At 48.8% G+C, this 85,104-nt stretch carries 72 protein-coding genes and 2 pseudogenes; 11 read left to right on the forward strand and 63 right to left on the reverse strand.

Annotated elements, in window-relative coordinates:
- Window positions 1–124: 124 nt before the first annotated feature.
- The 15 genes from spoIIR to AB1L17_RS23575 all read right to left on the reverse strand — a co-directional run bounded on the left by spoIIR (window position 125) and on the right by AB1L17_RS23575 (window position 14,242).
- The gene (gene spoIIR / locus AB1L17_RS23505) at window positions 125–898 is read right to left on the reverse strand and encodes a stage II sporulation protein R (RefSeq protein WP_412847612.1); all 774 of its coding nucleotides are present in this window, start codon (window positions 896–898) and stop codon (window positions 125–127) included.
- 111 nt (window positions 899–1,009) lie between these two features.
- Window positions 1,010–1,900, reverse strand: a complete 891-nt coding sequence (prmC, locus tag AB1L17_RS23510; protein ID WP_412847611.1) for a peptide chain release factor N(5)-glutamine methyltransferase — start codon at window positions 1,898–1,900, stop codon at window positions 1,010–1,012.
- The gene (prfA, locus tag AB1L17_RS23515; protein WP_412847610.1) at window positions 1,884–2,960 is read right to left on the reverse strand and encodes a peptide chain release factor 1; all 1,077 of its coding nucleotides are present in this window, start codon (window positions 2,958–2,960) and stop codon (window positions 1,884–1,886) included. The genes prmC and prfA overlap by 17 nt, the downstream gene beginning before the upstream one ends.
- Window positions 2,961–3,195: 235 nt before the next feature.
- Window positions 3,196–3,699, reverse strand: a complete 504-nt coding sequence (locus AB1L17_RS23520) for a sporulation protein (protein WP_412847609.1) — start codon at window positions 3,697–3,699, stop codon at window positions 3,196–3,198.
- Between the two features lie 84 nt (window positions 3,700–3,783).
- Window positions 3,784–4,359 carry a thymidine kinase gene (locus AB1L17_RS23525; protein WP_412847608.1) on the reverse strand — a complete coding sequence of 192 codons (576 nt, stop codon included), beginning with the start codon at window positions 4,357–4,359 and terminating at the stop codon, window positions 3,784–3,786.
- 28 nt (window positions 4,360–4,387) lie between these two features.
- On the reverse strand, window positions 4,388–5,842 hold the full coding sequence (locus tag AB1L17_RS23530; protein ID WP_412847607.1) for a cryptochrome/photolyase family protein: 1,455 nt from the start codon (window positions 5,840–5,842) through the stop codon (window positions 4,388–4,390).
- A gap of 87 nt (window positions 5,843–5,929) precedes the next feature.
- Window positions 5,930–6,127: a 50S ribosomal protein L31 gene (gene rpmE, locus AB1L17_RS23535; RefSeq protein WP_017252381.1), complete on the reverse strand. Its 198-nt coding sequence runs from the start codon at window positions 6,125–6,127 to the stop codon at window positions 5,930–5,932.
- A 105-nt stretch (window positions 6,128–6,232) separates the two neighbouring features.
- Entirely contained in the window at window positions 6,233–7,498 is a 1,266-nt protein-coding gene (locus tag AB1L17_RS23540) for a radical SAM family protein (protein ID WP_412847606.1), read from the reverse strand.
- Between the two features lie 70 nt (window positions 7,499–7,568).
- Window positions 7,569–8,474: a LysM peptidoglycan-binding domain-containing M23 family metallopeptidase gene (locus AB1L17_RS23545; protein ID WP_412847605.1), complete on the reverse strand. Its 906-nt coding sequence runs from the start codon at window positions 8,472–8,474 to the stop codon at window positions 7,569–7,571.
- Window positions 8,475–8,545: 71 nt separating this feature from the next.
- Complete coding sequence (gene rho, locus AB1L17_RS23550) at window positions 8,546–9,829, reverse strand: transcription termination factor Rho (RefSeq protein WP_412847604.1); 1,284 nt, start codon at window positions 9,827–9,829, stop codon at window positions 8,546–8,548.
- Window positions 9,830–9,897: 68 nt separating this feature from the next.
- Complete coding sequence (glpX, locus tag AB1L17_RS23555) at window positions 9,898–10,860, reverse strand: class II fructose-bisphosphatase (protein ID WP_412847603.1); 963 nt, start codon at window positions 10,858–10,860, stop codon at window positions 9,898–9,900.
- A 28-nt stretch (window positions 10,861–10,888) separates the two neighbouring features.
- Window positions 10,889–12,172, reverse strand: coding sequence for a UDP-N-acetylglucosamine 1-carboxyvinyltransferase (murA, locus tag AB1L17_RS23560; RefSeq protein WP_412847602.1), 1,284 nt, complete (start codon window positions 12,170–12,172; stop codon window positions 10,889–10,891).
- A gap of 78 nt (window positions 12,173–12,250) precedes the next feature.
- Entirely contained in the window at window positions 12,251–12,895 is a 645-nt protein-coding gene (gene fsa, locus AB1L17_RS23565; protein WP_015893657.1) for a fructose-6-phosphate aldolase, read from the reverse strand.
- 14 nt (window positions 12,896–12,909) lie between these two features.
- On the reverse strand, window positions 12,910–13,764 hold the full coding sequence (gene fba / locus AB1L17_RS23570) for a class II fructose-1,6-bisphosphate aldolase (protein ID WP_412847601.1): 855 nt from the start codon (window positions 13,762–13,764) through the stop codon (window positions 12,910–12,912).
- Between the two features lie 103 nt (window positions 13,765–13,867).
- Complete coding sequence (locus tag AB1L17_RS23575; RefSeq protein ID WP_007725537.1) at window positions 13,868–14,242, reverse strand: response regulator; 375 nt, start codon at window positions 14,240–14,242, stop codon at window positions 13,868–13,870.
- A gap of 172 nt (window positions 14,243–14,414) precedes the next feature.
- On the opposite strand from AB1L17_RS23575, the gene AB1L17_RS23580 reads away from it, so the two are divergent.
- The gene (locus AB1L17_RS23580; RefSeq protein ID WP_412847600.1) at window positions 14,415–15,209 is read left to right on the forward strand and encodes a lipid II flippase Amj family protein; all 795 of its coding nucleotides are present in this window, start codon (window positions 14,415–14,417) and stop codon (window positions 15,207–15,209) included.
- Window positions 15,210–15,282: 73 nt separating this feature from the next.
- Here the strand turns inward: AB1L17_RS23580 and pyrG are convergent, their stop codons facing one another.
- From pyrG to speE, 18 genes and pseudogenes are all read right to left on the reverse strand, one after another.
- Entirely contained in the window at window positions 15,283–16,878 is a 1,596-nt protein-coding gene (gene pyrG / locus AB1L17_RS23585; protein ID WP_412847599.1) for a CTP synthase, read from the reverse strand.
- Window positions 16,879–17,087: 209 nt separating this feature from the next.
- Window positions 17,088–17,648, reverse strand: coding sequence for a DNA-directed RNA polymerase subunit delta (rpoE, locus tag AB1L17_RS23590; RefSeq protein WP_412847598.1), 561 nt, complete (start codon window positions 17,646–17,648; stop codon window positions 17,088–17,090).
- A gap of 257 nt (window positions 17,649–17,905) precedes the next feature.
- Window positions 17,906–21,157 (reverse strand): fused isobutyryl-CoA mutase/GTPase IcmF, encoded by a 3,252-nt coding sequence (icmF, locus tag AB1L17_RS23595; RefSeq protein WP_412847597.1) that lies wholly within the window; start codon window positions 21,155–21,157, stop codon window positions 17,906–17,908.
- A gap of 120 nt (window positions 21,158–21,277) precedes the next feature.
- The gene (locus AB1L17_RS23600) at window positions 21,278–21,910 is read right to left on the reverse strand and encodes a TetR/AcrR family transcriptional regulator (RefSeq protein WP_412847596.1); all 633 of its coding nucleotides are present in this window, start codon (window positions 21,908–21,910) and stop codon (window positions 21,278–21,280) included.
- Window positions 21,911–22,081: 171 nt separating this feature from the next.
- Window positions 22,082–23,224, reverse strand: coding sequence for an acyl-CoA dehydrogenase (locus AB1L17_RS23605; protein WP_412847595.1), 1,143 nt, complete (start codon window positions 23,222–23,224; stop codon window positions 22,082–22,084).
- Window positions 23,225–23,259: 35 nt separating this feature from the next.
- Entirely contained in the window at window positions 23,260–24,402 is a 1,143-nt protein-coding gene (locus tag AB1L17_RS23610; protein WP_412847594.1) for an acyl-CoA dehydrogenase, read from the reverse strand.
- A 31-nt stretch (window positions 24,403–24,433) separates the two neighbouring features.
- Window positions 24,434–25,285 (reverse strand): 3-hydroxybutyryl-CoA dehydrogenase, encoded by an 852-nt coding sequence (locus AB1L17_RS23615; RefSeq protein ID WP_412847593.1) that lies wholly within the window; start codon window positions 25,283–25,285, stop codon window positions 24,434–24,436.
- Between the two features lie 14 nt (window positions 25,286–25,299).
- Complete coding sequence (locus AB1L17_RS23620; RefSeq protein ID WP_412847592.1) at window positions 25,300–26,478, reverse strand: acetyl-CoA C-acetyltransferase; 1,179 nt, start codon at window positions 26,476–26,478, stop codon at window positions 25,300–25,302.
- Between the two features lie 161 nt (window positions 26,479–26,639).
- Window positions 26,640–27,743, reverse strand: a complete 1,104-nt coding sequence (locus tag AB1L17_RS23625; protein ID WP_412847591.1) for a hypothetical protein — start codon at window positions 27,741–27,743, stop codon at window positions 26,640–26,642.
- Window positions 27,740–28,279, reverse strand: coding sequence for a sigma-70 family RNA polymerase sigma factor (locus AB1L17_RS23630; protein ID WP_412847590.1), 540 nt, complete (start codon window positions 28,277–28,279; stop codon window positions 27,740–27,742). Before AB1L17_RS23630 ends, AB1L17_RS23625 begins: the two co-directional genes overlap by 4 nt.
- Before the next feature lie 115 nt (window positions 28,280–28,394).
- Entirely contained in the window at window positions 28,395–30,470 is a 2,076-nt protein-coding gene (locus tag AB1L17_RS23635) for a heterodisulfide reductase-related iron-sulfur binding cluster (RefSeq protein WP_412847589.1), read from the reverse strand.
- A 269-nt stretch (window positions 30,471–30,739) separates the two neighbouring features.
- Window positions 30,740–32,104 (reverse strand): lysine 2,3-aminomutase, encoded by a 1,365-nt coding sequence (gene kamA, locus AB1L17_RS23640; RefSeq protein ID WP_412847588.1) that lies wholly within the window; start codon window positions 32,102–32,104, stop codon window positions 30,740–30,742.
- Between the two features lie 164 nt (window positions 32,105–32,268).
- Window positions 32,269–33,687: a sigma-54 interaction domain-containing protein gene (locus AB1L17_RS23645; protein ID WP_412847613.1), complete on the reverse strand. Its 1,419-nt coding sequence runs from the start codon at window positions 33,685–33,687 to the stop codon at window positions 32,269–32,271.
- 73 nt (window positions 33,688–33,760) lie between these two features.
- Entirely contained in the window at window positions 33,761–34,153 is a 393-nt protein-coding gene (locus AB1L17_RS23650) for a hypothetical protein (RefSeq protein WP_412847587.1), read from the reverse strand.
- 74 nt (window positions 34,154–34,227) lie between these two features.
- On the reverse strand, window positions 34,228–34,641 hold the full coding sequence (locus AB1L17_RS23655) for a YwiB family protein (protein WP_412847586.1): 414 nt from the start codon (window positions 34,639–34,641) through the stop codon (window positions 34,228–34,230).
- Window positions 34,642–34,696: 55 nt separating this feature from the next.
- A pseudogene (locus AB1L17_RS23660) lies at window positions 34,697–35,940 on the reverse strand (MFS transporter).
- Between the two features lie 183 nt (window positions 35,941–36,123).
- Window positions 36,124–36,993: an agmatinase gene (gene speB, locus AB1L17_RS23665; RefSeq protein ID WP_390300869.1), complete on the reverse strand. Its 870-nt coding sequence runs from the start codon at window positions 36,991–36,993 to the stop codon at window positions 36,124–36,126.
- Between the two features lie 19 nt (window positions 36,994–37,012).
- Entirely contained in the window at window positions 37,013–37,846 is an 834-nt protein-coding gene (gene speE, locus AB1L17_RS23670) for a polyamine aminopropyltransferase (RefSeq protein ID WP_088911020.1), read from the reverse strand.
- A gap of 196 nt (window positions 37,847–38,042) precedes the next feature.
- Between speE and AB1L17_RS23675 the strand changes: the two genes are divergently transcribed.
- Complete coding sequence (locus AB1L17_RS23675) at window positions 38,043–40,094, forward strand: transglycosylase domain-containing protein (RefSeq protein WP_412847585.1); 2,052 nt, start codon at window positions 38,043–38,045, stop codon at window positions 40,092–40,094.
- Between the two features lie 52 nt (window positions 40,095–40,146).
- On the opposite strand, the gene AB1L17_RS23680 is transcribed toward AB1L17_RS23675, so the two are convergent.
- From AB1L17_RS23680 to AB1L17_RS23760, 17 genes and pseudogenes are all read right to left on the reverse strand, one after another.
- Window positions 40,147–40,404, reverse strand: coding sequence for a hypothetical protein (locus tag AB1L17_RS23680; RefSeq protein ID WP_412847584.1), 258 nt, complete (start codon window positions 40,402–40,404; stop codon window positions 40,147–40,149).
- Window positions 40,405–40,640: 236 nt separating this feature from the next.
- Window positions 40,641–41,138: a YwhD family protein gene (locus AB1L17_RS23685; protein WP_412847583.1), complete on the reverse strand. Its 498-nt coding sequence runs from the start codon at window positions 41,136–41,138 to the stop codon at window positions 40,641–40,643.
- 102 nt (window positions 41,139–41,240) lie between these two features.
- Window positions 41,241–41,555: a hypothetical protein gene (locus AB1L17_RS23690; RefSeq protein WP_412847582.1), complete on the reverse strand. Its 315-nt coding sequence runs from the start codon at window positions 41,553–41,555 to the stop codon at window positions 41,241–41,243.
- 26 nt (window positions 41,556–41,581) lie between these two features.
- Window positions 41,582–44,401 (reverse strand): lipase/acyltransferase domain-containing protein, encoded by a 2,820-nt coding sequence (locus AB1L17_RS23695; RefSeq protein WP_412847581.1) that lies wholly within the window; start codon window positions 44,399–44,401, stop codon window positions 41,582–41,584.
- A 66-nt stretch (window positions 44,402–44,467) separates the two neighbouring features.
- Window positions 44,468–48,067 carry an ABC transporter permease gene (locus AB1L17_RS23700; protein ID WP_412847580.1) on the reverse strand — a complete coding sequence of 1,200 codons (3,600 nt, stop codon included), beginning with the start codon at window positions 48,065–48,067 and terminating at the stop codon, window positions 44,468–44,470.
- A gap of 409 nt (window positions 48,068–48,476) precedes the next feature.
- Window positions 48,477–49,361, reverse strand: coding sequence for an S-layer homology domain-containing protein (locus tag AB1L17_RS23705; protein ID WP_412847579.1), 885 nt, complete (start codon window positions 49,359–49,361; stop codon window positions 48,477–48,479).
- A 36-nt stretch (window positions 49,362–49,397) separates the two neighbouring features.
- Window positions 49,398–49,787 (reverse strand): thioredoxin family protein, encoded by a 390-nt coding sequence (locus tag AB1L17_RS23710; protein WP_412847578.1) that lies wholly within the window; start codon window positions 49,785–49,787, stop codon window positions 49,398–49,400.
- A gap of 184 nt (window positions 49,788–49,971) precedes the next feature.
- The gene (locus AB1L17_RS23715) at window positions 49,972–50,502 is read right to left on the reverse strand and encodes a YwgA family protein (protein ID WP_412847577.1); all 531 of its coding nucleotides are present in this window, start codon (window positions 50,500–50,502) and stop codon (window positions 49,972–49,974) included.
- Window positions 50,495–51,790: an HD domain-containing protein gene (locus tag AB1L17_RS23720; protein ID WP_412847576.1), complete on the reverse strand. Its 1,296-nt coding sequence runs from the start codon at window positions 51,788–51,790 to the stop codon at window positions 50,495–50,497. The genes AB1L17_RS23715 and AB1L17_RS23720 overlap by 8 nt, the downstream gene beginning before the upstream one ends.
- 136 nt (window positions 51,791–51,926) lie before the next feature.
- Window positions 51,927–55,037 carry an efflux RND transporter permease subunit gene (locus AB1L17_RS23725; RefSeq protein WP_412847575.1) on the reverse strand — a complete coding sequence of 1,037 codons (3,111 nt, stop codon included), beginning with the start codon at window positions 55,035–55,037 and terminating at the stop codon, window positions 51,927–51,929.
- On the reverse strand, window positions 55,034–56,266 hold the full coding sequence (locus tag AB1L17_RS23730) for an efflux RND transporter periplasmic adaptor subunit (protein WP_412847574.1): 1,233 nt from the start codon (window positions 56,264–56,266) through the stop codon (window positions 55,034–55,036). The genes AB1L17_RS23725 and AB1L17_RS23730 overlap by 4 nt, the downstream gene beginning before the upstream one ends.
- A 35-nt stretch (window positions 56,267–56,301) precedes the next feature.
- Window positions 56,302–56,925, reverse strand: a complete 624-nt coding sequence (locus AB1L17_RS23735; RefSeq protein ID WP_412847573.1) for a TetR/AcrR family transcriptional regulator — start codon at window positions 56,923–56,925, stop codon at window positions 56,302–56,304.
- 128 nt (window positions 56,926–57,053) lie between these two features.
- Window positions 57,054–57,782, reverse strand: coding sequence for a cell shape determination protein CcmA (locus tag AB1L17_RS23740; protein WP_412847572.1), 729 nt, complete (start codon window positions 57,780–57,782; stop codon window positions 57,054–57,056).
- A gap of 11 nt (window positions 57,783–57,793) precedes the next feature.
- Window positions 57,794–58,404, reverse strand: a pseudogene (locus AB1L17_RS23745) (YhbD family protein).
- A 125-nt stretch (window positions 58,405–58,529) separates the two neighbouring features.
- The gene (locus AB1L17_RS23750) at window positions 58,530–59,465 is read right to left on the reverse strand and encodes an RluA family pseudouridine synthase (RefSeq protein ID WP_412847571.1); all 936 of its coding nucleotides are present in this window, start codon (window positions 59,463–59,465) and stop codon (window positions 58,530–58,532) included.
- 75 nt (window positions 59,466–59,540) lie between these two features.
- On the reverse strand, window positions 59,541–59,711 hold the full coding sequence (locus tag AB1L17_RS23755) for a hypothetical protein (RefSeq protein ID WP_412847570.1): 171 nt from the start codon (window positions 59,709–59,711) through the stop codon (window positions 59,541–59,543).
- Between the two features lie 525 nt (window positions 59,712–60,236).
- Entirely contained in the window at window positions 60,237–61,349 is a 1,113-nt protein-coding gene (locus tag AB1L17_RS23760) for an aminopeptidase (protein WP_412847569.1), read from the reverse strand.
- Window positions 61,350–61,921: 572 nt separating this feature from the next.
- Between AB1L17_RS23760 and AB1L17_RS23765 the strand changes: the two genes are divergently transcribed.
- Window positions 61,922–63,160 carry an MDR family MFS transporter gene (locus tag AB1L17_RS23765; protein WP_412847568.1) on the forward strand — a complete coding sequence of 413 codons (1,239 nt, stop codon included), beginning with the start codon at window positions 61,922–61,924 and terminating at the stop codon, window positions 63,158–63,160.
- Window positions 63,161–63,234: 74 nt separating this feature from the next.
- Window positions 63,235–63,882, forward strand: a complete 648-nt coding sequence (locus AB1L17_RS23770) for a hypothetical protein (RefSeq protein ID WP_412847567.1) — start codon at window positions 63,235–63,237, stop codon at window positions 63,880–63,882.
- 63 nt (window positions 63,883–63,945) lie between these two features.
- On the opposite strand, the gene AB1L17_RS23775 is transcribed toward AB1L17_RS23770, so the two are convergent.
- Window positions 63,946–66,666: a DUF4855 domain-containing protein gene (locus AB1L17_RS23775; protein ID WP_412847566.1), complete on the reverse strand. Its 2,721-nt coding sequence runs from the start codon at window positions 66,664–66,666 to the stop codon at window positions 63,946–63,948.
- Window positions 66,667–66,885: 219 nt separating this feature from the next.
- Window positions 66,886–68,043, reverse strand: coding sequence for a THUMP domain-containing class I SAM-dependent RNA methyltransferase (locus AB1L17_RS23780; RefSeq protein WP_412847565.1), 1,158 nt, complete (start codon window positions 68,041–68,043; stop codon window positions 66,886–66,888).
- Between the two features lie 205 nt (window positions 68,044–68,248).
- Here AB1L17_RS23780 and AB1L17_RS23785 point away from each other — a divergent pair, with 205 nt between their 5' ends.
- Window positions 68,249–69,055 (forward strand): Fpg/Nei family DNA glycosylase, encoded by an 807-nt coding sequence (locus tag AB1L17_RS23785; protein ID WP_412847564.1) that lies wholly within the window; start codon window positions 68,249–68,251, stop codon window positions 69,053–69,055.
- Window positions 69,056–69,075: 20 nt separating this feature from the next.
- On the opposite strand, the gene AB1L17_RS23790 is transcribed toward AB1L17_RS23785, so the two are convergent.
- Window positions 69,076–69,984, reverse strand: coding sequence for a GNAT family N-acetyltransferase (locus tag AB1L17_RS23790; RefSeq protein ID WP_412847563.1), 909 nt, complete (start codon window positions 69,982–69,984; stop codon window positions 69,076–69,078).
- Window positions 69,985–70,128: 144 nt separating this feature from the next.
- Between AB1L17_RS23790 and AB1L17_RS23795 the strand changes: the two genes are divergently transcribed.
- Window positions 70,129–70,521 (forward strand): 2Fe-2S iron-sulfur cluster-binding protein, encoded by a 393-nt coding sequence (locus tag AB1L17_RS23795; protein WP_412847562.1) that lies wholly within the window; start codon window positions 70,129–70,131, stop codon window positions 70,519–70,521.
- A gap of 47 nt (window positions 70,522–70,568) precedes the next feature.
- Window positions 70,569–71,210: a thiamine diphosphokinase gene (locus AB1L17_RS23800; protein ID WP_412847561.1), complete on the forward strand. Its 642-nt coding sequence runs from the start codon at window positions 70,569–70,571 to the stop codon at window positions 71,208–71,210.
- Window positions 71,211–71,563: 353 nt separating this feature from the next.
- Here the strand turns inward: AB1L17_RS23800 and AB1L17_RS23805 are convergent, their stop codons facing one another.
- Window positions 71,564–72,253, reverse strand: a complete 690-nt coding sequence (locus tag AB1L17_RS23805) for a uracil-DNA glycosylase (RefSeq protein WP_412847560.1) — start codon at window positions 72,251–72,253, stop codon at window positions 71,564–71,566.
- Between the two features lie 223 nt (window positions 72,254–72,476).
- On the opposite strand from AB1L17_RS23805, the gene AB1L17_RS23810 reads away from it, so the two are divergent.
- The 3 genes from AB1L17_RS23810 to AB1L17_RS23820 all read left to right on the forward strand — a co-directional run bounded on the left by AB1L17_RS23810 (window position 72,477) and on the right by AB1L17_RS23820 (window position 74,485).
- A complete protein-coding gene (locus AB1L17_RS23810; protein WP_412847559.1) occupies window positions 72,477–72,992 on the forward strand; it encodes a stalk domain-containing protein in 516 nt (171 codons plus the stop codon).
- Between the two features lie 202 nt (window positions 72,993–73,194).
- Window positions 73,195–74,058, forward strand: a complete 864-nt coding sequence (locus AB1L17_RS23815; RefSeq protein WP_412847558.1) for an arylamine N-acetyltransferase — start codon at window positions 73,195–73,197, stop codon at window positions 74,056–74,058.
- A gap of 103 nt (window positions 74,059–74,161) precedes the next feature.
- Window positions 74,162–74,485 carry an antibiotic biosynthesis monooxygenase family protein gene (locus AB1L17_RS23820; RefSeq protein ID WP_412847557.1) on the forward strand — a complete coding sequence of 108 codons (324 nt, stop codon included), beginning with the start codon at window positions 74,162–74,164 and terminating at the stop codon, window positions 74,483–74,485.
- A 55-nt stretch (window positions 74,486–74,540) separates the two neighbouring features.
- Here AB1L17_RS23820 and AB1L17_RS23825 read toward each other — a convergent pair whose 3' ends face one another.
- From AB1L17_RS23825 to AB1L17_RS23840, 4 genes are all read right to left on the reverse strand, one after another.
- Window positions 74,541–75,992: a sigma-54 interaction domain-containing protein gene (locus AB1L17_RS23825; protein ID WP_412847556.1), complete on the reverse strand. Its 1,452-nt coding sequence runs from the start codon at window positions 75,990–75,992 to the stop codon at window positions 74,541–74,543.
- A 26-nt stretch (window positions 75,993–76,018) separates the two neighbouring features.
- Window positions 76,019–77,227, reverse strand: a complete 1,209-nt coding sequence (locus AB1L17_RS23830) for a trans-sulfuration enzyme family protein (protein WP_412847555.1) — start codon at window positions 77,225–77,227, stop codon at window positions 76,019–76,021.
- A gap of 219 nt (window positions 77,228–77,446) precedes the next feature.
- Entirely contained in the window at window positions 77,447–79,168 is a 1,722-nt protein-coding gene (locus AB1L17_RS23835) for a GMC family oxidoreductase (protein WP_412847554.1), read from the reverse strand.
- A 15-nt stretch (window positions 79,169–79,183) separates the two neighbouring features.
- Entirely contained in the window at window positions 79,184–79,939 is a 756-nt protein-coding gene (locus tag AB1L17_RS23840) for a gluconate 2-dehydrogenase subunit 3 family protein (protein ID WP_412847553.1), read from the reverse strand.
- 147 nt (window positions 79,940–80,086) lie between these two features.
- Between AB1L17_RS23840 and AB1L17_RS23845 the strand changes: the two genes are divergently transcribed.
- A complete protein-coding gene (locus AB1L17_RS23845) occupies window positions 80,087–80,782 on the forward strand; it encodes a hypothetical protein (RefSeq protein ID WP_412847552.1) in 696 nt (231 codons plus the stop codon).
- A 42-nt stretch (window positions 80,783–80,824) separates the two neighbouring features.
- Here AB1L17_RS23845 and AB1L17_RS23850 read toward each other — a convergent pair whose 3' ends face one another.
- From AB1L17_RS23850 to AB1L17_RS23870, 5 genes are read right to left on the reverse strand one after another with little or no spacing between them, the layout of a single operon-like run.
- Entirely contained in the window at window positions 80,825–81,670 is an 846-nt protein-coding gene (locus tag AB1L17_RS23850) for an alpha/beta fold hydrolase (protein WP_412847551.1), read from the reverse strand.
- Between the two features lie 15 nt (window positions 81,671–81,685).
- Window positions 81,686–82,474, reverse strand: a complete 789-nt coding sequence (locus AB1L17_RS23855; protein ID WP_412847550.1) for an energy-coupling factor transporter transmembrane component T — start codon at window positions 82,472–82,474, stop codon at window positions 81,686–81,688.
- A gap of 1 nt (window position 82,475) precedes the next feature.
- Window positions 82,476–83,291 carry an energy-coupling factor ABC transporter ATP-binding protein gene (locus tag AB1L17_RS23860; RefSeq protein WP_412847549.1) on the reverse strand — a complete coding sequence of 272 codons (816 nt, stop codon included), beginning with the start codon at window positions 83,289–83,291 and terminating at the stop codon, window positions 82,476–82,478.
- Complete coding sequence (locus AB1L17_RS23865) at window positions 83,288–84,130, reverse strand: energy-coupling factor ABC transporter ATP-binding protein (RefSeq protein ID WP_412847548.1); 843 nt, start codon at window positions 84,128–84,130, stop codon at window positions 83,288–83,290. The genes AB1L17_RS23860 and AB1L17_RS23865 overlap by 4 nt, the downstream gene beginning before the upstream one ends.
- Window positions 84,127–84,732 (reverse strand): QueT transporter family protein, encoded by a 606-nt coding sequence (locus AB1L17_RS23870; protein ID WP_412847547.1) that lies wholly within the window; start codon window positions 84,730–84,732, stop codon window positions 84,127–84,129. Before AB1L17_RS23870 ends, AB1L17_RS23865 begins: the two co-directional genes overlap by 4 nt.
- Window positions 84,733–85,104 lie beyond the last annotated feature (372 nt).

The following is an 85,104-nucleotide window of genomic DNA, read 5'->3' on the forward strand; positions in this document are numbered from 1 at the left end:
CTTAAGCTAATGACTACTACTGCCTTCGCCATTCGGGACTTTAACCCTATAGATAACGCCCATGCTGGGCGCACATTCAAAACGACACCAGCACGTGCGGCCGGTGTCGTTTTCTATACACAGCTTAGGAGAGCCAGCTCTCGATTTTTTCCCACAAGTAAAATCGCACTTCTACCTCTGGCGCAGACTTGACTGCTTCTTCCGATTCGTCTGTCTCTATTTCTGCCTGCTCAGTATCCCCTTTATTTTCTACCGAATTTGACTCCACTTCGTTCTCTTCCAGGGGTAAAACAGCTATTTGCTCTCGATCAAATCGATCGTAGTCTTCTTCTAGCTCGGATACGGATGCTGTCGTTTGCTCGGATGCAGACTCTGGTGCAGACTCTGTCGTTGCCTCAGCTTGTACAGCGTCGCCATTGGACATATCGATGAAGCATAGCGGCGGGAAAAGTACACACCACCAGTTTTGACCTTTGGCTTCTCCAATCTGTACACGTACCGCCTGGTAATTACCTGCAGGATACACATAAGAACCGTACAGCTTCGTCGGAAATGGCACCTGGCCGAAATCAACTACAGCCTTGTAAGAAAAACCACGTTCCTTAATCGTCTTGTCTACGACTTGCTGAAGAACAGGCAATTGAGATTGAATCATTTGCTCTGCTTCCGCAAGCGTCTCGATGTCGTCCGCCCATGTATTCATCTGAGCGATAATCGCATCTCGCACTTCTCGCTTTAACCACTGGTCCTGAACGGAATCGCTGTTCGCAATAATTCGCAGGCGAACGGAATCCTGAGGGATCGGCCCATTATCCAATACATTGGCCGAAGTAAGCTGCCCCTCCCAGCTCATCATTAGCATAAATAGACTAAATGCTATCAACAACATCCGTTTCATCGTTATCCGTCTCCCTCTATACTGATCTTCTCTCTTTAGCAATCAGTATGGACGGATTCACACGATTTCAAACATTCATTCCATATGCAAAAAAGGCGAGACGAGCATATGCTATCGTCTCACACCGATAACGACCCGCTCGATCCCCGCCAAATCAGGAACGATCTCTACATCATCCATGACACCGGATGCCTTCATAAGTGCTGCTACATCCCCTGCCTGGTAAATTCCTACTTCAAACGCAACGACTGCTCTTTCCTTCAGCAAACTCGGCAGCGCCTCACACAACCGCCGATAGCAATCCAGGCCATCTTCGCCGCCATCCAAAGCCAAGCGAGGTTCGTGTACGCGCACTTCATCGTCCAGCTGCTCGACATCGCGACTCGGGATATAGGGTGGGTTGGACACGAGGATATCTACCTTTTCACCTGCTTCCAAAAGCGGCTGCACCAAGTCACCTTGCAAAAAGCGCACGTCCGCTCCCAATCGCTCTGCATTTTCCCGAGCGATTGCAGTCGCTTGCTCGGAAAGGTCTACTGTTGTTACATGCCATTGCGGTTTTTCTAGTGCGAGCGTAATGCAGATGGCTCCACTCCCTGTTCCGATATCTACCACCGCTAGCTCTTCACGCTCAGGCCAGAGCTTCGCAGCAGCCATCATAACCTGCTCCACCAGTATCTCCGTCTCGGGTCGAGGGATCAGAACACCCGGTCGCACCGTAAAGGGACGGCCATAAAACTCCTGCTCACCAAACATATATTGCAGAGGCTCGTTATTCGCCCTGCGTACACACAGTCCGTCCAGCTCCACCAATGTCTCGGCATCGATCGAATCCGTCATCGACATTAAAAATCGCGTACGATCCCAATCAAGACAATGACGTATCAGTAGCTCTGCCTCGAACAAAGGGTCCTTTGTCCCTTTTTCCCGCAAAAAGGAAGAAGCCCGTAGCAGGGCTTCTCGAATCGTCGTGACATCAGACCAATCAAGCTGAGTGTGCATGGCTTTTCAAAAGCTCCGTTTGTTCATGCAGAATCAGGTTGTCGATCACTTCATCCAGCTCGCCTTCCAATACCGATTCCAGTCGGTGTAGAGTCAGACCGATGCGGTGGTCGGTCACGCGGCTTTGTGGATAGTTGTACGTGCGGATGCGCTCGCTTCGGTCACCAGTACCCACCAAGCTTTTGCGCGTAGCATCTGCTTCCGCATTTTGTTGTTGCATATAGAAGTCGTACAGACGAGCGCGCAATACACGCAGCGCCTTGTCCTTGTTGGAATGCTGGGATTTTTCGTCCTGGCAGGAAACCATGATTCCTGTAGGAATGTGCGTCACACGAACCGCAGACTTGGTCGTGTTAACGCTCTGACCACCCGCACCACTGGAACAGAACGTATCGATACGGATATCTTTTTCATGCACTTCCACTTCCACATCTTCTGCTTCTGGCAGAACCAGTACAGTTGCGGTAGAAGTATGAATGCGTCCACCCGATTCAGTAGCCGGGATGCGCTGTACACGATGCGCGCCGCTTTCGAATTTCATTTTGCTGTAAGCACCACGACCTGACAGCGAGAAGACGATTTCCTTGTATCCGCCGATATCAGTTGGGCTTGCCTCAAGCACTTCAATTTTAAAAGCATTGCGCTCCGCAAAACGAGTATACATACGGAAAAGCACAGCCGCAAACAGTGCAGCTTCATCGCCACCCGCAGCACCACGGATTTCCACGATCACGTTTTTCTCGTCGTTCGGATCTTTTGGAAGCAAGAGGATCTTCAAGCGGTCTTCCAGCTGTTCCTTGCGTGCTGACAATTCACTGAGCTCGAGCTTGACCATTTCACGCATCTCGTCATCCAGCTTCTCTTCCAGCATTGCTTTGGCGTCATCGATTTGACTCACCACTGATTTATATTCACGGTATGTCGTTACCGTCTCTTCCAACGAAGATTGTTCCTTGGACAGTTCACGCAAGCGTTTTGTATCACTAATGACGTCGGGGTCACATAGGAGGTTGGTTACTTCTTCAAAACGCTCTTCGACTGCAGATAAGCGTGTAAACATTTTTATTTCACCCCATCGCAAAGAATAATAGCCTTTTGGCGCAGGCGAAGCCTTGGTAGCATTTATGTCGATATGAATTGCGATAAATTATTATCTACCAAAAAAACGGTTATAACAGATAAATTATAGGAGGAATAGCGCAAGAAGTCAAAGCGCATTATTACTGGAAATGTTTTACGTGATGCCAAACAGGCCCGGCAATGCCGAGCCTTGCTACATACGTCCTGCTCACCTGTCAGCGATGGTAACCGTCATTCGAAGTTAAGTGAAAATCGTAACGCGGGATTCTTTCCTGGAGAAGCGAAATTACCTGCTGCTCGATGGTACGCGCTTGATTCGCAGTGATGTTATGCACAAGGTCAAGAGTAACATATGCATTGGCATCGCTGAGTGTGATGCGCGCAGTTTCTACACCTTTCACCGACATGGCGATCCTCTCCATATTGGTCACTTCGACTGGTGTATTACGTACATTCGCTTGACCGATCACCATATTCGGATTTTGATTGCGCCCCATTAACGGGTCACGATCCGCAGCAACAGGCGCACGGCCTTGCAGCGTATTGCCGCTTTGATCCCCTCTGATCTTCATATCGTGCTGCGTATTCCTCATATCCGTACCATAGCCCTGTTGCCTAGCCGTATTTCCCCCGCATCCGACAATGAGGACAGTCGTAAGTACAACTAAGCCCAGAACGACACGCGAGCTGTGCAAAAGCCAATTAGGCTGTGTCCGCATGAAAAAGCCACCTCCTGTTTTGCTTAGTCTGCGCATCGCCTCTTGGGCTCATGCACGGACAAACAGGGGTGGCTTATGCCTTCTTTATTCTTCGGTTGGAGGCGTATAGTAATGCTTGCGACAGACGCTGCTGTATGTATCATTTCCAGCAATTTCAATCGTCTCCCCGGAGTAGACCGGTTGTCCATTTTTGAACTTGAGAATATGTGTCGCCTTTTTATTGCAGTAAACACAAACCGTTTTAATCTCTTCTACCTTATCAGCCTCGCACAACAGAGCAGCGCTGCCAGGGAAGAGCTCATTCTTGAAGTTTTTCAACAAGCCGTAGACGATCACGGGAATTCCCAGCTTATCAACGATTCTGACGAGCTGATCCACATGGTGACGGCTGATGAACTGCGCCTCGTCAACCAATACACAATGCGGCTTGACTGACTCTGCCTCTACGATTTGATACAGATCAGTCTCTTCGTTAATCGGAATGGCTTCCCGGCTAATCCCAACACGCGAAGCAACCTTTCCCACGCCATAGCGATCATCAACCGCTGGAGTAAACACCACTACTTTTTTCCCCGATTGCTCGTAATTGTGGGCAACGGTCAATAATTGAATGGATTTGGAAGCATTCATCGCTCCATACCGAAAATATAGTTGTGCCACGTCTTTTGTCTCCCTTTGCTAAAAGTCGTTACTCAGTCTTTGCATGGCGGTCTTTTGCCTCCTGAAACAAGGCCATGGCCAGCTTTCTTCTTTGTGCATGGTCCACACAAGGAATCGGGTAGTCGAAGCCAATCTTGCAGCCTGCCTGCTCTTGGATATGCTCCGGCATGTCCCACGGTTTATGAATATATTGTAGAGGTACTTTACGCAATACGGGAAGATATTTTTTGACGAATACGCCGTCTGGATCAAACTTTTCCCCTTGTGTGACAGGATTAAAGATTCGAAAGTACGGTTGCGCATCAGTACCTGTCGAAGCACTCCATTGCCAGCCCCCGATGTTGGCGGCTTCATCGAAATCGATCAACTGCTGTGCAAAATACGCCATACCCCAACGCCAATCCACCAGTAAATCTTTCGTCAAAAAGGAAGCCGTAATCATCCGCAGCCGATTGTGCATCCATCCCGTCTCAATCAACTGCTTCATCGCTGCATCGACAATCGGGTAGCCAGTCTCACCTTGACACCAGCACGCAAATAGTTCTTCCCTGTTCTCCCAAGCAACCTTTTCAAATTGCGGCAGGTAGGCATGATTTGTCGTGTGTGGATGGAAATAAAGCACCTGTTGATAAAACTCTCTCCAGATCAGCTCCGCAACAAAAGCTTCAATCGAGGTGACCTGCTCACCCCGTGCTTGCATGAGCACTTCCAGTACCCGATGATATACTGTCCGTATAGACAGCGTACCTGCGTTTAACGCAAAAGACAGCCGGGATGTCGCATTCACCCCTGGCATGTCGCGCTTTTCTTTATAAGATAGAATGTCTCCATTTATAAATTGCTGCAATCGTTTATGTGCGGCTCGTTCGCCGAATTGCTCACTTTCCCACTCAGTACCTGTCGGTCGTTTTCGTCCAAACGCTTCCACTGCAGGAACAGGCTCACCCGCTAACTCATGCAATCGCTCATCCCATTGCCATTTCGTCGATTGTGGGAACGGCTTCTCTTTCGGCAGTGTCTGCCAAACGCGGCGATAAGGTGTAAATACAGCATACGGTGTCCGTTGCTTCGTCTTAATTTCTTCTGGCTCATGCATAACCAAATCCTTGCAAGATTGCACGAACACACCGTGACTCTTCAAGACCTCAGACACCGACTCATCTCGCTTTCGAGCATCAGGTGTATATGCTCGATTGAAAAACAGCTTATTTGCGCCCGTCTCTTGGACTAGCTGACAAAGCAATTGCTGTGGATCGCCGTGGCGTATCAACAGCCGCCCTCCCAGCTGAGCCAGATCGTTAGCGAATTCTCCTATTGCAGCGAAATACGCGTACAGTCGCTTATCTCCTACAGCAGCAGAACGACAAAGCGAGTCATCCAGTATATAAATAGGGATAATCGGATCACCAGTGAGCGCGGCTGCATGCAAAGCCGCATGATCATGCAAGCGAAGATCACGACGGAACCAGACGATGGCAGTCATTGTATGCCCTCCCGCAAAAAATCAGTGCCAGAAAAAGACAAAACCAGGCAGATTGCTCTACCTGGTTGCTCCAATACACTCTGATTATTACAGATTGTATTTGCGTTTGAAACGGTCTACACGGCCGCCAGCATCAACGAATTTTTGTTTTCCTGTGAAGAAAGGATGGCAGTTGGAGCAGATCTCCACTTTCAACGCTTGTTTCACGGAACCGGATTCAAATTCGTTACCGCATGCGCAGCTCACGGTTACAACGTTGTACTTAGGATGAATGTTTTGTTTCATCTCATCTACACCTCTTTCCGCCCTGAATCGTTTGCCGAGACAGAGTTATATAAACACATATCAGATAGTAGCATGCCCATTGATGAATTGCAACAGGTTGGCCGATTACGCCATGTTTTTCCTACGCTGGAGTTGATCTGGAGGAATATGCGTAAACGAACCGATCACCACATCTGGCAGTTCTTGCTGATAAATCTCAATGGCTTGCTTCATGCCGAATACTTCGCCTTGCGCCTTTGGAATCATGGCCAGGTAGCTCTCGGGATCGATGTTCAGATTGCGCAACTGAATCAGCTTAATGCCTGTTCTGCGGATGAACTCGATCATCGCTTCCATTTCCTCTTCGCGGTCAAACACGCCAGGGAAGCACAAGTAGTTAATAGACGTATACACACCCTTGGATGCAGCGTACTCAGCAGAACGCGCTACATTTTCCAACGTGTAGTTGCGCGGGCGATAGTAAGCATTATAATGTTCGTCAATCGCACTGATAATACTCACGCGCATGAGATCCAGACCAGCATCGACAATGCCTTTGATGTGATCAGTCAAGCCCGCATTTGTATTGATGTTGATGAAGCCCATGTCTGTCGTTTCCCGTACACGACGCATAGCCGGAACAATGATGGACGCCATTGTCGAAGGCTCACCCTCACAGCCCTGTCCAAAGCTGATGATGCTCTCTGGCGACTTCAGATGGTGCAGCATGACTTCTACCAGCTCGTCCTCTGTCGGTTTGAAGTTCATCCGCGTCTGTGGAGAAGGGAAGCCGCTGTCGTCCGGTTGCTCGGAAATACAGCCGTAGCAACCGGCATTACAGGTATAGGAAACAGGCAGACTTCCTTCCCAGCGGTTGAAAAAGTTATTGGATGCCGTCAAGCATTCGTACTCCAACGCACAGTGCGACAAGTGATTCAAGATGCGGTTTTGCGGGAATGTCTCCAATGTCTTTTCCACTCGCTGGCGCAGTTCATCCATCGGGAAGTTCAACGGGTCCCATTTGTAAATATCGTCACTCGCCCGACCGGTTACCCAGAAACGCTCATCCTTCCAGACTACTGCGGAATAACCGAATAATGGCAGCTTGCTTTCCTTGTTTGTTTTCACATAACCAGGTAGCAAGAGCCTTGTAATACCCTGTGGCACAAGTGCACCTACCGCGGTACAGCCATCCAGCTTAACCATTTCTCCTGTTTCAGGGTCCATGCCGATCGGCTCGGTATCTGGCAAACTGACCAAGGTGGATCCTTCCGGGAGCGGAATCAGTTCTTCTTCCAGAATTTCTGTCAATATATCTCCGTTACGAGCCACTGCAAAAAGACCAGGGTGGTCGTATACATTGCCTTTTTCATCTGCGTAAACTAAATACATGGGAAAATCGCCTCGCTTCTTTGCTTTGCCCATTGTATCGCATTGAAAAAGCAATGTAAATTGTATAGGGTTACCTGCCAAGATAGGGAAGCGGATTAATCGGCACATCGTCCTGCCTTACTTCAAAATGCAAATGATAGCCAGTCGAATTCCCTGTTTGCCCCATGTATCCCAGCATCTCACCTGCTTCCACGGTTTGACCAGGTGACACGAGCAGAATGCGCATATGGGCATAAAAGGTTTGCAAGCCATCGCCGTGATCGATCACCACCATACGACCGTACCCTGAGCGGTTGGCTCCTGCTTCCACAACAACTCCTGCTTTCGCTGCCAATATCGGGGTCTTCGATTCCTGTTCATTCCACAAATCCACACCTTTGTGTGTTTTTCCCCAACGTGCTCCGAACCCGCTAGTAAGCGTAGCTTCTCTAACAGGCCAATCCAAACCGCCGCGAATCCTCGCTACGACCTGCCGACTTGCTGCCTGAACTGTATTTCGCTTCTGCCCCGGATCATTGCCCAGCATCGGATTTCCTTTTGAGATAGGGACATACACGACCTGTCCAACATACAGGTTGTCCGACAGCCATTTTAGCAGTGGATTTCGTTCGATTAACGATTCCCGACTAACACCGTACCGCCTGGCTATGTAATCAAGTGTTTCTCCACGCTTCACCATATGTCCGACTTCATCACGTTTGATGAGTAATTTCATGCCCACACTTAGCAGATGGGGATTATCAATACGGTTTGTCTCCACCAGACTTCTCAAGGAAAGTCCGTAGCGCTCGGCAATACCGGATAGCGTATCCCCTTGGCGAACAGCGTACACCACTTTATTTCCCTTTGTTGCTGGTGCAGGTGAAGCTGTCAGACTGGCATATGGATTAAACGCTTGAAATAACGCCTGCTCCACGACTACTTTTTTCGCCTCTGTTTGACTCTCCACCGGAGTGCTGATCTGTACGTACTCCACTTGCCTCTCCCCCTTCTTTTCCAGCTCCCTTCCTAACGGTATGCCAACACAACAAAAAAAATGACGGTGAGTCATGATGAACTCACCGTCGTGCTAGCTGCTCTTCCTCGTCCTTGCTGCTTGGACTCTAGGGTTTGCAAAAATTCTTCGTTTGTTTTTGTATCTGCAAGCTTTTTGATAAACGAGTCCACAAACTCGTTCGTTTCATTCATGTTCTTCCGGATCATCCACAGCTTATCCAGCTCTTCTTTGGTGAGCAGCAGCTCTTCGCGACGAGTACCCGAACGGCGGATATCGATCGCTGGGAAAATTCTGCGCTCAGCCAGCTTGCGATCCAAATGAAGCTCCATATTTCCGGTTCCTTTGAATTCCTCGTAGATCACATCGTCCATACGGGAGCCAGTCTCTACCAAAGCAGTAGCCAAAATGGTCAAACTGCCGCCTTCTTCAATGTTTCGCGCTGAACCAAAAAAGCGCTTTGGACGATGGAAGGCTGCCGGATCAATACCCCCGGACAATGTTCGGCCACTTGGAGGAATGACCAGATTGTAGGCACGAGCGAGACGCGTAATGGAATCCAGCAGGATCACTACGTCTTTTTTGTGCTCAACCAGTCGCTTTGCACGCTCCAACACAAGCTCAGCGACCTTGATGTGATTCTCAGGCAGCTCGTCAAAAGTCGAGGCAACTACCTCTCCTTTAACAGATCGCTGCATATCCGTTACCTCTTCCGGACGCTCATCAATGAGCAGAACAAACAAGTGTATATCCGGACGGCTTTCGGTAATGCTGTTGGCAATTTCTTTCAGCAGCATGGTTTTCCCCGCTTTTGGCGGAGCCACAATCAATCCACGCTGACCCAGTCCAACAGGAGAGAGAAGATCCATCAGGCGAGTGGAAACACGTGCAGGTGCTGTCTCCAATACCAGCTTGGTTTGAGGATACAGCGGTGTCAATGCGGGGAAATGAAGACGCTCTGCGGCTGTCTCAGGGTCTTCTCCGTTTACTGCCTCCACTTGAAGCAGTCCGAAATAACGTTCATTCTCCTTCGGTGGTCTTGCTTTCCCTGATACTACATCCCCCATCCGCAGGTCAAAACGGCGAATCTGCGACTGGGAGATATAGATATCTTCCGAGCTGGGGAGATAGTTAATGGGGCGGAGGAAGCCATATCCTTCCGGCAATATTTCGAGAACCCCCTCCATAAACATGAGACCATCCCGCTCTGCCCGTGCTCGAAGAATCGCGAAAATTAATTCCTTCTTCTTCAGCTGGGAGTAGTACGGAATATGGTATTCCTTGGCCAGTTTATAGAGGTCGGTCAGCTTCTTTTCTTCTAGTTCAGAAAGTAACATACATCCACCACTCTTTATTTACTCTTGAAAAAACCTAGAACAACGATATGAATGCAACAATTGTTTTCTTACAAACCAGGCGTTGGCTTGCGTTCTAAGCGGTGGTTCCCTTCAATGAAACGTACCGTTCCTGTTTTTGCACGCATGACAACTGAATTCGTCGTTGCACGGGTTCCTTGGAAGCGAACTCCTTTGAGCAATTCGCCATCAGTCACACCTGTCGCGGCAAAAATAGCGTCATCACCCTTGACCAAATCATCCATAAACAATACTTGATGCGGGTTGGTCAATCCCATTTTGACACAGCGTTTAATCTCTTCTTCATTTTGTGGCAAGAGCTTGCCCTGAATTTCTCCCCCGAGGCATTTCAGCGCAACAGCTGCCAGCACACCTTCAGGAGCTCCTCCAGAACCGAACAAAATATCTACACCTGTGTCCGGGAATGCGGTATTGATCGCAGCCGCTACATCACCATCAGAGATGAGTCGAATACGCGCGCCAGCCTCACGAATTTCGTGGATCACGCGGGAGTGACGATCACGATCAAGTACAATTGCCACCAAATCGCTGATATCTTTCCCTTGTGCCTGTGCTACTGCTTTCAGGTTATCGCGAACCGGTGCATTGATATCTACCTTGCCGACTGCTTTAGGCCCTACTGCCATTTTCTCCATATACATGTCAGGAGCATGCAGCAGATTTCCCCGGTCTGCAATGGCAATAACAGAAATCGCTCCCCACGTACCTTTTGCGAGGATATTCGTTCCCTCCAAAGGGTCAACAGCCACATCAACTGCTGGAGCTACTCCCTGGCCCAGACGCTCACCGATGTAGAGCATCGGCGCTTCATCCATTTCGCCCTCACCGATTACTACGACGCCGTCCATCGGCACTTTCATAAATTCATTGCGCATTGCGGTCGTTGCCGCATCATCAGCCTCATCTTTTTTTCCGAGACCCATCCAACTGGCAGAAGCCAAAGCAGCTGCTTCAGTCACACGTACCAGTTCAAGTGTTAAACTGCGTTCCATTCTGGAAGACTCCTCTCCTGGTGATTGGTTAACGCTGGTGGTTTTCCATGCTCTGCAAGCCTACCCGAGTAATATCGGCTCCCAACGCTTGCAGTTTACCCACCAAGTTTTCGTATCCACGATCTATATGTTCGAGTCCTTCTAATTCTGTTGTTCCATTGGTTGCCAAGCCAGCAATGAACAGAGCTGCCCCCGCACGCAAATCCGAAGCTACCACCTTGGCACCATTCAGTTTGCTTCCGCCTTCAATGACAGCGGATCTTCCTTCGATCTTCAAGGAAGCTCCCATACGACGCAGTTCATCTACGTGTCGGAAACGCGAGCTGTAAATATTGTCTGTTACGATGCTTGAGCCTTTTGCGAGAGTCAACAAGGTCGTGATCGGCTGCTGAAGATCCGTCGGAAAACCGGGATACGGACTCGTTTTCACGTCAATAGAACGATAGGATTCATATCCAATGACTTGAATGCTGTCATCTTGCTCGACTACTTGCGCACCGATTTCGCGCAGCTTGGCAGTCACAGACTCCAAATGCTTCGGAATGACATTCTCCACCATCACATTACCGTTCGTGGCCGCTGCCGCAATCATGTACGTCCCCGCTTCAATCCGATCCGGGATGATCGTATGACGGCAACCACGCAAGCGATCCACGCCTTGAATACGGATCATATCCGTTCCCGCGCCCTTGATGTTTGCTCCCATGTTGTTGAGCAAAGTCGCTACATCTACGATCTCAGGCTCACGGGCAGCGTTTTCAATAATCGTCACACCCTCTGCTTTGGCAGCAGCGAGCATGATGTTAATGGTCGCACCAACACTTACCAGATCAAGATAAATTCGCGCACCCTGTAAACGGCCATTTGTGGCACGGATGGTCATCACGCCGTTCTTGTTCTCCACCTCGGCGCCCATCGCTTCAAAGCCCTTGATATGCAGATCTACTGGACGCGGCCCCAAATCACAGCCACCTGGCAGACCAACCTGCGCTTCACCGAACTTGGCAAGCAAGGCTCCCCACAAATAGTACGAGGCGCGAAGCTTTTTGATACGACCATTTGGCATGAGCATCAGCTGCATCATGCGTCCATCAATTTCCATCCAATCTTCTTCAAACAGCACGTCAGCTCCCATTTCCCGCAAGAGCTCGTAATAAATACCTACATCCTGAATACGGGGGAGATTCTCAATAACAACGGGTCCATCTGCCAGCAACGCGGCTGGAATGAGTGCGACTGCGCTGTTTTTTGCTCCGCTGATGGTCACCGTCCCCGCGAGCGGTTTTCCACCGTTGATGATCAGCTTATCCATGCTTTGCTCTCCTCAGGCGTAATCGGGAAAGAAGCACCTTCCCCAATGGAAAAGGTGCTTGGACTTTCGAACGTGTCCTTATTTTTGCATGCTTGCCCAGTCAGCGAGGAATTTCTCCAAGCCACTGTCCGTCAGTGGATGGGCAATAAGTTGCTTGAATACTTTCGCTGGAATGGTAGCGAAGTGAGAACCACGGCGAGCTGCTTCTGTTACGTGAACAGGGTGACGCACGGATGCCGCAATAATTTCGGTATCGATACCGTGAACCGAAAAAATTTCTGCGATATCTTCGATCAGCTGCATGCCGTCTTGTCCAATATCATCCAGACGTCCCAAGAACGGAGACACGAAGCTAGCACCAGCGCGCGCAGCCAGCAATGCCTGGTTCGCAGAGAACACCAGTGTTACGTTTGTTCTGATTTTGCGTTTAGCAAAATACTTGGTTGCCTTCAAGCCTTCTGCCGTCATAGGCAGCTTGATGACGATGTTTTTCGAGAGGGCAGCGAGTTTCTCTCCCTCTTCGATCATGCCTTTTGCATCTGTACTGATAACTTCAGCACTGATCGGACCATCCACAATATCAAGAATTTCTTTCAGGGTTTCTACAAAATCGCGCCCTTCCTTAGCTACCAGGGACGGATTTGTCGTTACACCAGCAAGAACTCCCCATTCGTGAATCTCGCGAATTTCTTCAACGTTTGCTGTATCGATCAAAAAACGCATGATTATCCTCCCAGTTACGCGCGGTTGCTACTTCCGAACAAGCGCATTTTTCCTTTTACGACTTCCTTGATCGCATCGCGAGCAGGGCTCAGGTATTTGCGTGGGTCGATCTCATTCGGCTTGGCAGCCAGCACTTTGCGAACGGTTTCCGTGCATGCGACTTGGCTTTCTGTATTTACATTGATTTTACCTACGCCCAGGCGAATCGATTCAATGATTGCTTCGTCTGGTACGCCGGAACCACCATGAAGCACGATTGGCGCTCCAATGTTGCTCGCTACTTTCTCGATAATGTCGTAGCGGATTTTTGGAACCCCTTTGTACATACCGTGTGCTGTACCTACAGCAATCGCTACATAGTCTACTTTTGTTTCTTCCCAGAAGCGGATCGCTTCATCAGGATTTGCCAGAGTAGCATCTTCCTCGTCAACAGACAGGTCGTCTTCTACCCCGCCGATGGTACCAAGTTCACCTTCTACAGAAACGCCAACAGCGTGAGCTGCCTCTACAACCTGTTTGGTCAGGCGAAGGTTATCTTCAAACGAATGATGGGAACCATCGAACATAACAGAAGAGAACCCAGCACGAATGCATTTCATTACCATGTCGAAATTGCTACCATGGTCAAGATGCAGTGCAACAGGAACTCCTGCGCGCTCCGCAGCTACTTTGGCAATAGCTACTGTATAATCGATCCCCATGTATTTCAGTGCTCCTTCAGAAACACCAAAGATCACAGGCGACTTTTCTTCCATCGCGGCTTCTGTAATCGCTTGAGTAAACTCCAGATTGTTCAGGTTAAATTGTCCGACGGCGTATTTATGCTTTTTGACGTCTTCGGTAAAAGCGGTCATAGGTACCAGTGGCATTTTGTAAATCCTCCTCTAGCAGACTTCAGTCATGTGGCTTATTATACCACAGACAAGCATTTGTTAACAGGGACGCTTGTACCCTGACCTTAGCAGTCAGTTACTAGCAAGCTAATTGCTGGTGCACAGCCATTCGTAGTTCATCAATATCAAACGGCTTCGTAAAATGAGTCAATGCTCCCAGTTGTGTAGCTTCTTTAATCATGTCCAGCTCTCCGTAAGCTGTCATCATAATCACTTTGATTTCCTGATTGATCTTCTTGATGTGTTTCAAGATCTCAATACCATCCATCCCAGGGATCTTCATGTCGAGGATAACCAAATCTGGCGATTCTTTTTCCACGATCTCCAATGCCATTTTCCCGTTTGCTGCCTGAAAGGTCTTGTACCCTTCTTTTCCCAGCACCTCATACAGTAAAATGCGAATCCCATACTGGTCATCCACAACCAGTACCTTTTTATCTTGTTTGTCGAACATTCTGATTCCCCCCTGACGAATGCGTTTTCCTTAATTATTTAGGGTTCGCCTAAAATCAGGAAACTCCTTCACCTTTTTTGCTGAACGTCCACTGAAAATTTCCTACCAGGCCCATTTCGAGTATAATGGGAAAAACCAATTTCCCTCTCGCACAAGGAGCCAGTGAAACAATATGGATGCTCTGTGGTTAATTTGCTTATTAACATTTATTATCCATACGACAGAGACACTTACCTACGGAATTCGTTTTGCAGGTGTACAAACGGGCAGAATCGCTGTAGCCATGTCTCTTGTCGGAATCGTCTTGCTCCTGTCCCGTACTTCCAATCTGATTCAAGGACCATTTACTGGAGGATTGATGGACCAAGCCGCCATCGAGAACTTTGATCCTAGCATGCAATTGCATGTGATTATTGCAGCGTCCTCGCTTGGAACCTTAGCGGCTATCGTATTGTTTCCCACTTTTGTCCAAATATCGAAACGGTTGATCTCGCACTTGGAATTAGCGGGCTCGATTCCGCAAATGATTCGCACGGCGGTTACCGTCGAAAGCATCCGACGTGTCCACCATCATGTCCGGATTCCTAGCTGGCAAGCCATCTCTCGCTTTCGAATCAAAGGAGTCCCCAAACGATTACTGCTGTTAAATGCATTGGGAACAGCTATCTACACAAGCAGCGTACTGTCCGTATTGTACGCGACTTTACTCGCTCCTGATTACAAAGCAACTGTTTTGATGTCTTCCGGATTAATCAACGGTTTTGCCACGATATTCATGACGATCCTGGTAGACCCGCAAATTGCTCTTTTGACGGAAAAAGCAATACAAGGGAAAACCACGCAGGAATCGATTCGTGACATGTACCTGTGGCTTATGATCTCACGTTTTGTCGGTACGATTTTGGCTCAATTCTTGCTCATACCGGCCGCCTACTGGGTAGCTTGGCTTTCGCCCTTGTTTCATTGATGTTCACTCATATAGCACAAGACGCACCTGCGACTTTACATCGCTGGTGCGTCTTTTTATCAAAACGACTATGTTATTTGTTCAGGGAAGCCTTCACGAAATCACGGAACAATGGCTGTGGACGGTTCGGACGGGATGTAAACTCCGGATGGAACTGTGTCGCTACATACCATGGATGTTCTGGAACTTCCACGATTTCAACCAGACGACCGTCAGGAGTTGTACCCGCAAAACGCAAGCCCAGTTGAGCCAATTGATCACGGTATTCGTTGTTTACTTCATAACGATGACGATGACGCTCATATACCAGTGTGCTGCCGTATGCAGCTTCAGTCAGCGTGCCTTCTTCTACTTTCGTAGGTCCAAGACCAAGGCGCATCGTACCGCCCTTGTCCTCGATATCTTTTTGCTCTGGCAACAGGTCAATAACCGGATACGCAGTATTCGGGTTGATTTCGGAGCTGTTTGCTCCGTCCATACCTGCTACGTGGCGAGCGAACTCGATCACGGCGATTTGCATACCCAAGCAAATTCCGAGGAAAGGTACTTTATTCTCACGAGCATAGCGCGTAGCGATGATTTTGCCCTCGATACCACGATCACCGAAGCCACCTGGTACGAGAATACCATTCACATCACCCAGAAGCTCGCCAACGTTTTCTGACGTTACTTCTTCTGCGTGTACCCATTTGATTTCTACTTTGGAGTCATTCGCATAACCACCGTGGTACAGTGCTTCTGCTACAGACAAGTACGCATCATGCAATTCCACATATTTACCAACAATAGCAATGGCGGTCGCTTTGGACAGGTTTTTGATTTTCGATACGAGTGATTTCCACTCTGTCATATCCGCTTCCTGGCAGTTCAGGCTCAAGTGACGGCATACATAATCGTCCAAGCCTTGTGCTTGCAATTGCAGCGGAACATCGTACAGGCTCTCTGCGTCTACGCATTCCACTACTGCATTTTTATCGATATCACAGAACAGAGCCAGCTTGTCTTTCATTTCTTGCGTCATCGGTTGCTCTGTACGTGTCACGATCACATTAGGTTGAATACCCAAGCTGCGCAGTTCTTTCACGCTATGTTGAGTAGGCTTGGTTTTCATTTCTCCTGCTGCCTTGATATATGGTACCAGGGTTACGTGAATGTACATGACGTTTTCACGGCCGATGTCACTTTTGATCTGACGGATGGCTTCAAGGAATGGCAAGCTCTCGATATCCCCAACAGTTCCACCGATCTCGGTAATCACCACATCTGCGCCGGTTTCGCGGCCCGCACGGAAAATACGATCTTTAATTTCGTTCGTGATGTGAGGAATAACTTGAACGGTTCCTCCCAAATAGTCGCCACGGCGTTCTTTAGCGATGACAGTGGAATAAATTCTACCAGTTGTCATATTGGAGTTCGCGCTCAGGTTGATATCAATAAAGCGCTCATAGTGGCCCAAGTCCAGATCTGTTTCCGCACCATCGTCTGTTACGAAAACTTCCCCGTGCTGATACGGACTCATCGTTCCTGGGTCAACGTTGATATATGGGTCACACTTCTGGATAGTTACCTTCAGACCCCTATTTTTCAAGAGTCGGCCCAGAGAAGCCGCTGTAATTCCTTTTCCCAACGAGGATACAACCCCGCCTGTCACAAAAATATACTTCGTCATCGTTACGTCCCCTCTTTCCCTCACCCTTAAGTTGTCATAAAAAACGAATGAAGACGGCTCCAAAAAAAAAGAAAAACAAAAGCGAGTCCTATCCCGTACAGAAATGGGGTAGGGGCACTTTTGTTTTATAGTTTCCCATATTTGTTCCTTCTTCATGTGAAGCCCAAGGAGTATTTTATCTGTCCCTCAAGCGGAAGTCAAGGACTTATCTACTTATCGTCCTCATCGTCGCTCTCGTCGTCAGATTCCTCTTCCGCAAGCTCTTCGTCCTCTTCGAACATTTCATCCTCTTCGTCTTCGAGTTCTTCCTCGTCGATTTCTCCATCGATTTCTTCTTCTTCGATATCAGAATCTTCGTCGACGAATTCTTCTTCGTCCTCAAAGATGACAACATCGTCGTCTTCGTATTCTTCGACACCTTCGTCTTCGGAATCGTAATCGTCGAAGTCGTCTTCCGTGACGATTTTCTTCTTCTTCGTTCCGCCACCCTCTTGGGTTTCTTCCACGGTGTCGGTTGGGTACCAGCGTTTCAATCCCCATACATTGTCACCGAGGCAAACGAAACGGCCATCAATGTTAATTTCTGTGTATACTTGCGCGATGATTGCCATGAGTTGTTCATCTGTCAGCTTGCGCACTGCAACCAGTTCATTCATCAGCTCGCGGAAGTTGTAAGTGCGGTTAGTTTGACGCAAAATTTCATACGCAATGTCAACTAACGCCATTTCACTCAGTTTCTCGGAATCAATATGAGCAAACAATTGACTCACTCAGGGCACGTCCTTTCCATATGAAAACGATTGATTTGAATACTGACCCGGTGCCCTGTTCGGGGGACGCAGGCTTGTATAAGTCATTCATCAGTAATATCGATTTCTTCGATTGTACAACGTACAACATACGAAGGCTATCATACAGTATTCCTTATTTTAGACGAAAATGCAAGGCTTTCAAACAGGGGATGTCTAATTCTTGTCGACACCAAAACCAAAGACATCCCTCGGCAATCGCTACCGAGGGATTAATCTTACATATTTCTGCGGTATTGGCCGCCTACTTCATACAGGGCAGCACTGATTTGTCCAAGCGATGCTACTTTTACCGTCTCCATCAGCTCAGCAAAAATGTTTTCTCCCGCCATGGCCACTTCTTGCAGACGACGCAGCGCACCCGCAGATACATCTCTGTGACGCTCCTGGAATGCTCTCAAGTTGATGATTTGCTGCTCTTTTTCCTCTTCCGTCGCCCGGGCCAATTCAATCTCGTAATCGTCCTCGGACGCATTCGGATTGATGAAGGTATTTACTCCAATAATCGGCAACTCACCTGTATGCTTTTTCATCTCGTAATACATGGACTCATCTTGAATTTTACCGCGCTGATATTGGGTCTCCATTGCTCCCAGTACACCGCCGCGCGTACTGATCCGCTCGAACTCTTGCATGACAGCTTCTTCCACCAAATCGGTCAGCTCATCGATGATGAATGCCCCTTGAAGCGGGTTCTCATTTTTCGCGAGTCCCATTTCCTTGTTGATGATCATCTGAATCGCCATGGCACGTCGTACAGAGTTCTCCGTCGGGGTCGTAATCGCTTCATCGTAAGCATTCGTATGCAGAGAATTACAGTTGTCGTAGATGGCAACGAGTGCCTGCAGAGTCGTTCTGATGTCGTTGAAATCCATCTCCTGTGCGTGCAAGGAACGGCCGGATGTCTGGATGTGGTACTTCAGCTTTTGGCTGCGGTCATTAGCGCCATAGCGGTTTTTCATCACCGTTGCCCAAATACGTCGCGCCACCCGCCCAATCACGGTGTATTCCGGATCGAGACCATTGGAGAAGAAGAAAGACAGATTCGGCGCAAAGTCATCAATGTGCATACCGCGGCTCAAATAGTACTCCACATAGGTGAATCCGTTAGAAAGCGTAAACGCAAGCTGCGTAATCGGATTCGCCCCCGCTTCCGCAATATGATAGCCGGAAATGGACACGGAGTAGTAGTTCCGCACTTTCTGGTCGATAAAATACTGCTGGATATCCCCCATCATCCGCAAAGCAAATTCTGTCGAGAAGATACACGTGTTTTGCCCTTGATCCTCTTTCAAAATATCTGCCTGAACGGTTCCTCGAACAGTCGAAAGCGTATACGCTCTGATTTGCTTTGCTTCGTCCGCAGTAGGCTGACGCCCTTCTTTTTGGACAAAAGCATCCAGCTGCTGCTCAATCGCCGTATTCATGAACATCGCCAAAATCATGGGTGCAGGACCGTTGATCGTCATAGACACAGAAGTGCTCGGTGCACAAAGGTCAAAGCCAGCGTACAGCTTTTTCATGTCATCGAGGGTGCAAATGCTGACCCCACTCGTGCCGATTTTTCCGTAAATATCCGGGCGATAGTCAGGGTCCTCACCATACAGCGTGACCGAGTCAAAAGCCGTACTTAGCCGCTTCGCCTCATCATTTTGGGACAGGAAGTGAAAGCGTCTGTTCGTCCGCTCTGGCGTACCTTCGCCTGCAAATTGTCGCTTCGGATCTTCTCCCTCGCGTTTAAACGGAAATACGCCAGCCGTATACGGGAATTCACCTGGGACATTTTCTTTTAACGACCACTTTAAAATCTCGCCCCAATCCTCATAATCTGGGACGGCTACCTTTGATATGCGTGTACCCGACAATGATTCACTGAAGAGCTTGGTGATCAATTCTTTATCGCGAATTTTCGTGACGAATTGATCCTTCCGATACGCTTCTTTGAGCTTTGGCCAATTGTCGAGAATACGTCGGCTCTCCGGATGGAGCTTTTCTTCAAACAAAACGATTTGTTTATCGAGCACCGTAGCCAGTTCAGCAGCTCCTGCATCCCCTGATGTCAGCACGGTTTCCTTCGCGCCCTGCAGCTGAAACAGCTTGCGTGCAATCGCTGCTTGATCGTCTGCATAAGCTCGGTATTGGCGGACGGTGTTTGCGATATCCTGCAAATAATTGATTCTTTCTGTCGGAATCAACGAAGTTTTATGAATTTTTACCGGAGTCGTATCCAAATTCTCCACAGACCAGTCGACGCCCGTCTTTTCTACAATCCGGTGCATCAAGGCGGCAAATAATACATTCGTCCCTGGATCGTTAAACTGGCTCGCAATCGTTCCGTACACAGGAACCTTCTCGTCCGGCAGCTCAAACAGCTGGTGATTGCGTCGATATTGCTTGCGAACCTCGCGAAGAGCGTCCTCTGAGCCTTTACGCTCAAACTTGTTGATCGCGATCAAGTCAGCAAAATCGAGCATATCTATCTTTTCAAGCTGTGATGGTGCTCCGAATTCACTAGTCATGACGTACATGGAGACGTCGCTCACTTCTGTGACCTGCGCATCCCCCTGACCAATCCCGCTCGTCTCCACAATGATCAGATCAAAATGCGCAGAACGTGCCACCTGAATCGCGTCTTTTAATGCAGCAGACAGCTCCATGCCCGATTTGCGAGTTGCGAGACTGCGCATGTAAACGCGTGGTGTTTGATTGGCATTCATACGGATGCGGTCGCCTAATAACGCTCCGCCTGATTTCTGCTTGGACGGATCGACAGACAAGATCGCGACAGTCTTCTCGGGATAGATGCGGATAAAACGACGAACGAGCTCATCGGTCAATGAGCTTTTCCCTGCTCCACCCGTACCCGTAATTCCCAGTACCGGAATCGTCGAATCGGCTTCCAGCAAGCTTTCTTTGAGTGGCTCGCTCCACTCGGGCTGATCCACTGCATACTCTGCTACGGAAATAAGCCGGGCAATCGCCTGGTGGTTTTGCTCACGCAAGCCAGCTACTTCTGCATCCAGCTGCTTGACGGTCGGGAAATCGCTATGTCTGATCATGTCATTGATCATGCCTTGCAGGCCCAAACGTCTGCCGTCGTCCGGCGAGTAAATTTTACAGACTCCGTATTCTTCCAATTCCCGAATCTCGCGTGGAACGATAACTCCGCCACCGCCTCCAAAAACACGGATATGCTCTGCTCCCCGCTCGCGTAATAAATCAATCACGTATTTGAAATACTCCACATGACCGCCTTGGTAGGAGCTGATGGCAATCCCTTGCACATCCTCCTGGACAGCGGCTGTTACAATATCGTCAACAGAGCGGTTGTGTCCGAGATGGATCACTTCTACTCCCGATGATTGTAAAATACGGCGCATGATATTTATCGAGGCGTCATGACCGTCATACAGACTGGCTGCGGTCACAAAGCGAACCTTGTTTTGAGGACGATACACTTCTGTTTCCATCGTTCCACTCTCCTTTTCATAAGTTTAAAAAGGAGGAAAAACAGGGCCAAGCAGATCAAGGCGCGGTAGACGCGAGGTATGCTTGCACCCTATATTTCCCGGACTTTTTAAACTCTCTTCTTAATCGGAGACACTGATTTCACGAAGCAACAGGGCAATTTGCTTCTCTGTGTACTCCTCAATCGTATAGTGCTTTTTCAATGCCCAGCGGCGGAATACCCACATTTCGCCCAGCACCATGATGTTGTCCGCCATCAGCTTGACGTTCTTTTCATCAATGCGCAGCGAACCATCGGCAATCCCTTTTTCCAGGATCTCTACGAAAATGTGCGAAATGGCTGCTTCACGCCCCAAGACGTAACGGAGTGTCTCTTTTGGCAACGATTTTGCTTCCTGATAAATAAGCAAAACACGGTCGCTCATCTGATCCATAACGCGGATCAAGCTCTTTAATGCCACTTTTAATGTTTTCAGACCAGTTCCGTTGAAGTTAATCGCTTCACGTAAACGCGTCTCCATCTCTGCATGAATGGCATCACAAACAAGATAGAGCACGTCTTCCTTGGACTCGATATACTCGTACAACGTACCGATACTGAATCCAGACGCCCGAGCGATCTCTCTCGTCGTCGTTTTATGAAAGCCTTTATTAATGAAGAGATGAACAGCAGCCTCAATAATCTGCTCTCGTCTTCTCTCGATCAGCTTTGGGTCCTTTACCAGGGACGGTATCGTTTTTCTCTTATCAGACACTTACAGATCCACCTTTCCAACCGACTGAGCGTTTGGTCAGACGCCTCATAGAAAAGCAGGCGCAAACACTCTACTTTTGTATCATTCGCTGATCATTATACGCGAGTAAGAGCACAAAGCCAAACTTTTCTTTTCTATGTTTTCAATCAGGCTGAAAGGCCGGACCGCTTCCTACTCTTTTAATAGGAAGTTGCTGATAACCACACGCTGGATTTCATTTGTTCCTTCATAGATCTGGGTAATCTTTGCATCACGCATGAAGCGCTCCACTGGATACTCACGCGTATAGCCGTAGCCCCCGAAAACTTGGACAGCCTCGGTAGTTACTTCCATCGCTGTATCCCCTGCGAAAACCTTGGACATGGCAGATGCTTTTCCATAAGGAAGTCCTTGATCCTCCAACCATGCCGCTTGATACGTAAGTAGGCGTGATGCCTCGATCTTGGTTGCCATATCAGCCAGCTTGAACTGGATTGCCTGCAAGGAAGAGATCGGCTTGCCGAACTGATTGCGCTCTTTGGCATAGTTCCGTGCATGTTCGAATGCACCTTGTGCGATCCCTAATGCTTGTGCAGCGATCCCGTTACGTCCACCATCCAGCGTCATCATCGCGATCTTGAAGCCTTGGCCTTCTTCGCCCAGCATATTTTCTACCGGAACACGCACATCTTCAAAATTGACCGCAAGCGTTGGCGAGGAACGAATGCCCAGCTTTTTCTCCTTTTTCCCCATCGTAAAGCCGTCCATGCCTTTTTCTACGATAAAAGCCGTGATGCCTTTATGCTTCAGCTCTGGTTGGGTAACCGCAAATACAATGTAGATTTCGGCGTCGCCTGCATTGGTAATGAAAATTTTTGTTCCATTTAAAATGTAATGGTCACCATCGCGTACCGCTGTCGTGCGCATGCCCGCAGAATCAGAGCCAGATCCTGCTTCGGTCAAACAGTACGCGCCCATTTTCTTGCCTTCTGCGAGCGGACGCAAAAACTTTTGCTTTTGCTCTTCTGTCCCGAATTTGTAAATCGGCCAGCTCGCCAAGGAAACATGCGCGGACAGTGTCACACCGATGGAGGCATCCACACGGGAAAGCTCTTCCACAGCGATGACGTAGCTCAAGTAATCTGCACCCGCTCCGCCGTATTGTTCCGGCCAAGGAATGCCTGTGAGCCCCAGCTCAGCCATCTGCTCAAAAATAGCACGGTCAAAGCGCTCCTCTTCATCGCGCTCTGCGGCTGTCGGAGCTACTTGATTCTCGGCAAAGTCACGAATCATTTTGCGCATCATGTCATGTTCTTCCGTCAGTTGGAAATTCATATGGATCACTCCCCCATGTGTGCTTCGTCTATCTATTAATCAGCAAGCAAATGCTTGGCGATGACGATTCGTTGAATTTCATTGGTGCCTTCATAGATTTGCGTTACTTTGGCATCCCGGAACAGGCGCTCTACCGGATATTCTCTGGTATAGCCATAGCCGCCATATATTTGGATGGCTTCTGTCGCCAGCTCCATTGCTGCATCCGTGGCAAAACGCTTCGCCATCGAGGCCTCCATCCCGCAAGAGATTCCTTGGCTGCGGAGCCACGCCGCTCGGTATACCAGCAATCGGGCTACTTCCGCTTTGGTCGCCATGTCAGCCAGCTTGAAGGCAATGGCTTGTTGCTTGCCAATTGGTTGCCCAAATTGCTTGCGTTCCCGCGCGTACTCGGTCGCGTACCCCACAGCTGCCTCCGCAATGCCGAGTGCCTGTGCAGCAATCCCAATTCGTCCACTGTCCAGATTGGCCATTGCGATACAGAAGCCTTCCCCTTCCTGTCCTAGCAGGTTGGCAGCGGGTACACGTGCATTGTCGAAAACGAGCTCGGTCGTATAGGAACCGTGAAGCCCCATCTTCTTTTCTTTTTTCCCGACCGTGAAGCCTGGCGTATCCTTCTCCACGATAAAAGCGGATATTCCTTTAGTTCCTTTCGTGGAGTCGGTGACAGCAAATGCGATATACGTATCTGCCTCCCCGCCGTTCGTGATGAACACCTTGTTTCCGTTCAGGATGTACTCATCGCCTTTTTTCACGGCTGTCGTTCTGATACTGCTTGCATCGGAGCCAGCATGCGGCTCAGTCAAGGCAAAAGCACCGAGGAATTCCCCACTCGCGAGCTTGGGCACGTATTTGCGTTTTTGCTCCTCTGTACCGAAATAGAGAATCGGGTTCGTACCGACTGAGGTATGCACCGACAAAATGACGCCTACTGTCGCACTCACCTTGGAAATCTCGTGAATGGCCAAAATGTAGGAGATAAAGTCTGCTCCGGCTCCTCCCCACTCTTCGGCGATCGGAATGCCCATGAGCCCCATCTCGCCCATCTTTTTGATGATCTGGCGCGGGAACTGGTCCGTCTCTTCCATTACGGGCACGAAAGGTGCGATCTCTTTCCCGGCAAAGTCTCGCACCATGCGCCGCATCATCTCTTGCTCTTCGTTCAATCGAAAATCCATGTCTGTCCTACCTTTCTGCGTTCATTCTCTGTTAGCTATATACGTAGAAACCTCGACCGGATTTTTTACCAAGCCATCCTGCTTTGACGTACTTGCGCAGCAACGGGCAAGGGCGGTATTTCGAATCACCGAACCCTTCGTGCAGCACCTCCATAATGTAGAGGCAGGTGTCTAGCCCGATGAAGTCAGCCAGTTGAAGCGGCCCCATCGGATGGTTCATCCCCAGCTTCATGACTTCATCGATTGCTTCCGGTGTTGCAACTCCTTCGTACACACAATAAATCGCTTCATTAATCATTGGCATCAGCACCCGATTGGAGACGAAGCCCGGGAAATCATTGACGCTCACGGGTACCTTGCTCATTTGTTTGGACAAATCTTCTGTCAGCTGATAGACTTCATCTGCTGTTTGCAGACCACGAATGATCTCGACCAGCTTCATCACCGGAACCGGGTTCATGAAGTGCATCCCGATTACCTTTTCTGGCCGCTTCGTCAATGCCGCTATCTCGGTAATCGGCAAGGAGGATGTATTGCTCGCGAGCACCGTATGCGGCGGACATACCTCGTCCAGCCTGGAAAAGATTTGCGCTTTGACGGACATGTTTTCCGTAACCGCTTCTACCACAAAATCCGCTTCAGACGCATCTGCCAGATCAGTAGACAGCGTCAGACGACCGAGAATTGCTTCCTTTTCCGCCTCGCTGAGCTTGCCTTTTTCCACGTTGCGCGACAAGTTTTTTGTAATCGTGGCTAGACCGCGTTCCACAAATGCTTGCTGGACGTCATTTAAAAAAACACGAAAGCCAGCCTGTGCCGCTACCTGGGCAATCCCGCTGCCCATCTGTCCTGCCCCGACGACCATAATGGTTTGTACGTTCATGCAAAAGGCCTCCTCTACTCTACTTTAATCAAGATGGCGTCACCTTGTGCGGCACCACTGCAAATTGCCGCGATCCCCAAGCCGCCCCCTCGTCTTTTCAATTCATAAGCGAGGTGCATAATGATCCGAGCGCCACTCGCACCAATCGGGTGTCCGAGCGCAATCGCTCCCCCGTTGACATTCACTTTCTCTGCGTCCCATCCAACGATTTTGCCACTGGTCAAAATAACGGCGGCGAACGCTTCGTTCACCTCGAACAAATCGATATCGGATAAGGAGACACCTGTCTTTTCCAAGAGCTTGTTGATCGCAAGTCCAGGAGTTGTCGCGATATAGGGAGCCTCTGCGCCGACCTCGGCGTGTCCCAGTATCGTTGCAAGCGGCTTGATGCCCAGCTGCTGTGCTTTTGCGTCTGACATCAGCACCATGGCTGCCGCTCCGTCGTTGATTCCCGGTGCATTGCCTGCCGTGATCGTCCCGTCCTTTTTGTATACCGGAGGCAGCTTCGCCAATCCTTCCTTGGTGGTATCCGGACGTGGTCCTTCATCGACACTTACTTGCAACGGCTCCCCTTTTCTTTGCGGGATGGACACCGATACTAGCTCCTCGTCAAAATGTCCTTTTTCCATCGCTTGAGCAGCTCTCTGTTGGCTACGCAGTGCCCACGCATCCTGCTCTTCTCGCGTAATCCCGTTTTCTTCCGCCACATTGCTGCCGTGAACAGCCATCGGTACTTGATCAAAAGGACATGTGAGGCCGTCGTACATCATGAGATCGCGAACCGTCGCATCTCCCATTCGCATTCCATAGCGGGCATCTGGCAATGCATACGGTGCGTTACTCATGCTCTCCATGCCGCCAGCCACGATAATCTCTCCGTCCCCAGCGCGAATGATCTGATCCCCCATTGTCACCGCACGCATCCCGGACGCACATACTTTGTTGATCGTCTCACTCGCTACATTCCATGGCAGTCCAGCCTTGCGAGCCGCCTGACGTGAGGGCACCTGACCAGCACCTGCCTGTACGACCATACCCATGATCACTTCGTCCACCTGATCGCCGGAAATACCAGCGCGCTCCACAGCTTCCTTAATAACAATGGAGCCGAGCTCTACTGCCGACAGCGCTTTCAAAGCTCCGCCAAACTTACCAAACGGGGTACGTGCTGCCCCTACAATGACCGTTTTCATCGAATGACCTCCATTCGGATGATGTTTCACATCAATACACACTTAATTGATCGAGCGTTCGTTCATTTTGCTTACTTTTATTTTGCCGTCTTCCGTACGAATAGTCAATCAATAATGAAAAAAAGGACAGCCTGACTTTTGGGAGAGTCAGGCTGTTGTTGCTATTGTCGTGCCATCCAGCTTAGCTTCCAGATGCCTTGTTTGTTTTTCAGCATTTTATATCCAACCTTTTTTCTGTTGTCCTTGAACGTTACCCAGACAACTGCTTCCTTTTCAGACGTTTGCTCAACCGTTAGGTCACTTGCCAATTCCCGCAACGTTTTCAACTGCTTCCAGCTATTTCTTGCTCCAACTGGATCTTTCTTCACATCTTCCACGTATTGATCCAATGTAGGCTTCTCTAATCCATCTTCCTCGATATGCAAAGCGTACTGGATTTCGAGCTGACCGTCTTGCTGTGCTTTCACATACAGCTTCAATACCTCGATTGGAGATAATCCACGCAAGAGTTCATCTTTTGTCTCATACATGTAATTGTAATAACGATCCTCTTCCTCTGGCTTTAAATCGAATATGGACTGAACTGCAGGTGTTTGTATACCATCCTGGTTGACATCTACGACATCCTCATTGACGGTACCGTTACTGTTCATTTTGAAAAGATAGACGTCTTTTCCTTGGACATAGCTTACAGTATACCAATGAAGCTTTTTATCCTTCCATCCAACTAACAGCTCCAAGCCCACGTCTCTTTTTAACAGACCTACAGTTTCGATCATCGCCCAATCTTCTCGTTTATACCCTTCTTTTGCGAGAATAGAATAGCCCCAATACTCATCTGCACCATCATCCCCGCTACCTCCGTAATCTTCCATGACTGTGTAAGGGACCGAAATCTTGTCTTTGATTTGGTCTTGTGTTATCCCAACACGTAAGACATCGACTATCTCATCTACCGTTTCCATAATCACCTGATCATCAGAAGCAGGGTGAGCCTTTGGATCGAGCTTTTGATTGGTACCTGACTCGACAGACGTTCCCGTCGTCGTACTCTCCTTTTGCAACCAATAAGGAGTAAACCCGATGACAAGCACAACCGCGACAAGCGCCGCGCTTACGGGGTAGGTGAATCGAAACCTTCTCTTGGCTTTCTTCTCCACATTCATGCGAATCCGCTCCTCCAAGCCAGTCGTATCTTCCATTCCTTGCAACAACGTTCGGTCAGCCGTTTCCTTGAATTCCGCCAGCAATTTGTCCAGGTTCATTCGATCCCCTCCGTTTCCAGCAGCACTTTGAGCTTTTGGCGTGCACGATGCATTTTCGTATAGACTGCTCCTGTGGTCATGTCCAAAATGACCGCGATCTCCTCTACGGACAACTCCTCGTAGTAGTGAAGGACAATCAACTGACGATAGCTATGCGGCAGCTTCATGACGAGATGGGCAAAACGGGCGCGAAGGTCATTTTGCAAAACGGCACACTCTGCTCCTTCAACTACCTCTATGTCCACTTCCGGTTTGAAAAAAAGATGACGGAACGACCACGATCGCAGGTGTTTTTTCGCTTCATTGACAGCAATTCGGTACACCCATGTTTGCATCGAGCTTTCTTGGCGGAATTTCCCGAAGTTTTTGTAAGCTAACAGGAACACATCCTGTGTGATATCTTCAGCCAGGCTGCGGTCCTTGACCATCAAGTACACGAGTCGCAGTACCTTATTCAAATAGTGCCGGATTAACTCATCAAATAATGCTTCTTTTGTTTTGGTTAAGCTTTTCTCTGCAAGCTCCAGCTTCCTCACTCCCTTCCCACTCCTTTAGATTCAGCTGGCTCCTTTATCTTACAGTTTTTTGCAATAAAATAATGCGCAAGCCTCGCAGCTTTGAATCTGCACGAGGCTTGCGCATGCTATGAAGCTAGATGGCGTCTGCGAGAATTTCCGCGACGTCGCGTGTTTTGACGTGATCTTCCTGTTCCTTGGTCTTGATTCCATCGTTCATCATAGTCAGGCAGTACGGGCACGCACTGGCGATTTCCGTCGGCTTGACCTCCAAAGCCTGCTCTGTCCGCGTAACGTTGACACGAGAGCCTTCATGCTCTTCCATCCACATCAAGCCGCCGCCCGCTCCGCAGCACATACTGTCGCAGCCGCTGCGCTTCATCTCGACGACCTCTACCCCTGGAATGGCTTCGAGGATCACGCGTGGCTTGTCGTAAATTTCGTTGTAGCGGCCCAAATAGCACGAATCGTGATACGTGATGCGCTCCTTTACTTCCTTGGATGGCTTCAGTCGTCCTTCCTGTACCCACTGGGCCAACAGTTCGGAATGGTGGTACACTTCTGCCTGGAGTCCAAACTCTGGATACTCATTTTTAAACGTATTGTACGCATGAGGGTCGCATGTCACGATCTTTTTCACTTCATAACCTTCAAACAGGGCGATATTTTCTTGCGCGAGCTGCTGGAACAAGAACTCGTTACCAATGCGGCGAGCCGTATCGCCAGAGTTCTTTTCCTCATTGCCGAGAATGGCAAATTTCACACCAGCTTCGTGCATCAGCTTCACAAAGGCTTGGGAAATTTTTTGGCTGCGCAAGTCGAATGATCCCATCGAGCCTACCCAGAACAAGTACTCGAATTCCTCTGCCTGCTTCACTGTTGGCACCTCGTACTCACCGTTCAAGCCCTCGATCCACTTCGTCCGGTCTTTGCGGTTGATTCCCCACGGGTTGCCCTGACGCTCGATATTGTTCAAGGCACGCTGCGCTTCTGCTGGCATGCTGCCTTCTGTCATGACCAGGTAGCGGCGCATATCGATGATCTTATCTACGTGCTCGTTCATCACCGGGCATTGGTCTTCACAGTTGCGACAGGTTGTACAAGCCCACAGCTCCTGCTCAGTAATGACATCGCCGATCAAATTTTTCTCATAGACCGCAGTTGCTCCTTCCGCCGTCGCCGCTACTTCAGATGCCTGGATTGCAATCTGATTGGCCGTCGTCTGCGAAAAGGCGAAGTTCGGCATCCATGGTGTACGGGATGTCACCGATGCTCCTTTTTCGGTCAGATGGTCGCGCATTTTCGTAATCAGATCCATCGGGGAGAGCATTTTTCCCGTTCCGGAGGCCGGGCACATATTCGTACAGCGCCCGCACTCGACACAAGCGTACAGGTCAATCAGCTGTGTTTGGGTAAAATCCTCAATCTTGCCAACACCGAAAACTTCCTGCGTCTCGTCTTCGAAGTTGATGCTAGTCAGCTTGCCTGGCGGGTCCAGCTTCTTGAACCAGACATTAACCGGCGCAAACAGCAAATGCGCGTGCTTGGACTGCGGAACATACACTGCGAAGCCGAGCAGGATGATCAGATGCAGCCACCAGAAAACGTAAAAGCCTACCGCTGCACCTGTTGTCCCTACTCCAATCGCAGAGAAGACGATCGCGAAAACAGAAGAGATCGGAGCAAAGCCGGACGGTTCGTGTCCGAGCCAAATTTGTTCAAAAGCAAGCGAGAGCAACACGGTCGCCATCAGGGAGGAGATCAGCAAGAGGACAAGCCCTGATTTGAAGCCGCGCTTCAGACGCTTGAGCTTTTCGATGTAGCGACGATAAAAAGCGTAGCCGACCGCTGCCAAAATGAGAAACGTGGTAATCTCCTGCATGACGGAGAAGTATTTGTGAGCGCTACCAAAAGGAAGCTCGTAGCCTTTCGAAAGCCCTTTGATGACCAGCTCGATGGCTCCAAATTGCAGGGTGATAAAGCCGTAAAACATTACGACGTGCATAACGCCGCTCTTTTTGTCCTTCAGCAGCTTCTTGTGGAGAATGACGTTGTCCAGCATCAGATTGATGCGTGCCCCAAAGTCATTTTTCACATCCGGTTTTTTCCCCAGCTTGATGAACAAGTATCTGCTGTACACGACATGCCCAGCTAAATACAGTCCGTAAGCGAGAACCAGGAAAAAGGCGATCAAATTAATGAGTGCCAGCATGTTTTCTACTCCCCTCTATTGCGAGTTTGTCTTTGGACGTGGAAATCGTTTTTTTCTATCTTATCAGAATTATGGAAATAAATGAATGAGTATTCAGTCAGTTAGTTTATTTTTTTCGAAAAATGAAACGATACTGAGCGACCGCTCATAATGGGTATACCTTGATCTTATCACACAAGTTGCGAATCATCCATCCTCTTCGAAGAGTTGGAAATATTCTTACGAAAAAAAGAAACAGCTACCTTCATACGGGTAGCTGTTGATCATGCTTATTTTCCTGAGGCTTCCTTCGTCTCGGCAGTGGTCTGTTCTTTCTTGGCCTTTTGCTCTGACCGTACATCTGCGAGAGACTTGACCTTGGTCGCCTTGATCCGCTTGTTGCGCGGGAGATCGGTCGGCTCCAAATTGTCTACTTCATCTTGCATAAGTGCTGCGATACCCACTGCTTTGCCTTTTGCTGCTATGCAGTATTCGCAGTTTTCCTCGTCATGCTCATGGTATTGCTTCGGTTCTGGATAAGAGGTGATAACGCCTTCAAAATTACGCAGCACAACTTTATCGGATGCTTGCGAAATAATGTAGTTCGGGCTGACTGGAATTTTACCGCCGCCGTGTGGAGCATCCACAACGAAGGTCGGAACCGCATAGCCGGAAGTATGGCCGCGCAAGTGCTCAATGATTTCGATCCCTTTGCTGACAGGCGCGCGGAAGTGACCGATTCCCTCCGACAGATCGCACTGATAGATATAGTAGGGGCGCACGCGGATTTTGACCAGGTCCTGCACCAGCTTTTTCATCGTGTTCGCGCAATCGTTGATTCCCGCGAGAATAACTGCCTGATTGCCGAGCGGAACACCAGCATTGGCGAGCATTTCGCAAGCTAGCTTTGCTTCCGGTGTAATTTCTTTTGGATGGTTAAAATGTGTATTGAGCCATACTGGATGGTATTTTTTCAAGATGTTGCACAGGTTTTCGGTAATACGCTGCGGGAATACAACTGGTGCACGCGTACCAATCCGAATAATTTCAACGTGCGGAATATCACGCAGGCTGCTGATGATGTATTCCAGTACGCGGTCATTGATCAACAAACCGTCTCCACCAGAGAGCAGTACATCGCGGACTTCTGGTCTGCTACGGATGTAATCGATACAGGCGTCCAGCTGTTTCTTTGGTACACCCATGCCGATTTGACCTGAGAAGCGACGGCGCGTGCAGTAACGGCAATACATGGAGCATTGGTTCGTCACCAGGAAAAGCACACGATCTGGATAGCGATGCGTTAAACCAGGCACAGGAGAATCGGTATCCTCGTGAAGTGGATCTTCCATGTCGTATTTCGTACGAACCATCTCAGAGGACAAAGGCACAGACTGCATACGAACCGGATCGCTTGGATCGTCTGGGTCCATCAGAGAAGCATAGTAAGGCGTAATGTTCAGCGGAATGGTTTGCGTGGAAATGCGCACGCCTTCTTCCTCTTCTGGCGTCAGGTTGATTACCTGCTTCAAATCATCGACCGTCTTAATGGTGTGGGTAAGCTGCCACATCCAGTCATTCCATTGTTCGTCCGTGACATCCTTCCAGAGTTCTATTGAACGCCAATCGCGTTTTGTCGCTACTGTCATTTGCATCCCGTCTCCCCTCGTCAAATGGTGAACCTCATCGTTTCACTCGACCAAGAAGAGATGCAAGTGCTATGCCAACAAATCAAAAGATTTAGAAAATAAGGAATAGAGCGTTTCGCGAGCGCTTCATCCCCATTTGAATCATCTTGAGTCTGCCGAATTTTCGGCACTCAACAGGGAGGGATCGTCCGTTGCGAGAGCTTGTATTGCAGCGTCTGTCTCGGAATGCCCAAAAGCTTGGCTGCGCGAAGGACATTGCCGTCTGTCTGCTGCATCGCGTCTTTGATGACCTTCTCCTCCACCTCTCGCAAAATCTCGGGCAGCGTACAGCCTTCCCTTGAAAGAAGTTCTGCCGATATCGGATTGGCTTCTTTCTCTGACTGCGAGCGTTCCAGCAAATGAGCAGGAAGATGCTCTAACAAAATGAGGTCAGACTCCACCATATTCATCGCTGCTTCAATGACGTGTTCCAGCTCGCGCACGTTCCCCGGCCAATCGTACCCGGCAAACAAGCGCGCCACTTCACTACTGATTCCACGCACATTCATGCCGAATATGCGATTAAACTTTTGCACAAAATGGTCAATCAGCATATCCACATCTTCTCTGCGCTCACGCAGTGGCGGCAGTTCAAAAGAAACGACGTTGATCCGGTAGTACAGATCTGTTCGCATGACTCCTCGCTCCACGAGTGACTGTGGTGCCTCATTGACTGCGGCGATGACCCGTACGTCTACCTTCGTCGATTGGCTCCCGCCGATTCGTCTGATCTGACCATCCTGGAGAACACGCAGCAGCTTGGCCTGCAAATCGAGCGGCATGCTGTTCAGCTCATCCAGAAACAAAGTACCACCATCCGCCAGCTCGAATAATCCTGGGCGATCATCGGCTCCCGTAAAGCTTCCCTTCGTCGTGCCAAAAAGCAGGCTTTCTAGCAACGAGGCCGGAAGCGCGGCACAGTTTTGCGCGATAAATGGCATATGACTACGTACAGAAGCCTGGTGAATGGATTGGACAAACAGCTCTTTTCCCGTCCCGGTTTCGCCGTAAATCAACACGGGGGAGGTAGTCCGTGCAGCTTTTCGAGCGCGCTCCTTTAGGCGTTTCATTTTTTCACTCATCGTCAAAATGTCTTCGAAGTGGAAAGTCGTCTCATCTACTGTGCGTTTTGTCCGTTTCGGCTTGCTAATCTTGGCCTGCAAATCGACCAATCGCTCCGACAGCTCTTTTAGCTTGCCGATATCCTTCGCCACCTCGACTGCGCCAACTAACCTTTTGCCTACTCTTACCGGGAGTGTCGTGTTGATGGTCTCCACACGCATTCCCTTCCAGTTTTTATACGTCTGGGTCTGGTTGTAGATCGATTCGCCACTATCGATGACGCGAAGCAGGGTGCTCGACTGTCGGTCAAGTGAAGGGAAAACCTCCAATAACGGCTTCCCCAATACTTCCTCCGAGGTTAGCCCATCGAGCTTGGCTGCAACGTGATTGTAAAAGATGGTTATGCCATTTGCGTCCACGACATGAATTCCTTCATCGATAGCACCCAAGATCGCCTGCAACATTTCTACCGTATCTGACAACGGCATCCTGGTTTTCACTCCTTCCATCCTTGCTGCCAAAAAACCATCACTATGCCGAATATTCGGCATTTTTGCTATGTTATCGATAACGCCCTACCTGAATGGCAAGCATGGCGGTATACAGTAAATGTCCACATACCCAGATGAGAAACGCTACCCAACTCATCGCCGCTTGGCTCAACAGGCTAAATGGGAAAAACGCGACGGAAAACCCGAGCATCCAATACAGCAAGTATCGTACTGAGCGGGCTTTTTGTTCCCGCGGATAAAAATGCATGAGAAAAAAGGCGATGATCACACTGATCAACAAATGAATCAAAAGTTCTACAACAGAGGGGAGGTTCTCCATTCCCGGCACATAGCTGACGTCAATTAAAACGGGAAAGGTACTGGTATCAAACAATCCATCTCCGAGCGCCAAAAAAGCAGCGAGTCCCAGACCGGCTATCAGTCCATTTACGAGTACAAACATACTGTATCCCCCTTTCACATCCAGCCGCAAGTACTCCTATTGTACGTGCAAAAAACCGCCCTTGCAAAGGGCGGCTATTTTACCAGCGTGATTTTCAACTCGTGCTCACCAGCGTACTGCTCATTCATCCATAGCTGGTACGCGATTTCTACGTGTACAGGAATCTCTTCTTCGTAGCGAATTCGCAGCTTGTTCGTATGCGTCTCCATTGCAAACGGACCATAGGGACTTTGATAGCTAGAATGGGTGCTGGCCCCTTTTTCGAATTGCTGTCTGGTTGAAACACCGCCCTGACGAACGAGCGTGATGGCCGTAGCTGTCAGCTTCAGAGTCGTACTTACTTCACCTGCGCCTTCCATCTGCTCTTTATAAGTCAGATACCAAGCGGATGCTTTTTGCACGAGTTTCCCTGCATAGCTGTGTGTCGTTTCTTCCCAGCTTCCTTCGACGTGATGCCGTGCAGTCAGTTTTACTTGTATGTCTTGCATGCTGCTTCCACACTCCACTTTCTTTCGCTTCCCATTTCTCCCTACATTCTACCTTTCATCGCTCTTGTGTGGCAACCGCCGCCTCAGCCTTGGCGTCTGCCAGCAAATAGCGCATGGTGGTAGAAATACCGATAGCCGCAAGCACCAGCAAGCCTGCCAGTACCAAGTACCCGACGCCTGCACCTGTGTAATCGATCATCGCCGTAAACAAACCGATCAGAACCAAACGCATCATCATGCCGATTGAGTTAAAAAAGCTCATAACCCGCCCCATCTGATGCTTCGGTACAACAGTCATATAAAGCGATTGTCGAATCAAGCGGACAGAAGCGTTACTCCACCCGTAAAACGTGTACGCCGCAATCAGCGCCCAACCATACGGCAAAGCGATCATAACGACAATCGCAATCGCGAACAAAAGAGTATTGCCGATCATAGCTGCTAATTGCCCCATCTTGCGGACAATGAAAGCAACGAGTACACCTGCCGCCACCGCGCCCAATGCATACGTGACCTCGCCTAGCGAATAAACCGAGACACCCTCCTGCAGCGTTTGGCTTATGTAAACAGGCTTCAACAAATTTGTAGCCATCACAGCAATGAAGGGCATGAGTGCCGAAACCCCAAAAAGGAGAAAGCCTTTCTTTTGCCGAATGTACCGCCAGCTCTCCATCAGCTGCCCCGTCCAAGCAACGCCCTGATTTTGCTTCGCTTCTTTTTCCAACGTGAATGTATACGTCATCGTGGACAACAAAGTAAAGGCGAACAAGTACGTAATCGCATTGAAGATAATGACCACATGCAGTCCATAGGAGCTCAGCAAAATCCCTGCAAACGCTCCAGCCAAGACAGATGCCGTCTGTCCTTCGATCTCAAGCAGGCTGTTGATACTGTTGTAATGCTTGGGCTCAAACGTCTCCTGAACCAGCGCGGACTGTGTCGGGTAATGAATCTGATACATAAAGGTCGTAGTCAAATAAATAACAATCAGCATCCACTCCGTATACTCCCCGAAAAAGCCCCAGATCGCGAGCAGGCCAAGTACGCCAAAACCGATCAAATTTTCAACTAACAGCATTTTTTTGCGTGAATAACGATCAATGAGTGTCCCGATATACGGACCGATGAAAAACATCAGCAACGCAGAAGTAAACATGGTCGAGCCTAGCAACTGAGCGGAGCCTGTCGTTTCTACGAGGAACCAGGCAATCCCGATCATCGTCATACCTTGACCAAAGCCGGAGAAAAGATTAGAAAAAATAGCTTTCGAAATGGAGCGTAGGCAAATACTTCTCTCATAAAATGACAACCCCTTCGATAAAAGCCTCCGTCGACTTGCGAATCATTCCACTATTATGATTGTACTGATAATTTGATACTTTGCAAACAAAAATGTTTATTAATTAAATTGATCCTGTCTATCTATACGGAAAAAGCCCCCGGTTCCTTTACAAAACCGGAGGCTTATTCAACAGATGGTTCTTATTTTACAAAGCTCAAGAGCAGCTCGCGAACGATTTTGGATGCCGCGATTTGCGTCATTTCACTGTGGTCATACACAGGAGCAACCTCCACCAGGTCACAACCGATGACATTCGCACCGTTGTTTGCCATGAAGTGAATGGTATCGAGCAGCTCACGAGACGTGATGCCGCCTGCTTCTGTAGTACCTGTGCCCGGAGCGTGTGCAGGGTCCAATACATCGATGTCAATCGACAGGTAGATCGGACGGTTGCCAATGGTAGGCAGCACTTGCTTCACTGGCTCCAGTACATCGTATTTGTACAGATGCATGTTTTCTTTTGCCCACTCAAACTCATCTTTCATACCGCTGCGGATACCGAAAGAGTAAACATTTTTGCCGCCGATCAGGTTGCATACCTTTTTGATCGGGGTAGAGTGGGAGTATTCGTAGCCCTCGTAGTTGTCACGCAGGTCGGTATGCGCGTCAAAGTGGAAGACGACCATATCCTTGTACTTTTCATAAACCGCTTGGAATACTGGCCAGGAAACCAAGTGCTCTCCGCCCAGACCCAATGGGAACTTGCCATCTTCCAATACTTTTGCCACGAATGTACGGATCGCATCCAGGCTTCCTTCCACGTTTCCAAAAGGAAGTGGAATATCGCCGGCATCAAAGTATTTGATGTCTTCTAACAGCCTGTCCAGGTACGGGCTGTACTCTTCCAGACCGATGGAAACCTCACGAATACGGGAAGGACCAAAACGAGAACCCGGACGGAAGCTAACTGTCCAGTCCATCGGCATGCCATAAATAACCGCTTGGCTTTCTTCATAATTCCCGTGACTACGGATAAAGACGTTGCCAGAGTATGCTTCGTCAAAACGCATAGGGGTTGTCCTCCTCCGATTAGTCGCGAGTCAGCTCAGCCACAAAGTTTGGCAGTTTGAAAGCAGCGTGGTGAACTTCCGCATTGTAGTATTTGGTGCCCAAATCTTTGATTTTCGCTGGGTCTACTTCCAACGGATCGTGTTGCTTGGAAGCGATCGTGAAGCTCCACAGTCCGGATGGATAAGTAGGGATGCTGCAAGTGTACAGACGAGTAACCGGGAAGATCGATTTCAGGTCTTTGAACACGCGCTTGATCAGATCGCGGTTGAACCAAGGAGATTCGGTTTGGGCAACCATGATTCCGTCTGGTTTCAACGCATCGTGAATGCCTTGGTAGAAGCCTTTTTCGAACAGACCTACTGCTGGTCCAACTGGCTCAGTAGAGTCTACCATGATCACGTCGTACTCACCTTTGTGGTCATGGATATGTTTAATACCATCGATTACTTGTACATCAACGCGCGGATTGCCTGTCAACGCACTCGCAATCTCAGGGAAATATTTTTTGCAAGATTCAATGACGCCACCGTCGATTTCAGCCAGAACTGCTTTTTCTACAGACGCATGCTTTACGATTTCACGAATAGCACCGCCATCGCCGCCGCCTACAACCAGAACCTTTTTCGGGTTTGGATGTGTATTCAGCGCGATATGAGAAATCATTTCATGGTAGACAAACTCATCGACATCGGTAGTCATAACCATGCCGTCGAGCACTAACATGCGACCAAACTGCTTCGTATTAATAACGTCGATTTGTTGAAACTCGGATTTCTCACTGTATAGGGTTTCTGTAATTTTCGTTGTTATCCCGTGATTTTCCGTCTGTTTTTCGGTGTACCACAATTCCATGTTCATGGCTATGTAACCTCCTTCAATTAACCGCATGAAAATACAATATAACAAGAAAATTATAGTAGCTGTCTTTCAAATTGCAAGATATTTTTCTGACAAGGAAAGTTTAACCAGCTTGCAAGCGACCCATACTACTAGTAACGTAGTATGTCCTATTTTATTTATTCAACCGCAGAGAGGAGGAGATGCACACATGGAAGTCATGCGCGAAGCCCCATTAATGCGTTATTTACGTTGGGCCAAGAAATTCGTAAAATTTGTCATTCTCAGCCTATTATGTTTCTCTTTCGCCATCCTGCTCCTTATTTTGTACTTGCGCTCGCAACCACTCCCGGAAGCCTTCGTGAAGCAAACCACTACGATTTATGCTTCCAATGGAGAGGTTTTGGATACGATGCACCGTGGCGAGAACCGGATTTCTGTGCCACTTGCAGAGATTTCACCAGCATTGCTTGACGCGACGATTGCCATCGAGGATCGTTCGTTCCGCGAACATTTCGGCTTCGATTGGAAGCGCTTGGCGATGGCCGCTTATGTCGACGTCATTAACATGGACATGCGACAGGGAGCCAGCACGATTACCCAACAGCTAGCCAGAAACCTGTACCTTAGTTTGGACAAGACATGGGAACGAAAAATCAAAGAAGCCTTGCTTGCGATTCAGCTTGAACTGAATTACAACAAGGATGAAATATTAGAGATGTACGTGAATCAAATTTATTACGGTCATTCAGCCTATGGTGTACAAGCTGCTGCCCAGACTTATTTCGGCAAGGACGCCAAAGACTTGACCGTCGCTGAGAGCGCTATGCTCGCCGGTATTCCGAAAGGTCCTACTTATTATTCACCATTTGTCGATTTCGAGCGGGCCAAAGCCAGACAAAAGCTCATTCTGAATGCGATGGAACGTGATAACATGCTGACATCAAAAGAAGTAGATCAAGCCTATGCAGAGCCGATCAAGCTGAAAAAGCGCACAACCGAAAATATAGCCGAGCAAGCTCCTTATTTCCGTGATTACATCGCCAATTTAGTGAAAAACAAATACGGTATTGAAGAAGAAAAATTTATTCACGGCGGTCTGAAAATCCACACGACTCTTGATCCAGTCATGCAAAAAAAAGCAGAGGATATCGTAGCCTCCGTCTTGCCGAAAAACAATCCGAACCTACAAGTAGCTCTCGTCGCCATGGACCCTGCTACCGGCTATATCAAAGCGATGGTAGGAGGACGAGACTATAAGGTGAGCCAGTTCAATCGCGTGCTTGGCAAGCGGCAGCCCGGTTCCTCTTTTAAACCGATTATGTATTTATCTTCCTTGCAAAATGGCTATACACCGCTCACTTTAATGAAAAGCGAACCGACTGTTTTTACATACGACAATAATAAACAGTACATCCCCGGCAATTTTGGTGGACGATATGCAAACGCCATGATCAATATGCGTGAAGCGATCAAAACCTCAGACAACATTTATGCGGTCAAAACCATTGATTTTCTGGGGCCCCAAAAAGTCGTCGATCAAGCAAAACAACTAGGCATCACAAGTTCGATGCAAGCAGTCCCCTCCCTGGCGTTAGGGACCTCTCCTGTCTCTCCTTTTGAACTAAACGCTGCTTATGCGGCGATCGTCAACAAGGGAGAAGCGGTGAAGCCCATTGCCATCACCTCCATCGAGGACAGCGAGGGCAACATTTTGGTCGAAGAAAAAACAGAAAAAACACAGGTAGCAGATCCAGTTGCTTCTGCTCTCTTAGTCAATATGATGCAAAGCGTATTTGAACAAGGGGGTACGGGATATCGCGTCGCTGGCGAAATGAACCGACCTGTCGCGGGTAAAACCGGATCAACGGATTATGACGCTTGGCTAAGTGGTTTCACTCCACAGCTCGTATCGACCGTATGGGTAGGGTACGACAAAAATCAAAAGGTCGATGATGTAAAGGAAGGCTATCTGTCCAAAAAAATCTGGGCGCAGTTCATGGAAAGTGCGCTCAAAGGGCAGCCTCCTGCACTCTTTGACATGCCAGCCGGTGTTGTTTCTGTCTATATTGATCCTGCTTCTGGAAAATTGGCGACTGAGCATTGTCCTACGCCCCAGTTATTTTATTTCGCCAGTGGAACAGAGCCACAGGATTACTGCACGGATCACATCCCGACAAATGAGACACCGACACCTTTGAAACCGCCAGACCCCTCTACGTTCTGGCAGCGTATGGGCAGCTGGTGGAAGCCAAATGAATAAATGAAAAAAAGGACGTACTCAGTGAAGAGTAACGTCCTTTTTGACATACGTATTAACCTTGCGTGTTCTGATTTTCTCCGCCACCCACGACGCCATCCCCATCTGTAAAAACGTGGTCGTTTACGATACTAATCAGACCAGCATGATCGAGCTGCTCCAATACTTCAAACAAGCTGTCCCTTTTTCCAGCTGGAAGCTTGCGAATAAAATTGTTTATCTCGGTAGGAGTCACGTGTGTGCGGAAATGGACGCCACCGTGCTTCACAAAATGATCATGCGATTGTTCATTACCACGGAGATCTTCTCCCATGGGTACCGCCCCTTCCGTCAAACAGTTTGGTTCGATCCTCATTAGTGTTCCGCGACATCCCAAAAACTATGATCAATGGAAAGAAATACATGACAAACAGGGAAAGAGTGACGGCTCTCTCCCTGTTTGTTGACCTAGTGTACATGTACACAGATATGGAAATAAGTTTACCTGACTTCAATTCTGTGAACAATTGATTTCACGATTTGTTCACAGACCGTTCACGATTTCCAACTTTAGGACAAATTTTGCTTTAATTCGTCGGTGGAATTCTCGTACATCTCTGCGCTATTATCAATCAAAAGCTTTTTCAGAGCAGCTTTTTCCTTCTCGGCCAAATCGGACAGCATAATCCGTCTCTTCATGGAGTAATCCATCCGATTCACGTGATCAGCCAAAATCTTGTAGCCTCTACGCGCTTCCCGATCGATTTCCATGTAGCATGCGGTTGCCCCTGCATAGTAAGGACCTGCTTCATTGCGATCGACCGTTACCCAAACGAGCCAGTAAGGCTTTCCATTTGGTACTTCTTCTTTATTCATCGTCCATTTGATGCCCTTTTCTACTGAACTTTTGGCATGCAAGGCACCCATGTCAATGTACGCTTCGTCCCCATCGATAATGACCGAGGACACAGCATTCAGGTCGAGTACACCTTGACCAAAGCCCCCGTGTACATCGGTTTTTCCACTCATGATGGTAAAGCCGCCTTTTTTATTATCAAAAATATCCATTTGTATAACCTCCAGACAATCATTCTCCTTCCCTTTATTCTACTCGAAAAACGTGCAGTGACGCAATTTGCCTATGTGCCCAGTTATTTATCCATCGGCTTTTTATGTGTTTCGTTTTTTGTTAACGAGCTGGATGACTTTTTCGACGCCCCACATGATCAGTATGGTTATGACAGCTGTATTGATCGCCATTGCTGCTTTCATGACAAGCAGCTCCCCTAGCATCGTGTCAGAAGGAACAATCAACAAATAATACACAAAGCTGATCAATAGGACACTTACAAAGATAATCCAGCCGCGAAAACCTATTGTAAAGCGAATGAAAGCTGCGATGAGCAGGCCGATGAGAGGTCCTGCAAACATCAGTGAGAATACGAAAGGACCGAGTACTAGCCAGACAAACCAATTATCATCCATTGTCCTACTCCCTTTGCTAATAATGACTACACTTCATTGGAATCCGTAGATTGTTCTATCTCTGTCAGTCCATGCTCATCCAGCAAGTAACGTTTGCCCGTTTCTTTGTAACGCTCCGAATCCTCTGACGAAAAACGCTTGATCAGGAAGCGTGCTGGCTCCTCTCCCACATTTACTACAGGAGGCTGGAATTCCAGGTCTTCACCGTCTCGTACATGGATGACAACGATGCGATCATGGTATTCGATAGACAAGTCTTCCCGTACTTCCTTTTGATTTTCGTCGAGAGTAAAGGTATGGCCTGATTTGTTTATCGTCACTTCAGGGAAAGTCTTGTCAGCTTGTGCAATGATGTAGTACAGGTAGTCGGCATTTTGGTCCGGGGCATTGCGCAATCCTGTTTGTAATTCCTCATCTCCCTGTAACAGCCGCGTTACCTGGTCGATGACTTCTGGTATGGTCGGTAGCTTGGCATGCTCACCTTTTATGTAGTAGCGTTTTATCATATCCTTCTGGGCGTAATTGGCACTCATATACGGAACGGTACCGTCTCCAACGCCTGGATCAAGAATCGGGGACCATTCATTATAAAAGGAATCATAAAAGTAACCGAGTAGCGTTACTTGACCTGTTCCCACGATGGAATACTGTGGAACATTCATCGTTTTGTTGTCCCATTTCTCATGCATTTTGCCGCCATGCTTGACCAGCGGCGTATAGTCGAGGCGAATATTTTTGTCCTTCAAAAATTCATCATAGGTGTAGTACTGAATATTACTCTTTTTGAGGAAGCCAACACTTTCAAAATATTTTTGGGAGGGTAGCAGCTCGTACACAGCAGGTGCATACTCGGAGATCACTTTCCCTGTTTCCTCATCCAGCCAAGGGATCGAAAAATTGTATCCGTGCTTAAGAGCCTGATATGCCCTCGGAGAACCAAGGAACGGTGTTCCCATATACACGACGCGATTTACTTTGCGCTGGTAAGAGACATTAGATAAAAGTGTTTCCTTTACCAAGAGCCCACCCATGCTGTGCGCAACTAAATGCACCTGATTGGCTCCACTTGCCTTTAATGCAGCGTCGATTTTTTCCTTTAGAAATTTGGCATTCTTGGTGCTGCTGTATCGCCAATCATATGGTAGGGCGAATAAGGTGCGGTGCTTTTTGTACCCAGCCTTCTCCAGTTCCTTTACCATGCTGTAATACTGTTCGGTAGCGCCTTTTAAAAACGGCGCATAGGAAAGATGTTCGATCGCATAAAAATCATTTTCTTCCGGGTGTATGGTCGCATCACGGACCACTGGCTGTACATCTACACTATTTGGCTTAATCGGCTCCAGGGCGAGCAGCCTGCGATGCTTGGGATCATTAATGCCAATGAGACTATCACCAAGACCCAACCATATTTCCGATCTCTTTCCATTCTGCTCTACTTCCAGTCGTGAACCTCCCACGCCCGGGATTAATATGACTGGAATCGTTCTGTCTCCTATAAACAGACTGTACGAGTTGGTGGTGAATCCTGAGCGTTTGCTGGCCATTACCTTGACCTTATATGTCCCAGGATAAGCATTAAATACAATGCGTTCGTCTGAGTTCTTCGCTTTCTCGGATTGAGCTACTACTTTACCTGACTCATCTAAGAGATAGACGTCCATATCCATTCCAGTAGGTATTTCCTTGAGAGAGACCTCTATAGTAGAGGAGAGCTTGAAGGAAAGGCTATAAAAATCCACATCCGTTTTTGAATGAAGACTTCCAACGAGGTTTCGGTTGTATGTATCTAGCTCGTACGCCTCTGCCATTGTGTTATTCGGCTCATATCCATCTGCCTTACCACCTCCTTGATCCGCGAAAAAATCCGTTCGCAAGCGGTAGTAGTAAGCCTTCGAAAACGAGCCCTGCTTTCCAATGACCTTGATGTAATACCATTTGTCTTTTTCGAGAGCTAGCCCCTCGATTAACTCCGGCTCATCTCCATGCTGCTCTGAACGAGCAAGCTCCCGCTCCTCCTCATCATACACATATAAATCATAATCTTCGTTTGCCCGAATATCTCTGAGGGATATATTCATCTGCCCATTCGTTGTTCCTTTTATTTTCCAAAAATCAACATCATCTTTGCTGCTTATTTTTCCGTGGCTATCCTTCCCATCAAAAAGCCAGTCCGATCTGCTTCCCATGGTGTCGTTCGGCTCTACCTCAAAGCGGGCTTCTCTACTGCGCAGTTCCACTTCGTCTGGCTTATTCTCACCTGAATAATACTCATAAAATTCTTCTGCCAGCCGGGAAAGCTCTTCATCAGTTCCATCCTTCAGGTCCTGTTCTGTATCTTCTTGCGGAGCTGGAGTTTCTTCCTCGTTCTCGTTCTCGTTCTCGTTCTCAGTCGCGATTTCGATCAGCTCTAGCTGTTCTTCTTGTTCTACAGCGTTTTCGTCCCAAGGCGCCTTTTTGATTTTTATTTTTTCTTCTGTCAGCTCTACGTGTTCAGGCAACGGTAGCTCCCAGATACTCAATGGTTCCTCTGAATCTTCTATGAAAATATGGATCCGGATTGGGCTATCATCAACAGGCTTTACTGCGACGGAAATCTGAGACTCCTCGCGAAAAGAGCGAGTTTTGCTGCCGCTGTCCTGATTGACGGACATCTCGATTCGGTTAGGCGTATCCGATAATTGTGCTTGAAAGCGCACCTCTCCCTCTTCGATCCAAGCCCACGCTTCCTCAACGAATAGCTCCTGTTCCTCTGCCCGTTCTTTTGCCCAGCCCTGCCCGACTGTATTTCCCAAGCATAATGCGAATAGGAGAAGTGCGCTAAACAAGCGCCTTGCAATTATTCCCACAAAAATCCCCCTCACCCTTTTTCTACCTTTACAGTAGGAAAAGACAGAGAGGGGGTGCAAATGTTTTTACTGAGTCGTATGGTTGCGGATTCCTTGTCGCTCCCAAGCGTTTGCAATGATACGCAAAGGAGAATGATAATCTTGCAGCTCGTGCCCTTGTCCTGAAGCTTTATTTAGATAGGAGAAGCCTTTATTCACGTCAAAACGAAAGGAAACGGAGTAATAGACAGCGTAGCTCGCATCCTTTTGAAAACCATACTGCTTATCCCCCATCAAAGGTGTATCGACACCCTCTTCACGAGTCCCGAGCTTGGAAGCAGAATAAGAAGGACCTTTCCAGATCTGGGGAGTACTGACTTGCAAAGACAACGACGACTGTAACGGTGTTTGTCGCAAGCCTGTTTCTGATATCCACGCTCGCGCAGATGTAATCACGGGGAACTGGTTGCTCACTGGATGGCGGTGTCGATCCTGCAGCTCCACTTGCGTCAAAATGCGCTCCCCCGCGTAGTAATCGTTAGGTTGACTGTCTGGATAACGATCTCTGGCATGGTACGCTGCCCACTCTGCTGTATGGCGAATGGAGCCTGTCGCATTTGGCTCAAATACTTCAAAAGAGCGCTCTCCCCCTTTTACCGTAATGGTATAGCGCCCTTCCATCGTTTTGGATAAGCTTTGCGGTTCACACACCTCTTCGTCTTTGTCGTTCGTCGAGCAGCTTTCATAAGACAGGTCAAAATCCACACGATAATCCATCACGATGACAAAGCCGTTGATTTCCGCTTTGTACTTTTGAGATTGCAGTACTTGGCGCCAAGTCGTCTGCGTGGGGACAGTAGTTCCCGTGTACACAACCTCTGTGCCTGTAGATGCACTGCTTACCTGCCATTGCATCGGCGCTCCAGGACCTGTCAGCTTCAGATCCAGCTGTGGTGGCGTATAGACAGCCATGCTCTTGGCATCCGAAATCCACCCCGGATTCGCAGTGACAGTTACGTTTTTAATATTGTCGCCGCTGACTGAGCCCTCCAATTGTGATTTAAATTCCGCGATTTTCTGATTGAGCTCCTGCTCTGTTTTTTGGAAGCCTTCGTTTATTTTCGTCTGATCAATAACCACACGAATCGTAGCAGGCTCACGTTCCCACACACCGTCTACATGTAGCGGCAGCTTTTGTAGCTGTCGACGGTCACTGTCGTAAATTTCCAGACCAATCTCGCCTCCATCATAATCGCCTCCACCATCTGGCGGCTCGGGAACTTCTCCACCGACAATTTTTACGGGCCATGTCGCACGATTGTCTGTCCAGATTGTTTCATTTTCCGGCATGGATTTGGCAGGGTTGATATGGGCAATGAAATCCTCGGATTTCTGCGGATACTTCGTCGGCACCTTAATCTTACGTACCTCACCTGGCTTGAAGCCTTTCACGTCCAAGCTGGTTTCCTTATCCGAGCTAGCCCAGCGAATCGCCAACTTCGTATCATGCGTTAATTTTCCGGCATTCTTCACGTCGAAAGTAATCGTCGCCTCGGTTCCCGCTGCTTGTGGGCTCTTCGGATTCATTTGAAAGCTCGATTTCACAATCAGCAGATTCTCTCCATCCGGTTTTGGTGTGCCTTTGCCGATTTGCACAAAGTAGTGACCTTCGCATCCTTCACTTTTGGGTGAATAAAATTGCACCTTGTACAGTCCTTCCAAAAGAAGATCGTTCTCGTCCTCAGGAAAATACACCCAATGTCCGTTTCCAGAGGTATTTGACCCATCCAGTTCTTTTCCATTTCGCTTTCTTTCCCAGTTTCCTGTGGCTGGATCGAACCATCTCATCGAAAAGCGACTATCCTCGGACAAGAACATGCGAAAACGATATCCGTCTGGAATTTCATCTGCTGCTATTTCAATGGTTTCTCCACGTTTTATTTCTTTGCTCCACTTTTGGTTTTTCAGATCCATTTCTACAGACACCAAAATATCCCGGCATTTTTGGTCAGATTCAATAGAAAATCGCACCTCACCTGTGCAGCCCGTCTCCGACTCGAACAGCAATACGATTTCATCGCCAACATCTACACTTGCTGGCAGCATGAGCCTGAATTGCTCGTCCACCGCCAGTTTGTCGGTTAGCACTGTTTTTCCTCCGGGAGTCTTTAAGTACCAGGTGCCGGATACCTTCGATGAAAAAGATAGATTGGTATCGTATTGGTCTCCCACCTGAGTAAAGTACTTGATATATATCGGGTCTGTCAGTGTATACCCCGAGCTGGCTGATCCATTCATCAGTTCGCCTTCTGGAGAAAATGGGAGAGGCGGCTCGCTGTGTACCAGGAATTTAACCTTTTTCTGGTCCGCTATTGTGCAGGAGGCATCTTTTACTACGATCGTAATTTCCCAATCGCATTCGGGCCGATCCTTCCACTGTGTCCCATCGAAGTTAAGCTTCAGTTTGTACGTTTTTCCTGGCTCAAACTGAACATCATACGGGTCATGAACATTCCCGTACGGAAGCTTTAAGGTGGGGGAATGATAGGATCGCCATCTGCCATTGTCATTTTCCTCAACTGGCAAGGTATAGATTTTTCCGTTCGGAAGTGTTACGTCCCACTTGAGTGAAGCGTCTGAGCTGTCACCGTATTTGGTTGTGTATTTGGCACGAAACGAAAGCGTATCAAACGGCATAATCTCAATGGTTTCACCGTTTCTCACTGAAGATGCCGCCAGCGTAACGATTGGGCATGAGTCTTCGCCATCTCGCGACTCTACTCTAAAATATTTCTCCCAGCATTCTGTTCCATCATCACTGATGTAAACGACTTTTACCCTTCCGCTACTCCCAATGCTTCCTATTCCGACTTTTCTATTGCCATCCACACCATTCTTCATGGGATTTCCATTCATGGTGAACTTCCCTGGTTTATTGGCAAACACGGTGATATCGGCATTTTTTTCTACAACGATATCTGAACCGCCGCTTGCAACGGAATTGTAATCTTTAATATCCTTGTCTCCTACAACTTGAATGTTCAATTTCGTTCTCGTAGACGCAATCGAACACGTTGGCCCCGGATCGGGTTTTTCAGGTTCTTTGGGCTCTTCCGGTTTTACATTACCTACCGTGAATTGTGCTGTATATGGTTGGGAAGCATTTATGCTGGGCGAGCCCTGCCGACTCCTTTGATGCAAATCTGTGATGGTCAGCGAGACCTCATACACACCTGGCTCGGTCGGTTTATATTCCGTATTTGTATAGGTCCATTTGTAGCCACGCGGACTGCTATTCTCGTCTACCTCGGGAACAGTCTTAATTGGATCGCCAAATTTTTCATTAGACAAGATACTTTTGTATCCGCGCCCTGTTGTCTTGTTGATTACACTTAAAGACCATACAAAAATGCCGCGGTCATAGTAAGAAAAGTCCGTGGCATTTGCATTGATCTCAACTGTTTCGTTGAGTTCGTATTTGGTTTTATCAGTTGTTACGCCGCCACTGGGTTGTGGGGTTGTGCGGAAGTGGCCTACTGAGATGTATCCGCCTTTACCGTCTGGGACGAGGTTGTCTCCTTTTGTGTAGCCGGCTCCTCCTGAGGCGGAGGCTAGTTCTGCGAGGTTGTAGGCTTGGTAGGGTTCGAAGTTTGGTACTTCGTTACTGGAAACCTTCTTGCTATACACATTTGCAGAGCCTCCTAGGATATAGTTGGAATTACCACCGAACTTATTTATCCAGTAAATCGCTTCACTTTCGTCTACAAAGTACCATCCTCTGTCTGCTTTTTTGTGTATATCCGCGAAGCCCAGTACTCTATTACTGTCTATTTCTCGATCTACTTCAATTTGAGAAACGGTTGCACCTAGCTGTCCGTCAATACCTGCAATCTGAAGTACATAAAAATTTCCTTTTGGTGCAAGTTCTTTATTTGAATCAACAGTTGCAACTTTAATCTTATGATAATTAGGTGAAGCATCTACAAAATTTGGAGGAGTAATTAACAAACTAAATAGTAGGAAAAAGACAAACACAGAAATAATGTATTTTCTGTGCCTATTAAAAAGTATCTGCATTAATATTCCACCCTTTGCTTTATTGATAAAATTTTCGGGTGTTATTGGTTTGTTCTAAATTAGGTAGTTTAGTATACCAGTATATACCTGCATCAGTTGAGTCATTGGAATTTATAACGCTAAAAGTCATAGAACTTATATTATTTAACGGAATGTTAAAAGATTCGCTATTTAAGAAACCTTCTATCCCTTCTTGTTTAGTAATGAACATTGCTTTTATCATAAAATTACTATCACCCTTAGGCACTTTCCCACTAATCTTCCCATTCACGACCTTCAAACTCTTATGAAACTCAGCGGCATACTTCGCCCCTTGCTCAAGCTGCCATTTATCCTTCCACAAATAACGCAAAATCTCCGCAGCTTCCCCTCGCGTCACAGGCAAATCCTCGCGAAATTTGGGCTGACCACTAGGAGCAGGTTTCATCCATCCCCAAGTAATTAAGGCGCCAGTATTCGTTAAATTCGGATTCTTTTCACCTCGTATCGGCTTCCAAGCAGCATACACCAGCGCCGCGGTTTCTTCTTTCGTTAACAGCCTGTTCGGATCAACCTTCACTCCCGCCAAAATCCCCGCTTTTTCCGCCTTCTCATAGCTATGCTTCGCCCAGTGTCCGACAGGGAGCTGTGGTACCGGTGCTACATCTTTCAATCCACGTATCGCTACTAAGCTCGCAATAAACTGCCCTTGCGTCATTTGATTGTTCGGATAAAAGTTCCCCTTGCTATCCAACCATAAATATTTCTTCTGTACACCAAAATCAATTGCTGCCTTTGCTGTATGAGAAGCGTAATCCTTTGTCGACGCAGCAGCTTGTACGATATGATCGTCAGCAACTCCAGTAAATCCTGCAAATACTAGTAAAGCTGCTAGTAGGTACGCTATCATTGCTCGTTTGTTCATGGAATTACCCCCTCTTTACCGGATATTTTACCTATATTATCCATTTTTAGAAAGGGTCCGATTTAGATTTCGTTGCAAAAAGCTTCGCAACCTATTTTCGGGTACGGCTCCTTCCAGCTTGTCCACCACCTCACCCTTTTCAACAACAAAGACGGTGGGAGTCACTGCTGCACCAAGTCGCAGAGCTTCATCCAGCTCTGTTTGCTTATGGATATCCAGTCGTTGGATTATTTCCGGTGGATACTCCTTCACGACTCTCTCGAATGTCGGACCAAACTCCGTACAATATCCGCAGCTATCACTATAGACGTATACCACTCTTACTTCATGCGCACTGGCTGTACCCCACGTACTTAATCCGACTGCCAGCATAACTACACCGAGCGCAATCCACATCCACCATTGCTTGATTTTACGCAAGTCCATCTTCCTTCCACTTATTGATATGTTTTCACGCCTATGTACTTGTCAAAGAACGATGCCTGTATTATGCGGCTCCGAACTGAGACAAAAAAAGCCAGCCCTGTTGGACTGACTGATGGATAAAAAAAATAGACGTACCACAACTCTTGTAAGTTTGTACGCCATGCTTGTCCTTGTATGATGTTACCTACTGCATAAGTGCCGTTCCGCCGTTTTCCTTCATCAACGTACGCAGTTCTTCAATAAATGCCTGCCCTTTTTGAATCTCTTCTTCGGTGTAGCGCTGCTTGCTCTTAAACGTAAAGATTTTGCCCTTCATTTCCTCATACGGCAAATGGTTAAAATACAGAATCGTAGAAACCAGCTCGAGAAAACGGGAATTCTCCTCGTTCATACGCAAAATCGCACGTTCTCCGCTACCGAAGTCTACCTCATGAAACTTTAGAAAATCACGGCCGGTTTCGTTCAAGGAGTAACGATACATATGAATGGCACCTTTACTCTCCATCTGCTCATCCAGAAGCCCCATGTTGCACAGCTCATCCACTCTGAGCGTCAGTTCCTCCGAATAAGGGCCGTACATGTGAAACTCGTAGCGTTCATCGAAATCCATCTCCAGATGTTTTCCTATGTACACCATCTTTTGCAATTTTTTTCGCCCGCTCACTTCGCCGACTATCTCAATCAGGCGTATGATCTTGGCGTGACGATTAAGCATCCTCCATCACTCCCAGACGTTCTCGAATCTTACGGGAGAGATCCCCCGGCAAAGCCATGACTTTATCCAATGGAAAGTACAGCTTGTAATCAAAGCGCCGCTTTCCGCTAATGGCCTGTACAATCTCTGACTTCTGTGACAGCTCGACCAGTTCGCCTGAAGGCATTTGGAGCATGATTGGAATGCGCTCCTCTTCTTCTCCGGCACGGTAAAAATCATACGGAAGATCGGAGGTCGTGTCTACCTCCAAATAATACATCGGATCAATTCCGGCAGATTGAAATAGTTCTTTGAGCTCAGACAGCAAGCGGAAATCCCTCGGATTATATTCGACGTATTTAAAGAGATTCCTGTCCAAAAAACGAGCGCACAAATCTTTCAGCACAGGGTCTTGCTCTCTGCGCCATAGCTGCATGTAGAAAAGAATAATCGACTCGTCGAGCGCCAAATAGTCAGCGAGCTCCACCTTTTCCTGCAAGAAAGGCAACAGCATGACAGGCTCCTGCATGAACGGATAGCCTTGGGAAAACAGCAGCTTCGCCCGTTGAAAAATTTTGCACAGAACGACTTCCGCACTTCGTGTTACTGGATGGAAATAAACCTGCCAGTACATTTGATAGCGAGACATGATGTAGTCTTCGACAGCATGCATCCCGCTGAACTTAAAGACAATGCCATCCTCCTGCGGTCGCATGACGCGTAAGATTCGCTCAATCTCAAAATTACCGTAATTGACACCCGTATAGTAGGCATCGCGCAGCAAGTAATCCATTCGATCAGCATCGAGCTGGCTGGAAATTAAACTGACAATGAGTTTATTGTCATACGTTTTGTTGATCACTTCTGCCAATTTCTTCGGGAAGCTCTCATCAAAACGGCGAAGAATCCGGTTGATTTGGGTATCTCCGAGCAAAATGGCACGCGTCCAATCCTCGTGGTGATACTTGAACACCTTTTCAAACGAATGGGAAAACGGACCATGTCCCACATCGTGGAGCAAAGCCGCACACAGGCATAATAACTTTTCTTCATAGGTTAACTGGATTCGCCCTTCGAACGTCTCCAAAATTCTGCGCATCAGTTCATATACACCAAGCGAGTGGTTAAAACGGCTATGCTCTCCACCATGAAAGGTAAAAAAACTGGTGCCCAGTTGCCTGACTCGGCGCAAACGCTGGAATTCTGCCGAGTTGATCAAATCCCAAATGAATTTGTCACGCACGTGGACGTAGCGGTGAACAGGGTCTTTGAATACCTTTTCTTCATGAAGAAGCTGTGGCTGTTGCATCCTGGACACTCCCTTCCTATACTGCGTTCTCTCTATTACTGACAGTGAATGTTGATTCTATCATATCATACGACAGGATAGAGAGAAAAAAGTAACAGCGACGAACCTCCCAAAAAGGTCGTCGCTGCTCTCTCAACTATAACATTTCCGCATCAGGCCCATACAAATCGGGGCGCTTCGCGGCTTTTTTCGCCAGCTTTTTGATCTTGCGCTGCGTCAGAACTGTATAGAAGGACGGCACAACGATCAAGGTCAAAAGTGTCGAGAATGCCAAGCCGGAAATAATGGTAACCGCAAGCGGTTTGAACAAGACATCACCCGAAATAGCCAGCGGCATCATACCTGCAATGGCTGTGAGGGAGGTCAATAGAATCGGCCGCAGTCGCGCCTCACACGCAGAAATAACCGCCTGCTTCAGCTCCATGCCTGTATGGCGAGCCTCCTCGATGAACTCGATCAACACGATCCCGTTACGCACCACGATCCCCGCCAAAGCAATAATCCCCATCATGGTCATAAAGCCAAGCGGCGTCTGCGTCACGAACAAGCCTATCAAGCTACCCGCTACGGCGAGGTAAATCGTACTCGTGACCAGTACAGGAATAGTCAAGGAGTAGAATTGCATCGCAATCAAAATCAGGATTAAGAATACGACCAGAATCGAGAGTTTACCCATGTCGATAAAAATATCGGTCTGTTCGGAAGTTTCGCCACCGATCTCATAGCGGTATCCTTCTGGCAAAGACATGCTATCGAGCATCGGCTTGATCTCCGCCATCACTTCTGTCGCAGTTCGGCCTTTCAAATCACTGGTAACCGTCACGCTCCGCGACAAATCGCGATGGGGAATCGTCTGTGTACTAAAGGTCGGTTTTACTTCTGCGAGCTGTGACAACGGAATCAGCTCACCACGTGCATTCGCGATACTGAGTCGCTGGAACAGCAACGCAGGGTCTTCCTCGCCTTTTTGCAAGAAGAGCTTCATGTCTACCAGATCAGATCCCGTATCAAACTCGCTGACGGTAATGCCTTCGCTCACCAGACGCAAGGTCGTGGACAAGTCCGTGTAGTTAACGAGCTTTTGCTCCATCAGCTCTTTGTTGACGACAAATTCCAAGGTGTACCGTTCTACCCCGAAATCGTCCTGCACATTGTACGTTCCCTCTAAACCGGCGACCTTGTCTTTCACTTGTGCAGAAAATGAGCGCAGCGTCTCAATATCCTCTCCGTACAAACGAATCACGACTGGTTTGCCCACTGGAGGACCTGCCTCCAGCTGCTTCGGCAGGATACTCGCTTCCGGATACAGCTTTTTGAATTCCTCCGTCCACGGCTCCAGCATGTTTGCAAGCTTCGTCTCTTTTTCATTGAAACGAACCACTAATTGTCCGACGGTAATGCCACTTCCGGCACCCGTATCGCCCCCAAACATTTTCGGGGCGCTGCCACCTGCATACGCAGTTACCGTCTCGATGCCAGGCTGCTTCAACACCCAATCCGCAGTCCCACGCACCACTCGATCTGTCTCCTCCAAGCTGTTGCCCACAGGGAGACGTATATCGATGAGAAACTGCGGACGATCATCATTCGGGAACAATTCCACAGGGGTGAACGGTATCAATCCATATGCCGCCGTCCCAATCAGTACGCCGATCATTCCAGCCAACAGCGGGCGCTTCAGGATTCTCGGCATGAGCTTGCTCGCATACCACTTTGTGAGCTGCAGCAATTGTTTTCCTAACAATCCAGCGGGCTTGCGATATTCTTCTACGCCAGCCTTTCTTCGTTGCTCATACCATTGGCGAAAGATCGGGATGATCGTCAACGACATGACCATCGACGCCAGCATCGTCATCGAAATAATGGCTGGAACCGGGCGAATGAACTGTCCGACATTGCCGCTCAAAAACATCAATGGCGCAAACGACGCAATCGTAGCCAGTGTAGCGGTCGTAATCGAAATCGATACTTCCTTGGCACCATTGACTGCCGCGGCCATCGGCTTTTCGCCCAGTACGGACAATCGCCGCTCGATATTGTCGTTCACCACCACAGCGTCATCGACCAAAATTCCAAGAACAATAATCAAGGAAACAATTGAGATCATGTTGAGTGAAATACCCAGAGAAGGCAGGAACATGAGTCCTACTGCCAAGGAAATCGGAATCGCCATCGCCACCACTAACGATGTGATCAGGTTCAATCCGAGTGCACAAACCAACAAGACTGCAACAATAGCAATCATCATTTCCCGAGTAAGGTCGCTAAAAAGCTCATCCACACGTTCATTTTGACTATAAATGGAGTGTCTCTCGGCCCCTGCCGGAAGTGTCTTATCCAAGGTAACCATCATCTCGTCTACGCGCTTCTGCAAGGACGGCACATCACTTCCCGTCTCCGCGTTGACGCTGATCGTGATCGAAGGCTTGCCATTGTAATAGGAGGTCGTTTTGACTGTCTCCGTCGCCATTTTGACCGATCCGATGTCTTTCAAATAAATCGGGAAGCCCTCTTGTGAACGGGAGATAATGACGTTGTTCAGTTCTTCCACATCTGTACTTTCTGCCAGCTTGAGCTGATAGGTCCGTTTTTCTGTGGTCAGGTCGCCAAGCGGGATTTTTTCATTTTCCTTTTTGACGGCCATCATCACCTGACTCCACGTGATCCCGTATTGGCTCAGCTTTTGCGTATCGACCTCAATGTGGACTTCCTGCTCTGGTAGACCTTCCACCAGTACATCCGCAACATTCGGAATCGTCCGTAGCTGTTCTTTCCACGATTTCAGCATGGTCCGCATGCTGTACAATTCCTCGCGCGTGTCAGCGGTGACCGCAAACGATTGGACAAACGTACGGTTCAAATCATCGTTGATGATCGGTTGTTTCGCATCGGCTGGCAGATCAGCTTCTGCGTCCTTTACCTTCTTGCGCAGTTCATCCCATTTTTGCTTCGGGTCTACATCACTCTTTGTTTCCACCATGATAAAAGAGACTCCGAGGGAAGACGAGGAAGAAATATAGTTGAGTCCCTGTAATTCATTGATTTTTTCTTCCAGCTTTTTCGTAACGGCCTGCTCGACCTTTTCCGGCGAAGCGCCCGGGTAAATCGTCGTGATCGTCGCCATGTTAATGATGATATCCGGCTGCTCTTGCTTAGGCAGCTGAAAAAAGCTGAGAGAGCCTACAAGTACAATCATGGTGAAAAACAGGAGCGTGATTTTGCGCTTTTGTACGATGTACTTAATCACGGTTGTGTACCTCCTGCCGCCTCGATTGGATCACCGTCAAACAAACGGTCCACCCCTTTGACGATCAGTTGGTCCCCTTCTTTTAGTCCACTCTTGATTTCGAGCTTGTCACTGGCAATCTGACCGATGACTACGTTTGTTTTGACAGCCTTGCCGCCTGCGTTGACGAAGACATGCGCGTCATCTTTTCCTCTGCTGATGACCGCTTCAACTGGTACGTAGACACCTTCCTGCCCTGTTACCGTCTTGGTCGCTTTCACCACCTGCCCGGCAAACCAGTCACGCGTTGGGTTCGCGATTTGGACCTCTACACCAATCGTTCCGGTATTTTGGTTCGTGGCAGGAAATATTTTTGCCACTTTTCCATCCCTTTTTTGTCCATACAGGTCAAGGGAGATCGTCTCGCCTGCTTTCCATGAAGAAATCTCACGGTCAGGGACTGGCAATACGACTTTTAACGTGTCGATGTTGCCGACTTGATAAACGGGGGTACCTGAGCCGACCAAATTCCCTGCAGAAGAGAGCTTGGCGATGATCGTCCCGTTAATCGGCGAACGGAGCTGAGTTTTTGCAAGCGTATTGGCTGCCACTTCTTTGGCAATGACCGCCTGATTGAAAACAGCCTGACTCAACTGTTTGTCTTCCACACGAGCCCCTTGGGTGACCAGCGAATAGGACTGCTGTGCGTTTTGCAAATCTTTTTGCGCAATCGTCAGTCCATTTTGTGCACTTTCATACTCGCTTTTAGAGATGGCGTTTTGCTGGTAGAGCTGTTCAATTCGGTTGAAATCATCCTGCATTTTTTGGAGAGCCACTGTTGCCTTCTCCACCAGCAATCGCGCTTGCGTCACTTCTTGCTCCCTCGCCCCATTGGTTACCTTGCTAAGGTTTGCCGCACTCTGTTGCATTGCAGCGTTTGAAGAGGCGACTTGGAGCGAGTAATCTTGGGCGTTCACGCGGGCAAGTACATCACCCGCTTTGACCGTGTCTCCTTCTTTACGGTTCATCTCCACGATACGACCGCCTACTTCAAAAGAGACGAGTGCTTCCTCCAATGGAGCAAGCGTACCAGACAGCTCCGTGACGGTTACGGCCTGCTCCTTCTTCACTGGTGCAACGACGACATGCTTCACTTCCTTCTGGGGTGCCGAAGCAGGCTGTTGCTCGCTGCAAGCCGTCGTTGCCAATAATCCGATCATCATTACAGATACAAGCCATTTTCTCTTCATGACTTCCTCCGCCCCTATGTAACTATGCTGTTTATTTAGAATCGCTTAATGCCTTGTAGCAAGATTTCAGAAGCATTTTCGAAAAGCTCTTCTTCTACCATTTCGAGATCGAGATTGACCCGATACTTCGCCATGAAGGCATAGAAGAAGGTGGAGACGAACATAAGAGCAGCCGTGCACGGATCTACTTTTGGCAAATGCCCTTGCTCCTGGAACGCGATGAGCTTGTTGGACAATACCTCGACTGCGGTCATTGGCAGGCTGCTGAACAACTGAATGACTTCCGGATGGTTATCCGCTTCAATCATGCAAATCATGAGAATTTCTTTGCGTTCAACCAACAGGCCGTAATACGTTCGTGCGTAGCTGACCAGCATTTCCTTAAGATCAGCGAATTCGCCTTGCAACCCTTGCTCCAGCTGCTCTCGAACATCCATGATTTCAGTCAGAAGCTCTTTCAAGATACCTACCTTGTTCTTGAAATGACGAAAAACGGTCACTTCATTAACCCCTGCGAGCTCAGAAATCTTGCGTGTCGTTGCTCCCTTGTATCCCTTTTGTGCCATTAGCTGACGTGCGGCCGATAAAATTCGCTCACGGGTTTCCTGTTCCTCTTCGCCTCTCCCCCCCAGCTTCTGTTCTATATCTGGGTGATCCATAACGCACCTCCGTGCCAAGCAAGCAATTACTTGCATTTTCATTTTTTTCCAAACCCATTATATAAAGAGCACGCATGCATGTAAATACTTGCATGCAGTTTCCGATTCGATTTTTTCTCATTCCAATATTAACGCTTTGTCAGTGTCTTAATCTGGGAGCTTGGGTCTTGCTTACAATCTGTGCTGTATTCTACCAGGTCAATTTCGCAGTCTGGGCCGATCTCGATCTTGTTGCCACGAACGACCTTGGCCTTTGTGTTTTCCAGATAGATTTCGTCTCCCTCAATCGTTTCTACAGACAAGGTATTATTGAGAAAATGCTTTAACAGTTTGTTCAAGGTGCTGAGCCCTGTTCGACGCACCTCGATGTGCTCTCCGCCCATTTCTTTTGCCTCACAGCTGCCATGCAGAAGTACCTCGATACGCCCCGCATTCAGCAGTCCCCCGATACTAAACGCACCGTTTGCCCGGAACACTTCCGCTTCGCAATCCCCTCCTGTTTTCAATGAACCGAGAACTTTTACATCTTCGCCTGCCATATTGCCCTGTACCTTGACGTTGCCACCGACTTTTAGCTTCGTAAAATTCAAGTCGTCCGCAACATCAAGCTGACCGTATACGGACAACATATCCATCTTCACTTTGCCTTTAATCGACGCATTGCCCTCGACTCTTGCCGAAGAGCCAGTGAGATCGCCTGCGATACTGACATGACCCGCACAATGCAGCGTCTCGCACTCTACGCTCCCATTGATCTTGCCGTAGCCCTGCACATCTACTTTGTTGTATACGCCACCCGTAGCGTTTACTGCCCCATGAAAGATCAAATCCGGCTTGTTATTGTTCTCGTTCTGCATGGTATCTCCCCCTACATAAATTTTCCTTTTAATTCTTCAATGCAATTGGCTAGAATCAGCCGCGACACTACCTTTACACCGCTGTCAAAATACATTTCAGTAGAGCCAGACACCAACACGAACGTGGAAATCCCCATCTTGCGCATAAAGACCAGCTCACAAGGCTTCCCTTCGAATTTGGGATAGTGACTAGCCAGTACCTGCAGCAAACCGCCTCCTTCTTCTACACTCAAGTCTCCTGCTGCCAAAAGCTTTTCTAACACATAGGCGTACAGTGCCTGCTGAAAGGTAAAGGTCCGTAAGCTTCCGAGAAAAACGTTAAACACTTCTAAAGAGGTAGCCGTGCCAATAGTTCCTCTGCGGACAACGACGTTTCACTCATATTCGGTGAAAACATATCCGCCAATTCATCCAGCGACAAGTCGTCTTTCATATTGAGGATCTTGTCGATTCGAGCCAAAATCTGTTCGCGCGGGAAGAAGGTTTCTTGCCCTGTAAAAGTCGCTCGGCGAATGAACCACTCCTCTGGAATCAAGTTCTTTCGTTTCCAACGGTATAACTGTCCGTACGAAATACCTGTCAGCTCCAGCAGGTCCTTCTTCGAGATTACATTTGTGTCCAAGTGAAGCACCTCCAAAAACAATGTAACATAACACTGTTACGTTATTCAACTGCGGACTGTTCGACACACGGGGGACTTTTGCACAGAAAAAAGGACTTCTGTCGTAGAAGTCCCTATGGCCGTGCTTATTTAAACTCCGCTTGTATCAAGCGTTTCAGATCAGAAGGTATCGGTGCCTCAACCACAATCTCCTTTTCGAGAAGCGGATGCAAAAAAGACAGCTTCGAAGCATGCAGAGCCTGTCGGCGTAACAATCCTCTCGCTCCCCCGTACATCGTATCGCCAGAAAGCGGATGTCCGATGTGGGCAAAGTGAACGCGAATCTGATGGGTACGCCCCGTCTCCAGCCAGACGCGAGCAAGAGTCATACCCTCAGAGATCTGTTGTATCTCGTAATGCGTGATGGCAGGATCACCGCTCTCCACGACTCGGCGCTTCGTAGGATGGCGCGCATCCCTGCCGATTGGCGCATCAATCGTTCCAGACCCCTCTGTTAACACACCACTTGCAACCGCAAGATACTCGCGATGAATGCCCCCTTCGCGCAGCAGCTTGTCAGCCAGTTGGTGACCATAGCTGCTTTTGGCCACGAGAATAGCACCTGATGTATCCTTATCCAGCCGATGCACAGGGTGTACGCTCGCCTGCTCCCCACGCGCAGCAAGTACGGCAGCAAGTGCGTGTACCAGCGTATCCGTCTGCTCCTGATTGACCGGGTGCACCATCATGCCAGCCGGTTTGTTTGCAATCAAAAGATGGTCATCCTCGTACAAAATGTCGATGGACGGTAATGGTGTTGTCGCCCCTTCAGGCTTCGTATCATGCCGTGGCTGCCCGGACGGTTGCTCCTGTCGCTCGATGACCCGAACAGCAACGTTATCCCCTGCTTTTACTTGCCGTTGCAGGAAGGGCTGCTTGCGATTGAGCAGAATCCCCTTGCTTCTCGTCAGCCGCTGCATCATACGGCCCGACACGTTGAGCTTTTGCCGGACGATTTGCTCCACGTTCATGCCCGCGTCTTCTTCACTGACGATGTATTCGATCCAATCTTTGCGGCTCACGTCTAATCCCTCTGTTCCATGCTTTTTTCTTATTGTAGCAAAAGGAAGCCAGAGATGCTCGTCTGTCCTGCCCGACTACCGGTACAGCCATATATCGACTAGCATCTGATCAAACCCGGGTACCTCTTCCTTTTGTCCCGTTTCAAGCAACTGTGTGATGCAGCCTTCACAACCGCGGTATTCCAAATCGATTCGACCTGATGTAAAAAAGGCGTGTAAGCAGCTTTTTTTATTAAGCAGTTTCACAAAAATTCCCCCTTGAGTTACTTTTTATACTTTTTGTTATATTAAGTATACAACCAAAATTTGAACTTTACAAACATTTTTATATAAAAAGTAAATAATAATCTTACGCTTGTGGTCGGGGGAAGACATGTGACAGTGCTTACGTACAGCTTGTGTTTACTTCATGCTTTTACATCGTTTTGGAAGTTATTCAAGGGAGTCTTAGAACTTTCATCAACATGAATCAACTTACAAGAAGTTAACCAAAAGCCGCGTAGGAAGAAGCGCATTTCCAGTCCAAGCGCCTCTGGAGCCCAACCCAGCTTCGGAATAAATGGCGGGGAATTTCAGCTTCACTTATGAAACCCTTCCCCGAAACGTCTACGTTTGAAGCGCTCCCGCCATTTATTCCGGAGCGTGCAGTCAATCCCCCTGGCGGGGCGGAGGCCGAAGCGTAGACTGGAAATGCGCTTCTTCCCTCACCACAGCTACGTTTAACCAACAAAAAAGCCACCATGCTACGCATGATGACCCTGTTATACCAACTTACCCTTTTAAGTTTTCCGGATTGAGTCCTTGCAGCTCTGGCAAAACGAACAGACCGTCTTTGCGAATCAGCACATCATCAAACCAGATTTCGCCGCCGCCGTACTCGGGACGCTGGATGTTTACCATATCCCAGTGAATTTGGCTGCGGTTGCCGTTATCGGCGGTGTCGTAAGCACGGCCTGGCGTGAAGTGGAAGCTGCCGGCAATTTTTTCATCGAACAAGATATCGTTCATCGGATGCAGGATGTACGGATGCACGCCGATTGCGAATTCCCCGATGTAGCGCGCTCCTTCGTCCGTATCGAAAATTTGGTTGAGTCTCTCCGTGTTGTTAGAAGTCGCCTCGACGATTTTTCCGTCTACAAACTTCAGACACACATTTTCGAATTTCGTGCCCATATAGCTGGTTGCTGCGTTGTATGTAATGGTTCCATTCACGGAGTCACGCACAGGTGCTGTAAAAATCTCGCCGTCCGGAATGTTGCGAAGCCCGGAGCAGATGACACTCGGGATGTCCTTGATCGAGAATTGAAGATCCGTTCCCGGTCCCACGAGACGCACCTTGTCCGTGCGATCCATCAATTGCTGCAAAGGCAAGAAGGCTTCGTGCATCTTTTTATAGTCAAGTGAACATACGTCAAAGTAGAAGTCTTCAAAAGCTTGTGTGGACATGTTAGCATTTTGAGCCAAAGCTGTTGTCGGGTAGTTAAGCAGCGTCCAGCGTACATTGTTGGTCATGTAGTCATACAATTCCTGCATCACAGTCTGCTGCGCACGACGGCGTTCCACGGGAACATCTGCCATCTCACTGTCGTTTGATGGACCGTTGATGACGATGTACGTATCCATATTTTTGTACATTGTCTCTTCCCATTTAGCGAGATGGGTAGCACGCTCTTCGCTTGCACCAAGCATCAGCTCGCGTTGGATTGCCGGATCAAAAATCCGTACGAAGGGAAAAGCTCCCAATGCGTACGCCTGCTTGACCAATTCTTTGGCCAAAGCGTTGCCTTCGCCACGAATATCAATCAACAAGGTTTCTTTTTCCTTCAGACGTACCGAATGGCTCAACAAATTTTCCGCCAACTTGACGATGCGTGCATCCAGCATGCGATATCCCCCACATTCTTAAATGATTTTGGTTATTGTTAAAAAATATTTTACCGAATGGAAGCACCTTTTTCAATTATCGATGTTCTTGGTACTATTCGAAAAAAACCAAAAAATTATCTTGCATAGTTTCGACTCTTTCGAGTATTCTAATCAACAAGAGTTTACCTATGTAAAAAATTTGAAAGACGGGAGTGCTGAGTTCATGGTGTTTTCTGTAGTTATCTTCGCTTAGGTGGGGCCTCTGATAAGGGGCACTGCCTCTTACAACCCTATCCAAAAGCTAGAAGCTGCGGGATGCCTGAACCGCTTCCGTCTTTTTCTCGATATGAATTGCGGGCCTTGTTCTACGGGTGAGCAGTCGGTTTCATATACCTAAAATCAGATGGTATATAACCGCCTCTCTTTTGTCCTCCGTTGAACGGGTTATTTCCCGCCACCCTTGTATCGTCTGATAAAGCGCAAGCGGAAGAGCACCGTCTCTATCCCGTTTGCGCTTTTTTACATGCCATTTTCCCAAGAAGGCAATCGAGGTCAAGGCACCTGCAGAAATGAATGGAGGAATTTGTGTCATGATTTGGCGTTCGTGGGATCTTAATTTGAAGGTACGTCTGTTTGGCGAATTGATCACGCACACCTTCTTTTGGATGTACTTTCCGTTTATGGCGATTTATTTTAGCGATACGTTTGGGAAGGACGTAGCCGGGCTGCTCTTGATGGTGCCGCCGCTGCTCGGGATGCTGTCCAATCTGTTTGGAGGATATTTGGCTGACCGGGTAGGACGCAAATTCACCATGCTGCTCTCGCTCTGTACATCGACGGTGATGTTCGCGCTGTTTGCTTTCTCACCGTCCCCTTGGGTCGACTATATTGCCTTCATCGGTATCGGGATTGCTGGCGCTCTCTACTGGCCTGCCAGCTCCGCTATGGTAGCTGATTTGACCACGGAAGAGGATCGTCGAATCGTTTTTGCAACCTTTTACACAGCGATGAACGTCGGAGTGGTCGCTGGTCCCGTTCTGGGCTCTGTCTTCTTTGTCCATTATCGCCCGCAGCTACTGCTGTTCTGTACCATCGTGGAGTTGCTCTTTGTGATCACAGTCTTTTTCCTGATCAAAGAAACACTGCCTGAGCAGGTCCGACAAGAAAAGGCAAAAGAGCGTTTTTCTCTAACTCAGCAATTCAAAAGTTACGCCATTATTTTCCGAGATAAAGCATTTGCCCTATACATTGGCGCAGGGGTTTTGATTGCCATCGGATTCATGCAGCTGGATATTTACATGGCGTTGTATGTCAAAGAGCATGTCATGCAGCAGCCATTATTATCGTGGGGTAACTGGTCTTATTCTGTTGGCGGAACCAGTGCATTCGGCTGGCTCATGGCCCTAAACGGCTTTTTGGTAGTTCTGTTTACACTGCCGGTCACACGCTGGTTCGAAAACTGGAGCGATCGCAATAGCCTCGTCATCTCCTCGATCTTATTCGGTCTCGGCCTGTTCTTGATGGCATTTACGACGAATATTTGGCTCCTGTTCGGCTGTATGGCGATTTTGACTTTCGGTGAGCTGATGCGCACGCCAGTCGCCCAAAGCTTCATCAGTAAATACTCACCGGAGGATGCCCGCGGTCAATATATGGGAGCTTCGTCCTTGCAGTTCTCGATCGGGCGCTTCATCGCTCCTCTGACGATTGGTCTATCCCAATGGCTCGCTCCTGTTGGCGTATTCGGAGTCATCCTCGGATTAACCTTAGTCAGTGCTTATCTGTATATCATTCTGTTCCGGATGATTGGTGTGAAAGAATCGAGCTAGAGCATGTCCGTACTAGCAAATCCCCTCCTTGCATATAACTGGGTAGTAGATATGTATGCAGGGAGGGGAAACGATTGAATCAGCCGAAAGCCTTCGCGACATTTCGAAAACAACGGGGAGTCGTATACCGTACTTCCACTTATATTCAATGGGGATCTGATTGTTCTGCCCAGCCTTCTTTAGGGAGCTGTCTTTTGCTCAATCCTGGTGCGGCCAAGCTCTCCCGGGAAAGACCTGCACCCAACCATACTGTCATGGGGCAAACCACGCTTGATCCGACCATGCAGCAATTGATTCGGCTGACAGAGTCGATCTATGAAGGACGAGCCTTGACTGGCAGATTGCACATTTACAACCTGTTTTCCGTGCAAAACACCTCTTCCGTGGATGCCATACCTCGTTTGGAGCAATTGATCGAGGAAGGAGAAACAACACTCGCATCCCAACTCGTATCGATTCAAGAGCTGCAAAAGCACCCTTGGCTACTGCTCGGATGGGGATGTCTACAAAGGCGCTCATGGCAGCATTTTTCTTCACTCAAGGAAATGTGGAACAGACAAATCCTCGCTGCTGGAATTCCGACCTTTGGCAAGCGATGCTCCAATGGAATGGACTACTATCACCCTTGCCCGCGCCTCCACTCCATGAGAGAGGCCGTATTGCGTGATTTGCTTGTCATGTACAGACAAACGATCGAGAAAAATTCCTCCGCTCATGCTTAGTGCTACTGACCAAAAAAGAGTCTGTCTCCCCACAAAAGCGGGAAACAGACTCTTTTCCTTTTACTACGGCATCTCGCTGCCCTCGTAGAACTCATCTCGGTCAAAACGACCACGCATCCATTTGTACGTATCGTCATAGATGGCGCGCTTGACCGGGTCCGTACTCTTGATAGACTCAAGCAGTGTCTTGGAACCGAAGTAGTAAGCGTGTACGTTGTTTTTATCCATCCCCAGCTTGTGGGTGGCAACTAGCTGATTGTAGTAGGTTTGATAGAACTTCGGATCATTGTACATCTTCCAGTCGCCTTCGATCTCGATGTCCATGTCGTACTTCTTGACAACATCCAGTACCCCTTGGATACGGTCAATTCCCACCGGCTTGTCGCTGTAATAGCTCGGCTGCAGGAACGCCTTATCGAAATAAAGAGATTTCCACTCGGACACGCCTGGTGCACCGAAATACGGAATCCAATAGTAGCGCAACGCTTCGTCATGCACCATGCTTCCCATGTCGCGAATCAGTTGGCGTTCTTTCGGCGCACTATCCTCAACCAGCTCATGGAACCAATAGATGCCTTCCAGCTTCAGATAAGCGTATTCTTCCTTGTTCCAACGCTTCATCAGCTCCTGGAAGTACCATTCAAGTGCTGCTTTGCGGTTCTGATATGCTTGCTCTTCCCCGATTCCTGCCGGATTGAACGAAAGGGAAGGCTTCTTTTCATCCAGTTGACCAAAGTTGGTCTGATTGGCATTCGGATACGGCAACGCCAACACGACATTCTCCTGAGTTGGTGTCGTATACAGCGTACCACGCAAACGGTTATACTCTCTCATCGCCTGGTTGAGCGCATCTAGCTGCTTGTTCGAGCCAAACAAATCATTCATATACTTTGTCCAGCTTTCCTTGGTGGCAGGAATAGTCTGATACGGCAGGAAAAGAATCGTATCAAACATTTGATCGCGCATATAACCATCTACGGTGCGGTAGCCAACCATCGGGAGGAAATCCTCTTTGGTCCATGTCCCGAGTTCGCCATGCTCCCCGGTATATACGAGCAGCATATTTTCTACACGGCGCCCTGCTTGTTTGTCTTCTTCCAGCTTCGCCGGGTTTGGCGGCGGCAGCAAGACAGCGCCATCGTTCCACTCACTGTCAGCTTTTGCCCATACCTCCAGCTGACGAGCAAACGTGAATACTTTCACCGGGAATGATACCCGGACATAGCGAGTGTTGACGTCAGGCAATGTCACGCTCAATGTGCGTGTAACCAGCTTGTCCTCTTTGGCGGAAACATCGTGAACGGCTCTCCCCGCATACGACCACACTTTTCCGTCACGCGATACCTCAACTTCCATATATTCTGGCATCGTGATGCCCGAGGTCTTCTGCTGCTTAAACGTCAGCGCAACTCTCTCCAATGGCTTCGCCTCGTCGAGCTCAACGGTCACCTTGCGCCCAAACTGGCGGTGGTACCCCGTCCAATCTTCTGTAGGCGTAACAAGCCCGCCTACTGGACCCGGATACTGCTTCTCCAGCTCTTGGAAATACGAGTCTGGCGTTCCAAAAGTAGTAACCGATGTATAACTGCCTGGTGCGATATTGACCAATTCGTCCTTCTTGGCTGGCTCCTCAGCCTCTTCTTCCGAATCATTTGGCTTCGTTTCATCTGTCTCAGACGTTGCCGGGTCTGTCTGAGCTTTTTCTCCATCCACTACCGTCTTTGTTTCCTCTGTTTTTGTAGCTGTTTCTGTGGATGAAGCCGCTGCTGTCTTGCCTGCATCCTTGATCTCTACAGGAATCGTAGTCGTTTTGTAGCCTACTGTAACCGTAAGATTCCCTTTTCCCGGAGTTGAACCTGCTACGAAGGTTCCGTCCGCACGAACCGATCCCAGCTCGGGACGATCAAACGCGAAAATAGGCGTAAATGGCAGCTCAGCTCCGCCCACACTGCTTACCTTTAAGCGTTGGCTCGTGCCAGCAGTCAAGCTCAACTGCTCTACATCTACTTTGTAGTTCACCTGTTCTGCTTGTTGGTAGCGTGCATCCAAAACGCGCTCAGCGATCACAGCAGCCTCTGCACGCGTGACGGTTCCTGTCGGATTAAACTTGCCGCCTGCGCCTTGCATCCAGCGCTGATTCGTCACTTCTTCCACCGCTGTTTTGGCGTAGTCTGCGATCTCTGCTTCATCGCTGTATGTGACAGAAGTCTGGGCCGCTGCTTTCGTCACGGAACCCTCTTTCATCAAACGAGACAGCATGACAGCCAGCTCTTGCCGGGTAAGCGGGTCTATTGCACCCATCGTATGCTCACTTTTGCCGTTCATCACGCCAAGCTCAGAGAGTCCGTATACGTACGGTGCATAAGCACTCTCCAATGGCACGTCATCAAAAACTGCTTCCTCGATCTCTGTTGGTTGAAGACCGATAACCTTGGTCAGCAACACCGCAACATCCTGACGAGAAATCGTGTTCTGCGGGTTGAAGCGGTTATCTCCCTGACCACTGATCATATGAAGAGCGGCCAGTCTGTTTATTGCATCACGGGCGTAGCTGTTGCCCAAATCCGTAAACTCCGTGCGCTCTTCTTCTTGTTTTTTGAACTGATCCTCCAGCTTCTTGGTCTCTTCTGCTGGTTTCTTCGTCTCTTCTGCTGGTTTCTCGCTCTCCACGGCCGGCTTCTCTGGCTCTGTCGCAGCATGAGTCAGCGGCGCACTTTGGACCAGCAATGTGGACGCAGCCAATAATACGGCCAGCATTCTGCTCCCGAATCGTTTCTTACTCATTGCATTTTCTCCTCCAATTATGCCCCTTCTTTACGAGGTAGTTCAAAAAGTCATCTTTTGATCACGAAGTAGTCCTGATAGCGATTTCAGCATCGAAAGTAACGTTCACCTTCAAAGTCCGGTGCTCATGTAGATTCTCTACACTCCGCTCCTCCTTCTTCAGGTTCTCGCCACTTTCTCGGTGCTGAAAAGACGACTTTTTGAACATCACCTTTATGTCTATTCGGTCGTGGTAACCAGTGGCCCGCGCGGCGGTCTCGGTCCGAAAAACTGATAGTAATCTACCTTGATATTCCCGTTGTAGAGCTTGCGTTTTTTGCTCGCTGTTCGACCAAAATGCTCCTCAAACTGTTCGTCCGACGTAATAACGTAGAAAGACCACGTATCCATGGCAGCAAAGGTTTTCCCCATTTCGCCATACATTTTGGCAACCTGCTTCCATTCTCCCAAGCGCTCCCCGTAAGGTGGGTTGCAAATCAAATAGCCGTACTTGCGCTTGGTGCGAACATCGCGCACATCCATGCGCTGAAAATGAATCAGGTCGTCCACACCGGCCTCTGTCGCATTGCGGCGCGCAATTTTCAGGATCTCATCATCCATATCTGTCCCGATAATCTCCAGCTTTTGATCATAACGTGCCAAATCATGCGTTTCAGCGCGAGCCTCACGCCAAGCTGTCTTCGGAATAATAGGCCACGTCTCGGAAACAAATTCCCGGTTCATTCCCGGAGCGATGTTTTGTCCGATCAGTGCCGCCTCAATCGGAATGGTTCCCGATCCACAGAATGGGTCCATGAATACCCGATCCGGCTTCCAGCGAGACAGCATAATCATCGCCGCAGCCATGGTTTCCTTCAAAGGCGCTTGCCCGATGAGTTCCCGGTAGCCACGCTTGTGCAAGCCCGGTCCTGACGTATCAATCGTCAGCGTCGCCACATCCTTAAGGAGTGCTACCTCGATCTTGTAAAGCGGTCCTTGCTCATCGAACCATTCCTTCTTGTAGGTCTTTTTCAGACTTTCTACCACTGCTTTTTTCACGATGGCCTGGCAATCCGGCACACTGAACAAGGTAGATTTCACTGATTTCCCTTCCACAGGAAACGTCGCGTCTTCTGTGATCCAATCGGCCCAAGGTAGTGCTTTTGTCTTTTCAAACAGCTCGTCAAACGTAGTCGCTTTGAACTCCCCTATCTTAAGACGCACGCGGTCGGCAGTTCGTAACCACAAATTTGTGCGAGGAATGGCAGAAATATCTGCCGTAAACGTTACTTTCCCGTTTTCCACCTGTACAGGCCCATATCCGAGAGCCTTCACTTCTTCTGCTACTACTGATTCCAAACCAAAAGTCGCCGTAGCGATCAATTCTACTTTTTGCATATATAATCTCCTGTCCGTCCAATAATCCTTGGGCAATGCCCTCATCCTACTACCTTACATATTATATTACCCCAATTGGTAATAGCGTTGGTAAACTTGTCTAAATTGAAACGACCCATCACCGAAAAACAGTGACGGGTACGGCATGTGAATCATTCTTATGGGAAATCCTACGAAAAGCCTTGCGTACGGGAGGAGAAGTAGCGTGCCGGAATTGCCTGAGATGGAGACCTATCGCCGATTGCTGCAAGAGAGAATCGGTGGCAAAACGATTACAGCCACCCACGTTCAGCGGGAAAAAACGATCAACTTGCCACCAGCGGAATTTGCTCGTCTTTTACAAGGCAATCGCCTGACTCTTGTGGACCGACGCGCCAAGCATCTCCTTTTCCATCTGGAAAGCGGGCATGTTCTGCTGCTTCACCTGATGCTAGGTGGCTTTCTATACCTGGGCTCCGCAGAAGACAAGCTGAAGAGAACCGCCCAGGTGACTCTTTCCTTTGGAGAACTGATCTTATATTTTCACGGTCTCCGCTTAGGCTACCTGCATTTGCTCACCAATGACCAGATCGACGAAAAACTGGCTCCACTCGGCCCCGAGCCATTAGACCCGACCTTTACCTTCACCCGCTTTACAGAGCTGCTCGCTGACAAGCGGAGCGTCCTCAAAACTGCGCTAGTCAATCAGCATTGGCTGGCGGGTATCGGCAACTGCTATGCGGACGAAATCTGCTTTCATGCAGCCATCCTGCCTACCCGGATGATCCCGACGCTTTCTCTTGAGGAACAAAAACGCTTGTACCATTCCATGCAAACCGTTCTACAAGAAGCCATTCGATTCGGCGGTTACATGCAGCCGCTTTACTCCGGCGATTCCTTGACAGGCGGCTTCGATGAGCGCTGCAAGGTGTACGATCGCGGTGGAGAGCCTTGCCCACGCTGTGGACAGCCGATCGAAAAAAGCGAGCTCTCCTCCCGCAAAGTTTTTGCCTGCACGAACTGCCAACACTGACGGGAACGTTTTCTATTTCCCTACACAACAGGGATTTTTGCCGCTTCCATCTGCTTGACCATATACACCTGCTCCGTCTCGGAAGGAACGAATCCCGCGGCTTCCAATATGTCGACAAGCGAGGTATCTGATGCTCGCAAATTAAAAGTAGACCTGCGGCAATCGTGCTCAAGAGGGCCATACACATGCGCAAGCGCGGTTTTCAAAATGTCTTGTGCATCAGGACGCTCTGGCTGTGCTACACACTGTCGCAGCACAATCCCGCTCACCTTGTCTTCTTCGTTTACCGAACACTTGTACATCGCATAGCCGACCGCCTGACCCTCTCTGTCTTCTACGAGTACGGCCTGTGCATCCCGTAAGTTCAGCCAATAATTTTGCCAAGGGACATCGGTCACGTAAAACGGGAGCATGGCGGCTTCCGGTGCCAAAATGCGCCGAACCTGATAATCAGCCTGTAAATTTGTCTGAAATGCATTCTCTGCCAGCGGCCCATTCTGCTGCAAAAACAACAACCGATCCACGACTTCATAGCCTTTTTGCTCATACAAGGCAATCGCTTTGGTATTTTGGCTCAACGCCTCCAAGGTAGCTACTTCTACACCAGCCTCCCGGTATACATCCAATGTCGCATCCATCAGTTGCTTCCCTACTCCTTGACGGCGGTATTCCGTGGCGACACCCGTTCCACCATTCCACGCGACTTTTCGCCCCGCGATTGTCCTCATTCCGCTAGCCACTACGCCAATCGGCTCTGTGCCGTCAAAAGCAACCACAGACAGGGACAGCACATACCCCTCGCCCCCCAGCCGCTGAACAAGCATTTCTTCTGTCATCGTAAACTCAATAAAATAGCCTTCAAATCCTCTGTTCCACGCTTTGGTTACTTCTGCAAAGGTACAGTCACTCATCCGTTTGATGGTAATCATGGTATCACCTTCCTGATTCTTGATAAAATAATTTTAATTGATAAAATCTAAAAATTCAATCAGTTTTGAATGCTTACTCCCGGCTTTGTCACCCGCATGTCTGACATGATAAGATAAAAAAAATCACTTACTCGGGAGGTTCCTATGCGCAAACAGCTTACAGTCGGCTCGCTCATTTCTGGACGAACTGACGTACAGATGTCGAGTCCAGCTCCCGTTCTCGTGAACACGGCGTTGAAAAAATCAAATGCAAGCTCGGCTCGCCCCAAAACAGAGCAAAAGCTCGTACAGCTGAAACAACGCTCACAAACGATGCAGGTCCAGTACGCTCCCTGTCAAACACTATTACAAGCTGCACTCACACAAGATCAGCCCATCGCTTACAAATGTCAGCAAGGCCACTGCGGCAAGTGCAGTGTACAAATCATAGCGGGTGAATCACTACTCGACACCCCTACCGGACAGGAAAAAGCAAAGCTGGGAGAAAAACTCGCTACAGGCTATCGCCTCGCTTGTCAGAGCACATTTCGCTCATAGATTCCTACATAGAGGTTTTATTCAAATAGAAAAAAGGTGGCCGTAGCATGAAACCTACTCGCATCCTACTATTCGCTGGAGGCAATCTGGGCAACTGGGCGAACCGTGAGATTCACGAGAACGATTGGCTCGTCGGTGTTGACAGAGGTGCCTTGTACCTCGTCCGCAACGGTTTCGTGCCAAAACTGTCTATCGGTGACTTCGATTCTGTCAGCACCCAGGAAATGGATGAAATTGAACGCCACAGTGTGCAAGTCTCCTCCTGCGATCCCGTTATGAAAGATTTAACTGATACAGAGATGGCCCTTTCTTGGGCAATCGAGCAAAAGCCCCAAGAAATTGTGCTGCTCGGTGTGCTAGGCTCTCGCTTTGACCATATGCTGGCGAACGTACACTTGCTGCACAAATGTTTGCAGACTGGAATCGACTGCCGTATCCTCGATGAAACCAACGAAATCCGCCTGATTGACCGCCGCTGTAAGGTAGAACAAGATCATTTTGATCACGTCTCCCTTCTGCCTTTTACACCGGAAGTGACAGGGATTACCTTGGAAGGTTTTCTATATCCGTTGGAAGACGCCACACTACGCGTCGGTGATACACTTGGCATCAGCAATTTACTAACGGAACAGACGGGAACGATCACGATTCGAACTGGTCAGCTGCTCGTTATAAAAAGTAAAGACTGATTAAGAAAGCCCGATGAAGGGCCTTCTGGTTTGAGTCAACATAGTGGAGGAGAAGAAAAAGCACAGTTCTCTTCGACTCTGACACGCCAGCAGGGGTGATTCACTGGCCGTCTCCACTTCCAAAAGGCGACCGTCGAGCCAAAGCCACCCTACGGGCGGAAGTTTCTCAAGGAAGAAGTGTTCGACAACCGTGGTCCCCTTTTGGAAGTTCCGACTGGGTGGGCGCTGTCAAGGTCTACGAGCCCTGTGCTTTTTCTTCTTACCAGCTATGCCTTTTACAACTTGGAATGATCAGCCTTCTCCGTATAAACTGAATGTCCAATCCTATAAAGTCTGCGTTTACATATTCCAGGCTATTCTTCCTCTGCCTGCAGAGGCAATTGCCAATCAATCTCCTGAATCCCGCGGGAGCGCAAAAATTCATTCGTACGCGAAAAAGGACGGCTGCCAAAAAAGCCGCGATTCGCCGAAAATGGACTCGGATGCGGGGAGGCGATGACGAAATGCTTGTTTCGATCAATGAATGACGCTTTCTCCTGCGCATGCTTCCCCCACAGGATGAAAACGAGCGGTGTCTCCCGGTCGTTCAACAGATGAATAATCCGATCCGTAAACGTCTCCCAGCCAATATCCTTATGTGAATTGGGCGTGCCACGACGAACAGTCAGAACGGTGTTCAACAGCATGACACCTTGCTTGGCCCAATGGTTCAGGTAACCGTGTTGGGGAATTTCAAACCCCACATCACTTCGCAGCTCTTTGTAGATGTTGACCAGTGACGGCGGCGGCTTGATTCCCGGCTTGACCGAAAAACTCAATCCATGTGCTTGTCCCGGACCGTGATACGGGTCCTGCCCCAAAATCACAACCTTTGCATTCTGATATTCAGTCAGGTGCAGTGCTGTGAATATATGATACATATCTGGATAGATCGTCTGCGTCTGATACTCTTCCTTCAACGTCTGACGAAGCTGTACATAATACGGCTTGTCGAACTCATCGGCCAATACGGGGGCCCAGTCATTTTGCAATATCGTAGTCATGATCCTCACCTTGTCCGCTGTTTTTTTCTACCTTACCACAAACCTTGCGATCCCTGAACCACGGATTCGAGAACTAGGACTCTTTTCAATTGGTCCTAACTTTCCCATGATTCCTAGTCTTTGTTTCCTAGTACCCTCGTTTGATAGCTTTTCTCCTATGATCTTTGACATAATGATTGCTGGGAAGATTTAGAGAAAAGAGAAAGGGAGAGGGTTTCACATCATGAAATGGGACATCAAGTCATTTTTGGGGGGCATTGTTGTAGGTTCGGTTCTCTTTTCCGGAATTGCAATTGCAGCACCCGCTTTTCCAGACGCGGAAGAAGGAATGAAAACACCGTTCACCTACTACTTTGACGGGTTGCCGAAATCACCAAACAGTGACGTACAAGGCATCATGTACAAAAACTCCGTCTATGTGCCCATCCGCTTCGTAGCAGAGAACCTGAACAAACCGGTCATTTACGATGCGAGAACCAAATCGATTTTCATCGGTAAAATTCCAACAGCAAAAATGTACTCCAAAATGGAAGCGATCGAGCTGGTGAAAAAGAAATTCGCTGGCAAGCTCACACCGACACATGTAGTCGAGTACGCTCATGACGACGAAAAAGGGCACTATGTCATCCAAGTGTACCAAACGGTCGTGAATAACTTCCAATCTGGCGACAGCTACACCAGTACGTATGGCTGGTTCGTAGTGAACCCGAATACCGGGGAAATTAAGTCGTTGTTATAATTCTTTTGCACTTATCTATTCGTACGAAAAAGACAGCGGACTAGGGACCCGCTAGCACCGGAGGATATCCTTCCGGTGCCTTTTTTGTTTCTTGGGAAAATTTAGATTGATTACCACTTGTCCCTTGTGATACGATCTCTCTACCGACACTTAATATACATTTTAATTTACTATTTATTTTATATAAGGAGTGAACTTGTTTATGTCTACCTTACCGAACTGGGCGAGTTTATACCTTCAACGTCTACAGCTAGACCGCAAGTCCCCTAGTCTCTCTTATCTCAGTGAGCTCTGTCGCGCGCATTTGCAGACCTTCCCTTATGAAAATGTAAGCAAGCTGCTCTTCTTCCGTGACGGAAAACATGTGGTACCGACCCCTGAGGAATATGTGCACAATGCGATTCACCGTCATTTCGGTGGCACATGCTACGCCAACAATCACAGCTTTCTCTCTCTGCTTCGAGCTCTCGGATTCTACGGTCAGCTGATCTTGCCAGGCGGTGGGCATGCAGCCATCCTGATCGATGGTCCGAACACAGGAGAAACACCTGTCTATGTAGATACGGGTGCTACCGCTCCGATCTTTGAACCGATTCATTTTCTGGAAGACGGGAATCATACCAGAAGTTTTGGCACTGTTTCCATGAGTTTGACCAAAAGTCCCGATCACCCTGATCACTATCGCTTCACTCGATATGAGAACGGAAAAGTCGCACTTCCTCCTTGGGATTTTGATCCGAATGAGCGAAAAGAGCTATCTGACTTGTCCGAAGTCATCCGCTCCTCTTTTTTACCAGACGCCTTCTTCTTAAATCGACTTCATATTCATCGTTTTCAGCTGGACCAAGATCGCTTCGTGGTCCTCAAAAACAACACGCTCCACATCGGCTATTCAGATAGAACCGATCAAATAATGCCCCTCCACACACTCTCTGATTTAGAAGCGGCCGTAGCCGATGAAATGCAACTACCTCTTCTGCCTGTTCGCGAAGCGGTGGAAACCCTACTGGAACGTGGAATTGATATTTTTGCTACCCCTAAAAAAGAGGTCACCGTTGAAAGCTAAGCACTCTTCGCACCCTACCATTTTCTAATATTTGGTTGACAATGATAATTCCTCTCAATAATATGAAAAGGTAGGGAAACGTGAGATAAGGAGTGTTGCACTCATGATGATGGAGATAAAAACATACGTCGTCCAGGAAGGTCATTCTGACAAAATCGTACAAGGCTTTACCGAGCCTGGCGCTGTTGAGAAGGCTCCTGGTTTTGTAGACTTGAGCGTGCTGGTACAGAAGCCACGCAAAGGTGAAGAAGAAGTGGTCGTCATGATCCGCTGGGAATCAAAAGAAGCGTGGAAACAGTGGGAGCTGAGTGATGTTCATCTGGAAGGTCACCGCCAAGCACGTGAAGAAACAACCCCTGAGTGGTACATTAGCGGCAAAACCGGCCATTACGAGCTGAAAGCGAAAAAAGAACCGCAGCCTTCGTAAATACAAACAAAACAGCCCGGACCTCGGAAAACTCCGATCCATCCAGGCTGTTTTTTTATTTTACCAAACCGTACTTCTCCATCTTCCGGTACAAGGTCGACAAGCTGATTTGCAGCTCATTGGCAATCGCGGCCTTGTCCTGTCCATACTTGCCTGCGTTCAAATAGCGCTGGAGAATGGAGCGTTCATAATCTGCCACCAGCTTTTCCAATCCCCAATCGTTGCCTACTGTCGTCGCTTCATCCTCGGACAGCAAATACTCCGGGAGCTCTTCACTGCCGATGACTTGCCCCTCCGCCATGTTGACCATATACTCGACGGCATTTTCCAGCTGACGAATATTCCCCGGCCATTCGTATGCTTGCAGTCGTTGGACGAGCTGGGCTTCAAGCTCCAGCCTGCCTTTTTGCAGCAGCGTCCCGTATCGATACAAGAAGTGCTGGAGGTAAAGTGCAATATCCTCCGGGCGTTCGCGCAACGGCTTCAACCGCAGCGGTATGACATTTAGTCGGTAATACAGATCCTCGCGAAACGTCCCTTCCCTCACCATGCTCTCCAAATCTCGATGTGTAGCAGCAATGACACGTATATCCACGCCCAGCGTCTTCACGCCGCCTACCCGATCGACTGTTTTTTCCTGAAGAACGCGCAACAGCTTGGGCTGGAGAGACAACGGAATATCGCCTACTTCATCCAGAAAAATCGTTCCTTTATGAGCAAGCTCAAATTTTCCCGGCTTCCCTTCGCGTCTGGAGCCTGTGAATGCACCGCCCTCGTACCCGAACAATTCGCTTTCTAACAAGGTCTCGGGTATCGCCGCACAGTTGACGGCGACAAACGGCTGTCTGCTCCGCCCACTCTCGCAGTGAATGGCTTTTGCCAACAGCTCCTTGCCCGTCCCGCTCTCTCCACGGATCAAAACGGTGGAAATGCTGTTCGACACTTTTTTTGCCTTGGCAATCACATCGCGCAAGCCTGTCTCTGCACCAATGAGCTGGGCGAAATACACCGGATGGAGCGAAGCCTGCGGCATTTCCTCCTGGATGTTACAGCTCTTCTCCCGTTCCGCATCCAGCTCCAGCAGCTTGTGCGCAATCAGGGAGCTCGTATGCTGCAAAAACGGCATCCATTTTTCCGAATGGTGCAGCATCTTTTCTTTTTGCTCAGGAGAAAAGCCGATAATGCCGATGACCCCTACCGTCTTCTCCCGTTTGTGCACGGGAAATCCAATCGTCGCTAGCTCCCGGCATTGCTGCAAAAACTTGCAATTTCCACACTCCGACTCGTTCTTCTTCATGTCAAAAATCATTCCCGGCTGTCCGGTCTGCAGGATCATTCGAAAAAACGATCCCTCCGGCGCAGGCAATCCAATCAGCTCCTGATAGTAGCCGGTCCCGCTCACACGTATCCCTTGTTCATCCAGGATGGTGACATCGAGTCCCAGAACCTTGGAAATATTGTCGGCGTACGATTGAATGAATTCCTCAATCCGGGAAAATTCTGTCATGCCAAATCCTCCTGTTTCACGTGCCTTTATCCCATAGCAGCTGCTGCCATTGGCAGGCTAGCTAGCGCCTGCTCCAAATCGGCGATGATATCCTCCACATCCTCCAAACCAGTTGATAAGCGAATCAGGCCGTCCGTGATGTTGAACTTGACCCGCTCGCAGGCAGGGATCGAGGAATGCGTCATCGAGGCAGGATGCTGTACCAGCGTCTCGGGATCTCCTAAACTAAACGATATCATAGCCAAGCGTAGTGCGTTAATGAAAGATTTGGCTGCCTCGTAGCCACCCTTTACTTCAAAGGAAACGATCCCGCCCATTCCAGCCATTTGGCGTTTGGCCAGCTCATGCTGAGGATGCGATGGAAGACCTGGATAGTAGACATGCGAGATCGCCGGATGCTGGGCCAAAAACTCCGCCACAGCCTGAGCGTTTTGCCCATGCTGTTTGACGCGCAAGCCAAGTGTCTTCAACCCGCGCAGGATCAAGAAAGCATCCCATGCGTTCAAATTTTGCCCCAAGTCTCCCATGACGTTTTTGCGCATGAACTGGATGTGCTCCTGCTTCCCAATGATGAAGCCCGCGATGACATCGCCATGTCCGTTCAAATATTTGGTGGCGCTATGCACAACGATATCCGCACCTAGTTCAAGCGGTCGTTGCAAATATGGTGTGAGGAAGGTGTTGTCGACGATTACCACCACGCCGTGTGCGTGCGCCAAACGAGACAACGCTTCAATATCCAACACGGTCAGGCACGGGTTCGATGGTGTCTCGATGTACAGCACCTTTGTGTTCGGCAAAAAAGCTCGCTCGACTGCCTGCAAATCCGTACAATCGACGAAGTCCGTCGCAATGCCATAGCGCGGGGCCATTGTGGTCAGAAACTTGTAGCTGCCTCCGTACACATCTCGCGTACACACGACATGATCGCCCTGCTTCAAAAAGGCGAGCAACGAGCCCGAGATGGCTGCCATCCCGCTGCTTACTCCAAGCGCAGCTTCACCATTTTCCAGCACGGCGATTTTTTGCTCCAAGGTTGTAATTGTAGGATTGCCGTATCTTCCGTAGTACGTTCCTTCCCGCTCGCCAGCCACACACGCCGCAGCGGAGTCTGCATCAGGAAATGCGTAGGCCACGGCAGGTACGACCGCGGACACGACGGCTCCCGTCTTTTGGCAAGGCTCTTGTGCTGTATGAATAATGGTGGTGTCCATCTTCCATTTGTTTGTCGTCATTCTCGTCTCTCCCTTTTGCTTTAAGCTGTTACCAAAGGATATAGCAAGGAGCATGCCAACACGAGAAACCGCATGATTTCAGCACTTTCCCTTTTCATTGCCCCCAGCCATTCGCAAGCATGCAAATGAACTTTTTCAAATCCACGAAAAAAAGCCGTTAGTTGCCCCAACGACTTTTCGCATAGTTGCAATGAAGTTTTGCATAACTAGAAAAACTGCTTATACGAGCATGCCACCCGCGCTTTTTCTGTATTTCAAAATGCCTTCTGCCGCTCGATAGGAGAGCGCACCCATCGTCCCAGTCGGATTGTAGCCGCTATTGTGCGCAAAGGCAGAAGCTCCAACGACAAATACGTTTTCCGCATCCCACATCTGCAAGTAGTTGTTGACTGCCGAGGTTTCTGGAGAGGCGCCCATGATGACGCCACCGGTATTATGAGTCGATTGATATGGAGTGATATCGTACGGTCCGAGCTTGCGGTTGATTTCGAGTTTCTCGTTCGCCCCCATCTCTTTGACAATTTCCGCGCACTTATCGGCGCAGAAAGCAGCCAACTCCCTGTCCTGATCGACGAAATCATACGTAATGCGCATCAACGGATCGCCAAATGCATCCTTATACGTCGGGTCCAGATCAAGGAAGTGCTGTCGAAATGGCATGGAAGCTCCTTGTGCACCTACGGATATGAACCGATTCGTGTATTTGATCGATGCAGCCTTGTATTCTTTTCCCCAGCTGGGCGTTCCCGGTGGTACCTTATTCGTGCCGATTGGTCGGAATCCGGTTTGTGTGACCGCGATATTCGCGCCATGGATAAACTTCAAATCAGAGTGGTCAAAGTTATCACCGTTGTAGTCATCCAGACACATTCCCAACGATCCTGCTCCCGCGAAATTGTTAAATTCCTTGTCGTCGAAGAAGCCGACTGCTCCTCCTCTCATGACCTGGTAGGCGTAGTTTTTACCGATTACGCCTTTTCCCGTTGCAGGATCATACGGCTTCCCCAGCTTGGACATGAGCAGGATTCGCGTATTGTTGAATACATAGCTGGTCATCACCACGATATCGGCGGGCTGTTCGAATTCCTCTCCAGTCGTGACATCCGTATACAAGACACCTGTCGCCTTTTTACCCGTATGTAAAATTCTGCGGACATGGGAATGCGTACGAATTTCAAACTTTCCTGTCTTCTTGGCTACAGGAATGACGGTCACCACCGGGTCAGCTTTTGCTCCGTACTCACAGCCAAACCGTTCACAGAAGCCGCAGTACTGACAAGCTGCTCGTGCCACTCCGTCCGGGTTCGTATACGCTTGCGAGAGGTTTGCCGATGGCACGACGAATGGATGCAGGTTTTTCTTCTTCGCCGCTTCCGCAAACAATTTCATGCTCGGTGTGCTAATCATCGGAGGTACCGGATAAGGACTGGAGCGTTTTCCACCCAAAGGATTCTCCTCACCTGCGATACCTGCCATCTTTTCGAATTTATCAAAGTACGGCTCCAGTTGATCGTAGGTAATCCCCCAATCCTGGATGGTCATTCCCTCCGGTATTTTCTGTGCGCCATAACGTTCAATCGTCTTGCTGCGGATTTCGAAATCATACGGCAAGAAGCGAAAGGTTTGTCCGTTCCAGTGGACGCCAGCTCCCCCGAGTCCTGTCCCGAGCAGAAAAGAACCGTATGACCGCATGGGAAGCGCGCGAACGTTCATTTTACCGCGAAACGTGATCGTTTCCTTGGACAAATCTTGCATCATTTCATAACGGAGGGCGTAGCGCAATTCATCGTGTACCATGAAGTAGTCTTCGGTTTTGCGTTCCTTCCCACGCTCTAATCCTACGACGCTCAGGCCTTGCTTGGTAAGCTCGGAAGCGATAATGCCTCCTCCCCAGCCCACCCCCACAATGACGACGTCAACCTTGGGCAACTTTTTGGCCATAGCTATCATCCTCCCTTAATGTTGTTGATGATCCCGCAGACTTAAGGGAGCCATCTTTACGAACTCCGGCTTATCGATCACCTGCGTATAGGTCATCTGATTGCCTGGGAAATTCTTCATTTTCCAGCCACCCATATTTTTATTGCCGCCGTACAACGGGTCTGCATAGACGCCTTCAATCGTGCTGGCACGAAGCATAGTGAAAAAAGTGCTGGCGGAAATGGTCGTCAATTTTACTTCATCGGTTTCAAAAGCCTTTAAAACGGCATCCTGCTGTTCCGCCGGGAGCTCGTAAAACCGTTTTCCGTGGGTACTGTTACTGTAGTTGTTCATCTCTTGAATACCGATATCGAATATTTCCCTTCGTTTTAACCGTCCTTGGTAGCCCTGCGTGATCTCCCCCGGATAAAAGGGGGCTTGCATGTATTCACGGGCATTGAAGCCCCAATCACCCGCTAGCTGGTGGTCGATGAAATAAGCTGCACCAAGTGCCTTAGCTCCTGGGCCTAGCTCATCCTCAGGAAAAATCCGCTCACAGGCGGCATCCACCACCTTAAATTGTTCGGGAGTAAAAAACATAAGCGCCTGATTGTAATCGGCAGCAGGAGCTGGTGTTGCTTCTGGCTGCGGTGGAGGCTCTGGTCTGCGGAGCAAGCTCCCTGCTACTCCCCCCACGACCAAACTACCGAGCACGAGACCGGAGTTTTTCAAAAAGTTTCTTCGGGATACGGGCTGCTCATTCATGTTGTTTGATTCTGCCAAATCTACCACCTCCAGTGATTTCTTTCCATTGGTTTGCGCATTTTTTCCATAAGATAATCACCGTTATCAGAAATTTTTCCAACATGCTCCACTCATAACTTCATGCGGCGAACAAAGGATATGTTTATCTAGGTAGGAAGACTTGGAGGGATCGTGATGAAGCACTTCAACACATGGGTGGGAACCGCAGGATTAGGTGCTGTACTTCTTTTGACAGCCTGTATGAATCAAGCGGCTCCGGCTCCAACGCCAAATCCGCCAGCACGTACTCAGTCATTGGCGCAATCCCCAAATGACGCAACGGTTATCCCAAGCGTGGATCGCGATAAGAAATTCACGACAAATTCGCAGGGCCAGACGTATAGCGGAATGGGCAATGCTCTCTACAGCTCCATGGGCAGCTCACACCTGCACACTGGCGGTCCTTCTACGAAGCTCGAAGCCCAATTAAAGGCATCAGGCGTTCACGGCGTGCAAGCACTGATCGTAAACGATGCGATCTACTTGGCCCCTTCTACCGCCAATACACAGTCGATCAATCAAATGGACCCAATGCAATCCCATCTCATCAGCAGCTACTCGGGAAGCTCCAGTCGAGGACATGATGCTGCCCATACAAAAACAGGAGGCCAAACCGCAGGTACATTAGGGACGAGCGATCGTCAAAGCACATTCGCACAAGCACGCGCTCAAGTCGAACGCATCTACGGAACCGATACACCCGTAAGGATCGTGTCCTCGCAAAAAGGCATCAAGGCGCTAGAACATGTGAAAAAGCAGATGAAGGATCAAAAGCAGGGTAAAGCAATGGCAGACCAACTGAACGTGCTTATGCGGGAAGCAAAGCGGTAAACATAGAAAAAGGGACAAGCATCTGGCTTGTCCCTTTCTTCCTTACGATAAAAAATCATGGATTTCGTTCACTGTCTCATCCGGATGCGTCACCATCAGCAAATGCTGGGCTTCCGGTATCATTTTCACCTTTGCTTGCTGCACAATCTCCTGATACTTGGTAACTGCCTCTCGATGAAACTGCTGCTCCTCTTTTGACATTGACCTGTCATCAGCCAGCAGTAAAAGCACGGGGCATGCCAGCTGTTGGAACAATCCGGGTTGGCTATGGATGCTGTACTCTTGAAAATAAGCCGAGAACGCCTCCTTCGGCAATCGGTATCCGTAGCTGCCGTCAGCCATTTTCAAAAGCTCCTCGCGCATCCAGCCTTCTGGCATTACTCTCGTACCATATCGCTCTGCGAACTGCCGCTCCGCTTCCTCCACGGAAGAAAACCTCGTGGTAGCCAACCTCATGACGACCTTTTCTCGATTGAATCCAGGCATTTCTCCCAAGGAATAATAGCCACCATCCAGCAGGATAAGCGAGGTAACACGCTCGGGCTCGCGAATCGCAAGCATCTGGGCAGGCACGGCAGAGAAGGAAGCAGCGAGAATCGTCACGCGTTCGAGCTGTTCTGCATCCAGGAGTTGAATCAAGTCCTTTACGATCTGCTCAAACGAATAGGACCCCTCGCTCACAGAATTCCCATGACCGCGGACATCCACAGCAATTACCCGAAAGCGCTCTGCCAACGCTGGCAGGATGGGCGCAAACAACAGCTTGGTGTTCCGAATGCCGTGCAGGAGTAGCAGTACAAATGCAGTAGGCCTTCCTGTTACGCCGTACTCCAGCACGCCCCCTTCTACCTGTAAACGATTGACATGTGAAAACAGCGCTTTGTCCATTTTGTTGTCTCCTTACTAAATACGCCCCGGAATCAGCACGCCAATATGATCTGGATGTAGTCTCGCAATGTAAAACAGGACCGCGACGATACAAACCCCTGCCACCAGCGTAATGACTTCTGTCATTTTCCAGCGTTTGCTGCGATAAAACCGGTGCTGACTATTACGCATGCGAAAGCCTTTGGCATCCAATGCATTCGCTATCAATTGCACACGCTTGAGTGAGCTGAAAATGAGCGGTGCGAGCAAGTAGCTGTACTTCCTGATGCGCTCTGGCACATTCCCTTCACTCGTGGACATCCCCCGTACCATCTGTGCTTCCCGAATAACAGCCAAATCATTTTTGACGAGTGGGATAAAGCGAAAAATGAGGGAAAGCAAATAGCTAATCGAAAACGGAACACCAATCCCGCGAAGTCCCATTGCCATTTCTCTGGGCGTTGTCGTAAACATATAATACATCGATAATAACGCTACATTTGCCAGGCGAAGTCCCATGCCCAAGGCCCATAACACACCCACATCAGTAATTTGGACGGGATAGTGAATCAGGGGGATCGTGCTGCTCCAGTATGGATTGCCCACGCTGGTAAACGGCAGCCACGTAATCACTGCAAAGCAAGAACCGATTCCACCAACCAATACATACGCTTTTATCATAGAACGCTCCCAGCCCAGCTTGGCAATCAGCACGATGTTTATCACCAACAGGATGATAAGCGCGCGCGGGTCCTGGAATAAAAAAGGAAGCAAGCCCAGCAACAAAAATACAAGCAGAGCATAGCTCGGATGGGCATTCTTCATCTTAGTTCCCCTCTCCCAGCAGCTGTTTTTTCATCCCTGTCAACGTGAGTGGAACTGGCTCATGAATCCCCACAGCTTTTCCGAAACGATAAATGGCGGGTGCTTCTACTTGGGCTGCCACTAATACTTGCGGCATCGAAAATACGTGCTGTGGATCACCTTCACATAACAGACTCCCTTTATGCATGACAATCACTCGCTGGGCGTACTCCGCTACCAGGCGCATATCATGTGTAATGACGATGATGGTATGGCCTTCTGCGTGCAACCGCCGCACCAGCTCCATCATTTCTTGCATGCCTCGGTAATCGAGACCCGTCGTAGGCTCATCTAGCACGATCACTTGCGGCTTCATCGCCAAGATCGACGCCACCGCAATCTTTTGACGTGTGCCTTTACTCGAAAAATGAGTCTCCTCGTCGCCCTTGTCGGATAACCCTACTGCTGCCAATGCCTCCGAGACTGCTTGCTCGATTTTCTCAGGCGGCCAGCCCATGTTTTTGGGGCCGAATGCTACTTCTGCTTTTATGGTCGAATGAAAGATTTGATGATCGGGATTTTGATAGCAATACGCAACCGTTCTCGATAGCTGCGCGACGTTCATTGCTTTGGTATCGTGACCATTCACTTTAACTGCGCCCTGTGTCGGCTTGTACAAACCGTTGCAGTGCTTGGCCAACGTCGTTTTGCCAGAGCCGTTTCCTCCGATGATGGCGACGAACTCTCCCTGTCGGATTTGGAGAGAAACGCCCTTCAGCACCGGTTTTTCCTTTTCATAGCCATACCAGACTTCATCGAACGCAATGACACTACTCACTGGCTCCCCTCCCGAACGAGCTGTGCCCTCTTGTAGTGAAGGGCCAGCTCCTCAACAGTCAGAGGCACACCAGCAAAAGACTCCGACATAACTCCCTCCTGACACAGCGTATGATAGAGTCGGATGACATCGGGAACCAAAATGCCATGCTCGTCCAGCACGTCCACTTGGGCAAAAAATGGGCGAGTCGGCTGGTCCAAAACGATTTTCCCACCTGCAATCAGGATCATCCGATCACAAAAAGCTGCGAGTTCTTCTGTCGCATGGGACGATACCACAATTGTCATTTCCTTTTCCTGCTTGAGCCGTGAAAGAAGCGAGAAGACCTCCCGCGCCCCCACCGGGTCCAGCTCAGAAGTAGGCTCATCCAAAATGAGAACCTGCGGACTATGGGAGAGAGCGGATGCAATCGCTACCCGCTGCTTTTCTCCCCCTGACAGCTCAAGAGGCGAACGATCAGCAAAGCCGTTCAATCCGATGAGGTCCAGTACCTCTGCCATTCGTTTTTCAATTCGCTCGTCCGACCACCCAGCATTCTCAAGCGAGAAGGCAAGCTCCTCTTCAACGGTCAGGCCGATGAACTGGGTTTCCGGGTCCTGAAAAACGATTCCTTGCTCGCTCTTGGACTCGACACTCCCCACGAAATGTCCGCCGTAGTTAGACGGAATCAGACCAGACAGCGTCAGTAGCAGCGTCGTTTTCCCTGCAGCAGCAGGTCCGACAACTCCCACCACTTCCCCTGGATAGAGCGACAGCTGAATGTCCGTCAACGCGGGAGCTGCCCCCTCTTCATAGTGCCAATTGACTCCGTTTACTTGCAGCAATGGTTCTGTATTCACCTTGCCATCCTGCTTTCATTCCCGAGGTAGTTGAAATCCTGCAAGGAACGGCCTCGATAGAGTCCAGAGCGCTTCACAAATGGATATAGCAGCTTCAAGAGGATCGGCCCCAGAATTGCCGTCGAAATCGCTTGGTTCAAGAATACGGTCGGGATGTACCAGACCGCCACTTCTTTTGGTGTCAGGCCCAGCGCCACGTTAATCAAAATCGCGCATGCTACTACTGCAGAGCTGATAATGACGACAAACACGATGTATTGAAGCACGCTCCGCTTTGTTTTCAGTGCAGGGTGACTCACAGCAAGCAACCCGATAAAGCCCCCCATAAAATTGGAAAAGAAACCGACCGCGATCGCGTGAGGCGGTGCGCTTCCGGTTAACAAATCGCTGACCATATTTCCAAAGGCAAGACCAATGCATCCGGGCAAGCCGAATAACATGCCAAAAACAGGCTGAAGGGCATTGGCAGGACGGATCGGTACGGAAGGTATGAGCTTGATATTGGCAAGCATAATAATGGCAACAGCGTAGAGCGCGGCGGTGACAACGATCAGGACGTAATCGACTGTCGTCCACTTCCGCCGAAACAGAGTCGAAAGCATCAGAATAACCCTCCTTGTGTCAAGCGTTAATGTTTGGAATAATTCCTGTAGCCAGTTTACTCTCTCTTTTCTGGATCGTCAAAACACTTTGTACTCGCTGTAGTGGTGGGGAGGAAACAGGAGAAAACGCTCAGCTTCTAGGGCCACCCCCTGGGGGACCCTCTGCACGACTCCATGCAAAAAGCGAAACCGCGTCCAAAGTGGTTCGTTCAGGATGTGTTTCAGAGGTGGACGCTTAAAGGCGTGTTTCGCTTTTTGCATTCCGTCTCGGTCGGTGTCCCTAAGATCTTCGCTGTTTCGTATTATGAGGTCAGCCAGAATAAAACTGGCTGGCCATTTTTCATGGAAATGGCTTTACTCTATTAGTAGCCG

Origin of the sequence: Brevibacillus jepli (assembly GCF_047229145.1) — a bacterium.
Classification (GTDB): domain Bacteria; phylum Bacillota; class Bacilli; order Brevibacillales; family Brevibacillaceae; genus Brevibacillus.

Excerpts from the sequence above, each read along its gene's own strand:
- spoIIR (WP_412847612.1), bottom strand. The coding sequence starts at position 898 with ATGAAACGGATGTTGTTGATAGCATTTAGTCTATTTATGCTAATGATG.
- prmC (WP_412847611.1), bottom strand. The coding sequence starts at position 1,900 with ATGCACACTCAGCTTGATTGGTCTGATGTCACGACGATTCGAGAAGCC.
- prfA (WP_412847610.1), bottom strand. The coding sequence starts at position 2,960 with ATGTTTACACGCTTATCTGCAGTCGAAGAGCGTTTTGAAGAAGTAACC.
- AB1L17_RS23520 (WP_412847609.1), bottom strand. The coding sequence starts at position 3,699 with ATGCGGACACAGCCTAATTGGCTTTTGCACAGCTCGCGTGTCGTTCTG.
- AB1L17_RS23530 (WP_412847607.1), bottom strand. The coding sequence starts at position 5,842 with ATGACTGCCATCGTCTGGTTCCGTCGTGATCTTCGCTTGCATGATCAT.
- rpmE (WP_017252381.1), bottom strand. The coding sequence starts at position 6,127 with ATGAAACAAAACATTCATCCTAAGTACAACGTTGTAACCGTGAGCTGC.
- AB1L17_RS23540 (WP_412847606.1), bottom strand. The coding sequence starts at position 7,498 with ATGTATTTAGTTTACGCAGATGAAAAAGGCAATGTATACGACCACCCT.
- rho (WP_412847604.1), bottom strand. The coding sequence starts at position 9,829 with ATGTTACTTTCTGAACTAGAAGAAAAGAAGCTGACCGACCTCTATAAA.
- glpX (WP_412847603.1), bottom strand. The coding sequence starts at position 10,860 with ATGGAACGCAGTTTAACACTTGAACTGGTACGTGTGACTGAAGCAGCT.
- murA (WP_412847602.1), bottom strand. The coding sequence starts at position 12,172 with ATGGATAAGCTGATCATCAACGGTGGAAAACCGCTCGCGGGGACGGTG.
- fsa (WP_015893657.1), bottom strand. The coding sequence starts at position 12,895 with ATGCGTTTTTTGATCGATACAGCAAACGTTGAAGAAATTCGCGAGATT.
- fba (WP_412847601.1), bottom strand. The coding sequence starts at position 13,764 with ATGCCACTGGTACCTATGACCGCTTTTACCGAAGACGTCAAAAAGCAT.
- AB1L17_RS23575 (WP_007725537.1), bottom strand. The coding sequence starts at position 14,242 with ATGTTCGACAAACAAGATAAAAAGGTACTGGTTGTGGATGACCAGTAT.
- AB1L17_RS23580 (WP_412847600.1), top strand. The coding sequence starts at position 14,415 with ATGGATGCTCTGTGGTTAATTTGCTTATTAACATTTATTATCCATACG.
- pyrG (WP_412847599.1), bottom strand. The coding sequence starts at position 16,878 with ATGACGAAGTATATTTTTGTGACAGGCGGGGTTGTATCCTCGTTGGGA.
- icmF (WP_412847597.1), bottom strand. The coding sequence starts at position 21,157 with ATGGAAACAGAAGTGTATCGTCCTCAAAACAAGGTTCGCTTTGTGACC.
- AB1L17_RS23605 (WP_412847595.1), bottom strand. The coding sequence starts at position 23,224 with ATGAATTTCCAACTGACGGAAGAACATGACATGATGCGCAAAATGATT.
- AB1L17_RS23610 (WP_412847594.1), bottom strand. The coding sequence starts at position 24,402 with ATGGATTTTCGATTGAACGAAGAGCAAGAGATGATGCGGCGCATGGTG.
- AB1L17_RS23615 (WP_412847593.1), bottom strand. The coding sequence starts at position 25,285 with ATGAACGTACAAACCATTATGGTCGTCGGGGCAGGACAGATGGGCAGC.
- AB1L17_RS23620 (WP_412847592.1), bottom strand. The coding sequence starts at position 26,478 with ATGAAAACGGTCATTGTAGGGGCAGCACGTACCCCGTTTGGTAAGTTT.
- AB1L17_RS23625 (WP_412847591.1), bottom strand. The coding sequence starts at position 27,743 with ATGAACCTGGACAAATTGCTGGCGGAATTCAAGGAAACGGCTGACCGA.
- AB1L17_RS23635 (WP_412847589.1), bottom strand. The coding sequence starts at position 30,470 with ATGCTGGCACTCATTAATTTGATCGCCTTTTTCCTGGTTCTCGCTTAC.
- kamA (WP_412847588.1), bottom strand. The coding sequence starts at position 32,104 with ATGCAAATGACAGTAGCGACAAAACGCGATTGGCGTTCAATAGAACTC.
- AB1L17_RS23645 (WP_412847613.1), bottom strand. The coding sequence starts at position 33,687 with ATGCCGTTGTCAGATACGGTAGAAATGTTGCAGGCGATCTTGGGTGCT.
- AB1L17_RS23650 (WP_412847587.1), bottom strand. The coding sequence starts at position 34,153 with ATGTTTGTACTCGTAAATGGACTGATAGCCGGTCTGGGACTCGCTGCT.
- AB1L17_RS23655 (WP_412847586.1), bottom strand. The coding sequence starts at position 34,641 with ATGCAAGACATACAAGTAAAACTGACTGCACGGCATCACGTCGAAGGA.
- speB (WP_390300869.1), bottom strand. The coding sequence starts at position 36,993 with ATGCGTTTTGACGAAGCATACTCTGGCAACGTCTTTATCCGTAGTCAC.
- speE (WP_088911020.1), bottom strand. The coding sequence starts at position 37,846 with ATGGAATTGTGGTACACCGAAAAACAGACGGAAAATCACGGGATAACA.
- AB1L17_RS23675 (WP_412847585.1), top strand. The coding sequence starts at position 38,043 with ATGGAAGTCATGCGCGAAGCCCCATTAATGCGTTATTTACGTTGGGCC.
- AB1L17_RS23680 (WP_412847584.1), bottom strand. The coding sequence starts at position 40,404 with ATGGGAGAAGATCTCCGTGGTAATGAACAATCGCATGATCATTTTGTG.
- AB1L17_RS23685 (WP_412847583.1), bottom strand. The coding sequence starts at position 41,138 with ATGGATATTTTTGATAATAAAAAAGGCGGCTTTACCATCATGAGTGGA.
- AB1L17_RS23690 (WP_412847582.1), bottom strand. The coding sequence starts at position 41,555 with ATGGATGATAATTGGTTTGTCTGGCTAGTACTCGGTCCTTTCGTATTC.
- AB1L17_RS23705 (WP_412847579.1), bottom strand. The coding sequence starts at position 49,361 with ATGAACAAACGAGCAATGATAGCGTACCTACTAGCAGCTTTACTAGTA.
- AB1L17_RS23710 (WP_412847578.1), bottom strand. The coding sequence starts at position 49,787 with ATGGACTTGCGTAAAATCAAGCAATGGTGGATGTGGATTGCGCTCGGT.
- AB1L17_RS23715 (WP_412847577.1), bottom strand. The coding sequence starts at position 50,502 with ATGCTTAATCGTCACGCCAAGATCATACGCCTGATTGAGATAGTCGGC.
- AB1L17_RS23720 (WP_412847576.1), bottom strand. The coding sequence starts at position 51,790 with ATGCAACAGCCACAGCTTCTTCATGAAGAAAAGGTATTCAAAGACCCT.
- AB1L17_RS23730 (WP_412847574.1), bottom strand. The coding sequence starts at position 56,266 with ATGAAGAGAAAATGGCTTGTATCTGTAATGATGATCGGATTATTGGCA.
- AB1L17_RS23735 (WP_412847573.1), bottom strand. The coding sequence starts at position 56,925 with ATGGATCACCCAGATATAGAACAGAAGCTGGGGGGGAGAGGCGAAGAG.
- AB1L17_RS23740 (WP_412847572.1), bottom strand. The coding sequence starts at position 57,782 with ATGCAGAACGAGAACAATAACAAGCCGGATTTGATCTTTCATGGGGCA.
- AB1L17_RS23760 (WP_412847569.1), bottom strand. The coding sequence starts at position 61,349 with ATGCTGGATGCACGCATCGTCAAGTTGGCGGAAAATTTGTTGAGCCAT.
- AB1L17_RS23765 (WP_412847568.1), top strand. The coding sequence starts at position 61,922 with ATGATTTGGCGTTCGTGGGATCTTAATTTGAAGGTACGTCTGTTTGGC.
- AB1L17_RS23775 (WP_412847566.1), bottom strand. The coding sequence starts at position 66,666 with ATGAGTAAGAAACGATTCGGGAGCAGAATGCTGGCCGTATTATTGGCT.
- AB1L17_RS23780 (WP_412847565.1), bottom strand. The coding sequence starts at position 68,043 with ATGCAAAAAGTAGAATTGATCGCTACGGCGACTTTTGGTTTGGAATCA.
- AB1L17_RS23790 (WP_412847563.1), bottom strand. The coding sequence starts at position 69,984 with ATGATTACCATCAAACGGATGAGTGACTGTACCTTTGCAGAAGTAACC.
- AB1L17_RS23795 (WP_412847562.1), top strand. The coding sequence starts at position 70,129 with ATGCGCAAACAGCTTACAGTCGGCTCGCTCATTTCTGGACGAACTGAC.
- AB1L17_RS23800 (WP_412847561.1), top strand. The coding sequence starts at position 70,569 with ATGAAACCTACTCGCATCCTACTATTCGCTGGAGGCAATCTGGGCAAC.
- AB1L17_RS23805 (WP_412847560.1), bottom strand. The coding sequence starts at position 72,253 with ATGACTACGATATTGCAAAATGACTGGGCCCCCGTATTGGCCGATGAG.
- AB1L17_RS23810 (WP_412847559.1), top strand. The coding sequence starts at position 72,477 with ATGAAATGGGACATCAAGTCATTTTTGGGGGGCATTGTTGTAGGTTCG.
- AB1L17_RS23815 (WP_412847558.1), top strand. The coding sequence starts at position 73,195 with ATGTCTACCTTACCGAACTGGGCGAGTTTATACCTTCAACGTCTACAG.
- AB1L17_RS23820 (WP_412847557.1), top strand. The coding sequence starts at position 74,162 with ATGATGATGGAGATAAAAACATACGTCGTCCAGGAAGGTCATTCTGAC.
- AB1L17_RS23825 (WP_412847556.1), bottom strand. The coding sequence starts at position 75,992 with ATGACAGAATTTTCCCGGATTGAGGAATTCATTCAATCGTACGCCGAC.
- AB1L17_RS23830 (WP_412847555.1), bottom strand. The coding sequence starts at position 77,227 with ATGACGACAAACAAATGGAAGATGGACACCACCATTATTCATACAGCA.
- AB1L17_RS23835 (WP_412847554.1), bottom strand. The coding sequence starts at position 79,168 with ATGGCCAAAAAGTTGCCCAAGGTTGACGTCGTCATTGTGGGGGTGGGC.
- AB1L17_RS23845 (WP_412847552.1), top strand. The coding sequence starts at position 80,087 with ATGAAGCACTTCAACACATGGGTGGGAACCGCAGGATTAGGTGCTGTA.
- AB1L17_RS23850 (WP_412847551.1), bottom strand. The coding sequence starts at position 81,670 with ATGGACAAAGCGCTGTTTTCACATGTCAATCGTTTACAGGTAGAAGGG.
- AB1L17_RS23855 (WP_412847550.1), bottom strand. The coding sequence starts at position 82,474 with ATGAAGAATGCCCATCCGAGCTATGCTCTGCTTGTATTTTTGTTGCTG.
- AB1L17_RS23870 (WP_412847547.1), bottom strand. The coding sequence starts at position 84,732 with ATGCTTTCGACTCTGTTTCGGCGGAAGTGGACGACAGTCGATTACGTC.